The organism is Cohnella boryungensis, assembly GCF_042651945.1.
GTDB classification, from domain to species: domain Bacteria; phylum Bacillota; class Bacilli; order Paenibacillales; family Paenibacillaceae; genus Cohnella; species Cohnella boryungensis.
The window spans coordinates 57,672-173,014 of sequence record NZ_JBHSED010000013.1; the positions used below are offsets into that span (position 1 = coordinate 57,672).

At 50.6% G+C, this 115,343-nt stretch carries 94 protein-coding genes and 1 pseudogene (1 of these 95 only partly in view); 2 read left to right on the top strand and 93 right to left on the bottom strand.

The genetic code is table 11. The features are described 5' to 3' along the window. The 19 genes and pseudogenes from ACFO1S_RS08075 to fliB all read right to left on the bottom strand — a co-directional run. Positions 1 to 103, bottom strand: the beginning of a protein-coding gene (locus tag ACFO1S_RS08075; RefSeq protein WP_204602866.1) for a WbqC family protein. The gene continues 593 nt to the left of window position 1, outside the view; 103 of the gene's 696 nt are visible here — the first part of the coding sequence; it begins with the start codon at positions 101 to 103; its stop codon lies off the left edge, out of view. A gap of 7 nt (positions 104 to 110) precedes the next feature. Further along, positions 111 to 803, bottom strand: coding sequence for a metallophosphoesterase family protein (locus ACFO1S_RS08080; RefSeq protein ID WP_204602865.1), 693 nt, complete (start codon positions 801 to 803; stop codon positions 111 to 113). Then, positions 797 to 1,756 carry an ATP-grasp domain-containing protein gene (locus ACFO1S_RS08085; RefSeq protein ID WP_204602864.1) on the bottom strand — a complete coding sequence of 320 codons (960 nt, stop codon included), beginning with the start codon at positions 1,754 to 1,756 and terminating at the stop codon, positions 797 to 799. The genes ACFO1S_RS08080 and ACFO1S_RS08085 overlap by 7 nt, the downstream gene beginning before the upstream one ends. Positions 1,757 to 1,767: 11 nt before the next feature. Next, positions 1,768 to 2,610, bottom strand: coding sequence for an NAD-dependent epimerase/dehydratase family protein (locus ACFO1S_RS08090; RefSeq protein WP_378126658.1), 843 nt, complete (start codon positions 2,608 to 2,610; stop codon positions 1,768 to 1,770). Between the two features lie 12 nt (positions 2,611 to 2,622). Next, entirely contained in the window at positions 2,623 to 3,348 is a 726-nt protein-coding gene (locus ACFO1S_RS08095; protein WP_204602862.1) for a class I SAM-dependent methyltransferase, read from the bottom strand. Between the two features lie 42 nt (positions 3,349 to 3,390). Then, positions 3,391 to 3,615 (bottom strand): annotated as a pseudogene (locus tag ACFO1S_RS08100) (sugar phosphate nucleotidyltransferase); the annotation flags it as partial. A 4-nt stretch (positions 3,616 to 3,619) separates the two neighbouring features. After that, the gene (locus ACFO1S_RS08105; protein ID WP_204602860.1) at positions 3,620 to 4,540 is read right to left on the bottom strand and encodes a DUF1919 domain-containing protein; all 921 of its coding nucleotides are present in this window, start codon (positions 4,538 to 4,540) and stop codon (positions 3,620 to 3,622) included. Positions 4,541 to 4,573: 33 nt separating this feature from the next. Then, entirely contained in the window at positions 4,574 to 5,710 is a 1,137-nt protein-coding gene (rffA, locus tag ACFO1S_RS08110) for a dTDP-4-amino-4,6-dideoxygalactose transaminase (RefSeq protein ID WP_378126574.1), read from the bottom strand. Positions 5,711 to 5,870: 160 nt separating this feature from the next. Continuing rightward, complete coding sequence (locus ACFO1S_RS08115; RefSeq protein WP_204602859.1) at positions 5,871 to 7,073, bottom strand: class I SAM-dependent methyltransferase; 1,203 nt, start codon at positions 7,071 to 7,073, stop codon at positions 5,871 to 5,873. 23 nt (positions 7,074 to 7,096) lie between these two features. Beyond that, positions 7,097 to 9,007, bottom strand: a complete 1,911-nt coding sequence (locus ACFO1S_RS08120; protein ID WP_204602858.1) for a glycosyltransferase family protein — start codon at positions 9,005 to 9,007, stop codon at positions 7,097 to 7,099. Positions 9,008 to 9,074: 67 nt separating this feature from the next. Beyond that, positions 9,075 to 10,148, bottom strand: a complete 1,074-nt coding sequence (locus tag ACFO1S_RS08125) for a glycosyltransferase family 2 protein (protein ID WP_204602857.1) — start codon at positions 10,146 to 10,148, stop codon at positions 9,075 to 9,077. 110 nt (positions 10,149 to 10,258) lie between these two features. Continuing rightward, complete coding sequence (locus tag ACFO1S_RS08130) at positions 10,259 to 12,397, bottom strand: glycosyltransferase WbsX family protein (protein WP_204602856.1); 2,139 nt, start codon at positions 12,395 to 12,397, stop codon at positions 10,259 to 10,261. A 54-nt stretch (positions 12,398 to 12,451) separates the two neighbouring features. Then, a complete protein-coding gene (locus tag ACFO1S_RS08135) occupies positions 12,452 to 14,983 on the bottom strand; it encodes an NHL repeat-containing protein (RefSeq protein WP_204602855.1) in 2,532 nt (843 codons plus the stop codon). 21 nt (positions 14,984 to 15,004) lie between these two features. After that, positions 15,005 to 16,174 (bottom strand): LicD family protein, encoded by a 1,170-nt coding sequence (locus ACFO1S_RS08140; protein WP_204602854.1) that lies wholly within the window; start codon positions 16,172 to 16,174, stop codon positions 15,005 to 15,007. A 21-nt stretch (positions 16,175 to 16,195) separates the two neighbouring features. Next, positions 16,196 to 17,245: a pyridoxal phosphate-dependent aminotransferase gene (locus tag ACFO1S_RS08145; protein WP_378126575.1), complete on the bottom strand. Its 1,050-nt coding sequence runs from the start codon at positions 17,243 to 17,245 to the stop codon at positions 16,196 to 16,198. A gap of 9 nt (positions 17,246 to 17,254) precedes the next feature. After that, a complete protein-coding gene (locus ACFO1S_RS08150) occupies positions 17,255 to 18,010 on the bottom strand; it encodes a class I SAM-dependent methyltransferase (RefSeq protein ID WP_204602852.1) in 756 nt (251 codons plus the stop codon). After that, positions 18,003 to 18,725, bottom strand: coding sequence for a phosphocholine cytidylyltransferase family protein (locus ACFO1S_RS08155; RefSeq protein ID WP_204602851.1), 723 nt, complete (start codon positions 18,723 to 18,725; stop codon positions 18,003 to 18,005). Before ACFO1S_RS08155 ends, ACFO1S_RS08150 begins: the two co-directional genes overlap by 8 nt. Before the next feature lie 21 nt (positions 18,726 to 18,746). Further along, positions 18,747 to 19,523: a LicD family protein gene (locus tag ACFO1S_RS08160; protein ID WP_378126576.1), complete on the bottom strand. Its 777-nt coding sequence runs from the start codon at positions 19,521 to 19,523 to the stop codon at positions 18,747 to 18,749. Between the two features lie 180 nt (positions 19,524 to 19,703). Continuing rightward, positions 19,704 to 20,939, bottom strand: a complete 1,236-nt coding sequence (gene fliB, locus ACFO1S_RS08165; protein ID WP_204602849.1) for a flagellin lysine-N-methylase — start codon at positions 20,937 to 20,939, stop codon at positions 19,704 to 19,706. Between the two features lie 170 nt (positions 20,940 to 21,109). On the opposite strand from fliB, the gene ACFO1S_RS08170 reads away from it, so the two are divergent. Further along, a complete protein-coding gene (locus ACFO1S_RS08170; protein ID WP_204602848.1) occupies positions 21,110 to 23,014 on the top strand; it encodes a tetratricopeptide repeat-containing glycosyltransferase family 2 protein in 1,905 nt (634 codons plus the stop codon). A gap of 34 nt (positions 23,015 to 23,048) precedes the next feature. On the opposite strand, the gene ACFO1S_RS08175 is transcribed toward ACFO1S_RS08170, so the two are convergent. From ACFO1S_RS08175 to ACFO1S_RS08375, 41 genes are all read right to left on the bottom strand, one after another. Further along, positions 23,049 to 23,378, bottom strand: a complete 330-nt coding sequence (locus ACFO1S_RS08175; protein WP_204602847.1) for a hypothetical protein — start codon at positions 23,376 to 23,378, stop codon at positions 23,049 to 23,051. Beyond that, the gene (fliS, locus tag ACFO1S_RS08180) at positions 23,379 to 23,765 is read right to left on the bottom strand and encodes a flagellar export chaperone FliS (RefSeq protein WP_204602846.1); all 387 of its coding nucleotides are present in this window, start codon (positions 23,763 to 23,765) and stop codon (positions 23,379 to 23,381) included. 5 nt (positions 23,766 to 23,770) lie between these two features. After that, positions 23,771 to 24,841: a glycosyltransferase gene (locus ACFO1S_RS08185; protein WP_204602845.1), complete on the bottom strand. Its 1,071-nt coding sequence runs from the start codon at positions 24,839 to 24,841 to the stop codon at positions 23,771 to 23,773. Between the two features lie 11 nt (positions 24,842 to 24,852). Continuing rightward, positions 24,853 to 26,364 carry a flagellar filament capping protein FliD gene (fliD, locus tag ACFO1S_RS08190; RefSeq protein ID WP_204602844.1) on the bottom strand — a complete coding sequence of 504 codons (1,512 nt, stop codon included), beginning with the start codon at positions 26,362 to 26,364 and terminating at the stop codon, positions 24,853 to 24,855. 19 nt (positions 26,365 to 26,383) lie between these two features. Further along, positions 26,384 to 26,770, bottom strand: coding sequence for a flagellar protein FlaG (locus ACFO1S_RS08195; RefSeq protein ID WP_204602843.1), 387 nt, complete (start codon positions 26,768 to 26,770; stop codon positions 26,384 to 26,386). 128 nt (positions 26,771 to 26,898) lie between these two features. Further along, a complete protein-coding gene (locus tag ACFO1S_RS08200) occupies positions 26,899 to 27,666 on the bottom strand; it encodes a flagellin N-terminal helical domain-containing protein (protein ID WP_204602842.1) in 768 nt (255 codons plus the stop codon). Positions 27,667 to 27,803: 137 nt separating this feature from the next. Next, the gene (gene csrA / locus ACFO1S_RS08205; protein ID WP_204602841.1) at positions 27,804 to 28,043 is read right to left on the bottom strand and encodes a carbon storage regulator CsrA; all 240 of its coding nucleotides are present in this window, start codon (positions 28,041 to 28,043) and stop codon (positions 27,804 to 27,806) included. A gap of 12 nt (positions 28,044 to 28,055) precedes the next feature. Beyond that, positions 28,056 to 28,490 (bottom strand): flagellar assembly protein FliW, encoded by a 435-nt coding sequence (fliW, locus tag ACFO1S_RS08210; protein ID WP_204602840.1) that lies wholly within the window; start codon positions 28,488 to 28,490, stop codon positions 28,056 to 28,058. Between the two features lie 69 nt (positions 28,491 to 28,559). Continuing rightward, positions 28,560 to 29,126: a DUF6470 family protein gene (locus ACFO1S_RS08215; protein ID WP_204602839.1), complete on the bottom strand. Its 567-nt coding sequence runs from the start codon at positions 29,124 to 29,126 to the stop codon at positions 28,560 to 28,562. A 24-nt stretch (positions 29,127 to 29,150) separates the two neighbouring features. After that, complete coding sequence (gene flgL, locus ACFO1S_RS08220; RefSeq protein WP_378126660.1) at positions 29,151 to 30,071, bottom strand: flagellar hook-associated protein FlgL; 921 nt, start codon at positions 30,069 to 30,071, stop codon at positions 29,151 to 29,153. A 31-nt stretch (positions 30,072 to 30,102) separates the two neighbouring features. Next, positions 30,103 to 31,662, bottom strand: a complete 1,560-nt coding sequence (flgK, locus tag ACFO1S_RS08225) for a flagellar hook-associated protein FlgK (protein WP_204602837.1) — start codon at positions 31,660 to 31,662, stop codon at positions 30,103 to 30,105. Positions 31,663 to 31,691: 29 nt separating this feature from the next. Continuing rightward, on the bottom strand, positions 31,692 to 32,195 hold the full coding sequence (locus ACFO1S_RS08230) for a flagellar protein FlgN (RefSeq protein WP_204602836.1): 504 nt from the start codon (positions 32,193 to 32,195) through the stop codon (positions 31,692 to 31,694). A gap of 33 nt (positions 32,196 to 32,228) precedes the next feature. Further along, the gene (gene flgM / locus ACFO1S_RS08235) at positions 32,229 to 32,495 is read right to left on the bottom strand and encodes a flagellar biosynthesis anti-sigma factor FlgM (protein ID WP_204602835.1); all 267 of its coding nucleotides are present in this window, start codon (positions 32,493 to 32,495) and stop codon (positions 32,229 to 32,231) included. 82 nt (positions 32,496 to 32,577) lie between these two features. Beyond that, positions 32,578 to 32,997, bottom strand: coding sequence for a TIGR03826 family flagellar region protein (locus ACFO1S_RS08240; protein WP_204602834.1), 420 nt, complete (start codon positions 32,995 to 32,997; stop codon positions 32,578 to 32,580). Between the two features lie 88 nt (positions 32,998 to 33,085). Next, positions 33,086 to 34,276 carry an acyltransferase gene (locus tag ACFO1S_RS08245; protein ID WP_204602833.1) on the bottom strand — a complete coding sequence of 397 codons (1,191 nt, stop codon included), beginning with the start codon at positions 34,274 to 34,276 and terminating at the stop codon, positions 33,086 to 33,088. 112 nt (positions 34,277 to 34,388) lie between these two features. Beyond that, positions 34,389 to 35,135, bottom strand: a complete 747-nt coding sequence (locus ACFO1S_RS08250) for a ComF family protein (protein ID WP_204602832.1) — start codon at positions 35,133 to 35,135, stop codon at positions 34,389 to 34,391. A 62-nt stretch (positions 35,136 to 35,197) separates the two neighbouring features. Then, positions 35,198 to 37,267, bottom strand: coding sequence for a helicase-related protein (locus ACFO1S_RS08255; RefSeq protein ID WP_378126583.1), 2,070 nt, complete (start codon positions 37,265 to 37,267; stop codon positions 35,198 to 35,200). Positions 37,268 to 37,483: 216 nt separating this feature from the next. After that, positions 37,484 to 37,888 (bottom strand): glycosyltransferase, encoded by a 405-nt coding sequence (locus tag ACFO1S_RS08260; RefSeq protein WP_378126585.1) that lies wholly within the window; start codon positions 37,886 to 37,888, stop codon positions 37,484 to 37,486. Between the two features lie 226 nt (positions 37,889 to 38,114). Continuing rightward, complete coding sequence (locus ACFO1S_RS08265) at positions 38,115 to 38,840, bottom strand: response regulator (protein WP_204602830.1); 726 nt, start codon at positions 38,838 to 38,840, stop codon at positions 38,115 to 38,117. Then, the gene (locus ACFO1S_RS08270) at positions 38,830 to 40,008 is read right to left on the bottom strand and encodes a sensor histidine kinase (RefSeq protein WP_204602829.1); all 1,179 of its coding nucleotides are present in this window, start codon (positions 40,006 to 40,008) and stop codon (positions 38,830 to 38,832) included. Before ACFO1S_RS08270 ends, ACFO1S_RS08265 begins: the two co-directional genes overlap by 11 nt. 143 nt (positions 40,009 to 40,151) lie before the next feature. Further along, entirely contained in the window at positions 40,152 to 42,836 is a 2,685-nt protein-coding gene (locus ACFO1S_RS08275; RefSeq protein ID WP_204602828.1) for a stalk domain-containing protein, read from the bottom strand. 241 nt (positions 42,837 to 43,077) lie between these two features. Next, positions 43,078 to 43,431, bottom strand: a complete 354-nt coding sequence (locus ACFO1S_RS08280; RefSeq protein WP_204602827.1) for an MmcQ/YjbR family DNA-binding protein — start codon at positions 43,429 to 43,431, stop codon at positions 43,078 to 43,080. A gap of 24 nt (positions 43,432 to 43,455) precedes the next feature. Next, on the bottom strand, positions 43,456 to 47,499 hold the full coding sequence (locus ACFO1S_RS08285) for an Ig-like domain-containing protein (RefSeq protein ID WP_204602826.1): 4,044 nt from the start codon (positions 47,497 to 47,499) through the stop codon (positions 43,456 to 43,458). 137 nt (positions 47,500 to 47,636) lie between these two features. Further along, positions 47,637 to 48,839 (bottom strand): methionine adenosyltransferase, encoded by a 1,203-nt coding sequence (metK, locus tag ACFO1S_RS08290; protein WP_378126587.1) that lies wholly within the window; start codon positions 48,837 to 48,839, stop codon positions 47,637 to 47,639. Between the two features lie 120 nt (positions 48,840 to 48,959). Beyond that, positions 48,960 to 49,223 (bottom strand): small, acid-soluble spore protein, alpha/beta type, encoded by a 264-nt coding sequence (locus ACFO1S_RS08295; RefSeq protein ID WP_204602824.1) that lies wholly within the window; start codon positions 49,221 to 49,223, stop codon positions 48,960 to 48,962. Positions 49,224 to 49,326: 103 nt separating this feature from the next. Then, positions 49,327 to 50,196: a dTDP-4-dehydrorhamnose reductase gene (gene rfbD / locus ACFO1S_RS08300; RefSeq protein ID WP_204602823.1), complete on the bottom strand. Its 870-nt coding sequence runs from the start codon at positions 50,194 to 50,196 to the stop codon at positions 49,327 to 49,329. Beyond that, positions 50,193 to 51,173, bottom strand: a complete 981-nt coding sequence (gene rfbB, locus ACFO1S_RS08305) for a dTDP-glucose 4,6-dehydratase (protein ID WP_204602822.1) — start codon at positions 51,171 to 51,173, stop codon at positions 50,193 to 50,195. The genes rfbD and rfbB overlap by 4 nt, the downstream gene beginning before the upstream one ends. Positions 51,174 to 51,184: 11 nt before the next feature. Further along, complete coding sequence (gene rfbC / locus ACFO1S_RS08310) at positions 51,185 to 51,736, bottom strand: dTDP-4-dehydrorhamnose 3,5-epimerase (RefSeq protein WP_204602821.1); 552 nt, start codon at positions 51,734 to 51,736, stop codon at positions 51,185 to 51,187. Positions 51,737 to 51,894: 158 nt separating this feature from the next. Next, the gene (locus ACFO1S_RS08315) at positions 51,895 to 52,389 is read right to left on the bottom strand and encodes a hypothetical protein (RefSeq protein WP_204602820.1); all 495 of its coding nucleotides are present in this window, start codon (positions 52,387 to 52,389) and stop codon (positions 51,895 to 51,897) included. A gap of 25 nt (positions 52,390 to 52,414) precedes the next feature. Then, positions 52,415 to 53,287, bottom strand: a complete 873-nt coding sequence (locus ACFO1S_RS08320) for an NAD-dependent epimerase/dehydratase family protein (RefSeq protein WP_204602819.1) — start codon at positions 53,285 to 53,287, stop codon at positions 52,415 to 52,417. 10 nt (positions 53,288 to 53,297) lie between these two features. After that, positions 53,298 to 54,530: a glycosyltransferase family 4 protein gene (locus ACFO1S_RS08325; protein ID WP_204602818.1), complete on the bottom strand. Its 1,233-nt coding sequence runs from the start codon at positions 54,528 to 54,530 to the stop codon at positions 53,298 to 53,300. A gap of 2 nt (positions 54,531 to 54,532) precedes the next feature. Next, a complete protein-coding gene (locus tag ACFO1S_RS08330; protein ID WP_204602817.1) occupies positions 54,533 to 55,093 on the bottom strand; it encodes a sugar transferase in 561 nt (186 codons plus the stop codon). 25 nt (positions 55,094 to 55,118) lie between these two features. Then, entirely contained in the window at positions 55,119 to 57,254 is a 2,136-nt protein-coding gene (locus tag ACFO1S_RS08335) for a bi-domain-containing oxidoreductase (protein ID WP_204602816.1), read from the bottom strand. A 12-nt stretch (positions 57,255 to 57,266) separates the two neighbouring features. Then, positions 57,267 to 59,438 (bottom strand): heparinase II/III domain-containing protein, encoded by a 2,172-nt coding sequence (locus tag ACFO1S_RS08340; protein ID WP_204602815.1) that lies wholly within the window; start codon positions 59,436 to 59,438, stop codon positions 57,267 to 57,269. A 16-nt stretch (positions 59,439 to 59,454) separates the two neighbouring features. Next, positions 59,455 to 60,897: a hypothetical protein gene (locus ACFO1S_RS08345; RefSeq protein ID WP_204602814.1), complete on the bottom strand. Its 1,443-nt coding sequence runs from the start codon at positions 60,895 to 60,897 to the stop codon at positions 59,455 to 59,457. A 10-nt stretch (positions 60,898 to 60,907) separates the two neighbouring features. Then, complete coding sequence (locus ACFO1S_RS08350; RefSeq protein WP_204602813.1) at positions 60,908 to 62,512, bottom strand: glycosyltransferase; 1,605 nt, start codon at positions 62,510 to 62,512, stop codon at positions 60,908 to 60,910. Next, positions 62,499 to 63,794 carry an oligosaccharide flippase family protein gene (locus ACFO1S_RS08355; protein WP_204602812.1) on the bottom strand — a complete coding sequence of 432 codons (1,296 nt, stop codon included), beginning with the start codon at positions 63,792 to 63,794 and terminating at the stop codon, positions 62,499 to 62,501. The genes ACFO1S_RS08350 and ACFO1S_RS08355 overlap by 14 nt, the downstream gene beginning before the upstream one ends. Then, on the bottom strand, positions 63,784 to 65,688 hold the full coding sequence (gene asnB / locus ACFO1S_RS08360) for an asparagine synthase (glutamine-hydrolyzing) (RefSeq protein ID WP_204602811.1): 1,905 nt from the start codon (positions 65,686 to 65,688) through the stop codon (positions 63,784 to 63,786). The genes ACFO1S_RS08355 and asnB overlap by 11 nt, the downstream gene beginning before the upstream one ends. Positions 65,689 to 65,703: 15 nt before the next feature. Continuing rightward, on the bottom strand, positions 65,704 to 67,845 hold the full coding sequence (locus ACFO1S_RS08365; protein ID WP_204602810.1) for a bi-domain-containing oxidoreductase: 2,142 nt from the start codon (positions 67,843 to 67,845) through the stop codon (positions 65,704 to 65,706). Then, a complete protein-coding gene (gene wecC / locus ACFO1S_RS08370) occupies positions 67,842 to 69,074 on the bottom strand; it encodes a UDP-N-acetyl-D-mannosamine dehydrogenase (protein WP_378126588.1) in 1,233 nt (410 codons plus the stop codon). Before wecC ends, ACFO1S_RS08365 begins: the two co-directional genes overlap by 4 nt. Positions 69,075 to 69,136: 62 nt before the next feature. Then, the gene (locus tag ACFO1S_RS08375; protein ID WP_204602808.1) at positions 69,137 to 71,059 is read right to left on the bottom strand and encodes a polysaccharide biosynthesis protein; all 1,923 of its coding nucleotides are present in this window, start codon (positions 71,057 to 71,059) and stop codon (positions 69,137 to 69,139) included. Positions 71,060 to 71,305: 246 nt separating this feature from the next. On the opposite strand from ACFO1S_RS08375, the gene ACFO1S_RS08380 reads away from it, so the two are divergent. Then, a complete protein-coding gene (locus ACFO1S_RS08380) occupies positions 71,306 to 73,762 on the top strand; it encodes an O-antigen ligase family protein (protein ID WP_204602807.1) in 2,457 nt (818 codons plus the stop codon). Between the two features lie 125 nt (positions 73,763 to 73,887). On the opposite strand, the gene ACFO1S_RS08385 is transcribed toward ACFO1S_RS08380, so the two are convergent. The 33 genes from ACFO1S_RS08385 to ACFO1S_RS08545 form a co-directional block, all read right to left on the bottom strand. Next, on the bottom strand, positions 73,888 to 76,041 hold the full coding sequence (locus ACFO1S_RS08385; RefSeq protein WP_204602806.1) for a hypothetical protein: 2,154 nt from the start codon (positions 76,039 to 76,041) through the stop codon (positions 73,888 to 73,890). A gap of 179 nt (positions 76,042 to 76,220) precedes the next feature. After that, complete coding sequence (locus ACFO1S_RS08390) at positions 76,221 to 79,136, bottom strand: S-layer homology domain-containing protein (RefSeq protein WP_204602805.1); 2,916 nt, start codon at positions 79,134 to 79,136, stop codon at positions 76,221 to 76,223. A 562-nt stretch (positions 79,137 to 79,698) separates the two neighbouring features. Further along, positions 79,699 to 83,484 (bottom strand): S-layer homology domain-containing protein, encoded by a 3,786-nt coding sequence (locus ACFO1S_RS08395; RefSeq protein WP_204602804.1) that lies wholly within the window; start codon positions 83,482 to 83,484, stop codon positions 79,699 to 79,701. A gap of 261 nt (positions 83,485 to 83,745) precedes the next feature. Continuing rightward, positions 83,746 to 84,876: a glycosyltransferase family 4 protein gene (locus ACFO1S_RS08400; RefSeq protein WP_204602922.1), complete on the bottom strand. Its 1,131-nt coding sequence runs from the start codon at positions 84,874 to 84,876 to the stop codon at positions 83,746 to 83,748. A 127-nt stretch (positions 84,877 to 85,003) separates the two neighbouring features. Then, the gene (locus tag ACFO1S_RS08405) at positions 85,004 to 85,774 is read right to left on the bottom strand and encodes a WecB/TagA/CpsF family glycosyltransferase (RefSeq protein ID WP_378126590.1); all 771 of its coding nucleotides are present in this window, start codon (positions 85,772 to 85,774) and stop codon (positions 85,004 to 85,006) included. Between the two features lie 69 nt (positions 85,775 to 85,843). Beyond that, complete coding sequence (gene csaB, locus ACFO1S_RS08410; protein ID WP_378126662.1) at positions 85,844 to 86,953, bottom strand: polysaccharide pyruvyl transferase CsaB; 1,110 nt, start codon at positions 86,951 to 86,953, stop codon at positions 85,844 to 85,846. A gap of 614 nt (positions 86,954 to 87,567) precedes the next feature. Further along, entirely contained in the window at positions 87,568 to 89,640 is a 2,073-nt protein-coding gene (locus tag ACFO1S_RS08415; RefSeq protein WP_204602803.1) for a DUF5693 family protein, read from the bottom strand. A 22-nt stretch (positions 89,641 to 89,662) separates the two neighbouring features. Continuing rightward, a complete protein-coding gene (locus tag ACFO1S_RS08420; protein ID WP_204602802.1) occupies positions 89,663 to 91,366 on the bottom strand; it encodes a phospho-sugar mutase in 1,704 nt (567 codons plus the stop codon). A gap of 17 nt (positions 91,367 to 91,383) precedes the next feature. Then, complete coding sequence (gene fabZ / locus ACFO1S_RS08425; RefSeq protein WP_204602801.1) at positions 91,384 to 91,821, bottom strand: 3-hydroxyacyl-ACP dehydratase FabZ; 438 nt, start codon at positions 91,819 to 91,821, stop codon at positions 91,384 to 91,386. A gap of 177 nt (positions 91,822 to 91,998) precedes the next feature. Then, on the bottom strand, positions 91,999 to 92,508 hold the full coding sequence (locus tag ACFO1S_RS08430) for a CDP-alcohol phosphatidyltransferase family protein (RefSeq protein ID WP_204602800.1): 510 nt from the start codon (positions 92,506 to 92,508) through the stop codon (positions 91,999 to 92,001). A 121-nt stretch (positions 92,509 to 92,629) separates the two neighbouring features. After that, the gene (locus ACFO1S_RS08435; protein ID WP_378126593.1) at positions 92,630 to 92,860 is read right to left on the bottom strand and encodes a DNA-directed RNA polymerase subunit beta; all 231 of its coding nucleotides are present in this window, start codon (positions 92,858 to 92,860) and stop codon (positions 92,630 to 92,632) included. Between the two features lie 68 nt (positions 92,861 to 92,928). Then, positions 92,929 to 93,771: a flagellar hook-basal body protein gene (locus ACFO1S_RS08440; protein ID WP_204602799.1), complete on the bottom strand. Its 843-nt coding sequence runs from the start codon at positions 93,769 to 93,771 to the stop codon at positions 92,929 to 92,931. 25 nt (positions 93,772 to 93,796) lie between these two features. Beyond that, positions 93,797 to 94,663: a flagellar hook-basal body protein gene (locus tag ACFO1S_RS08445; RefSeq protein ID WP_204602798.1), complete on the bottom strand. Its 867-nt coding sequence runs from the start codon at positions 94,661 to 94,663 to the stop codon at positions 93,797 to 93,799. A gap of 99 nt (positions 94,664 to 94,762) precedes the next feature. After that, positions 94,763 to 95,761, bottom strand: coding sequence for a rod shape-determining protein MreB (gene mreB, locus ACFO1S_RS08450; protein ID WP_378126596.1), 999 nt, complete (start codon positions 95,759 to 95,761; stop codon positions 94,763 to 94,765). Between the two features lie 104 nt (positions 95,762 to 95,865). Beyond that, positions 95,866 to 96,153 carry a sporulation transcriptional regulator SpoIIID gene (gene spoIIID, locus ACFO1S_RS08455; protein ID WP_204602797.1) on the bottom strand — a complete coding sequence of 96 codons (288 nt, stop codon included), beginning with the start codon at positions 96,151 to 96,153 and terminating at the stop codon, positions 95,866 to 95,868. Between the two features lie 203 nt (positions 96,154 to 96,356). After that, entirely contained in the window at positions 96,357 to 97,490 is a 1,134-nt protein-coding gene (locus ACFO1S_RS08460; RefSeq protein WP_204602796.1) for an HD-GYP domain-containing protein, read from the bottom strand. Between the two features lie 218 nt (positions 97,491 to 97,708). Then, positions 97,709 to 98,440, bottom strand: a complete 732-nt coding sequence (locus ACFO1S_RS08465; protein WP_204602795.1) for a peptidoglycan DD-metalloendopeptidase family protein — start codon at positions 98,438 to 98,440, stop codon at positions 97,709 to 97,711. 93 nt (positions 98,441 to 98,533) lie between these two features. Next, positions 98,534 to 99,433, bottom strand: a complete 900-nt coding sequence (gene spoIID, locus ACFO1S_RS08470; RefSeq protein ID WP_204602794.1) for a stage II sporulation protein D — start codon at positions 99,431 to 99,433, stop codon at positions 98,534 to 98,536. Between the two features lie 525 nt (positions 99,434 to 99,958). Then, positions 99,959 to 101,341, bottom strand: coding sequence for a UDP-N-acetylglucosamine 1-carboxyvinyltransferase (murA, locus tag ACFO1S_RS08475; RefSeq protein ID WP_204602793.1), 1,383 nt, complete (start codon positions 101,339 to 101,341; stop codon positions 99,959 to 99,961). 230 nt (positions 101,342 to 101,571) lie between these two features. Then, positions 101,572 to 101,832, bottom strand: a complete 261-nt coding sequence (locus ACFO1S_RS08480) for a DUF1146 domain-containing protein (protein ID WP_204602792.1) — start codon at positions 101,830 to 101,832, stop codon at positions 101,572 to 101,574. Positions 101,833 to 101,887: 55 nt separating this feature from the next. Beyond that, complete coding sequence (locus tag ACFO1S_RS08485; RefSeq protein ID WP_204602791.1) at positions 101,888 to 104,008, bottom strand: S8 family serine peptidase; 2,121 nt, start codon at positions 104,006 to 104,008, stop codon at positions 101,888 to 101,890. A 224-nt stretch (positions 104,009 to 104,232) separates the two neighbouring features. Then, a complete protein-coding gene (locus tag ACFO1S_RS08490; RefSeq protein ID WP_204602790.1) occupies positions 104,233 to 105,771 on the bottom strand; it encodes an NADH-quinone oxidoreductase subunit N in 1,539 nt (512 codons plus the stop codon). A 1-nt stretch (position 105,772) separates the two neighbouring features. Continuing rightward, the gene (locus ACFO1S_RS08495) at positions 105,773 to 107,392 is read right to left on the bottom strand and encodes a complex I subunit 4 family protein (RefSeq protein ID WP_204602789.1); all 1,620 of its coding nucleotides are present in this window, start codon (positions 107,390 to 107,392) and stop codon (positions 105,773 to 105,775) included. Beyond that, positions 107,392 to 109,260: an NADH-quinone oxidoreductase subunit L gene (nuoL, locus tag ACFO1S_RS08500; protein ID WP_204602788.1), complete on the bottom strand. Its 1,869-nt coding sequence runs from the start codon at positions 109,258 to 109,260 to the stop codon at positions 107,392 to 107,394. The genes ACFO1S_RS08495 and nuoL overlap by 1 nt, the downstream gene beginning before the upstream one ends. 5 nt (positions 109,261 to 109,265) lie before the next feature. Next, complete coding sequence (nuoK, locus tag ACFO1S_RS08505; protein ID WP_204602917.1) at positions 109,266 to 109,568, bottom strand: NADH-quinone oxidoreductase subunit NuoK; 303 nt, start codon at positions 109,566 to 109,568, stop codon at positions 109,266 to 109,268. 2 nt (positions 109,569 to 109,570) lie between these two features. Then, a complete protein-coding gene (locus ACFO1S_RS08510) occupies positions 109,571 to 110,092 on the bottom strand; it encodes an NADH-quinone oxidoreductase subunit J (RefSeq protein ID WP_204602785.1) in 522 nt (173 codons plus the stop codon). A 3-nt stretch (positions 110,093 to 110,095) separates the two neighbouring features. Next, positions 110,096 to 110,542, bottom strand: coding sequence for an NADH-quinone oxidoreductase subunit NuoI (nuoI, locus tag ACFO1S_RS08515; protein WP_204602784.1), 447 nt, complete (start codon positions 110,540 to 110,542; stop codon positions 110,096 to 110,098). Between the two features lie 16 nt (positions 110,543 to 110,558). Beyond that, a complete protein-coding gene (gene nuoH, locus ACFO1S_RS08520) occupies positions 110,559 to 111,566 on the bottom strand; it encodes an NADH-quinone oxidoreductase subunit NuoH (RefSeq protein ID WP_204602782.1) in 1,008 nt (335 codons plus the stop codon). Continuing rightward, positions 111,566 to 112,666 carry an NADH-quinone oxidoreductase subunit D gene (locus ACFO1S_RS08525; RefSeq protein ID WP_204602781.1) on the bottom strand — a complete coding sequence of 367 codons (1,101 nt, stop codon included), beginning with the start codon at positions 112,664 to 112,666 and terminating at the stop codon, positions 111,566 to 111,568. The genes nuoH and ACFO1S_RS08525 overlap by 1 nt, the downstream gene beginning before the upstream one ends. Positions 112,667 to 112,672: 6 nt before the next feature. Then, on the bottom strand, positions 112,673 to 113,467 hold the full coding sequence (locus ACFO1S_RS08530; protein WP_204602779.1) for an NADH-quinone oxidoreductase subunit C: 795 nt from the start codon (positions 113,465 to 113,467) through the stop codon (positions 112,673 to 112,675). Continuing rightward, on the bottom strand, positions 113,464 to 113,982 hold the full coding sequence (locus ACFO1S_RS08535) for a NuoB/complex I 20 kDa subunit family protein (protein WP_204602778.1): 519 nt from the start codon (positions 113,980 to 113,982) through the stop codon (positions 113,464 to 113,466). The genes ACFO1S_RS08530 and ACFO1S_RS08535 overlap by 4 nt, the downstream gene beginning before the upstream one ends. Next, a complete protein-coding gene (locus ACFO1S_RS08540; RefSeq protein ID WP_204602777.1) occupies positions 113,967 to 114,338 on the bottom strand; it encodes an NADH-quinone oxidoreductase subunit A in 372 nt (123 codons plus the stop codon). Before ACFO1S_RS08540 ends, ACFO1S_RS08535 begins: the two co-directional genes overlap by 16 nt. A gap of 216 nt (positions 114,339 to 114,554) precedes the next feature. Next, positions 114,555 to 114,989, bottom strand: coding sequence for a Dps family protein (locus tag ACFO1S_RS08545; protein WP_204602776.1), 435 nt, complete (start codon positions 114,987 to 114,989; stop codon positions 114,555 to 114,557). Positions 114,990 to 115,343: the final 354 nt, after the last annotated feature.

Consider the following 115,343-nt stretch of genomic DNA (forward strand, 5'->3'; position numbering starts at 1 on the left):
ACTGCACATCATCATAAAAGATAAACAAATCGACGTCGTGAATAATGTCAAAATAGCCTTTCCATGGGATGTAATTAGATTGGATGACCGCTACTTTCTTCATGATTCACCTATTCGCGAATGGTAGTTTTCGAAATTTGACCCCCAATACGGGTCCCATTGTATAGATTGGTGTAATAATAGGGGTCGAAATGTGCGTCTTTCATTGCACTTGCTATCCGGTCGACATCATATTCGATTCGTCTCAACAAAATCTGCCCATGATCGAGAATCGCATAAGCTGCTCTCCAGTCCCCATCTCTTGGCTGACCTACAGCTCCTGGGTTACAATAGATTTTTTCTCCAAGATTCAACAAGACTTGTACATGTGTATGCCCCGAGAAGAAATATTTCCCCTCAATATCCTTAAAATAATCAGCGTTTAAGTCGTATAGATACTCATCTAATGAATCATTCCACCCTGCGTGTACAAATCTTAAATCTTCAAAATTGTATTTCGGCAGCGAACGCGATAACCAGTTATGATTATGTTCTGTAATTGTTACTCTCTGATAATCTAAGCATGCATTCGCACTGTTCGATCGAGGGCACGGTTTGTTGTGAACCAAGTAATCATCATGATTACCCATTAGGTTTACAATATTTCGTTCGCGCAATAAATCGATGCAATCATTAATCATACAATAGTAACCCGCAACATCCCCAAGACATATGACTTGTTCGCAGTTTAAACGGTCAATATCCGCTATTACGGCTTCCAGAGCAGGATAATTCCCATGTATATCAGAGATAATCGCTAACATAGGGTCACCCAGTCTTCAATATAACGCTGTGCCCAACCAGCTTTCAGTTCACGCCGCCCAGGTATCTTGTCTTCTAAGAAATATTCGATACACATTTCTCCTTCATTGTATCCGAAAGCACTTCTCAATGATGTGGAAGAAGATATCCTTGGATTAATCTCTAGCAATAAGAACTGCCCATTGTGTTTCCGATATTGGAAGTTAGTCGGGCCAATTGGCCGAAAAATCTGCGCTAACTGCTCGACTTGTTTTTCAAGTTCAAAATGCTGGATTATTTTCGCTTTCGCGGTTGCACCTTCACCGCTCAACTTCCTTTGGAATGTGATTTGTTGAGAGATCGTGCCGTCTCCCAGTCCAAAGGCCCCAACTGTAAATTCTTCATCTTCGCTGCCCACAATTTCTTGGACCATAAAGTTGTCTTCAAGTTTTGTCTTCCAATATTCGAAATCCGTTTGGGAGTATAACTTTTGTATCCCCTTCGATGCATAGGACCTTCTCGGTTTCAACAACATTGGCAACTTCAGAACTGCCGATAACTCTGTAAACTCCCCTTCAATATACGTAGGGATAGCTGGAAAATCATGTTTTTCCAACTCGAGAAACGTAAGCCATTTATCAGCCGCCATATCAATAAGATCATGTCGGTTTAGGGCTAATTTCACATTCAAATCGTGGAACTGTGCTGATTCTTTTGCTAAACGGAATCCATCTTGCTCGATTCCCGGAATAATTAAATCAATATTATACCGATCGACTAACGATCTAATATATTCGGGATAATGTGGGGCATTAGCAGGAACTGCTTGCACGAAATGGTCGCACCAATGTCTGCCTATAGCGTCATCATATATATCCATTCCGATGATTTGAACATCGTACTTGGATTTACGCAGAGATTTGATTATCCCATATCCGATAATTGCTCCTACGCCGGTAACCAGTACCTTATACACATTTGTCCCCCTCATATTGACAATCGATCTTTAATAAGGGCTAGTCCCTTCTTCAGGTCAATCTCTGGAAAGCACTGCATCCGTTCGTACAACTCAAACTCTTGCGGGATATAGATGTCCGGAATATCGGGGCGATCCCTTAAATATTGAACGGAACCGCCATTTCCAAAGACTTCAAATGCCAGATCGGCTATTTCACTCAATGTATGGTTCCGTGGATGTACACACGGGAAAACTCCAGTTATTCTATCCACTACAACCCTATCAATAACATTCACCAAATCATCGACATACAAGTAATTCCTTAACGCATCGTGATTTCCGAAGATATGAATATCTTTGCCTTCTCGAGCGCAATCTACAAAATGATAGAGAAGACCTTGGTGATGTCGAGCTTTCCCTTTGTCATCGTAAATCTGTGAAGGCAATAATGCAGTAAAAGCAACTCCTAGCCGTTTGCAAATATAACTCAAGTTTTCTTGTCCATGCTTTTTAGACATCCCGTACGAATCAAAGTACTGATTCTCGCTCCGATCATAGGTGGAGATACTCGAGATATGAACAATATGCTTACACTTCAGCTTTTCCGCCAGCATTCCGACTTTAACGGCCCCGACGGAATTGATGGTTTCATTCCAAAAAAAGTTTTCTAAGGTGTTGCCGAAAAAGCTCGCAGCACAATGAATAATGACGTCAATCTCTTGCGGGGTATTGTTGGGTAAAGTAAGATCCTGGGTTTGTAAGTCCAGATAAATATCAGCTTCGCTATTACGACCGCATGTAATGATTTCATGTTTACCATCAAAGCTGCTTAGAAGCCGCTGCCCCAACATTGAAGTGTACCCAATTACCACTATCTTCAAAGGTTATCTTACCTCTATTTCCATCAGAATTCCGACACAGAGTTCCGGATAATGAACTCCAACCTCCAACATTCCCCTAAGCACTTCTTTAGATAGATTTAATTGTAAGATTTGAGAAGTCGTAATCGGCTTCAGCAACAAACCTTCGGTAGTTTTTATTCGATAACCCGTTCTAGTAACCAATTCAGTTAATGTCTGAACATTAAACAATCTTTGATGACCTAATGCTTTATCCGCATCAGAAAGAGAAGCCAAGTCCTGAATTAGACCAGCCGAGTAACCAATCCTTTTATTGAGAGCCTCATAATTGGGCACGGTAACGATAATGGAACCGCCTGGTTTGAGGAACTGTTTAAATTTACTCATTATCAATTCTGGGTCATCCACATGCTCCAAAATAAATCCCATCACGATAACATCGAACTTTTCCGTCGTGGTAAAATCCTCAAAATAAGAATGTATAATGCTTACATTTTGTTTGCCGAATTTCTCATGGAACAACGTAATGATTTCCTTGGAGCCCTCGATGACAACGTAATGATCAAAGCGGTTCGCAAATTTCATTGTTGAGTATCCATGCCCAACTCCAAGCTCTAACAGGCTTTTGTTTTTCCCTTTGACTAAATTAAGAATTCTGTCCGGGTACCAGTTCAAGATAAGTTCATTATCCAATGCATAAGAAAACGAATCCAAGTATGATTCAGCAAACTGATCCAACTGATTCTTCATACACATATCCCCCAACCTTTTTATGAATAACTCTTCTCTGAATTAGAGACTCTGTGCAAGCTCGTTCTCCTTAGCGAGCGATGCATGTGTACCAGCATCGCTCCACCAATCATCCAGAATCTCATAACCTAGCTCGCCTAAGGCAATATATTCGTTATTCACATCCGTGATTTCCAGCTCACCACGCGCCGATGGTCGGAGCGTCTTGATAACGTCGTACACTCGAGCATCGAACATGTAGATGCCCGTGACCGCGTAGCTGCCCTTCCTTTCATGGTAGAACCTTCTGGTGTCGCAACTCGACTCGCTTGTGATTCAGATTGCCGTGTAACAGATCAAGCACGTCATAATACTTATATATCCCCAGTGCCAAACCATTGACGATAGCCCAGAACGGCACACTGCGACTCTCGTCGATCCTGTTATAGGGAATGGACATCAAAGACGGCTCGGACGATTCGAATGGGACGAAACATACTTTGTTGCGATAAGGAAGCTCGACGAACATCTCCGCTTCCTTTGGATCTATCGTGCACATCATGACAAACAAATTGTCCCAATTGATTTTAATCCTGCGACTATTCCATTTCGCAACCGCTTCATCCAGAGACCCGTAGTGGTTAAAATGTAACTCTGCATCATCTAAGTAACATACAGGGTAATCCCGCATTAAACTTGGCTCATAGTTATATCTTGATAAAATTAAATCATGGCTCAGATATTGTTTCGGGGCGTTCATGATCTTGAGATAGTCTGTTGCAGACACGAACATATTAATAAATGGAGATAAGAACTCTAATCCTAAACGATTATAGGTAATGCCCCCCCAACAGTTGTTGGAAAATATTGTAACATCAGAATGTTTAAGTGTCTTGTATTTATCGATATGAAACTCAGGCAATGCAAATACTTTGATGCTCATAATCTTCTCTGCTTCAATTCCAAGCGACGCAGCTTCCTGTCTGATTTCACTAAATTTTTCTACACTAGCGATAATCAACAAATCGAACTCAATATCTACTAAATGATTTCTTGATATAAATCGATAACCGTCAAGTCTCTCGTAAATGGGCTGATTCGATGTCACGCCTACAACTTCAATATAACCGAGCAACTCTTGATATTTAAGCGCATTAAAATACATCTCATAATCTAGAGCAGTTCCCCAAACAACGCACTTGTAAGTAGACATCCCCCTATCCTCCTTAGCGAAGCAGAGTTGCGTTCATCTCTTAAAGTAATCGTAAATACCCGTTACGACTTCCTCGACATCCTGCATGGATAGCGAATAGAACATCGGTAACCGGATCAATCGCGCGCTTTCAGTCGTTGTAAATCTGTCTTCACCATAAAACCTTCCGAGCTTCCTTCCCGCCTCCGAGCTATGCAATGGCACATAATGGAACACTGCTGTGATCCCGATTTGCTTGAGATGTTGAATCAACTCAGCTTGCACGCTTTCATTTGCCACCTTCAAGTAGAACATGTGCGCATTATGTGTACAGTCCTTAGGGATGTAAGGAAGTTCAATCAGCCCATCACGCTCTAGCGGCAGAAGCGCCTCGTAATACTGCTGCCATCTTGCTAATCGAACATGGTTGATCTCGTCAGCTACTTCTAATTGCGACCATAAATAAGCCGCATTTATCTCGCTAGGCAAATATGACGAACCCCAATCGACCCACGAATACTTATCAATTTCGCCACGGAAAAAACGACTGCGGTTTGTTCCCTTCTCCCGAATAATCTCTGCTTTCTGTATAGCAGCAGGGTCACGGATGAGCAAGGCTCCCCCCTCCCCCATACTATAATTTTTAGTCTCATGAAAACTATAACAACCATAATCTCCAATTGTCCCCAAGGCTCGACCTTTATAAGTCGACATTACACCTTGTGCCGCATCCTCGACAACGAGTAACCCATGACGTAGCGCAATATCTGTAATCGTATCCATCTCACAGGATACTCCTGCATAGTGCATAGGGACAATAACCTTTGTGCGTTCCGTTATCGCTTCTTCGATCAGCCTCTCATCGATGTTCATCGTATCGGGGCGAATGTCAACGAACACAATCTTCGCTCCACGCCCTGCAAAGGCGTTAGCAGTGGAAGAGAATGTATACGAGGCCATAATAACTTCATCCCCTGGCTGAACCTCACAAAGATGTGCCGCCATATCCAAGGCGTGACTGCCTGAAGTCGTTAAGAGTACGCGGGAAGCATCAAATCGTGATTCCATCCACGATGAGCACTTTGCCGTAAAAAAACCATCGCCGGCGAGCCTTCCGTTCAGCACTTGGGTTAGATAGAGCATAGACGTCTCGATAACAGGAGATTTATTAAAAGAAATGCGCATCGTCATACTCGCCTCCGATGATAGCAATAATTCGTTCGTTTTAAATCGTTGTAATTCCCAGTCTAACTGTATAATCAATGTATTGAATGATAGAGCCTGAAGATTCCTGCCGCGAGAATAATGGTTCTTCTACTCTACCGGATACTGTATATTATCAATCTTCCGCTCATGAGCTTAAGTTGCGATAATCGAATAGCTCATCCATTCCCTCAATAACAGTCCAGCCGCTGTATTCCAGAGTTTTCCGCACGTCGCTAGAAATTATTTTTGAACCAATCGTAATGATTGCTGTGCTACCCTCAGGCACTTGTTCCTCAAAATTTGGTTCAACAACTGGATGGCCGTATATTTCGCCAATTCGACGAGCATTCGCATCCCAGATCGGAAACTCAAACTTTACGTCTCCCGCTTCGCATAAATCTAGAATGCTGTGCATATTTTGCCCTGCTCCGTAAAACATCGCTTTCTTGTTTTGCAGCGCCTGCACCGCTCCCGTTAATCTCTCCAGCGAAAACGTACGTCTTCCGGACAAAACCCATGCAGCGTTCAGTCGGGCAGCCTGCCGGAAGTCTTCCATCAATGGTATTGGATAATGCTTGGATAAAAGGTTCTTAACGCTCCTAATGTCTTCTCCCGGATAGGTTTCCCACGGAGTATACAGTGATTGGAACAAATCCCCTATCTGCTTGCGAGTATCCGCGTTAATCTGCACCGCCACGATATTATGAACGAGTTCGTTGTTAGAAACATAGGCGGTTGTTTTTCTCTGGGGGAATATTTTCTCTCCGGTCAGTGCCGTCATGAGAATTCTCGTTGCCAGCGAGCGACCATTATTATTCCCATTATCCCCGCCATAATAAAACACGGAAATGTCGTGCAGCACGACAATTGCTCCGTCTTTTAAATATGGCAATACACAAAGAAAATTAAGGCTTTCAATCGGATGTAAATGAGCCGTGTCAATGACTGCGAAATCATACCATTGTCCAAGCATCTCCATAACTTCGCTAGGATCTTTGCCTTTAATTAAATTCCATTTGCCTTCGGGTAAATCGGGAAAGGTCTTAGAAACGTCATTACCTACGGGAGTAACCCCATCCCCATAGTAAACTTCCATTCGATCTATGCTTGTTAATCCGGCTTGCGGCTGGTCGATAATCGAGTTTAGCAAATTAACGGAACCGCCGCCTTGGCTCACGCCGACTTCTAGCAAGCTCTGCGGTCGGAAATATCGAATTAGGCCGTTAACGAATTTCCGTTCCTGATCAGACATTTCGCTATTTAAGCGAGACCAATCAACTTTATCGGCATGAGTCGTATCATACTCTTCCGGCACGATAGGTATAATACTAAAGCTTTCGGTTCTCATAAATGGAACGCTCCTCAAAAATATCATGTATTCCTTGCTTCTAATTCTCCGGCTATCTCATCCACACCTTCAATCAACTTGTCCACAAATCGCTCGATGTTCCACGCAGATGCCTTCCGATGCATTACCGCTTGATTATGCGCGAGTAAGTCAGGGCTGTTCGCCATTCTCATCACATACGAAGCTAGCCCCTTTTCGTCTTGCACCGCCAATTCTTCTCCTGCATACATCATTGATGCGTCAGCCCCTATAGGCGATGCCAATGCAAGCCCATGCTGCATCGCCAACGCAATGCTCAACCCGCCACCGAATCGTTGCGGATTAAGATAAATATCACACATTCCATATAGTCCCGCTAAATCATTCTCATATCCCCATGGGAAAATTTGCTTTCCGATGAGGTGGGAGTAATTCTCAACCATATAGCGATGCTCATCTGGAGCGACATAAATCCACTTCACCTTCGGATTGGCACGCATCGCCGTGCAGAATGTTTCTACTAGCTCTGGACTAATATCCACATTCAAACGGTACCCTACCGTTACAACAAGAATATCATCGATTGCAAATCCGTATTCATTACGTTTAAACACACGCTTAGGATGTACATTTTCAACAAATATTGGGACAGCCAAAACTTGATCTTCTCGGATTGGCGCATGCACATCAATAGGAAGATTATTTGAAGTTACAAACCGATGAAAAAATGAACTCGACTCTCGTGTTTTGCGAATAGGTAAATAAATTGTGGGATACTCACGGTAGTAGTAGGATGAGATCAACCCATACTCGTCTGTTAAATCGAAAATGCCATATGGGTCTATGTCGCTAATCAGATCCAATATTTCTTGTTGGCGTTCCCTCATTGTCGGCGCATTCGAATAATGCAGATGAATCGGTTCCGGATAATACTCTCGAATTCGATCATACTGATCTGCGCTAATACCAGGCAGTAAATGTGAATATTTCGGTTGCAAGAAGTTGGTACCAGAGTCGCTGCGAAATGGAATCAAATCAATAACGTGAACCTGATAATTTCTTCTTATTAACTCCTTCACAATAGAAGACGTCGACTTCATAGGCGAATCAAAATAAAATCCAATTGAAAGAACGCATATCGTTCGATTATTCTCTTTACGATACGGAGGGGGATTCCACGACAAGTCAAGTTCTTCAGCATACCCTTTCATTACATGCTGCTTATCCAGCCAGAAATCCTCATACAACACGTCAGTATAATGCATCCAAATCGCCGACACATCATTCAGCAGCCAATACTTCTGTGCAGAATTATGACTCAACTCACCGATAGATTTCACGAATAATCGCATCATTCGCTTGTCGAAGCAGTCTGCCTCCAGCAATAATCGCAGCTGTACTAAACGCATCTCCGTTGAACTCAACTCATCTTCGACAAGTTGAATTGCTCGCTGCTGAACAACAGGCTTAAGTTGCCCATCGTGCAGACAGCCCATCTTGATCTCTTGTATCAAAGATTCAAAGTAATAAATCTGCCCCTCGGCTCTATTAAAATAGCTCAATAATTCCGCCTTAACACGGTGCGTATCTGCGAGCCATTCATTAAGTGTCAATTGAGAATAGCGACTAATTAATGGCATAACAACAGGTGGTGTGTCCATGATCTTATGAAACGGAACTCCTAGCGTGACAAGAAAACTCTTTATACTTTCCATTAGATCAGCACGTTCAATCGCAATCACGATCCAATCGTACTCGTCACTCGAAAGATTAGTGATTGTCTCGGGGAGATGAACGTTGCTTGTGTTGGGCGTCCGATCCAACCAAAGCACAACCTCGCAGTAGCCTGTTACTTGTAACTGCCGATAATAATCCTGCCCTACATCACCTGCAGCATACAGAACGATCTTGCTGCCTGCTTCTATCGAACGGTAGGGAAATACATACTGTTTCATACATTCACCCTCTAAAGCACATTGTTGAATCGTCGTCCAATTCAAATATCAAAGGCTATAATATTCATTATTCCTCTCGGGGCCCTGAGCGGTATATCGATCTAACATTTGGTTTTTTACCGTATGCTTGCACATACTTTTTACCACGTGACTTTAGTACAAAATATAGCAAGTGAACCCACTTTACCCGCACGAAAAAGGGAATTAGGCGACTGTCTGTTTTCCTAGTTCTACGATAGCTTCTAGAGGCTTCATTAACTAACGGATGGTTAACAATAGTCCGTAGTTGATCCTGCATACTCTGCTTTCCAAAAAACTCAAAATAAGCTCCCATGTGGACCATATTGATAATCACTGCATCAATAAACGTCTGGAACAATCGTTGATCCGCATACGTTATTCCTTGACTCCTAAGATGACTGAACAGTCGCTCGAAGTATTTGAGTTTAAGCACATATAGGTCAGGCGGAAAATAGGATACTGCACTCACACGCTCATCTAAGTTATAGGAATGGTACTTATAAAAAGCTTCATTCACGACGCCAATCTTTCTACAATGACACATATATTCAAGCGCGAAGAGTCCATCCTCTCCTATCACAAATTCAGTATTAAACTGAATTTGGTTGGATACGATGATCTGCCGCTTAAATAACATATAGCAAGCGCTATGGAACACAGCCCACAGACTCCGATCTGTATAGGTGCGTATCAGCACATCTGTGGCGGGATGCACTCCTGCTTCCAATGCCCTCGGTTTATTATCCCGATTCACATACATAAAGTCACAAGCGACTAGATCACAAAGCTGATTCTGTATAACAGTAACAAGAGCCGCCGTCATGCCTTCCTCAATTACGTCATCCGAGTCGAGAAACTGTACATACTCACCTGTCGCAGCGTTCAACCCTGCGTTCCTTGCAGCAGAAACTCCACTATTATGCTGATGAATCACCTTAATACTGCGATTTGAAAGGGCTATCTCATCACATATTTCCCCTGAACGATCTGTAGAGCCGTCATTCACTAGAATAATCTCAATATGTTCATAAGATTGAGCCAACGCACTCTCGACGGTTCTGCGAACATAGCGTTCTGTATTGTAGACAGGTATGATGATAGAAACAAGCGGTTTATTCATCTCCTGGCCTCACATTCGCATACAGGACGTTCGGAGCTCGCTCATTGACATACGAATTAAAGGTAACCTTGTTCATCTTAGGTTCGCTCCTTGTTTAAATCCCCAGCATCCTAACAATTCATATGTATAGCATCCAGCGTTGCTTTTAAGTAAGCATCTCCGTGTTTCTTGTCCGGCTCTAAGTGGGCTCCTTCGGCCCATTCGTTCCATGCGTTGATAAATATAAGCCGCTGATCCTTAGAAATTCTGCTTGTAAAATCAACCATGGACAGCAACAATTTCTTATATTCCTCCGGTTCCGCATTTCTAAATATTTCCGATCTCGTAAGCCGTCGGGCAGTATTATCCCAGCTAGGCATCACACCTCTAAAATTCAGAAAATCAGTCTTTCTTATATTCATCGCTCTGGCTGCGAATTCTCTGTAATCATAAATATGACCGCTAAATTCCGGATCTAGTCCCTCTATTCCATCTGTTGTAGCATGACTTTTTCCCTTGTGAGGAGGGAATTCAGTTGCAGAATCACACCCTCGAACCAGAGGATTATGCGCGTTAAAGGCCTGAACCATAGAAACGTGAATATGCGGCAAGCCATGCTCTGCACAAACTTTTCTCCAGCATTTTATCGTATTTTCAATGTCTTCGAATAGATCAACTCTATAAATCAACAGTATAGGCGCACCATTTATAGTAATGTAACGCGGGTCTTTTAAAATGGGGATAATATCCAGTATAAACTTCTCATCCGTTTCGCTGTTATGAACCTGCTGCATGAGCACTTCGCTTTCAGAGCCATCCCAACGCCTACTCCACGTCTCATTCGCCCAACAGATGCAGAAGGGAAAATCAAGGGTTTTATCTCCAAGGATTCTGTCTAGAGGCTTTTCAAGCAGACGCTTCCCATTAAACCAATAGTAATAATAGCAGAAGCCGTAGATACCATATTGCTTAGCCAATTCAATTTGTTTACGCTGCACGTCATCGCCATCAACTAAATCATAATATCCCAACACGCCAGGTTCATGGGGCTGATAATGACCAGAAAACATCGGAAAAGCACGTTTGACATTAACCCACTCGGTAAAACCCTCTCCCCACCATTTGTTGTTTTCTGGAATAGGGTGGAACTGCGGGAGATAAAAAGCGATCGGTTTTATGCCATTTTCGTGTTTTACGGCCTCATCGACTCTGTAATGATATAACACTTCTTTAATAATGAAGACATCTGACTTCTGAAGGGAATGCAAACGGTCTAATGCTCTTATATTGATAGCGAAAAAGTTGCGAACGAGCCCCTTGAGAGTAGTATTGTCATCTTTAATATAGTCATCCTTATAGAAAGGGGCGATATAGCTATCCTTGTAAATACGATCTTCATATGCAGTAATAAGCGAATATTCGCTATGCTTAGCCGCCGCCTCGTAAATAGCATTGACCGCATTTTGGGAAAGAACATCATGTGCATTCATCACCGCAATATAGTCGTACCCGCTGACATAAGGCTTCGCATAATCAAGCAAGTCGAACGCATCAACGATCGGACCCTCCGTTACAACAACTTGCTTCCCTATACGCAGATCCTTTTCTTTCAGCCACTGCTCTACAACAGATAGGTTTTCCTTACAAAAAAAGAATACGGGATCGAATCCAGCATTCCCTTGCCCCTTAATGCTCTTCATACAAGCATCAAAATAAGCATCATTAAAATCCGACGTTCCATTCACACATAAAATAACTTTTATATTTTGAGTTGTATTAACCGTTCTAATAGGCTGCTCGACAAAAGAATACGGACTCCCGTCAAAATTAATAAAATACATCAACATATCCTGCCAACAATCGATTTTTTGACAATCAAGAATCATTTCTCGCATGGTCGGAACGCCACTAGGTGAAATAGCCGAGAAAGCTGTAGTATTGATTTGCTCCGTGAGTCCGGCGGTGCTGACATCAGCCGAAAAATCACTCATCATACAAACCGTGCTTGCCCCCAACTCATGGAACTGGCGAGATATAACTTCAACATAACGCGATGTACATACTACAATCGTTGCATTGCCGATTATCGATTGAATTTGCTGAGGGGATAAGATTTCGCAACCATCGTAACAAGCCCCTTGCAAATCAGGATTATTGTCCAAAAAACCCGCCACAGGAATGTTGCACTTACGAAGGAGGTGATAAAACAACACCCCTCTGGCGGAAAAAGGGACTATATACACCGGCTGATTTAATTTATGAACATCCACAGGAATATCCCCCCCAAAAGCATAGTTTAGACTTCATCGTAAATGAGAAGTTCCTCATACCACTGAATAAATATCATAGAATTGCATACTCTTTTGAAAGATAACTTGACCAGCGCTGCCGTCAAAGTTTGCAAGCTCTTGAATCACACGTTTCATTTGCTGTTCTACATTGACTGCTGAACGATCTTGCTCTGTAGTATATTCACAAAACTTGTTAAGACTCGTAGCATACGCCTCGTAATTGTAATCGCCAAACACTTCTTGCTCCTTCATACGCGCATCATCGTCACTAGACACGATAATTGCGTATTCTTGAGCTGTGGCATCCTGAATTCCCCACTCAATCAAGCGATTCTCCCGATACGACACCGTAACTATTTTACTTTCTACTGTCTGTGTGTAATAAAATGGTCTCGCTTCAATAGGGAATCCGCCTACGCTCGTCATCTTTCCGTCTTCCTCATTAATCTGAATGAATTGGTTCGCTTGATTCGGAAGTAGCCAGATCGAACGATCCGCATAGAGCGGTAACGAAAAAGAGTATGTTCCTCCGTCATATTCTTGTGGGAACTCATTCAACTTCGTAAAAGTGTTATCCTTGCGATCCCATCGCACGATCTCGGTATGCTTCCGTGGTGTCAGCCAATATTTCCCGTCTTCACCGCAAATCCCTTCGAACCCATGTTGCACAGTTTCGACTGCCTGTATAACTGACTTGTACGTCTCCATATCGAAGATGACGATTGCGTTCGCGTTACACGCCGGCAACAGTAACCGCGAGCCTTCCTGTATACTCTGTGCGAACCAGACATCTGTCTTGTCGACTATATAGGGTTCCAGTTGTTTGATCCACTTGTTAATATATTCAACTTTTCTTGTATCAAGGTCGTATCGAATAATCGCGGGATAAAAGTATGGAATGAAAAACAAGCTTTGCTTATATCGCTTCACTTCTGCGAATTTGGCTTCGGATCGGTATTGCTGTCTCATCTCCCGAGCCGACAACTCTAACGCGATCTTCTCCCATGCTCCCGTTGCCATATCATAGACGGCAATCGCATTCGCTGCGCTAGGCGCGAAGATCAGCTTTTCCTCATACTGTAGCACACCTGCATAAAGGGCCCATCCACAATATCGCTCGTCAGGGAACGATCCCACATAGGTCGCGACCTTCGTCTGCTTGTCCATACACATCAGCGCATTGCCGGAAAAAGCATTCCACCACAGCGAATTCCCATCATCGACTGCACGAGTAAAAGCATACGGATTACAAGCCGCTGTTTCGTTCAACTCTATGTCCTGCCACATAATCGACTTCCCAGTAAGCGCGTATAATACCATCAGCGAACCGCCATCGCCATAGTAAGCATCCGACATTGCAATCGCGCGTTGCGAATCTGCGGAATCATCATAGATGCCGAAGTCACCAAGCTTGTATTCCTGCACGATCATCTCGTACTCTACTAGCAGTTGTGGACGCATCGACGCATACGTGGTGCCATTCAGCGGATGCGGACGCCACCAGAGCAGCACATCATCGCGTTCTCGGAACACACTGAAAACATATCTCAACTTGCGCAGAACGGCATCGTTGTCTGTCAGCAGAGAAGTAATCGCCGTGTTGTAAAGCACAACCTTCTTCCTCGTGCCGTCCGGTCGAATCATCTTCGCTGCCCATTCATCCGGCAGTGGATAATCTTCACGTCTCGAATTCACGACTTTATCGAACTTGGGCGAGCCAACGGCTTGAAACTTCTCTTCCGCTTTGCCGAATGCATCACCGAAGTGATGCTGCTGTGCCAGTCGCTTGTACACCCTTATGTACGTCTGCCGCACCTTCTCAGACTGCACGAACACCCTATCCGCGTAAATACATCCTGCCGTACTGCATATCGCCTCGCCCACATCGCCGTTCGATACGAAATACGGCACATACACGAGCAGATCAGTTAGATCGCGCAGCCGCTTGCTGTAATACATCGGGTGAACGCTCGTCACAAGGTTTCCATTATCATAAGGGTTATGGATGTAGATAATATCCGGCCGTCTTGCCTCCACATCATATTCCATCCAGTTCGTAATCGGGACGTATTCAGGATATTGATCGCCCTCGTAATGCATCTGCCCCAATTGACCGTTCGGCAATTTGTCATAATAGGGAATTGGAACGACATACACCTCGCACCGCGGATCATCCTTCGCTGCCAGCCAGATCGATTCCAGCGCATCGAACATCGAGGCTTTGTAGGGGAAAAAGGCGATTTCGATCTTATTCGGCTTCAGTTCGTCGCTCACGCTGTTCTTAATGACGATAAGTTGTCTCCTGAGCTGAGCGGTGCTATTCACCTGGTCAAACCTCACGCTCGCATCGTATAACAAATCGCAATATTGCTCCAGAAGCGCAACCGTTCGCGTGCCCTCGCCTTCAATACGCTCGATAAACTCCCCAATCTTCAGAGCGAATTCCTGACAGTCGCCAAGCAAGCCTACGATGGCATTAGCGTCCGTTTGCCTGGCTAATTCATCATGGGCTTCCTCCAAGGTGTTAAGCGATTCGACAACTTGCTGCTGTTGATGCTTCCGCATTCTGCGCCCCATCCATTCCGATTAATTTTTCCAGTATGCATTGATAGGATGCGACACCTGGATTGCCGAGACCGGCGCATTCGCGTACTTCCTAGCTCTCAATTTCAAGTACTCTTCATACCCTTTGGCGACCGAGAACTGCTCGCCTTCGAACTCCAGCGTCGTTCCATAATCGAACACGGCCCGTGGCACGATCCACTGCTCTTCCCCGCCCCACAGCTCTACAGCGGTAGCCACGTTCGGACTGTCATAGAAAGACAAGTCATACCGCTTCTTCATAATGTCTGCACGATCATCCGATTGATCTCTATGAACGATGCCGCGAGAGTTATAAAACCAACGCCACTTGGATTCCAGGTAGCGGTTCATATCCACGCGATATTCGATCTCATCCCGATCTTCCGGATAACCCGTCAGCGGAATAATATCGATAAACACGCCTTGCGCAAGACTGATGGGTGTACTCCCGTACAAAATAACCGTAGCGTTATCGACCATCTGTATGTAAGGCCAGAAGAACTCGTCGTAGGCTTCCCAATGCAAGATCTCGTATCTGCCGCCGACAGGGAAATGCTTGATCAAATAAACATAGTCCTCATAAGGCATGTAAATATCGATGTCGTCGTCCCACGGAACGAATCCCTTGTAATTCACCGCGCCGAACATCGTGCCGCCCGCCAAATAATATTTCAATCGATGATCCGCGCAAAACTCGCGAAGAGCCTTGAGCATATCCAGCTCGGCCAGTTGAAGCTCCCTAAGCGTCATTCGCCGGGAATCAAGAATCTCTTCGCCCAGCAGAGCCTCTGCCTCTTCGGCATAAGCCGACGGCGCAGGGAACCGAATAATCTGCTCCTCCTCGTACCCATACCCTTTAACCTGCTGGATAATCGCATCCGCGTAATTGGAAAAAATAAAGACGACGGCGTTCTGGCGCACCGTAGTCATCACATGAGAGGGCGGAGACACCAGGATTCCCCCACAGGTAACCCGTCCCCACTTTTGCTTATCGTTATCGACGACGTAATCGATCCGCCGCCCCTTGGCTGCTAACGTAGCCTGAACAACGTCGACCAACGCGATGTAGCCGAACCAGACGATTGTTTTGCCCGCATTATGTAAAGAGTCCAATCGCTCAGACACATCGTGAATAATTCTCGGCAACACGTTCCGACTACGTAGATCCGCCATACGCCCGCCTCCTGTTCGCCATCAATCCGTAGCCCTAAAGGCATCCCAAAATCTTTGCATATAGTCGATGCGACCGGTTGAAACGCGCAAGTAGCCTTCGAGCAGCCCCGAGCTATAATCTCGAATCCAGACGCCGCGCTCCTTCAATGCCGCTACAACATCCCGGGCGGCGTCGCCTCTAGGCCGGAACAGGATAAAATTCCCCTCTAAAGACAGCACGTGATAACCCGCCCCCTCCAGCTGCCGAACAAGCCACTTGCGACCTTCCAGTTCAGCAACGCGTTGGAGTTCCATCACATCCGGGCGTTTCAGGATTTCTTCGGCGAATAATAGCCCGACATTGCTCACGTTAAAGGTCGCTTGGGACCTCTCCAGATAGTCGATCAGCTGTACGCTGCCAGCCGCATAACCGACCCTCAAGCCTGCGATCGAGCACAATTTGGAAAAGGTTCTTAACACAATAACGTTCTCGTATTGTTCAAGCAGCGGCATGAACGTGCGGGTATGGTAGTAATGGTAGGCTTCGTCGACGAGGACCAGCGCGCCAACCGCGCCTGCCTTCTTCACAATGGCATGCGCCTCATCATCCGTATAGGTCGCCCCAATCGGACTATTCGGATTAAGAATGACGACTATTCCGGTTGACTCGTCAATGGCCTCAAGCAATCGCTCTACCGGTATCGTAAAATCGGCATTAAAGCCTACCGATACATGCTCCATTCCGAACATTCCCGCATAGACGCCATACATTTCAAATGTCGGCGTGACCGTCACGACCTTCTTCCCTTGCTCGCCGAAGCATTGAAACGCCAATCGCATCGCTTCGTCGGAGCCGCTTGTGATCGTAATCTGATCCGCCTGCAAGCCGCAATGCGCCGAAACTTGCCGCGCAAGCCGATTCTTCTGCGGATACGTCGCCAGAAATTCAGGCGTAATCTTCCGCTTCACTTCTTCTACAAACTCCGCAGGAAGCCCCTCCGGGCTTTCATTCATATCCAATCGCAGAACCTGATCCCGTTCTTCATGGAATTTCACGCGATATAGATTTTTAATATATTCATTCACGTACATATCGCTTGACTACCTTTCCAGTAGGGTGTACCAACGATCCGTCTCGTAAAATTGCTTCTCGTTGTTCAAGTGCGGCAAGTACTTCTGCTCGCGAACCGTAAATCCCGCGTCCGTGAATACTTTGTAATGCTGGATATACTCTTCCGGCGTTCGGTAGATCACGTCGTAGTTCGTCTTCAATGCTTCGGAAGGGCACTCATCCAGCGTCAGCCGTCTCTCCACAGCTACCGTCTCCGTGAAGTAGATGACGCAGTGCTCATCCAGCAATGACAGCAATCCCTCGTAGCACGCGGGCAGCTCTTCATCGTTAATGTACATGCAGACGCCGCCGACGATCAGGCGATCGAATCGCCCTTTGTAATACTCCGTTGATTGCTGTACGGTTTCTTGGAAAGATAGGTTGTAGAAATCATAATCTTTCCCCTCGAAGCGATTGCGATTGCGCGCCGTCTCTACCATCTCCGGCGAGAAATCCGTGCCGCAATAATAGCCGCTTAACGGAATAATCGACTCCGCCCATCTGCCGATACCGCACCCGATATCGAGCACGCGGCTCGTCTGGGAAATTTGCAGATCCGGGAGAATGAACTTCTTCTCGAATCGATTCCACTCCTCCGCATGGCCTGGGTTCTGATCCCCAAGTAATACTGACACATACGGATTAGCCATGCTTGCAATTGCCTTCGCCCGTTCGTTATAGAAGCTGCGCGTGTTCTCCGTCTTAATATTGACATGCTCCCCATAAATCCGATGCCGATCAGACAAGCGCTTCCTCCTCCTTCTCAATGTGTTTTAGAATCCGTTCATAGTCGTCGAAGTAATCAATCTCCGCCCAGAATCTCCCGCCGACATCCACGGTATAGATATTTTGTTCTTTCGTATCCGCAAAGGAATACAGCACGTTTTCCCACCAGAGGGAGTGCTGATGATTGCCTACAAGCGATTCTAGGCGTTCGTTGAATTTATCCATGAAGCTTCCTCTGATCTTGGCGAGCCCGACATACTCGCAGCTGCGAGACGAGAGCGGGAGCTCCTTCCCGTATTTCTCGATGCATCCATTGTCCGTCGTCAGGAAGAAATAGTCGCCGACCTCGGTGCGCGTCTTATCGATTGCTATGCTCACATCTCGTTCTTCGCCCAGCACAAGGTCAAGAATGTCTTTCGAGAAGTAGACATCCGCATTAAGAACAATGGAATCTCCCTGCAATTCTTCCCGCGCAAACCATAGACTAGCAATGCTATTCGTCACATCGAAGAACGGATTGAAATAATATTTAACAGGCAGTCCTTCGAGCGCCTTGTAAATCTTGCTCGCTTGGTAGCCCACGCATACGACCAATTCAAATCCTGAGTCGAGCAGCATCTGTGCAGTACGACGGATGAGCGGAACTCCGGCAATAGGCAATGTGGATTTCGGCACGTCTTCGATCATTCGCGATATCCGAGTGCCGCGACCAGCAGCAAGTAAGATTGCCTTCATTCTCATCATCCTCTCTAAGAGTTATAAGCTATAGGAAGAAAGCGGGGAAGTGATTTGCCGGCGATTCGGAGGCGGCGGCGTCATGTAGTCATCCCCATATACGTAGCGCAAGTAGCTATCCCAATCCGCCGGCGCATAGTATTGCTCCCCTTCGAAGGGCAGCGTATTGATTTCCGTAAACCAGCTTTTGCTAAACCCGTTCGTCTCCGCTTTGCCATGATAACCAATGCAGCCGACCCGATCGCAGCGCTTCTCGTCGAATATAATGGATAGGAGCTTTGCAATGCCGAACGCCACCTGCTTCGGAATCAATCGAACGACGCCCCACCCCAATCTCCCGATGAAGGTCTCCGACGTTCGCCAAGCCACTCGCGCATAGAGCATCTTCCGGCTCATTGCCGCAATCACTCCCCGCGCCGATCGAAGTATGGCACGATTCGGCACGCCATCGCGCGGGAAGATATCAATGAATACCCCGCTATGCATCTTCAAATGCTCTTGGCCAAGACGTACCGCCTGCGTCCCCGTGCGCCTTAACTTCCCGTATAACCATGGATAATGCTTGTCTGTCTTATTCGTTTGGAAAAAGGTATCTTCCCTGAACTCTCGCTTATCGATCTTGCAAAACTTTTCATAGTCGCTGCGTAACATCTCTACGTCAATATCGTCATCCCAGGGAATAAAAGAACCGTGCCGTGCCGCCCCCAATAACGTTCCTGACGCAATGATGTAACGCAGCCCATGTTTCCTGCACAGTGCATCGAATTCCGCAAGCAATTCGATTTGTATCCGCTGCATTCGCCACAGCTCGTCTTGTGACATTTTCTTTTGGCTATATTTCAACATTTCGTAACGGATCATCGCCTTTCAGCGCACTCACTACCTTATCTATCGACATTTTTCGATTTGGACTTTACATCTAAATTAGATTACATCCTAAACGACTTTGATAGGCATACTCGCGCTTCTTAAAATGCATTAGTGCATTACCAACAAAGATAAATGCCCCAAAGCCGAAACTCCCTCTTTTTTACAAGCCTCCAAAATCTCCTTCTTGAAAAAACGGGCATGATCGAAATTCTTCGTAAAAGACTGGATGAGCTTCACCGCATCGCTCTCGGTAATCTGCCCTTGATCGGCGTACATCCCGATAAGCTGCATGCGGATTAGCGCATACAATAACCCGATATACAACACTTGATCGAACATCTTCCCATCCGTAGACACAGGGAACAGCGTGGAGAAGATCAGATTGACGAGATAGTTTTCCAGAATATATTCCTTCTCTTGAAGAAAAGCTCCATGACACTCTGCATAGGTCTTCTCATAGAACGACAGAATGCGCTCGAAGCTCTGTCCTTCGACTTGCTGCATTCCTCTTAAATAGCCCGTCAAGCACTCCCGATACCGGACGTTCACGAGCTGGCTCTTATCCATAATGCCTACCAGCAGTTCGTTAAGCAGCTTTAACTGAAAGGAATGATTGACCGGAAACGCCTGCGGGTCGGTAAGCTCGGATTCCGAAGCCATGCCGGCTCTGAATTGTTCGACTAATGGGGTCAGATCTCGATCGGGTCTCTCGGAGATCGACTCATCGACCAAATCTGCAAAGGCAGCAAGCATCATCAGACGATGCGAAAGTCCATATTGGCGATTCTGTACGATCTCAATAGCCAGAACTCTTAGCTCCCAGAAGTATCGCAGAGTGACTGGCGCGGCAGCCGTCTGCGAGCTTAGTCTGGCATTCCACTGCGTATTCGCCTCTTCCTTGCGAGGGGCATAGTAGAACTCGATTCCGTCCGGCTGCAGCAGCGCCAACCTTGCAGCCTCCGGACAGGATAAGGCAGCAGAAACCTCCTGCGAGCCATCGATTTCATTGATTCTGCGAGGGTAGGTCGCACACGTCGGGGACAGATAAGTCTCTCCAAGCGCAGCTTGGATGGCGCATAAGCCATGATCCAGAAAAGAACACGCCCCCGTGGTCGAATTCAATCTCATGCTGGCATAGTTCAAATTCGATTTTTCCGCCGTATTTTTCGGGATGACATCTTCATTTAGTCTTTTTTGCAGCTCCGGGTATTCTACCGCTTGATATTTATCATAAGTGTCCTTGTCAACCGTCACATTCCAGAAGGCACAGCAAGTGTCTTCGCACTCTGCGCCGATACAATGAAATCGGGCCATATATTCCGGCTGAAGACTTTGATTGTTCATGAGTTTGCCTCATCTCTTTCGTTAGGCTTGCTTAAGTTTCTAGTATAGACCATTTCGGCGCAGATTCGACAAAACCCTCTATCTTTCTCTTTATTTCCCCTTATAATTCTTGGACTTTGGAGGTTTTTGTATTAAGCTGAAATCATACCCCTTAACTTAATGGAGGCTCTATGAACCCACTCCTTACTCTGTGCATGATCGTCAAGAATGAAGAAGCCGTTCTCGATCGTTGCCTGCAAAGCGTCTCCCGTTTCGTTGATGAAATCGTGATCGTAGATACCGGGTCTTCGGACTCCACTAAAGAAATCGCCCGGAAATACACGAACAAAATCTATGACTTCAAATGGATCAACGATTTTGCCGCGGCAAGGAACGAGTCCCTTAAATACGCAACAGGTCGCTTCATCCTGGTCATGGATGCCGACGAATTCGCAGACGAGTCCAACATGACCTCTTTAAGAAATTTTTTATCCAACCAAAAGCCTTTGAATGACACCTTGTACCGGGTCACCGTTGTGAGCTATAAGGAAGCCAACAAGCCCGCGACCGAAGAACCGATTCTTCGAGTGTTCGCGAATCATATGAATATTCGATACGTTCGCCCGATTCACGAACAACCGACTCCACAGGCCGGTCGATCCGTCAAAATCGTCTCTACTCCGATTAAAATCTTGCATTCAGGATATACCGAGGAAACGATTCAATCCAAAAACAAACACGAGCGGAATCTTCATATTTTTGCAGAGATGCAGAAGAAGCAGCAGCTATCGCCCTACGATCAATGCATGCTGGGAAGACAGCTTCTTTTCATGGGGAGACATGCGGAAGCGCTGACGCCTCTTCTAGAAGCCCACTCCAGAGGGGATAAGAAAGAGGAATGGTATAAGCATAATCTGGTCGCCATCCTTGAGCTTTACTTGAATACGAACGATCTTGTCTCGGCTTATACGTTCGCCCGGGACAATCTGGCGCCATACTTTCATTACGCGGACATTCGTTCCCTGTATGCAAGCGTCTTGTACAAGCTCGGATTTTGGAAGGCCGCCAAGAAGGAATTCGAAGAGGCTTTGGCAATTGCGGACAGCGCCAGAAGCGATCATAAAACCTCGCTGGTAAGCTCTGATCTCGGCTTCCGAAATTCGATCTGGCATCTGGTCCAACTCAATGAAAATGAGCTTAATTACACGCAAGCGATACGTGATTTGGCGAAGCTTCTGGTCAACAACAAGCACGATATAGAAGCGATTAATAAGTTTATCCAGTTATCCTCCATCCATGAAAAATTCGATCAAGTTCTTGCTGTCCTTGAGGAGCTTCTACAGACAAACACAGATCGAACAGCTCATGCGATAGTTGGAAAAATCGCGATACGAGCCAATCACAAGGAGCTTGCCTCCCACTATTGCGGAACGAGCATTGCCAGCGGATTATTTAATTTATCCGAGCAGCTTCATTATGCCCTGCTGTTTAACAACGAGCCTTTATTCAGCGACACTATTCGAAGCTTGCCAGAGGAAAGCCTGACTCCGCAGATCGCTCAAAAAATTGCGTTAGGCATCCTGGTCTGGAACCGTACCGATTGGTTTATCTATCTGGGGAAGCATGGCCGGCTGTTAAGCTTTATCCAGCATCTTCTGAATCATACCGTTCAGGAGTTTGCAGGGGAGGATTTGCCTAACGATACGCTGATCGAGCTTTATAACCTCCAGCAGTGGGATGCTTACGAATTCGTGTTGAGCCAATATGAAACGACTCCAACGATCAATCGCCTTGCAAACTACTTCTTGGCCATACACCATGTTCCAACCGCTCTTCAATATTACGGCTTCCTGACCGAGCAGAATGCCATGACCCCTTTAAGCATCGCTAATCTGGCCGGCTATCAATCCAGCCAAGGAAATCTGGGGGAGGCATGCTCCCTGTGGGAACAAGCGATCGCGCTTGAGCCTTCTTGCCGTAGCCATTACATTCATTACTACGAGACTTGTGAAGAGCCATCGAAAAAGCAGGAGATCAGGCAGCGTCTCATCGCTATTGAGCCCGCCTACAGCCAGCTTGATTTCTTGTTCAGTTAGAAAAAAAGTCCTCGGCGGCTGCCGAGGACTTTTTCTATTTCTTCTTATCCACCAAGAAGCTATCATACACTCCTGCTTGGTTGTAGGCGGCCTGCTGCTTCTTGGTTGTATTCATTCGGTTAATCGCGCTTTCCGCTTCATCCTTAAGCTTATTCATCTGCGACAAAATTACAGAATCGTATGTAAGCAGCTCTCGAATCATGGCCTTTTGATCCGCCGGCAATTCCTCTTGACTCTCTTCCATAAGAGTCGTAAGACGTTGCCTTAGCTCCACCAATGCCTCGAACCGCTCATAATCCACTGCCGTGTCTTCGCTGCTCAGGCGCTTGGTCTCCATCAGTATTTCTGCGATCAGCTCGTTCATCTAGACATTATCCTTAACAGGATTAGTGGATTTAAGAATTTGAACCCACGACTCTCGCAGCTCGCCTAGTATCGAAGCGACCTCCAAAGCCGCTTGCTTGTTCTTCTTCATATTGGACTCGATCAGCTTCCTATTGGCATAATCGTAGATTTCCAACAGATTTCCTGCTATCGGATATTCATGGTTAAGAGAGGCAATGAGCTCATTCACGATATGCTGCGCTCTTATAAGGTTATGATTCGCCTTCTGATAATCCTTCGTTTCTATTCCTTCTACCCCTTGCTTGATAAATCGAATAGCACCATCATACAGCATGAGAATCAACTGAGCAGGAGAAGCAGTCTGAACGGAAGATTGTTGGTATTTGTGGTACGGTGTAGAAATCACTCTCTTCACTCCTCATTCATTTCGATTAATCGCTGCCCAGCCTTGCTGTATCCCATGGCCGCCGAATTGCGATAGCATTGTATAGCCTGTTCCGCTTTTCCAAGCACCTCATAATAATTTCCTAAGTTATACAGGGCTGCATAGGAGCCTGTGCCCTTCACACTATCATAAAGCTCCGTCTCCCCAACTTCAAGGCAAAGCCGGTAAGAACGTTCTATACGAGGCAAATACTCCATGTACTGCGCCGGATTGGAAAGCACGAGATCCAGATAAAAGACGCCGCAGGCAAAATGATAGTCCGGGAATCTTCTCAGCCAGGCATGCTCCCGCTGGAGAATGCCCAACACGGCCTCGTAATCTTTAAGCTTCATTAATAAATATATATACTCCGTAACGACATTCGGAGCAAAGCGTTCCATCCCCTGAAGGGCGGCGTATGCTTTCGAGAAGTAATTCCTGCTTTCTGCCCCATTGTCCAGGCCGCTATATTCTTTGGCCAACTGATACAAATAATAGGGATCGTCAGGATGGTCCTGAAGCTCCAGAAGCAAGAGCGGTACGTTGCGATCGGATTTCCTTTGGCTGAAGTAGCCATCATGCCCAACTAGAATGGGCACATTATACCGGGGCAGTGAAGTATTTAACTGCTCATGGATACGCCCCTTATACCTCAAGCTTCGAGGAAATAAACGTGAGATATAGTCACTGGCTGTATGCTGGATATCGCTATCCTTAAAGATGCTCTTGATCTCTATCCGTCCAACTCCGCCTGTTTTTTGAATGAACTCGCTCACCCCTGAGACATCCAGGGCCTCAATCCACTCATCGGCATCCATTACGAGTATCCAATCTGCCGAGGATTTGCTAATGGCATAGTTCCTGGCTGCCGAGAAATCGTTCTCCCAGACATACGTAAAAACTTTAGCCCCGAGCTCCAATGCGATTTCTCTCGTTCTGTCCGTTGAGCCTGTATCCGCAACTACAATCTCATCCACATAGGGAGCCGCACTTTCGATGCAGCGCCCTATCTTTGCCTCTTCATTAAGGGTAATCATCACTAAAGCGAGCTTACTCATCGAAAACTCCTCTAGGATTTATTAAACAGGCTTGCGGATTGAGCGCTGAATCGGTTAATAGCAGATTCCATTGCCGCAAATTGCTTGTAGTATTGATTCTCGGCCTGAAGCATTCGTTTGTTCATATCCGTCATTCGAATGTCAAGCAACCTTAGCTGCTCTCCGATATTGCTGTCTGCGTTGAATGCCGCATCCGTTGTCGTGCTTACCCGGGAGGTGCCCGCCTTCGTAGCCAAATCCTGGATAGAAAACATCGCAATATTGGAAAGACGCCCGAATAATCCATTGTCCTTATTTACGGCCGAAGCGCCCGGCGGCGTCTTTTCGCTTTCGCTTGCCCTTTGCGTGAAGAAACCGATGACTTGATCGGGATTAGCTTCCAGTGCGCTGCGCAGCTTTGTTTCGTCGATGATTAGCTTGCCGCGTTGCTGATATTCCCCGGTCGAAATGCCTAAGCTGGACAAATTCACATTCGTTCCGTTCACATTTACATCGGTAACCGCCGATAGCCTGAAGCTACTGACAAGCGTGGTGAATGTCGAATCTCTTTTTAACAGGCCGCTCTTGGCCTTTGATTCCCACAGTTCGACTTCGCTTTCGGACATTTCCTTCTTCTGTTCGCTGGTGAGCGGCTTATAGGTTCGATAGCGCTCTTCTCCAAGCTTTTTATTAATAGCATCCATCAGCTCATTGTAATCTTTAACGAACGACTTAATCGTATCGATCATTTGATTCGTGTTGGATCCAACCTTCAGCGTAGTCGAGTTCCCTTGAGATAAGCCGTTAAGCGTAATCTCAACCCCGTTCTCCGTAAAGGTATTGCTGGCTCTCTTTGTGGAGATTCCATTAATCTTCAGCTCGGCATCGTGACCAGCCGCTTGAACGAGGCCGAAATTATCGAATATATCGGACACCAGATTAATTGCGCTGGCATCGCCGGTCGTTTTTGAAGTGATCGACATCTCGCCCGTACGGCTGTCCAGAAACACATTGACATTCGCATCCTTGCTGTTATTCAGCTTTGACACCAATGTAGCCAATGTGTCCGTGTTTTCATCCAAAACAATTGAACTGCCGCCAGTCTGAATGGTGATTTTGCCTTCCGCATCTGCCGTATAGTTAAAGCTGCCGCCCAGATCCTTCAGTTTGGTGTTCAAGTCGACTGCACCCATACCGGCACCGGAGGCGGATTTCCAGGTTGCTCCTTCCGCAAGCTTGGTGACCTCAATCGTCATTGACCCGGTTACCGCATCCGCTTTCGCCGTTGCGCTGACCGCCGAGCTGTTCCCGGATATGGTGGCCTGTTTAGCATTAAAGGTTCCTTCCAGACCATAATTAAAAAGCTTGTTGTTGCGGAAATCAACGATCTTGGCATTGATCTCGCGATACTGCTCCCGCTGCCATTCAAGCGTGGTCTTCTGGACCGTAAGCTTATCCAGAGGAGCCCTCTTCGCCTTCATCAAGTCTTTAACAAGCTGGTCGACATCCAGGCCGGATGCCATACCCGTTATTCTGGTTACCATTCACGATCCCATCCCTTCATTATACTTTCTCGTCGACTAAGATCCCGGCAAATTCCATCATTTTCACGACAAGATCCAGCGTTTTCTCTGGAGGAATCTCGCGAATCAATTCTCCCGTCTCTTTGTTGAAGACCTTCACCATGACGGCCTTGGTCTGCTCATGAATCTTAACCTCGAAGGAGGTTGTAGGGCCCTCCAACGACTTGATGGCCCGGTCGACGGCTCGAATAAGCTGCTCTTCTCCGATGGATACCTTGACCCCTTGTCTCTCGGCAAGCTCAAGCTGCTTTCCCGTCCGAAGCGATACTTGAGAGGCCGCTTGCTGCTTGGGAGCTTCTACTTCGGGGCTTGCTTTCACTGCAGGAGTTTGAACAGGCGACCCCGTCGCGCTAGATACGCTGTGCATGTCAATCCCTCATTCCGTCCCAGATATTGATAATCTATTATATATATCGACTGTAGGATAACTTTTATTTAGCATTTAAAACAGAAAAAAGACTCCGGGAGGTCCCGGAGTCTTTTTTCTCGTTAAAATTAACGGAGCAAGGACAGTACGCCTTGCGGAGCGGAGTTTGCTTGCGCAAGCATCGCTTGGGAAGATTGAAGCAGGATTTGGTTCTTGGTAAGAGCAACCATCTCGCTAGCCATGTCTGTATCACGGATACGGGATTCAGCAGCAGTCAAGTTCTCAACCGTTGTACCCAAGTTGTTGGACGTGTACTCCAGACGGTTTTGTACAGCACCAAGCTTAGCACGTTGCGTAGCAACGTTCTCGATTGCCGTTTCAACGCTAGCCAGCGAAGTCGAGTTTGTCAAACCGCTGAATCCAGTTGTAGCAATAGAACCAATCGAGATGACTTGTGTGGAGTCATTGGATTGGATCGAAGCTCCGCCCGTAATGTTCATGCCGTTGAACTTCGTTTCCGTCATGATCTTGTCGATTTGAGCACCCAGTGCGTCCAACTCTTCGTTGATGTTGGACTTGTCTGTTGTAGAATACGTTCCGTTCAGCTTTTGAACGTTCAATTCTTTCATCCGAGTCAGCATTGCGCTAACTTCGTTCATTGCGCCCTCAGCCGTTTGCACGAAAGAGATACCGTCTTGAACGTTGCGTTGCGCTTGCTCGAGACCGCGGATTTGGCCGCGCATTTTTTCGGATACAGCCAAGCCAGCTGCATCGTCAGCTGCACGGTTGATGCGGAGACCGGAAGCCAGTTTCTCCATGTTCTTGCTTGTTGCAACGTTGTTCAACGTCATGTTGCGGTGAGTGTTCACTGCAGTAATGTTGTGATTAATACGCATAATAAAATTCCTCCCTGAAATTGTTGTTGAGACTCGCATCCATGCGAATTCTCCAGTACCTAATCTATAGGTCGGCCGCCCTATATTCAGGCTCTGTATTCATTATCGGCGGCGAAGCAAAGAAGCTTAATAGGCATTTAGAAATTTTTGCTGATTTTTTTTAATTCATCGGATAATCGGCTCAAATCCGCCTTCGTCGACACCGCGTTAAGGTTTGATTCCTGAACGGAGTCCACCAGCTCCTTGCGCAAAATCTGCACTTCCTTAGGAGCAGCGATCCCAAGCTTGATCACGTCGCCTTCTATTTCCAATACGGTGATTTCTATGTTGTCTTGCAGAATAACCGATTGTCCTTTTTTGCGGGAAAGCACAAGCATATGGACGCCTCCTTATTTTTCTGCCTCTTGCGCGAAGAGCCGATGTCTTGCCGTATAGGACGTGTTGGAGAGAATAATTTGCTTGGCCAAGCCTTTATCCGTATTCAAGATCACCGGAGCAACCAGATTCACGGTAGCCGTGCCCAGACTCTCCCTCCACGACACGATCACGCGAATCAATAAAGACTGGCTGGAAACCAGCTGCAGCTCCTTTGTCGCGTGGTCCGGCAGCTCGAATTCGTATTCCTTGAAGAAAAAGAACGGATCTACGGTGACGAAGCTCGTCTCCTCGCTGTCAAGACATTGCAAGGTTCCGAACGGTTTGTTGGCTTCCTCCTCCACTAATACAAATCGCTTGCAGTGGTTAAAGCCCGGAAGCCCCTCCTCAAAGTGATAAATCAAATTTCCATCCGCTTGCTGTAATTCCTCTTCAGCTTGCCTGCGCATGTTCCGGCCTCCTCGACCCTAAAAGTAGAAAAGCTATAAGCGTATGCCGCTTACAGCTTAAATCGCGATTTATGCAATGATGTTAATCTCGGGAGGCGTAATCGTGACTTTCGGATATTGCTGCATGTACACGTTTACGTTCCCCCGCTCATATTGAATTTCCGGGCGATGCACTTGAGCTTGAATGTCTACCCGACCGACATCTACCTGCAGATTGATGTCATTGGGCGTATACTGGAACTCCACATTGGCCAAGGACGCAAATCCGAACACCTGCAAGTCGGGTGCACCCTCGATAAAATCGCTCAAAGCGAGTTCGGGAATCGGATTGTCGTTATTCGTAAGGTCACCCATCCGATTCCCTTTCTCCACAATATGTTGAATGTTTTGCTGAGCTACTTGTTTATATTGAGAGTAGATCCGGTTCCAGAACGCTTCCGCCTTCCCCCCCGTGAGCGCGTCGTTGGTTAACGACTGATCAATCCGCAGATCGCCGGGACGATTCGTGGCGGTAATGACGGTAGGCGTCGATTGCACCGCCAGCTCAGGCTTAGGCCGTCGGATCTGATACTGTCCGAGCTGGGACTCAATGCCGATCAATCCTCTCTGGGACTGAATGGACAAGAAAGGTACCATGCTTCAAGCCTCCCCGCTTCAGGCTTATCTCAAGAAGTCGACAAGCGATGGCGAGATGACCTTCGCTCCCACGGACAGCGAAGCTTGATAGATGCTCTCGTTCACCTTCGAACGAATGATCAAATCCTCGATATCCGCATCCTCGGTTTTGGACTGCAGCGTTTCCAGGTTAACGTTCAAATCTTTAAGCCGCTGCTCCATCAATTCAACCCGGTTCACGCGGGCGCCGATTTCCGCTTGCTGAGTAAGCACCTTGTCCAGCCTGCTGTCCAATGCATTGAGCTGGCCGGTTACTCCTTCATAATTGCCGGATTCCAGGTTGGCGACCATCTGATCGATAACATAGAACAAATTATCGTCTTCATTTTGCGGCGCTGTAACGCCCGGCGGCGGGAAGCCGAAAACATTGTTTCCTGTCAGGTTGACCGTCAATTCAATTCCGGTGTTGATCGCATAATTCAGATTGCCGGTATCCGTAATGACGTTCGTAGGCGGAGTGGCACTGTCATATGGAATTTTGTCCGTGAACTGTCCATTAAATACGTATTTGCCCTTGAACTGGCTATTAGCGATATCGACAAGCTGTTCCTTTAATTGCTTCATCTCGCTTGCGATGTTATCCAGTGCCACTTGCGGGTTCGTCCCGTTCGCTCCCTTAACGGCGAGCTCTTTAATACGTTTGCCGATATCTCCAACCTGAGTAAGCAGCGTATCATTAAAATCCAGCCATGACACGGCGGAATCTACGTTGGTCTGATAACGCTCGTTAAGAGACAGATCGCTTCTGTAGCGCAGCGAATATGTGATGCCTACCGGATCATCGGAAGGCCGGTTGATCTTCATGCCTGTAGACAGCTGCTCCTGCAAGCCTTGCATCTGTCCGAGGTTCTTGTTAATGTTCCGCAGCAATTGATTCGTTATCGTACCTTGCGTTACGCGTCCCAACAAGGTTATTCACCCTCTCTTCGGAAAGTCGTTATCTGCCTACCGTGCCCATACCGTTAATAATTCGGTCCAGCGTCTCGTCAATCGTAGTCATGAACCGCGCTGCCGCATTATAGGCATGCTGGAATTTGATCATACTGCTCATCTCTTCATCCAACGACACTCCGCTCACGGATTGCCGGCGAGACTCCACTTGATCAACGACGATCTTGGCATTCGTCGTTTGACGATTGGCTTCTTCCGCCTCGATCCCGAGCTGACCGACAATAGAACGGAAGAAGTCATTGACGGAGCCCTGCGCCGTTGCCGCCCCCACGGCCACGGAGGAGAAGTCGATCTTCATCTCGCTGAATTGGCTGATCAGCAGCGCCAGATCCTTGTTCCCCTTAACGACGGATTCAGGCGTTCCCGCAGTCCGCATAGCGGAAGCGATGTTCCCCGCGTCCGCAAGAATAGCTGCGTCGAGCTGAATGTTGCCTGCGGTCAGCGGCCCTCCGTCTCTTGAAGCGAAGAAGCTTCCTCCCGCTTTAGGAGGGTCCATCATCGTGTACCCCAGCTGATGCAATCCGTTCAAGCCTCTGACGGTAACGGTCAAGTCCGAGGTCAGCGTTCTGCTCGTGCCCGTATAGGTTACATTGTCCAGAGTAATTCCGTCCGGCAATACGGAGCCTGCGGGAATCGTGACTCGAATATCTCCATTGGCCAGCCCATTGACAAGGGTATTTAATTGCTGTTGATAGTTGGCTACATACTGATCCCGGGAGATAATCATCCCATAGGCTTCGCCGCCATTGAGATCGCCGCCCGCCGCGCTTGCTTCCAGACCCTCGACCGTAACGGGATTGAATTCCCCGTCTTCTATCAGAACCGCGCCGCCCATTGACACTTGGTAGCCGCCGTCAATCGTTTCTACGGCCGTTACGTTAATGATCTTGGACAATCCATCCATCAACAGATCGCGTTGATCCCGCAAATCGTTGGCGTTGTCGCCCAAGCCCTCGATACGGCGAATTTGCAGATTCAAACTGGCGATCGTTTCAAGCGACGTGTTGATCTGATTCGCCTTGACTCCGATGTTCTCGGTAATATCCGCGCTCAGCTCATCGAGCTGCCTGGCGGTTTGGTTAAAGGCGTCCGTTACCGCTTTGGCGGTTTCCCTCACAAGCTTCCTTGCCGTAATATCCTCCGGATTCTCACTGAGATCGTGCCAGGACTTCCAGAAGTTGTCGAGAACCGCGCGCAATCCGGTATTGGACGGCTCGTTCACGATCGTTTCCAGCTTCTGCAGCGTATCCGCTTGAATCGACCAACTGCCGTGCGTCTTGTTCTCGTTCCTAAATTGCGCATCCAGGAAGCTCTCGCGAATCCGGGTAATCGAGCTGAACTCGACGCCGGTTCCCAGTTGGCCCGGAGTGACGGACTTGTTCATGCCGACCGCTTCCATCGGCTTAGACGCAACCATGTTGACCGTCTGTCTGGAGTATCCCGCCGTATTGGCGTTCGCGACGTTGTGACCCGTTGTTTGCAGCGCCGTCTGCTGCGTGAACAAGCTGCGTTTTGCCGTTTCCAATGCATGGAAAGTCGATCTCATTAACATCTTCCCCGTTCCGCTTGTGGATTCTAGGCTTTCGAATCGAAAAAGTTGAGCTTGTGCTGACCGTAAGCCGAATCGCTCGGCTTCTTATACACATAATCCTGATCGTCATAGGCGCTCGCCAGAAGATTCAAGGAAAAATCATTAAACTCTATCGACTGCTGCGTCAGCTTCATATTGACATCATTCAGGGCGCGCACATGCTCGACCATAGCGCTTAGCCTGTCGGCAAGATCGGACAGCTTAAGCTTGTCTTCGGAATGAGAGATCATTCGAATCAGACTGGCGACCGTCGTCGAAGGCGCAGGATTCAGCCCCCGCTCCTGCAGAAAGCTCTGCACGGCCTGCTGTCTGCGCGCTTCGGCATCCATGATCAGCTTGACCAATCGGGATTCCTTGGTCACCATCTCATTCAAGACGTCCACATCATTGGCGATGAGCGCCGCCTTTTTCTTCTCTGCAAATCCGACCATCTGCTCATGCTGAAGCAGCAAGGTTTCCAGCGCTTCGCACAAATCGTTAAATGCCATTCTATCACCTTCCGCCCTCTGGATTGACGCGATCTATTCCCGAACGAAAGGCAGCAGCTTTTCGGCAAGCTTGCCGGAATCTACGTGATAGGTGCCGGAAGCGACTTCATTCTTCAAGCTGTCGATCCGCTGCGACCGATTCGGATCCTCTGCGCGCTGCGAGCCCAGCAATTCCATCGCTTCCGCGGAAAATTGCACCTCGTCCTTCCGGCGCTTTCCGGACAGCGGGTTGGCGCGGGCATCCGTTTGCTGTTGATAAGTGCGATACGCACCGATACGTTGAGTATCATTTATTTTCATAACGATCACCTCAATAAATAAAAAAACCGATAATGTATACCCCTATTATCGGTCAAGGTTTATGAAATGTTTAGAGTTACAATTATTTATCCCGATCGTTCATCCGATCGCCGATCTGATAAGTTCCCTTATTTCTATCCTCATCCGGATTATGCTGAATTCTTCCCGTAGTGGACACGTTTCTCACATCGCGCTGCAATCTCTTCTTGCAGGATTCGCACAAATGGCCTTCACGAATGAGCGTCCCGCACGATTCGCAAGGATACGACAAATTAGGCGCGTCCATCATCGAAATTCTACCCTCACGCACCCACTTCGTGATCTGCTTAATGCTGATTTCGGTCTCTTCGGACAGCTGCTGAATATCCATGCCTCTATTTTTGCGCAGATGTTCGGCGCAGCGCTCGTAGTCCTTCTCCAACTGCTGATAACAATTATTGCAAACCTCTCGGAAGCTCTTAGAGAACAGCTTTCCGCATTTCGGACAGTAGGTTAAATTCATGAAGGCATTCCCCCGATCCCGACATCAATCGACTATATTACCCGAATTATACTAAATTCTTCAAGTCGCCGCTACACTATTCTTAACATTATGCGGAAGCCGATGGAGAAGTCCCTGTCGATCCGGGCGCGCCCTTCGTTTCCGCCGAGGCGGCTTTAAGCTGGGCCGGCACGCTGCCGAACAGCAGCCATGACCAGCCCGTCAGCCTGCTGAGGACGGTCACAACGATCCACGAGATCAGCACCGCAAGCACGAACCCTCCGGCATACCAGGCATGATGAATCAACGTGCCTCCGCTTTGCAGCGGATATTGCCTGTAGAACAGCAGGACGAGAGGATGAACCAGATAGACGCCGAAAGAAACGATCCCCAGATGGCGCAGCCGACCTACCCAGAAGGAGGTTCTCAGCTTGCCGCCTATCAGAAATGCAACCTGAATGAGCACCAGCGGCGTGAGCATCGTGTAGATGTCCCACAGCCCGTCGTACAGGGCATTATGATACCTTGTCCCGTGCAGGCGCGCGTTGTAGAAAATATTTACGTAGGCGAGCCCGGAAGCAAGCCACGCCGCCCAGAGCGCGATCCACACCGCGACCTTGGATTTCGTCAGATTCTCTTTGGCGATGATCAGCCAGCCTTTAATCCGGTCGAAATAAATCCCCAGCCACGCCCCGAGAAAGTATTGCCCGAAATAGGTCGGCGACCAGCTGCCGCGGTTCGTAACCTGCCAGTACTCGCGATTGTACAAGAAGAAAGCCCACTGCAAAGCCACGCCGACAAGCACCGCGGACGCGGCGAGCCACTTAAAGCGTTTCATCAGATAGAGCAAAACCGGGAACAGCAAATAGAGCTGAATGCTAATGAAAACAAAATACAAATGCGTATAGGCTTGTCCCTTCGCCACCTTGCTCCAGAAGCTCGGCCACATCTGCGAGATGTCCCAGGCAAACCCGTTCTGGTACCATCTTAATAAGAAATAGAGCAGAGAAAACAGCAAATAGGGAATGACGATGTACATCAGCCGATTGCGGTAAAACTTCTTGAAGCGCTGCAGCGTCAAGGGCTGCGGGTAGTAATTATAAAAGAGAACGAAGCTGCTGAGCAGAATAAAAGACGTGGTTCCGATCTTGGAAAATATATTAAGAAAGTTGTACACGCCGTAAAGGGTCGTTTCTTTCATATTCACGGTAGCGAACGAGGTGGAATGCACCATTATTACGCCCAGAATCGCAATACCGCGCACAATGTCGATTTGGTTTAACTTCTCGCGACGTTCCATGGCTCCTCCTGTACAGAAAGCGTTAGAATCTGGCAAACTCCAGCGTCACACTATCATAGCATAACGAGAATCTCGCAGGAAGGCATGGCTCTTCCAGCCTCGCTCGTCGAAGCTAGGAGCGCGCCCACAGCAGACCATAGACGGACGGCGGATCTGCCGTTGGCGCGGCTTGCCGCAAGACGCGGGCACACTCATTCAACGTGCTTCCCGTTGTATAGATGTCGTCCACAAGCAGCACCGGACCTGTCCATTCCGGCCGCACCTGCGGGGCAAATGTCGCCCTCATGTCGACCACCCGGCTCCGCCGCGACTTCAAGCTCTGCTTCTCCGTATGCCGCAAGCGCCGAAGCAGCGGAAAATAGGAGATTCGATACCAGTCCGCGAGGCGCATAGCCAATCTCTCCGCTTGATTAAAGCCTCGTTCCCGAAGCCGCTCAGGAGCTAAAGGCACCGCTGTGATAGTCGGAAAGCTTGCTCCCGAAACGCGGCATAAGCGTTCGTAGGCAAACGCAAGCATCGCCGCCAGCACGATTTCAAGGCGTTCGCTGCCTCTGTACTTGTAGAGCGCGAGCCAATCTCTCATCGTATCCGTGTAACGAACGGCACAACGGCTCATCTGATAGGCCCTGTCCGTTCTGCGAACGCAATCCTCGCAGGATTCGGCTCTCCCGCATATTCGGCATATTGGGTAAGGAATCCATGGAATTGCCCGCAGGCATAAACCGCATAAAGACGAGATCGCCTGACGAGGCAAAGGGTGGCGTAGCGGAATCGGATTATTCCCCGCAGATCTGCCCGCGTCCCGTCCGCACACCGGACAGTCCCGCTTGCGGGAGGCGAACCAAGCGCCTGGATTCATAACTGATCTCTCCTCTCTAACGTTGCGAATCATGGAAAGGTTACAAATTTTCCCGTCGGGTTCTAGGAAGAGTTGAAATAGCCTTTGCGCCTGGCCAAGGCATTCATCGCCCGAATTTGCCGTATCGAGCCCTTCTGCGCGGCCGTCCATGTCGGAGCGCCGAAGCCCGCATAGCCGAACGGGTCGTCGCCGGAACGTCCCGCGCGCCCCGCCATCTGGACAAGCGATGCGGCATCGAACATGGGATTGTCGGCGTCGAGGATAAACACATCGCTCTTGGGAATCGTAACCCCCCGCTCCAATATCGTCGTCGTCACAAGAAGCCTTATGGAACGGCTGCGAAAGGAGACAACCTTGCCTCCTCTGTCGCCGTCCTTGGACGATGTCCCGGAGATGGCCTCCGGCGCAAGGGCGAGCTGCCCCGCGCAGCTGCGAAGCAGTCCGACCAGCGGTTCGACCTGCTTCACGTACGGCACGAACAGAAACACTTGAGCGCCGCGCGCAACCGACCGGCTCAGGACCGTCAGCAGGCCGGCTGGCAGCGAGCGCCGGCGCAGCAGCTGGTACACCGCAGGGAGCTTCAGCCTGTGAGGAACAGGCAGCGGACGCCGATGATAACGAACCGGCACCCGGGCATAGGCAAGCCTGCTTCGTGCAGCCTCCCGCTGCAGCTCCTGAGGCGGAGTGGCGCTAAGCAGCACGGTTTTTCCGCCGGCTTTGCGGCATTTGTCCGCCGCGAAGTGCAGCATCGGATCGTTATGGTACGGAAACGCATCCAGCTCATCGATCAGAACGAGATCGAACGCCTCCTGAAAACGAAGAAGCTGATGCGTGGTTGCCAGGGTGAGAGCCCCGATTGCCCAGCGCTCGGGACTCCCTCCGTATAGCACGGCGCGACTGTCATTCGGGAAAGCTTTAGCCAGACGGGGCGCTAACTCCAGCACGACATCGCGTCGCGGAGTTGCGACCAGCGCTCGCCCGCCCTTGGCAAGCACAGCCTCCAGCAGCGGAAAGATCATCTCCGTCTTGCCCGCCCCCGTCACCGCCCAGAGCAAAAAGGAGCGGTGGATCGGCTTGTCCGGCACTGCCGAGCTCTCAAGAAAGGCGAGCGCTTGCGCCGCAGCGTCGCCCTGGGCCGGACTCAGTCCCCATCGCGCGATCAGCTCCTCCGGAGACGGGGGCAGAGCGGAAGCCGGCCTGCCGGCTCCGGTCGTTTCGCTGGCGGCGTAAGCCAGAGGCGCGGTCGGCCTGGTCGGACGTTCGAGGGTATGAGCGAGGCCGGCGGAGCGCACGTCTGACCGGCCGGGACGAACGGCGGCCGGCGCAAGCGTTAAGGCATGCAAGGGCTCCGTGAGGGAGGCTGAGCCTCTCCCTTCGCCAACAGCGGGAACGCCGATCACGAGCAGCCCGCATTCGCGGCTGCGCCCCATGCCAAGGCAAGCCTCGCAGTAGGCGCAGGCTTGCCCGCATGCGGCGCAGAGCGTGCGCCGCTGCTTGTCCTGGCCGCTGCCGCAGCGACGGCAGCGAAGCTCCTGGGGGCGGCGCGACGCGCGCCCCCGCAGCAGCCGAGCGGGGCGAAGCCGCTCGGCCCACAAGCGGAGCCCGCGCAGCAGCGGAGCGGCGGGCTTGGGGGCTACGGCAGCGGTAAGCTGCACGGCCCCCAGCAGCGACGCTAGCTGCACAGCAGCGAGAGGAGCGACACCTTGGCCGGGAAGCGGCAAGGTGTCCAGCAGCTGCAGGACCTCGTCCTGCAGCAAGGAGCGGCCGGCCAGCTGCTGCGCTGCGCAGCGGGCCGCTGCCTCCAAGTCCGGTGCGATCGCAATCGCTCGTCCGCCAGAAGCCGGAACGTACGCTGCCTGCTCCAGCTTCGCATCCGCCGCCACTTGGGCGACCAATTCCTCAAAAGGCTTTGCCCACCCCTCATCGCCGTTTCGAGGATTGTCGCCGCTCTCGAACCACACAGAGTTCATAGAGCTGCACAGCGTCTCCGCCATCCCCAGCGGCACGCATTCCCTGAAGCGAACAAGCGAGTCCGCCTTGTCTGCCCAATATGCCGAATCCACCTCCCAAGCCAATGAGAATAACGCCCTGCGAATAGCACCCGCTCGCACCGCATACAAGACCACCTTCACTCTCGCGCCGCCCCTCACCTGTTAATTGGACCTCTCCAATCCTTCCTGACGACAAGGCTTATACGCTGACTATCGCGCACAAAAAAACACACCCCATCGCCAATACGGCGATCCATGGTGTGCTTCACCCGGAATTCGTCTGTTTCCCGTTTGGTTTTATTGTATGACAATCCTCCGACAAAAACAATGTCCCGGCTAACCTCCTTGTCGCTTTTTTTACAACGGCAGCTTGCGAACATCCTCCTGATTGGACAGCTCCACCCATACGACGCGGGGGTCACCCCCGTCGGCTTCTCCAACAGCAGACTCGCGTGCGATTGACGCGCCGCTGGCGACTTCCCGCCTTACCCACTCGATCCTTTCATTCCCGCGTGCAAAGCACTCCATAATTCTCCGCGTATCGTCCGTGGAACGCTCCAGCACAACGGTAATGCCGATTTCCGTTCCCGTTCTTCTTGAAAATTGCTGCAAAGCCCGAATATACCATTCAATCTGCATCTGGTGATTGCCTGCGACCAGCACATATTGACGGCGCTCAATCCCAGCGCCCCGCCGGATCAGCCAATGCGCGAATGCCGCTGGCGCTGCGTAAAAGGCGGAAATCCACAATAGCTCGAACATCACGCCGGCCACCTCCTTTGTTTTGAAGGTGAGCGACGGGACCGCAGGCGATAACGAACGCTCCTGCAGCCGACCGTCTTCTCGTTCCACACTATATGCCGACCGAGGTTTCGGAGTTCCTTAGCCACCTTCTCGCAGCACGGCCGCAATGCAAAATTCGCGACTGCCCGCAGGTCGGCAGACCCCGGCAATCGCGAAAAGGCTTCATCTCGTATGTAGCGTCAAGTCACAAGGTAACCCAACCATATTTGATAGAGTTGATGACTGCTTGGGTGCGGTCATCGACCTCCATTTTCTGCAGAATGCTGCTGACATGGTTTTTGACGGTTTTCTCGCTGATGAACAGGTTCTCCCCGATCGTCTTGTTGCTTTTGCCCTCGGCCATCAGTCGAAGCACTTCGGCTTCCCGGCGAGTCAGCGGATTGTTCCCCCGAGGGATGAACTTCGTAATCGTCTCCCGGCTGGCCGCAGCGCCGGAAGTCGCTCCGATCTCATCCAGGTAAGTCATGCGGCGAAGCTGGTTGATCAGCTTGCCCGTCACTTTCGGATGAATGTAAGCATGTCCTTCCGCAACCGTGCGGATGGCGTTAACAAGCGATTCGGCTTCCATGTCTTTAAGCAGATACCCTGTCGCGCCCTTGCGAAGGGTTTCGAATACATAGCTCTCGTCGTCATGAATGGAGAGGATGATCACCTTGATCTCCGGGAAAATATCCCGCAATCTCTCCGTCGCGACCACTCCGTTTTCCGTGGGCATGTTAATGTCGAGCAGCACCACGTCCGGTTTCTCATGATTGCAGAATTCCAGCACCTGGATGCCGTCGCCGCATTCGCCGATGACCTCGAGATCGCTCTCCATATTCAGTATCCGCTTCAGTCCTTCGCGGAAGAGCTGATGATCATCGGCAAGAAGCACCTTGATCGTACGTGCAGCAGTTGTCTTATTCTCCATGCGCGATTAACTCCTTTCTTGGCTCCGCTTTTATGGGGACTTGAATCTTGATTTTCGTACCGTGCCCGATCACGGATTCGATCTCCATCTTGCCCTGCAGGAGTTCGATCCGCTCCTTCATCCCGATCAAGCCGAAATGGGAGTGGGCTTTGGCCCGGGATTCTACGACATCGGGATGAAACCCGACCCCGTTGTCCTCTATGTACATCTGGACGGTTTCGTCCAGGAAAATCAACTCCAACGAAACGAACGTCGACTTGGCATGCTTCAGCACGTTGTTGAAGCCTTCCTGAGCCAGCCTGAACATGGCGGCCTCCATCGCGTTCGCCAGCCGCTTCTCCTTGCCGGACGTTTCGAACACCGAACGAATTCTCGTCTTCTCTTCGAAATCCTGCACGAATTTGCGCAGCGTGGGCACCAGTCCCAAGTCATCCAAGGCCATCGGCCGCAGATTAAATATGATCTTGCGAATTTCCTCCAGTCCCATGCGAATTTGCGCTTTCAGGTCGATCAGCTCGCTCCGGACAATTTCCAGATCCTTCGTGTCCAGCAGCCGCTCGGCGATCTCCGTCCTGAGCACAAGATTCGCCAGCGACTGGGCCGGCCCGTCATGGATTTCGCGAGCAATGCGCTTGCGTTCATCCTCCTGGGCCAAAATAATCTTGAGCCCGATCAACTGACGGTTTTTGGCGGATTCGAGAATTCGGGTCACCTGGGTCAGATCGCCGGATAAGTAATCGAGTACAACGCTCATCTGCAGATTGATCGTATCCGCCCGTTCGATGGACACTTCGACGTTTTTGGCTCGTAGTTGAAGCTCGTCCCGTCGGCTCTTCAAATAGCTCTCCTTCTCGCGGTATACCATGAGATCGAGCTGAAGCTGCGTAGCTTTCTCGTAAGCCGATTTGATATCTTGCTCGGAGTAGCGTACGAAATCACGGCTGACCTCCGTCAGCCGTATTCTCGCAAGGCGGTAATCCCGCTCGATGCGGTCTACCTTATCTATCGTTTCCGAAGTTTCCTGAAGTACGGTTTCCAGCTCTTGCGTAAGGGAATGAAGCTCGCGACGGGCCGCCTCGCAGATTTCGAATACCTGTACTTTGCTATCTTCCATTACGGTAATAGCATTCTGGATTACACGGTCAATCTGGTCAACATGATAATCCATAGAACCTGCTCTCCTAATCCGACACGCCCGTCTAAAATGAATTCTTTCTCTCGGTCAGAGACCGAGCTCACATCGCCAGTTACGTTTACATCATACCATATTTCCCGATCATAACAGAGAGGATTAGGCCCTGCGGTCTAAAATTAGTGAATTGTAATGGTTTTGGTTTTGCTCTCCCAATCTACCTTTTGGCCCAGTTGCTCGGAAATCACCCGCACGGGAACGTACACGCTGCCGTTTATGACAATCGGCGGTGCGGACAGAGCCTGACGCGCTCCGTTGACGGTCATCGAATCCTTGCCTACCCACAGCTCCAGCATCTTGTCTCCGCGCAGCACGGTCACTCTCTTCGTCGGACCGTTCCAGACCACCTGCGCGCCGAGCGTATCCGCCACGAAGCGGAGCGGCAAATAATTCGTACTGGTGCCCTTCTGCACGAACGGCGCACCGGGCAGCTTCACGCTCTTGCCGTCGACCGTTCCCTGCGTTTTCCCGACATTCATGACAATCGTCGGATTCGAGACGGCAATCTGGCCCGGAGGATACTGAAGGACAAGATTGTCGAAGGCGACTTGGCCTTGCAGCGCGCGCTCGTCCTGATCCTCTTCCTTGTTGACCAGATACAGCTTGGTCAGCTTGGAGGAGCCCTTAAGTCCTGCCGCGGTAAGATCGAAGCGGATATTCTTCCAGCCGGTCCAATCGACCTGGTCGGCAATCGTCGCGTAAGCAGGCTTGCCGTCCCCATTCGTGAATTCGGCTCTGAGCCATTGACGGCCGCCGTCGCCCAGCACATCGATCGACATCGCGCTTGGGGAGCCTCCTACGGAAATCCCCTTGCCGTCATTCAGCACCGCATTGGCGTAGCTCTTGCCGGAGCCCATCATGAATTCATAATCCATGACGAGTACCTTGGAAGTCTCTCGTCCCGGCACGCCAGTTGAGATTGAGGCCGTTCCGACGGTGGCGGCCGGCGTACCGGAGAAGCTGACCGGGTACGTCACTTTCTCGAAGTCTTCCAGCGGCTGCTCCGAGCCGGATGCCAGCGTCACCACCGCTCCATATCCGTCGTATCTTGCGATCGCATAGCCTGCGACAGTCTTGTCCTGTACTTTGCCCACCGTGATCTTGCCGTCCTTGGACGTCGCCGTGAAGCCGCGGAATTCCCAAGAAATCGAAGACGCAGGCACCGATAATTGCCGTCCATCCGTAAGCTCGGCTTTGATCGGTACGCTGATGACCGCCCCCGGCTTCAGAATCGTCGAGCTTGGCTCGGCGATGAGCTTGGCGATCTGGGCCTCCCCGATAATCTCGACCTTCAACGAGTCGCTCGCGCTGCCCGATCTTACGCTCAGCGTGGCCGTGCCCGGCTTGGAGGCTTGGAACGCGCCGTTCGCGAACGCTCCCAGCTGCTTGTCGATGCTCCAGGATGGCGTCAGGCCGCCGGCGTCGACGGGATTGTAGTATGAATCGTAGGCTTTGAGCGCATATGTCGATTGCTGGCCGATGAACAACGTTTGCGCTCCGCTGGCAACAATCCCCTTCAACGAGCCTTGAGGCGCCGTTGTATACACGCCGATGCCGTTCGTTACGAGACGCTGCGTGGTCCCATAGGAAGTCGGATGCGCAAGCTGCGTCTGAAAGTCGCCCAGCGGACGGCTGACCATGGTCGTAGAGCCGCCGCCGTCCAGATTAACCGCCTTCCACACGCCGAGCTCTCCCAGAATCTGCTGCAGCTTCTTGAGCGTTACTCCTTTACGGCCTCCATTCTCTTCCGCCGTAACCAGATATACCGTAGCGCCGTCCTTCGAGAACCCGACTGCCGTACGCGCTCGATCCGCGTTGCCGCTTAATCCGTTTATGTCTCTCGTGAAGGCGGCCGGAGCCCCTTTATCCATCAGCAGCGTATGGCCGCTGACCATCATCTGGAAGTCGGCCGGGTTATAGGCTTTGCCGTCTGCCGACGTCAAGGAATAGCTGGAGCCGATTCGATCCCCGACATTCAGATTGCCCGTAATGAAGCTTGCTGCCGTCCCATGCCCGCGCAAAATATAGCCATTGGCCGGAATCGGCGTTGCGATCGCGCTTTGACTGGAAATTTCGGTGACGACATCGTCCACGACCAGCGCCTCCGTCGGCTTGGCCGCACTGTTCATCGGACGCTCCGAAGCAGTCCATGCGTTGGTATAGATGTAGAGCGCATTAACGTGGCTATACGCCTTGTCCGGCTCTGTACGGTAAGCCGACTTGTTGACGCCCGTCAGCGGGAACGAGGTCACTCCGTCTGCAGCCGTCACCGTACCGGTAAACACGAAGTTGTCGATCACCGGCTGCCGGTCCTTCGTAACGCCGAAAGCGTACATGCCTGTTAGCTGCTCCGTGCTGACAAGCAACTGACCGGACGTAATCTGTGCCCCCATCGGCACTCCCTCCGTACTGCTGCCCGTCCGGAAGACGTCCCCGTTCACGCCTGCAACCGCCCCCGTCTCCTTGGTCATCGCGCCGACGGATTGCTTGCCTGTAACGCTGCCTTTCGGGCCTCCCATGGCGTTGAGCTCCACATAAGGGTCTTTCAAGTCTATCTGCAAGACATGAATCGCTTCGGAAGTCTTCGAGTCCGAAGCGACCCAGGAATACGTCAATTGCCGTACGCCGGAGGTCACGATCATCTCGGATTGCTTTACGAGCTTGTAAGTGACTGCTGCGGAAGCGGCATGGGCGGCAGGCAGAAACGCATTGCTGACGGGTCCGCTCAATACGAGAAACCCGGCGAGAAACGGCAGAATCAAACGGGAACGCTTATGTCGCGTTTGCGGTGTTGTCGATGGCATGTAAGTCAAATCTCCTGTATGTCTATTAGAATTTGGAAGAAGCTTGGCCGCTTCTATCTTTCCTAATCTATTAGACTCAACAAGAGGCGAAAAGTTACACTCCTATGAAAATGTCCCCAAATTTTAATAGCGACAGGCGATTCAGCGCGCACAAAAAAGGCCAGCCAGAACCCTCTGGTTGACCTGATCCCAAGAAGAAGAGGCGACAACCCTCATCGCCTCTTCCAGCTTGCCTGATCTTCTATTCCAATTGCTCCCGCTCCAGCCTGGTCAGCTTCCGCCAGGTGAGCTGATAGGATTGCTCCAGCATCTCCAATACTTCTTCCCCTGGAACTTTGCCATCCAGAACAACGGTGTTCCAATGTCTTTTATTCATATGATACCCCGGCAGAACCGAGCCTTCATATTGTCGGCGTAGGAGCCACGCTTCCTCCGGGTCCGCCTTCAGATTCACGCTCTCATGCTCCCCTGTCCGCCCCAACAGGGCGAACATCTTGTTTCCCACGAACAATACCGGAAGTTCGGGGTCGAAGGGGTAGCGGAGCGAAGCGCCTTTTTTTGCAAGCCCCCGCTCGATCAGTTGGGAGTGATTCATGAGTATAGCCTCCGGTCCAAGTCATTAAGGATCCAAAAATTCCACGTAATCCAGCAGCCGCTTGATCATGACCGCAGCCTCGGCTCGAGAGGCGTTGGCTTGCGGCTTCAGCAGCGTATTCGTCACGCCGCTGATCACCCCGGATTGCACGGAGATCGATACGCCGTCCCTTGCCCAGCTGCTCACCTTCCCGCGATCGCTGAAGGTATTCAGACTTGAGCTGTCCGCGCTTTTCTGGACGCCCGCCACATTCATGGCCCTAACCATCATCGTCGCCATCTCTTCGCGAGTGATCGGAGCGTTGGGACGGAATTTCCCGTCGCTTCCTCCCTGTACGATCCCAGCCGCGCTTGCAGCCCCGATGTAGGCCGAGGATGCGCTTGTCGAGGAAACGTCGCTGAATCGGGCTGCAGCCGCCTTATCGCCATTCAGGCCCAACCCTCTTACGATGTACTGGGCGAAGTCCGCTCTAGTAATATTTGTTTTCGGCGCGAAATTCACTGTTGTCGCCCCTTCCAAGATAAACTTGGAAGCCAGCAGGGAAACGTCGTCATTCGCCCAATGCCCTCTCATATCGCTGAATTGCATCGTTTTGCGAACGACCGCATATAAGCTATTGCTTTTGCGCATAAAATTCACGTACATCGATGTTCCGCTATTCGTCACTGTTGTTGGAACATAGCTGATCTTGCCCGTTGCCGGATCAAGATGAACGACGGACACGTTGTTCATGGAGCCCGACGATGCCGGAACAACGAAGGTTCTTTTCACGTACAGCTCATAGCCGTCTATCGGGTACTCCTTGCCGCCGTACAGAATAGATGCCGTAAAATCGGCCGGCGCAACGATTCTCTGTGCGCCCTGACTCGCAAGCGAAGTAATGAACGAGGTGTTGGTAACCTTCTCGATCCCCAGCAGCAGACTGGCATCGCTTGAAGCATTTCCTCCGGCTTTCTGCATCTCCTTCGCATAATTGATCGCTTTAAGCGGCAACGTGAACTGCGTATCTCCAAAATCAAGCATAAATTCCGCATTCGATACGTTCGCCGAGGAGGAAACCAGCGTTTGGATCGGAAGACTGACCAACGCTCCCGCCTCCGAGGACGGAACTCGCACCGATATTCTCGGCACCCGAATGCTGCTGTTGGATTTGATCAGAGAATACGCTGCGGCAAGCTTGTTCGCATCTACGATATAACGCTTGGCCGCTTTCCCGGATGGCGTAACCGCATTAACCGTAGACACTGCCTTTCCGACGATCAGACGAACGGCCCCCGCTCCATCCGATTCCAGATAATCCGGAAGGTTCGTAATGACAGGCCCGGTCTGCGCGCCGACCGTAATGTTGTTCAATGCGGCGACGAGACGATCCAGCGTATCCCTCAGAGGATTGCCGGAAGTCGTATAGCTCAGCGTTACCGTCTGTCCTGCATTGACAGATGTGGACAAATTGATGACCACTTGGGTGCCCGCTACGGAAACTCCCGTTACGGGAATCGTTGCACCGTCGTATTTGACTGTATACTGCGAAGCATAAGGCGCTGTGTTCGCATTTAACGGTGAAGAATAAACCAGGGTTAACTGATTATTCGCGATGCTGGATGAAGCGAGTTGCGCTACATCGCTGGAGCCGGATGTAAAGTTATACCCGACGATTGTCGGAGCAAGATTGCCCGACAAATCCATGATCGCAGGAGACGCCGGATAGTAATACAGCAGAACCGGAACGTTGGCCGCAATGCTTTGGGAAAGCGTCAGCTCGATCGTATTGTTGATTACGGCAACCTTCGTGATCGTCGGCGGCGTTACGCCTGTAGTCACGATAGAGAAGCTGCTCACCGGAGGAACGTTCGTCGCGTTAAGCCCTTCATTATACGTCATCACGATCTTGCTGCCGTTCAAAGCCGCGGAATTCAACTGCGGCGGTTGATTGTCGTAGTTGTTGCGAACATAGTAGTCCGTAAACGCCGGCACCATACTGCCGCTCGGATCGCGAAGCGGGTAAGAACCTGGCGCGTAAGAAATCGACACGGGCAGTTGGCTCGTAGACGTAGTGTTCAACGTCAGATTCAAGACATTGCCGTTCAAGAGAGCCGAATTGATGCCGATTATACTTCCGTTTTGCTTGACCGTAAATTGATTTTGAATTTGACTTTGGAAACCGGGAGCCACTTCGGCTAATGCCCGATTAAAGGTTAGCGTTAACGAACTTCCGTAAAAATAACCGTTTTCCGGCTTCGGCAGCGTAGAGTCCGTCGAATTCGTCAGCACGCGGCTGCTGAATTGCGCGGCTTCGATGCCGCTCGCGTTCTGGAGACGTCTGGCCGTGCTCGAATCCGGAAAGTAGGATAGCTTGACCGTTTGACCGACCAACACAGTTCCTTGCAATGTCAGCCGAACCTCATTACCGGACACCGTTATGCCAGACAGAGCCCGCGATACATCATTGACCGAGGCGTAGAAATTGCTCGTATAAGGCACCTTGGTCGTATCCAGATTCTCACTATAGGTCAGTACAATGCTCGTTCCGTTGATCGTCGCATTGTTAAGAGTAGGAACACTGTTCGTTCCCGTCTGGAATGTCCATTGATACGGATTGGTAATTCCCGCAAACAAATTGCCCGACGTATCCCGAATGACATTCGCAGGCACCGTTATGGAATATAACGTGGAATTATTCAGCTTCGTCGTTCCGACAAGCTTCAGCAATACCCGCTGATTGTTCGTCGGGTCGATCGACATTGTCAAATCCCGCTTGCTGGAAGGCGCATTCTGCGGGAAAATCTGAGCTGTCGCGGAAGAGGCCAACGTACCCAAGGGCTCGTTAAACGTCAGGCTCAAATCGGTTAAAGAGGTGCTGATCGACGTTGAGGATACCGTTGGAAAATATGAGCTGACCGCCGGCGGCGTCGTATCCGTCAGCGCGCGGAACTTCCAGGTCACGCTATCCAGATAGTTGCCGCTTGCGTCCCGATACACATCCGGTCCTATCGTGACGGTATACTCCGTATTGTTGACAAACTTAGGGCACGATGCGCCGCTGAGATTAATCGTCACCTGCGTGCTTCCGGAGCTCCCCACCGTTGTTGGCGCCGCAACCGTGCAGAACAAGGCGCCCCCGGCCGAATTCCGAATGACCAGGCTTTTGTTCTGATTGGCGAATACGGTCTTGTCGAATACCATAGACAATTGGGTTGCGTTCAAATCCGTCAGCGTTCCGCCATTCGCCGGACTGAACGTTGTAATCTTAGGCTTGATCGTATCCAAGGCAGGTTTTGTCTGGAACGTCCAGCTGCCGGCTCCGCTTGGCGTTTGAATCCCGGAATAAGCTCCGTTAAGCGGGTCGACAATGGCACCCGGATCAATCAGGACATAATAAGAAGTATTATAATCCAGTCCCTTAAGAGGAAAGCTGACTCTCCAATTGGTCCCCGCTTGAGCAACGGTAACGTCCGTCGCGAGGATATCGGTGGAGCTGACCGTAACGTGATCGGTTGCCCGTTTGATCTGGATGTATCCTGACCCTTTGACGACTTTCCTGACAAATTCGAAAGAAAGATTGCCCGGCGCTACAGGATCCAAAGTCGAATACTGGTTAGCCGGAACGAAGTTCAGCGCAACCGGAACCAGCTGTTCGGCTCTAAAGCTCCAGCTACCGGCCGGAATTCCTGCGAATGGGCTATTATTTGCGTAATTTCGCACCGCATCCGGCGGAACGACCACATAATAGCTGGCCCCCGAGGTCAAGCCTCCCGTCGGCGTAATGACGATCGATGTATTGGAATCGTCAAGCTGCACGGCAGGGGAGGCGGTTGAGGAAACATCATATTGCTCCACCAGCGTTCCATCCGCAGCATTGTACAATTGGATCATGCCGGTTCCCCGAACGATGGCTTCGTCGAAGGTCAGCTTGAGTACGGTCGTGGTGACGGCCGCTTGCGCATTGTGGCTTGGGGTCATCGCGACTACGACAGGACCGCTCGGGGCGGCCTCGGCCGGCTGAATGGCAATCGCCTGCAGCAGAAGTGCAACAATTAAGAAGAGTGAAAGAGTGCGAATACGTTGCAACAGTATAACCTCCCGAAAATGAACATACTACCTATTACTTCGGCGAAATGGATACGCATAATTAGATTATCGGCAGAAAAAAAGCGCAATGTCCTCCTTCATAGAGGCACATTGCGCTTTAGCCTATGGCATTCGGATTAAGCCAAAGCCCCTTGCTTCAAGGCTTCGACACGATCAAGGCGCTCCCATGGGAGATCGACGTCCGTACGGCCGAAGTGGCCGTATGCTGCCGTTTGGCGATAAATCGGACGACGCAGATCCAGCATCTTGATGATGCCTGCCGGACGCAGATCGAAATTGCCCTTGATGAGCTCAACCAGCTTTTCCTCCGCGACTTTACCCGTGCCGTAAGTATCGACGTTAATGGAAACCGGGCTCGCTACGCCGATTGCATAGGCCAGCTGGATTTCGCATTTGTCCGCCAATCCGGCTGCAACGATGTTTTTGGCCACATAACGGGCCGCATAAGCCGCCGAACGGTCGACCTTCGTCGGATCCTTGCCGGAGAAGGCGCCGCCGCCATGGCGAGCATAGCCGCCGTAAGTATCGACGATAATTTTCCGCCCTGTGAGTCCGGCATCCCCTTGAGGTCCGCCAATAACGAAACGGCCCGTCGGGTTGATGAAGAACTTCGTATCGGCATCCAACCATTCCGAAGGCACTTCGGGATAGATGACATGCTCGCGAATATCGCTTTGGATTTGCTCCAAGGAAACCTCCTCGGAATGCTGCGTCGAAACGACGATCGCATCTACGCGAACCGGCTTTCCGTCCGAATATTCTACCGTCACTTGCGTCTTGCCGTCCGGACGCAGATAGCTAAGCTTGCCGTTCTTCCGTACCTCGGACAAACGGCGGGACAAGCGATGCGCCAATGCGATCGGCAAAGGCATAAGCTCAGGAGTTTCATTCGTGGCAAAGCCGAACATCAAGCCCTGATCTCCTGCACCGATATCTTCGTTCTCTTGTTGTACGTCTTTGCCGTCGCGCGATTCGAGAGCTGCGTTCACGCCCTGCGCAATGTCGGCGGACTGCTCGTTCAAGGAGGTCAGCACCGCGCAGGTGCTGGAGTCAAAGCCGTATTTCGCGCGAGTATAACCGATTTCCTTAATCGTACGACGAGCGATTGCAGAAATATCAACGTAATCGGCCTTGCTGCTGATTTCTCCGATGACTAGTACAAGTCCAGTTGCGACGGATACTTCGCAAGCTACGCGAGCATACGGGTCCGCTTCCAGAAAAGCATCCAATACCGCGTCCGAGATTTGATCGCATATTTTGTCCGGATGGCCCTCCGTGACCGATTCGGATGTGAAAAGATGCCGGCCTTTAATCGACAAAGTCTCCAACCTCCACATATAAAAATCAACCTTTTCCACTTGGAAAAGGTTGTTAAGAATAAACCTTCAATTGATAATGATACCGGAACTGTCGAGGAGTGTCAATGTACGGAAGCCCGCTTACACGATCGTCTGCTGGGCTTGCTGAACCAGTCTTTTGGTAATTCCTCCGCCGACCGAACCGGCTTCTCTGGATGTCAAGTTGCCAAGATAAGCTTGCCCGAAGCTCGCCGATCCTATGCTGCCCAGTTCACCCGCGAATTCTGTGTCGAGTCCTTCCGCATGCTGGGCGAATGGAACTCCCAGCTCGGATGCGATTTCGTATTTCATCTGTTGGATGGCGTTCGCGCATTCGGGAACGATCAATTTATTGCTTCTTGCCATGACGTAAAAACCTCCTTGAATGTGATGAAGGTAGTATGTGCGGCCTCGCCACGTTCAAGGCGTATGACTTAATGGGTTCCCGGGGAAAATGTAGAAGCCCCGCTTATGCCTTTCCATCAGAGCGAGACAGAAAATCGCGTAACGCTTTCCGCCAATGCCGAAGCGGCGCGAACCCCGCCGCTAGGAGAGCGTCTCCGCCCAATACCGAATAGGCCGGCCTTGGAGCCGGGCGCGGGAATTGTTCGGTCGTGCACGGAAGTACGACGACATCTGTGATTCCCGCCTCCCGGAAGATTGCTTGCGCGAATTCGTACCAGGTGCAGGCTCCGCTGTTCGAAGCGTGATAGATGCCGAATTTACGGCTGGCCGTGAGGTCGAGTAGAAATGAGGCAAGATCATAGGTGCAGGTCGGCGCGCCCACCTGATCGTGAACGACGGAAATCTGCGGCCTGCTTCGTCCAAGCTCCAGCATGGTCCGAACGAAATTGTTTCCGTATCTTCCGTATACCCATGAAGTCCGAACGATAAAGCATTGGGAGGCCGCTTTTGCAGCCGCTTGTTCCCCTGCCAGCTTGGTTTTCCCATAGATGGTTTGGGGAGCGGTCGGATGATCTTCTCTGTAGGGACTGGTTCCCGCTCCATCGAATACATAATCGGTGCTGATATAGCAAAACTTAGCTCCCACGGCTTCCGCAGCTACAGCGACATGACGCGTACCGTCCACATTTACCCTCCAAGCCTCATCGGGTTCGGACTCCGCCTGATCCACGGCCGTGTACGCCGCAGCATGAATCACGATATCCGGCCGAATGGAGGAGAGCGCCGCCAGGCATCGCTCTCCGTCCGTAATATCCAGCTCTGAGCGATCCAATCCCACAATATCGACCTGTGCGGTTGTCAGCCGGATAAGCTCCTGCCCGAGCTGCCCTCCGGCTCCCGTCACCGCAATGATCGGTTTATCGCGTTCTCTCATCGTCGATACTCCCCTGTTGCGATACGGTCCAGCCATTCCCGATGCTTCATATACCAATGAATCGTCTGCCGAATGCCCGATTCGTAATCGTATTGGGGATGCCAGCCGAGCTCGCGCCGGATTTTAGTCGAATCGATCGCGTACCTTCGATCATGGCCAAGCCGATCCTCTACATAACGGATGAGCGATTCCGGCTTGCCCAGCTCCTTCAGTATCGTGCTTACGACTTGAAGATTTGTACGTTCGTTGTTTCCTCCGATATTGTAGACCTCTCCTTTGCGGCCATGATGAAGTACTAGATCGATTGCCTTGCAGTGATCTTCAACATGCAGCCAGTCGCGCACATGTCGCCCGTCTCCGTATACCGGCAACGCCCTGTCTTGCTCGGCCTGTGTAATCATCACGGGGATCAGCTTCTCCGGAAACTGATACGGTCCATAATTATTTGAACATCGAGTAATATTAACATGCAGATTATACGTTTCGGAGTAGGCCCGAACCAGCAGGTCAGCGCCCGCTTTGCTAGCCGAATAAGGGCTATTGGGGGCGAGCGGCGTATCTTCGCAAAAGAGCCCTTCCGTCCCGAGCGTTCCGTACACTTCATCCGTAGACACTTGTACGAACTTCGGAAGTCTATATTTTCTTGCCAGCTCCAGCAAGACTTGCGTTCCGTTCACGTTGGTTCGCACGAAAACCCCAGGGTCGGCAATACTGCGATCGACATGCGATTCCGCAGCGAAATTCACGATCGCATCGAAGCCTTCTCCGACAGTCTCCTCCATCGCTGCGGCATCGGAGATGTCCGCTTGTACAAAGCGATAACGAGACGAACCCTCGATATCCTTCAGGTTATCCAGATTCCCCGCATAAGTCAGGACATCTACATTCACGACCTCATACTGCGGATGCTCGCTGAGCATATAACGTACGAAGTTACTTCCGATAAAGCCTGCCCCGCCTGTCACCAATACTTTCATGCTGCTCACCCTTAATCAACAAAGTTGTATTCTGCGTGCTCCAGCAACGGATGCAGGGAATCCTTGGGAGAGAGAATCGGGGCGCGCGCGGGCCAGATGATTCCGATGGCCGGGTCGTCCCATCTAATTCCTCTATCGTGCTCCCTCGAATAGGCTTGATCCACTTTATACTGAACCTCGGTATTGTTCTCCAAGGTGCAGAAGCCATGAGCGAATCCGACCGGAACGAATACCTGGCGCTTATTGCGTGCGGACAATTCAAAGCCCTCCCATTGCCCGAAGGTCGGAGAGCCCCTGCGGATGTCGACCATAACATCGAAGACCGCTCCGGCTGTCACACGGACAAGCTTGCCCTGCGCCTTGGGATGAAGCTGGTAATGCAGTCCGCGTATAACCCCCGCGTCCACAGACAAGGAGTGATTATCCTGAACGAACGCTTCCGGCAAGCCTATGGCCGCATAGCGCTCGGACTGATAGCTCTCCATAAAGTAACCCCGGTCATCCTCAATAACAATAGGTTCAATAACCCTGACTCCCCGCAATCTGCCCTCTATAACCTTCACTTGATCACCCGCATAGGAAAATTACCGGCTTCGGCATCTTCTATCGTATTCACAAGGCAGCTCCTTGCTCTTAGGTAGCTGCGGTTATACAGAAAAAAAACTGCCAAGCCCAAAAGGCCTGACAGCAGATTCATGCTTAGATAACCTATGATTTTCTATTATTGCTGAAGCTTGTACTCTCCCCGAACAAGAACGATCAATCCCTTGGACTGTTTCGGATCCGCTTCAACGCCTCTTGCGCCTCTCGGATTAAGAATAAGATGATTGTTGCCTACCGCCTTGCCCGGCTTAATATCCAATCCGTCCGTCAGATCGGATAGCCCGTTGGCATCCGAGCTATAAGCGATCGCTTTGCCCGAACGGACGATCAGCTCGCCGCCGTCGCCGACAATCAGCTTCGTGCCCCACGGCACCGTAACCACTTCAAGCTTCGACGATGCGGCTCCGCCCCCGGAGCCCGCCTTCTCCAGCTCTTGCTTCACAAGCTTGGCAACCGCTGCATCCACATACGCTTTCGTGACAATCGGATCGTCGACGGAGCCGGGGGTAGATCCGCCGTCCGCTTCGGCAGTCGATATGGCGCCTGCCGTGCCGATCGTCGCTGCCAGTACGACCGTTGTTCCCCATACTGCCCATTTCTTCTTTTTCTGCACGAGTATCCTCCCGTTTCAGCATGTTCTATCTTTTTGTACGCGATGGTGTGGGTGAAAGTTGCGAAAGCTCAATTTCCGATTTTAAGCCCTCTTCAAAACTTCTTGGTTGATAGCCGAAGTCCGCAGAAGCTTCCCGGTATTCGAATACTTTGTCTTCTTGCATCCGCAAAACCTGTTCTCGTATGATTCCTTTATACCTGAAAACATTGTTCAACACCCATATTCCTGCCACTGACAGCCAGATAGGCATATGAATCACGATTACCTTGCGAAATGACATTTTTTTAATGAGGCTGATGATTTCAGAGTAGGATACAATCGTTTTTCCCGATATATTATACTGCTTGCCGTATGTTGCCTGATTGCCTGCACACCTGACGACTGCCTCGGCAAGGTCATCCACATGCACTGGTTGAAATAGATTGTTTCCTCTTCCGAATACAGGGAATATCGGGCTTTTCCCAATAAACTGAATTAGTCTCCACATATTCCGATCCTTCGGGGTTCCGTAAATCAAGGTGGGCCTTAGAATGGTGACAGGGACAGCGGAAGTTTCTCCAAGAATTCGGCTCTCAACCTCTTCATATTCCAATCGACAAGATCGATATTTCGAGAAAATTCCGGTTGTGTGTATTAAAACAACATGCTTGATCGAGTACTCTTGGGAAACCTTTAGAACAAGAGGGGATAACGTAGTATTGGCGGCTTGTATGACCACCTCAATCGGATACGCTTTGAATATTGACCTTAAAGCCTCTTCCGTATATCTCTCTATTTGAACATAGGGAATACCCGGGGAGTCTATTTTTTTTCGAGACGTCCCCAGCATGGCTACCCCTTTTTTTTTCAACTTGTTAATGATATGTTCAGCGGTATTTCCGGTCATTCCAATGATCAAGTACATAGCTTCACCTTGTCGTAATAGACTGTAATAGTCTGCTATATTTGCCGGCCAGCGCATCTCGCGAGTAATTTCTCCCCACAAAGAGCTTGCCGAGGTTCCCCAGTTCATCTCTGAATGGACGATCATCAGCTATACGCAGCACAGCTTCCGCGATGGCCTCAACATTCTCAGCCTGAACGACGATCGCTCCTTTAGAATCTTCCAATATTCGCGCCGCTTCTCCGGCTAGAGAGGCCACGATTGGACAACCTGAGCCCATAATTTCAAACATCTTTGACGGAATATATGCACTGAACAAGGGTAAGTTCCGAAGAGGCACAAACGATAAATAAGCAGCCTGATAGAACAATGCAATTTTTTCTTTTGGCTGCTCATGAATAAATTGAACATTGCCCAATTGCTTTTCTAGCACAAGCTCTTCAAGCTTTCTTTTTTCGGCTCCTTCCCCTACGAAGACAAAGTAGAGATCATGACGATGCCGTAATTGATCAGCGACTTCGATTATTGTAGACAACCCTTGCGAGATCCCATGCGCTCCGACATACAATAAAATCTTCTTTTCTCCCCATTGATAAGCTTCTCTGAGAGATTGAACGGCTTCTGGGTGAAGCGCTTCAAATTGTGGAAGATCGACGCCATTCGTAATAACCTCTATCTTGTTCTCGGGAATCCCCCGCTCAATAAGCTGCTCCTTAAATGATTTTGTCACCGTAACTACTCGTTTGCTTCGCCGGTAAAGAAAAAGCTCCATTCTCTCCAAGCAGGAAATGATCAACTTGTTTTTTAATGCGCCCAGCTTTACAACAGCATCGGGCCAAAGATCGCGAACCTCGAAAACAAAAGGCTTCCTCTTGAATACACTATAAAATAAACCTGAGAATACAGAAAAAAACGTAGGAGAGCTCACCAAAATAATGTCCGGTTTCTTCACCTTCCAGAACCCGAATAGAATGGATGAAAACATGAAAGAAAGGTGTCCCAACGTTTTCTTGTAGAAGCCCTCGTTCGGTGTAGCATATACGTAGTTACGAATTATTGTCACGCCTTCGATTTCCTCAACCTCTGACCGCTTCCCTTTGTACTTGTCCGGAACAATGCCTGTCGGATGATTGGGAAAACAAGTCACGACTTGAACCTCGTGACCTTCTCTCACCCAATATTTCGCCATTTCAAACAGTCTTGCCGAAGGCGCGCCAATCTCAGGATAGAAATAGTGGCAAATAACAACAATTTTCATTTTCAGTCTTTGACTCCTTTTGAAAGCACAACCGAAATCATAGTTAATCCCATGATTTTCAAATCGAAGAACAGAGAGTGGTGTTTTAGATAATAATGATCCAACTCCGCTTTTTGCTCATCCGTGATATCGTCTCTGCCATTAATTTGTGCCCATCCTGTCAATCCTGGAGTTAAACGGCTGACCCCCAGACGATCGCGAAGAACGATCAGATCATGTTGATTATGGAGCGCAGGTCTTGGGCCTACAATGCTCATATTTCCAATCAATATGTTCAATAGCTGAGGCAATTCATCTAAACTCGATTTGCGGAGCAATCTACCGATGCGTGTAATATAACGATCCGGACTTTTCAACAAGTGCGTCGGCAGCTCTGGGGTATCGATCCGCATAGTCCTGAATTTATAAATCCAAAACGGGTTTCCCCCGCTCCCAATTCGACGCTGTTTAAAGATGACAGGCCCAGGGGATTCAAGCTTGATTATTAAGGTAATCAGGATCAGTAATGGTGAGAAAATAATAATCGCCAGCATAGCTAATAAAATATCGATTACTCTTTTCATCCGGCATCCCCCTTCCAAAATAAACTCAGCTTAGTTTTATTTGTTCGTTGATTCGGAAGCTTGTCTCGGTCACCTCGAAAATTTCATCCAATGGAATTGGCGGACCTTTTTTTAATCTTACTGCATCGATAAACGATTTAACACAATCTTTTTGACCTTTATCTTGAGTCCAAAGCCATTCCTTCTTGAAATTGCTCCAGCCCGAGCCTTTAAGTACACGATAGTTATCCAATTGAAGAATCTTCCCGCTGACAAACGCTTCGAGTCTTTCTTTAGGGAAAGACTTATGTCCATTGGCCAAGTAATGGACCGTTCCTATCGAACCGTCTTCGAATGAAAGAGTAAAGGTCACATTATCCTTGGAAGCCTCGGGATTTCCCGCCCCCATCATAGACAATTGGATTTTTTTTATGTTGCTGTTTGCCAAGAATCTGATCGTATCGATGAAGTGGCAAGCCTCTCCGATGATTCTTCCGCCGCCAATTTCCTCATCCTGCGTCCAGTGACTCTTGGGGATGGCGCCAGCATTAACTGTATAAACAAAAGCTTTGGGTTCCTTGGCTTGATCGAGAAGCCGTTTCATCCTAGTAATCAGAGGAGAGAACCTTCGGTTAAAGCCTACGGTCAACACTTGGTTTTCTCTTAGTTGAAGCTTTTTAATTCTAGCGAGATCCTCATGCGTCAAGCATAAAGGCTTTTCTACAAATACATGTTTCCCTGCCGACAATGCTTCAATGGCATATTGGGCATGGCTGTCGTGTCTTGTCGTAATGAATAGGCAATTAACATTCTCGTCCTCTATTAATTGGCGAACATCCGTTGTCGTCCGCGCAAACCCATACCGCTTTCCAACATGGGCTCCATTCACTCCGCCGCTGCTGGCAATATTCACTAAGGGTACCCCTAGCCGCTTAATTGCCGGAATTAAAACTTGGTTTGAATAGTTCCCCGCTCCGATCATTCCAACTCCCGGCGCCTGTCCTGCCAACGTCTCGCTACTTAGCTGTATAGATTTGGCGAACGCTTGAGCAGCATCCACTGGCATTTGCGAATTATACTCGATATATTTAAGAACGATGCCCAATGCTTTGCCATCCGATAACGCTTGATAGGCAGCCTTAGCCTGGTCGATTTCAAAGTGATGTGTAATTAAACTTTTGATATCAATCCTTTGTTGTTTGACAATCTCCAGCACAGCCTCGAAATTTCTCTGTTCAGTCCATCTGACAAATCCTAGCGGATAATCATTCCCCTTCTCTTCGTAAGAAGGATCGTAACGTCCCGGACCATAAGAACAAGATACTTGAAAGCTGAGCTCTTTTTCATAGAAGTCCGCTCTGGAAAGCTCAAGGCCTGTTACCCCGATAAGTACTAGCCTTCCTCTCTTTCTGCACATCTGGGCGCCTTGATGCACCGGCTCATTACTCTTGGTAGAGGCCGTAATAAGTACCCCATCGACACCTCTGCCCTGAGTTATCGTTCGAGCCAGCGCCTCAACGTCTTCATTCTTGGACAAATCCGCAGGGATTACGCCAAGCTTGCGAGCAAGCTCGATTCTCTCGCTATTGTAATCCGTTCCGATAACCTTGCATCCATTCGCCAGCAACAACTGAGCGGTTAAAATACCAATAAGGCCAAGCCCCATCACGACAAAAACTTCCCCTATTGTAGGTTGCGCAAGCCGTATTCCCTGAAGCCCGATGGCGGCGATTACCGTGAAGGCTGCATCCTCGTCACTTACCTCTTCAGGGACTAAAGCACATAAGTTTTGCGGCACGCAAACTACCTCGGCATGATGTCCGTTTGATACAACCCGGTCGCCCGGCTTAAATGCGCTTACGCCTTGACCTACCGCAATCACGGTACCTACGTTGCTGTAGCCTAGAGGAAGAGGCTGATCCAACTTAGTCCTTATCGCTTGGACCGTCGGAAGGATGCCATCCGTCTTAATCTTATTCAGCGCTTGCTTCACCCTGTCAGGCTGCTGCTTAGCTTTTTCCAGCAGATTTGCTTTTCCAAAATCAACGAGCATCTTTTCAGTCCCTGCAGAAACTACGCTTGCTCTTGTTTTGATCAGCAGATGGCCGGGCTTAAGTTGAGGCTCTGGGATATCAACAAGCTCTGTATTCCCGTTTTTCAGGTTTTGCAAGATTTGTTTCATATGGCCCTCACCTTATACTTTTCTTTCGGATAATTTTCCATATCCATTGGAATGCTGAGCCGATCTCTCCCAATTGGCTTCAAACGGAAGATTGCAAGCATCCTTTATAACAAGCTTACGTCTTTCCACAACGAATTCCCGAACATGGAACGTATTTTTGTATTTGCAACAAACCTTAAGACTGAAGTCCGTTCTCTCAAGTAAATAACACCTGGATTGGTCCTTCATGGAAAATAAGGTTAGTTCATCATTTTGTTCGCCATCAGCTGTTTGAATCGTATTATGCGATCTGATGCTTCTAAAAAAATTCCTTCTCTCGGGCATCGGAGTGTATAAATAGGCCCCAGGGTCCGAGAATATATTCTCACCTGCAACAGCAAGTTCGAAAGACAATTTATCATTGTGAGTATGACCTGCATTCCCATTCTGGCCGTTCCCCCCGGCCATGACGAACAAGTACATCTGATTTGATTTTATAAGGAAGCCGCCGAATTCCGGATAGGCATACGAAGAAATTCCTTCGGTTAAATCATTCTCGAATTCGAACTCTTTGCAACTCGTATATTTTAATTCCGGCATTTGCGGAAGAGAGACCTTCCTCTGCTCTAGCGCAACGGGGCTTACCACAGTTTTCCCTCTGCCCAGCTCTCGAACCATTGACGCCTCCAACGGGAAATGCCCGCCGGCTCCTGAGAGGTCTGGGAAGATACCGGAAATCGCCGAAATAACCGTACCGTGATTAAGGTGATTCTCATCCCAAAATAACTCAGGCTGTAACGATGCATTGTGTGCTCTTAAATTAATATACTTTCTCTGCGCCTCATCAAAGCTCATTAGACTTCCATTAGGAGACAGCTTCAGAAATCTGCCGCTATCATTATCCCCGATCTGAGCAACATTACCGTTTGGAAGGGTAATATCTCTTGAAAATACCCCGGAATAAAAAAGCTTACTCAAGTACGATTGAGGAAAGAAGTTTGACTCTCTTTTTAGATTAAACGGTTGCGCGTCGCTTTTTTTTAGGCGCTTGATTCCCTGTACCCGATAATCGGTCAACGCCTCTTTCTTTTGCTCCAATACTCCGAATAGCAGCGCGGTAGAATAAACGACCATCTCCGCGCTCAGGCGATGGTAACACGTGGAAGCCTCGAAGTTAGTACCATCATTGTAGAACTGCTTGTTCATTTCATTGATCATCTCTTGAACAGCAAACGCCAACCAAGCATCGGATGTTTCATTTCGATCCAGATAGGCCGCCACGAACAATAAACCGCATATATTCGCCAAATAATGATTGGACGTCAAGATTTCAGACCACTCTTGATTTTCCACAATAAATTGCCCATGCTCAATCATGCTATTGCGAAATATAGCATCAAAATCCCCGTCAATGATTTGGTCCTCATCGATTTGTTTAAATAGATCATACGCTAGTAACAGATTGGCTGCACGAATGCCCACATCCATCGTACACACCCAGTTGACTCCCATTCTTACCGGATTGACGCAAATAAAATCGAGCGCTTGATTCTTAAATTCAAGAATCAGGTCTCTCCTCTTCTCCGGTACTATCAAAGAAAAGATCGCCATTTGCGGGAGATGCTGCATTCTGGCCAACTCCCAAGGCACTTTAATATCCACTCCCGGATACTTCCCAATCTCCTGCTCCTTATACCACTTTTTCGTGTCCCATCGAAAGCCGCTTTTATAGTCGAACTGCCAATCAATAGGTACGTACCCCTTAGAGACATGGCTCCATATCTTTTTAGAGGTCTCCCAGCGGTTAGGTAAAAGGAGCTTTTCCAGCCACCCCCCCGAAGCATCAAATTGATTCAGATGAGGCGACATATCGTAAATATAGCCTTCAACGCCAACTGGATGGACAGAATAATCAACACGCACCCATCCGCTGCCCAACAAGTCATAGCGATGATCCATATACATATGGATTAAGTTGTCCGCCACCTTCGGTGAAACACCCGAAACGTCCAGATTGGCAATATTAACGAAAGAAAATAGCTTTGCCTTGTCTTTTGAACCTCTAGAAGGCGCAGAATTCAAATCCTTATAACGTACGACTCGATTCTTTACTAGACGTAGAGACCGCTTTACGACCTCTCTTGCCAATCTTTGCGGAGGTGTTTTTATTGCCTTATAGAAATAAAATTTCAGATCTCTCGCCAAAGGAATAACCTCCATTTCACTGGGATTTATTAATCCGCTTAAGCTTCTGGATGCAATTGAATCCAATAATAATACCGAATATGACGCCTGCAGGCCACATCAGACCATAGGATACAGTCATGGAGTTCCGAGCGGAATCCAGGGCGATATAGACTGCAAACAGAATGATGATTCCGCCTAGCGCACTTTGCAAGCTAGCGGATTCATTCCTCCCAATGACATACTGCCAGCCAACAGAAAGTAAAAATCCAATCAAAAATGAGCCAATGATTGCAACCGATAAACCGCCTTGACTATAAAGCACGAAATGAAACGGAGCAGCCACAGAACCGCCGGGCTGCGTAGGGTTAAGAGCATCCCATACGACCGTATTGTCATCCGGCATTGAACCCCGACCAATAATGTCTTGACCCAGATCTACGGGATAGTAAGCGTGCAGGTCGGGAAAAATGGTCGGATATACTATCATTTGGGGTGAGGTTCTATTTAACGGAGCCATCGTCGCATATAGAATAAGGTTCTTGACTCTTGAGGTGTTCTCGACTTCCTGCTCTGAAAATTCCTTAAATATTTTCCGGATCTTCTTCTCCTCTGTTTGACCGCCCGTTGCAGCGCCGTTGCTGTTATTTTGCTCATGGGCAGCCACAACAGCCTCCGAAGGAATATAAGCGCTTGATGATTCTGAAATTACAGGAGCGATGATGAGCGCGAGATAAATAACGTACATTGAAATTACGGCCCCTGTGATTGATCTCATCCATTTCACTGATATTTTAAGCTTCGGCTTCTGACCCCCAAAAAAGTAAATGATCAACGTAGCCACAATAATAGTCAACCCCGTCATCAAAGGCTTTTTCTGGTAGATAAATATATTAACGCACACGATACTGATAATGATCAACAGGCTATAGAGCATTCTTTTGAACAAAGGCTTACTTTCAACAATATAGATAATCAACAACGAGGCGGCTACCGGTAGGATCGTGTAAATATTAACAAACTCAAAGAAATTCAACGTTTCAAATAGCTTGTACCTGGCTTGGATAAATGCATTATAATCCAGCCAATTACTGATAGATAACGCGACTCCGCTCCTAATAATCGAGACCACCGAGAGCAGCAAACTTATTAAGAATAATGCCAAAGTAAATTTCGAGGACAGCCGTATATCGGATATTCTGGTTGCTTGTCCGTCCTCTGACTTTCTGTACTTTATATAGATATAGATTTCGTAGCCTATCCACATCACCGCTGGAGGAATATGAAACAAAACCATCATTCTGAACAATTCGTCATAATAAAGCGTTGGCATTGTAACGCCAGAGAAATAGACGTACCAATCCCAGAAACTCTGAGGTCCAAACATCATAATCATAGCTCCGATGTAACCGGTCAGAAAATAGATGGTAAAGAAGACAAGTATCGGAATTCTTCTCTGTACCGCTAGTTTTTGAATCATGATTGCACCCCTATGAATGAACATCAATAACTTTGTTCACTATCTTTTGAGTATGGTTTAGCCAAGTGTGATTATCCAGCGCCTGCTGTCTGGCATTAGCCCCCAGTTCATTCCGCAGCCCGGAATCTTCAATAAGCTTGATTAATCCATCCTTCAAGCTCTCAACGTCGCCAGGCTTAACCATAAACGCAGTTTTTCCATGCTCGAGAACCTCTCCGATCTGGTCAAGATCGGAAGCCACGATCCCTTTGCCCATTGCCATGTATTCAAACAATTTCGTAGGTGATCCGAAGAACGGAGTGCCGTCTTTATTCGGAACATGCGGCGAAACAAGAATATCGCACGCAGCAAGATATTCCGGGCCCTTTCTCTGGGGAACGATCCCGGTCAAGGTAGAGTATTTCATCGTATCCGACCTGTTCAACGAGTCCTTTACTTGGTCCATTGTTACTCCATCCCCGATCATGAGCAGTCGAACAACCTGTTGGAGTCCGGGGTGCTCCAGCATGAGTTTGCCGAAGGCTTCCGCCAGAATTTCAGCGCCATGCCACATGCCAAAGGTTCCAATAAACCCGAGCACGATTTTGTTTTCGTAACCATACTTCTTGCGAATTAAAGCCCCGTCGATAGAGGGAGAATATTGATCGGGATCCACTCCATTTGGGTTAACCAGTATTTTTCCGGGAGCTATGCCTCTCTCAATAAGCTCATCTCTCATCGGCTTGCTTACAACGACTACCACATCAGCATAATTTAAGTTTAATTCCTCGATCTGTAGGGCAATATCTTCGTAATTGAGCTTTGACCCACCCCAATTTTTGCTAATCCACACTTCTGAACCGTTATATTCCAATACAAAAGGGACATTAAGAGCTTTAGCTAGCTTGACCCCCGCGTAGTTGTTGGACGAAAATCTTTGATAAATAAACGCAACCTCAACATGATTAAGGGCATTGCGCACATGATCATGGAACGGATAATTATAGTAAATCGGAGCTAACTCCTTGAAGTCCCTAAACCTTCTCTTCGGTAAGACGAGTTGGGTTTCGATGTCTTCACGGACGGTGGGAATATTATCGGTTGTAAAAAATATGGACTTCGAAGTAAACCGGTCCAGATTATTCAATACCCCTGCAATATGTCCAACGGAGCCACCTGCGGTAACGCCAAACCACATGTCGGTTCTGAGATAGATTGATTTTCTAGACAAGTCCACCTTCTCAAGCTGCTTTTGTTTCGAATGCGCCAGAAGCTCGCTTATATCCGCAATCGTTTCCTTAATCAGTTTTTTTCTGTTCAAGAAGTCCTTAATTGCGTTTGCCGCCAATTTACAAATCATTGCAAGCGTTATCGGATATCTCTGCCCGGCATCATCTTCCACATAACATTTTCCGCGACTTACAAATCTTAAAATGATTGCATTAATTAAAGGCCATGGAATGCTTTCAAACTTGTAAACCTTCATTACGGATGTTTTATATTTGAAAAATAATTTTAAGATAGAGCGGTTCTTTATTTTAGTCACAATCTCAGCAAATGACAAAACCGTATCCTGATGTTCCGTCTCAAGCTTTTGCGTGTTGTTGAACAGAATAATTAATTTATTTGATTTCATGGCGTTCTCCTAATTTTTTTTGGCTATATAAGTAAACGACGCTGAAGATCAACATAAGTCCATAACAGATTACAGAAGATATCGAAGCGCCAATGATTCCATATTCAGGTAGCAGAATGAAATTGAAGATAATATTTGCGACTGTGGCCGTTGCTGTCGAGTAAATTGTATTTTTCGGCATCCCCAATGAGGCAAAGTAATTCATTAGAATTGTATTAATTGAGAGGAACAGAATCCCTGGAAGCAACCACAAAAATGCAGACAAAGAAGAAATAAATTCCTCGCCGAAAAGCAATAAAATGAGAGGCTTGGACATGATCGCGGTAACCCCAATGAATACCACCATAAAGAGAGTAAATGGTTTTAGTATTTTTGCTGTAAACGCCCATCTCTCCTGCACACTCTCGATAGCTGCAAGCTTGGGGAACAGGATTGTGCCCACGACAACTGGCAGCATGTAGACGTAATCCGCAAGGGTAAGAGCAATAGAATAGTAGCCCGTTGACTCCGTATCCAGCAGATACTGAATCATAAGCAAATCGACCTTCAAGACCAGGAACGAAAGCAACGCGACAACATAGGCTTTAATTCCATACTGAAAGGTCTGATTGAATACCTGCTTGGATACTGCTAATCTACTGCTCAAATGCCTCTTGAGAACAAGCCATGCCCAGAGGATCCCGATAACACTTGTTGCCAGCACGACTACATATATCGTATTCGCGCTTATCCAGCCGGATCCAATAACCAATAGAATGGCTAAGGTGTAAAAGATTTTTGAAACCACTTCAATAAGATTAAATTGTTTTATCTCATTGATACCGATCAGCAAATTCTGCAAAAGAAGGTACAAAAGCCCTAACGGAACGCTGATCAGGGACATGACCAATAGCGTTCCTTGTATTGGAGAAATCTTTGGCCAAAGAGTAAAAACAAGATATACCATAAAAGTTGCCGTTCCACAAACTCCAAGCGCAATTACGAAACTGTTGCCCAGGAGCGCATTCAACAGCTTTTTATCTTTTGCTACATAATACGTATTGGAAGCATGAAGCCCCAAATTCCCAAACTGGATTCCGATTGCCCCAATTGTACTTGCAACCGCAACAAGCCCCCTCCCGCTGGGTCCCAAGCTTCTCGCCACTAATACAGACCCAACAAGTCCTATTAAGATTAAAAATATTCTCGTCGAGAACGTTCCTAATATGTTCATTAAGAAGGCATTGCCTGTAATCTTGTCCAGCCACAATCTACCGAAGCGTCCGCTTCCCTTATTGATCATTAATAAATTCCTTCCACCAAAGGGCAAAGTTGAGCAAGTACCAAACCTTCGGGCCGTTCTTTTGATCAATCAGCTTCATGACTTCGTCTTTATTCAGAAAATCGGTCTTGTCGCAAAAGCTGCTTAACTCCCTTTTTGTTTCTTCCCCCAGCTTGTCGAAGAACCACTCATATACGGGAACACCAAAACCTTGTTTTTTGCGGTCGATTATTTCGTCAGGGATAACTCCTCGAACAGCCTTCTTTAACAGGTACTTCGAAACCCCGTCCTTTGTTTTCATGTCCGCTGGAATACTCATCGCCAGCTCCACGAACTTATGATCCAGGAAAGGCACTCTTCCTTCCAGACTTACTCCCATGCTCATTTTATCAACGCGCATTAGAAGAAGTTCTGGAAGTCTCATATTTAAGTCCAAATAGGTCATCCAATTAAGATGTGATTTATCCCAAGCCTTTTCTTTGAACTTCTCATAAATCGGGGATAGAACACTCCAAGATGACTTGTCCTTAAACTTCTTCTGGAGTCTGGACGAAATCAACCGTTTTTTCTGGGCTTCCGTAAAGGCTTCAGCCCCTCCCCAGAATACCGGTTGATCGTTAGCTCCTCTACGCAGCAATTCGTATTGCAGGCTCTGGTCTTTGCCTAAAGCCTTCAACCCAGCTAGCCCCATCTTCTTCAAAAACCTAGGAACAGGAAGCTCATTCATCTTTTGAAGGTTGAGACTTACTTTCCACGACTGATAGCCCCAGAACAGCTCGTCTGCGCCTTCGCCAACCTGGCACACGATCGTTCCGTCTTCTCTTGCCATCTTGGAAACATAATACACAGGAACACAGACGGGGTCAGCTATTGGTTCATCTTGGAGATAGACCATTTTAGGTAAAAAATCCATGAGATCATCAATTGTGAGGAGCAGCTCGTTGTATTCGGCTCCTACGGTATCAGCCATCATCCGTGCATATTCTGTTTCATTCTTGTAGGTATCGTATTCCCCCTCATAGCCGATCGTATAGGCTTTAACCGCCTGCTGCTCCCCCTCGGAAAACAGCGCGGCGTTTGTACTGGAATCTATACCTCCAGATAAGAATACGCCGACAGGAACATCGCTCACTTTACGATATTGAACAGCCGTTCTAAGCTCATTCAGCACCATTTGAGAGATCTCGGATTCTGTTTTATCGGTTAATGGCTTGGTGTGATCCCAAACATCCCAATATTTATTTTTTTTGATGCTTCCGTCTTCGCCGATTTTAAGCCATGTGCCGGGTTCCAGCTTTAGGATCCCTTCAAACAAAGTTTGAGGCGCAGGGGTTGTTAGAAACGATAGATAATGGTAGAACGCTTCTTCATTTACCGCTCTCTTCTGATCAGGATCCTGCAACAGTGCTTTTATCTCTGAGGCAAATACAATTCTTTGGTTGTGTATGCTGTAATAAATAGGTTTAATCCCAATTCTGTCTCTGATCAGCCATAGGTTTTTTTCCTTTGTATCCCACAGAGCTATCGCAAACATTCCCCGGAATTTATGAATACATTCAATACCCCATTCTTCAAATGCATGCAAAATCACTTCGGTATCCGAGTGATCCGTTTTCCACTTATGATTACCTGTACGGACTAACTCAGCTCTTACTTCGGCATGATTATATATTTCTCCGTTAAAAGCTACCCATAAGGTCTCATCCTCATTACACATGGGCTGATTTGCCAAATTGGACAAATCAATGATCGACAGCCTGCGGTGGCCTAATCCGATTTTGCCGGACTGGTCCACCCATGTATCTCCGCCATTCGGTCCGCGATGGACCATAGTATCCCGCATCTTAGTAATATAATCTTCGCTAACCCGAAATGAACTGTTTTTAAATGACAAGGCTCCTACAATACCGCACATGGGCTCTCCCTCTATCTATAGCTTTATTTGTCTTTCGACTTCCAATGAAATTCTACTGACCTCCAGCTGCTGCCACAGTGGAATAGGCCATTCTCCGCCACTGGTTATTGAATTCGCCAACGCTTGAAGCTCCTCCAGCTGTCCTTTGTTAATCAGCTTTCCTTCAATTCCTTTTTGCTTGGTGCCAACCGCCTTTAAGGTTCTGTAATCGTCCAGCACAATGACTTGCCCGTCGACAAATAAATCCATTTGTTCCTTTGCATACTCTTTATTCCCAAGAGCGGTGTAGGTGAGCGTGGCAACTGATCCATCTTCAAAGGTAACTACCGTTACGAAGTTGTCCGTCTTCGCGTAGTAGTCCGTTCGCGGCTGAATGGAATGGGCATGGATCTTAATCGGTTTGCTATCGGCAAGATAGACAAACAAATCGTAAATATGGCATGCCTCCCCAAGATTACGTCCGCCGCCCTCCTCCGTATGAACCCAATGATCCAGAGGAATGTAACCTGCATTCATTCTATAATTCATGATGAACGGGTTTGTGCGCCGGCTCAGCATTTGTTTTACTCTTTGCATATGCGGAGAAAATCTCCGGTTGTACCCCGTCATAAGGATAGGCAATCGCTTCTCGGAATTTCCCCTAAAGTAATCCTCGATTTGGGATAGCTCCGTTTGGCTTAGTACCAACGGCTTTTCTACAAGAACGTGCTTTCCGGCCTTGAGTGCCTCAAGCGCCATTGAGGCATGCAAATTATGCCTTGTAGTGATCAACACCAGATCCACCTCGGAATCCGCCAAGATTTCCTTGTAATCTGTTGTTGCGTACATAGCTCCGAATTGTTTCGAGGTCGCAATTGAATTATGGCCCGTCCTGCTCATAATGGATTGAAGATGATAGGTGCTGGATAGCTTCTGAAGATTAGGAAGGTGCATGCCCTTGGCAAAACCGCCGGCTCCTGCAATCGCAACCTTAATCTGCTGTTTATGACTAGGCAGAGCCAGTGGGTTTTGGACAATCCTGACTTTGTCGACATCTTTTCTCTCAGGATAGCTAAGCAACACCATGAGAGGCTTGTCGGCAGAGTTCTTCAACTCGTTATAGGCTGCAGGCGCTTCATCGATTGGATAGGTTTTATGGATAAGCGGCTTAATCTGTAATTTTCCGGATTGTATTAGCCTGATAATTTCCCCCATGTTGCGATTCTCAGTCCATCGAACATAACCAATCGGGTACTCCATGCCTTTTTCTTCGTACTTGTAATCGTAACGTCCGGGACCATAGGAGGATGAGATAAAGAAATCCAATTCCTTCTGATAGAAATCGGCTCTATTTAAGTTTAAGCCTACATCGCCGACTAGGACGACTCTGCCCTTCTTTCTGCACATTTGAAATGCATTAGATACTACGGCATTCGACGGAGTGGCTGCTGTTATGATGACGCCATCCGCGCCATATCCGCCCGTTTCCATGAATACCGTCGAAATATCATTTCCCTTGTCGGGATAAACGCCCAAGTCCAAGCCCATTTTTTCCGCTAATGCGACCCTTTTGGGATCCAGATCTACTCCGATCACCTTACATCCGTTTGCCTTCAGGATTTGCACCGCTATCTGCCCTAGAATCCCAAGTCCGATAACAACAAACGTTTCGCCAATCGTAGGACTGGCCCGGCGAACACCCTGCAACGCAATCGCCCCTAGCGTAACCATTGAAGCTTCAGAGAATTCAACACTATCCGGAATCTTCACGCTTAGGTTTCTAGGTACGCTGATTACTTCAGCATGATGGGCGCATTCCGCTCCAGCACAAGCCACTCGGTCGCCGGGCTTGATATCCTGAATGCCATCTCCGACTTCAAGCACAATACCCGATGCAGAATATCCAGTTGCATTACCCGCAGCCAACTTCCCCTTCACCAGACTTCTTGTTCTGCCTAGCCCCTGGTCTTTAATCATTTGTAACACTTTCTTGACCTGCTCGGGCTGCTGCATCGCTCTTTTCCATAGAGGTAATCCGCTATTCCTTACACCGCTCATTTCCGTTCCAATAGAAATGCAGGAGTGGTTAACTTGAACCAGCAATCTGCCCGATTCTATGACCGGAGCCGGTACCTCCTCGACAACCGTCGTTCCTCCTCTAATAATTACCTGCTTCATTTCCAAATACCCCTCGTATCAATTATCATTTTTTCCTCAAGTATAGTCCGATCAATGGTTCCGAACTCGTCATGATCAACGAGCAACACCACAATATCCGCGCTTGATATGGCATGCTCGGTGCTAGTGAGATTTACATTCGAATACTGACTCAGCACTGGGGGCAAACCTGATATATGCGGTTCCGCAATAAGAACCTTCAAGGAATGATCCTTAGCCAATAGGTTTACTATTTGTACTGCAGGGCTCTCTCTCAGATCGTCGATGTTTTTCTTAAAGGATAACCCCAAACAGGCAATGATGGGGGCTTTTAATTTTTCCGCTTTCGATTTAATTTTGTTCACGATATGAAATGGCTTGTTATCATTGACAATTCTGGCCTGGTGAATCAGTTTGCTTTCTTCAGGGGCAGCTCCAATAATAAACCAAGGATCAACAGCGATACAGTGGCCTCCAACACCTGGGCCCGGCTGTAAGATATTCACCCTAGGATGGTGGTTCGCTAAGCTGATAAGCTCCCATACATCAATATCCAGCTTCTCGCAAATTAAGGATAGTTCATTGGCAAAGGCAATGTTCACATCTCGATAGGCATTTTCTGTCAATTTAGCAAGTTCAGCAGTTCTAGCATTTGTAAGAAGAATTTTCCCTTTTACAAAATGCCTATAAAACTTCTCCGCTACCTTGGTGGATGAAGAATTAATGCCACCGATAATTCGATCGTTATCGATCAGTTCTTTAAGGATTTGTCCCGGCAGTACGCGCTCTGGACAGTGCGAGATATAAATTTGCCGATTGGATCGTTCATTAGCTGCATCTTCATTCTCAACAATAAGATCCGGTCTCATTCCCGTAATCCATGCCGCTATATTATCGGTAGTTCCTATTGGGCTAGTAGACTCGAGAATAATCAGATTGCCTGGATTAATATAAGGGGCTATTGCTTTGGTTGCTGCTTCCACATAGCTAATATCCGGGACATGGTCTTCCTTGAATGGAGTCGGTACCGCAATAATATATATATCCGCTTCCTCTGGCTCTGTAGAAGCTACAAGATGTCCGCTTTGAACCGAGGCCTTTACCATTACATCAAGGTCTGGCTCGTAAATATGAATTTCACCCTTATTAATAGTATCCACTGCATGTTGATTTACATCGACACCATGTACATAATAACCCTTGGTCGCTAGTAAACTAGCGGTTGGCAAACCGATATAACCCAGTCCCATTACGCAAACCTTATTCAACTGTGTCACCCTCTAAGTTAATAATCTATCGTCCTTACAATGGTTTATTCCAAAGAGCTCACAACTTCCAATGACGACTGAAACGACTCTTTCAGAGCACGCTCTTTTTCCTCTTCCGAGGATTGTTGATATGCATAAGACGGCACCAGCTTGTGAAGTTCAGCTTTGATGGCTTCCGCATGAACGGAGCCTTCTTTAAGACTGGACAGCGCCTCCAGTCTTCTTAATGCAAGTTCAAACTCTTCGCCGTTAATCAAATGCGAGCGAATGATAAAAATTCTATCGTGCTTGGAGGCAACCGCGCCCTCATCCGCAGTAAGTAATTCTTCAAACAGCTTTTCTCCCGGTCTTATTCCTGTGTATTCAATTTTGATGTCCTTGCCAGGCTCGAACCCCGACAGCCGAATGATATCTTTGGCCAGATCGGCTATCTTAACGGGATGTCCCATATCCAGTACGAATGTTTCCCCCCCGCTCGCGATAGCTCCGGCTTGAATAATCAATTGTACAGCTTCAGGGATGGTCATGAAATATCGGATCATGTCCGGATGTGTTACGGTGACCGGGCCGCCTGCTTTGATTTGTCTTTGAAAGATGGGAATAACACTTCCGCGACTGCCCAGAACATTGCCGAAGCGAACTGCAGAGAACTTGGTTTTACTTTTCATTCCGATCGTTTGTGCGACCATCTCGGCCACATTCTTGGTTGCTCCCATCACATTGGTCGGATTAACCGCTTTGTCGGTAGACACCAGCACAAAAGTATCGCATCCGTATTTATCGGCGCATGTCGCTACATTTCTAGTCCCCAGAATGTTGTTTTTGACGGCTTCGGATGGATTGTTTTCCATCAACGAAACGTGCTTATGCGCGGCAGCATGAAATACAACCCTTGGCTTGTATTTCGCAAACGTCGCATCCAGAGCGTAGATATCCTGGATGTCCGCGATGACAGAACGAAGAATGAAGTGATGTCCCGCTTCTTTAAGCTCCATTTCAATTTCAAATATGCTGTTCTCGCCATGTCCTAGTAAAATCAATTGTTTCGGCGAAAATTTGGCAATCTGTCTGCAGAGCTCCGAGCCGATTGATCCACCAGCGCCTGTTACCAGTATGACTTGATTGGACAAGTAGCTTGTGATCTCGTCTAGCTCCAGCTTGACGGGATCTCTCCCCAGCAAGTCGTCTACGCTCACATTTCGAATGTGATCTATCGAAACTTTTCCATTAATCAGATCATTCATTCTGGGAATTGTTTTTATTTGACACCCTGTTTGTTTGGCAATATTGATTATCGACGACAATTCCGCCCGCGAGGATGAAGGCATGGCTAGAATAATTTCCTGAATTTCATACTTATTGGCTACCTCGGGTATAGAATATCGATTCCCGACTACAGGAACTCCCAATACTTCATAATTCATTTTCTGTACATCGTCGTCTACAAAGGCCACAGGATATAAATCACCGGAAGAATGCTTCAGCTCCTTGACTACCATGATTCCGGCGCTTCCTGCCCCCACTATCAGCGCTTTTCTATGATAAGGCTTTATTTTTCTATAATTATCCCGAACGATCCTCCACACAAAACGTGAAGCGGAAATTCCCAAGAAGATGACCATCGCTGCCAATAGGTAAATGCTTCTTGGAACAACTATCGCCGGGAATACCGTAAGCACAACATATTGGTGAAAGATATAGAATAAACCGATACCGACAAATACTCCTTTTGTGATTGCAATTAAATCGCCGACACTTGCATATTGCCATACTTTTTTGTAGATTTTGTAAACATGTAAGCTGCTGATCACGAAAATCGTACAAGCTGAGATAACATACGGAATATTAGTGCCATATTCATTTCGAATTTTATAGTCAAATCTTAATAAATAGGATATGTAAATTGCACTTGCAATAATTAGTACATCTATTAAAAGTAGTAGGAGGTATCTTGATCTAATATTCATTACTGCTCCACCTTTGTCAATCTTATCGTATTTATCCGAAATTATTACATTTGAAGCTTGTTTATGTCTATCTAAGTATACCCTCTACGTTCGACGCCTGTCGACAAAGAGAATCACGCAACTCCACATCCCAACTTCGATATTCCAAGTTTCAATGCCTCAATCATGATTCCCGGAAAAGTTTTCGGCAGTTCCTATCTATGGTAAACTTAACAAGACTAAATTTCCAACCGGGGGATTACATGAATGGCAAAAAAGCATAGCTCGTCAAAAACATCCAATCATTTCCTCAAAATACCAAGCTTTAATTTCATTTTGATCTTAGCCGTTTCTCTGTTGCTAATCCTATTCTCGTTTAAAAAAGCGCTTTTTAATGGAGACCAAGCCTCTTTTGAACTCCCGATTTATGCTTGGCTGATATGTATTGCATTGCTATTCGCGACGACACTAATAGGATCGTTTTATAAACCGGCAATTTACAAGGAACGTGCTGGGATTACGCACCTTATCGTGTACCTGATTCCCCTTTCCTATGGTATCTCTATGATTACCGCCGCCTCTTCGCATTACTCGACAAGCGCTTTTCTAATTCACATTGGTTATGCTGCCTGCTTCGTTATTTCCGTTATAATCAGTTCCTATGTTAAAGGTATATCCGGCTTAGTTCATGCTGTCTTCGCTTTTGCATATATTATCGTGATTTTTGGATTAGCCAACTGGTTCGGCGATGCCTCCTTCGGCGGTTTATTTAACTGGTCTGAGATTCCGGGAGGAATGAGTAGGATTTACACTGAGGCTGTGCTTAACGACGGCTATCAGGCCCGTTTGGCAAGTGTTTTTCAATATCCCAACACGTATGCCGCTTTATTGATGGGCGTAATGTTAATGACTCTGCTTACCATTGTCCATAACCGGAGCCGAACCGCCCTGATTGTGCACTCTCTATTCTTGATCCCTGTACTGGTCTCATTTATTCTCACAGCTTCCCGTGCTGCATTTATTATGGCTCCGATTCTTTATCTCTTTGTTCTGATGTTCTTGAAGCCTTCTCGGCAGATTACTTTTATCTTGTATACTTTGGTATCATGCGGCACTGCTTTGGTATTATCGGACTTCATCTATAATAAGGGCATCCTGTTGCAGACCTCCTTCTCTGCTTCTATTTCATTCGTATCCTGGATAACTGTTATCCTTTGCAGTTCTCTAATTGCGGCGGTCTTTTTCCTATTTAACAAGTATGTCCAGTCCAAAATCGAGGACTCAATCGTGAAATGGGACAAGCTTCGTTTTGCTAATTTCCATCTCCCGCTTACTGGCCTGATTATTGGCGGGCTTGCTGCCGCTCTCTTGTTGACTACCTCTGTGGCCAATTTGCTGCCTAGCAATATCAAAAATAGGTTCGAGAGCAATCAAAGCAGTCTGCTGGAACGAGGGACCTTTTATCAGGATGCCATCGAATTATGGAAGGACCATCCTATTATCGGAGCCGGCGGCGGCGCGTGGAAAACCTTATACGAAAATTACCAAAGCAACCCTTATACAAGCAGAGAGGCGCACAGCTTTTATTTGCAAACCCTAGTCGAGACCGGCCTGCTAGGCATCCTCTCATTCCTGTTGCTCATTTTCGTTGTTCTTTTCCACTTTATTAAGAGCTATCTGCGCAATCCAGGTACAGATAGATTATCTGAACTCAGCATATTCACTTTAGTAGTTGCCCTATTGTTGCATAGCAGTATTGACTTCAATATGAGCTTTGTCATTGTTGGTATGATCGTCTATCTAGGACTGGGAGCATTGCTTGGAGCGGCCAAACTCCCCGCCTTCCGAATGCAAGCAAGATTGAACTCGAGTAAATTAGTTTACTTGTACCCTTCTCTACTAGTTGGGGTTGCAGGAGTTGCGCTCGTCTTTTCACTGCTTGGTTATACAAGCTCTAAGCAATATGCACTCGCCAACAGTAATGCAACTTCCGGAAAAACCCTCCCGGAAATTATGGATCCGTTAGACAGCGCAATATCAAAGCAGAAGAACCCTGAATATATAGACCTTAAGCTTCAGATTCTATTACAGCTCTACTCTCAATCGAATCGAAGCGAGTATAAAGAAGAGATCAACGAACTTCTGGAGCTTGGCTTCAAGCTTGAGCCCTATTATAAGCCTTTCTCCACAAGAAAATATCAGTCTTTAATGCTTGAACAGAAATATGATGATGCTGCTGCCTTTATAGAAGGTGAACTGATGCATCGTCCATGGAACCTGGCGTCTTATGAATTACTCGCGACGGCTTATTATAGATCGGGCCTTGCTCTTATACAAAGCCCTGCTGAAGCGCTTCAAAGATGGCAGCATGGCTTGGATGTTGAGAGTCGCCTTGCAGATAAGGCCTTGCAGCTAGGCGATCTGGCTGAAACTGATTCACAAGGCCAAGCATTTGGGCTTACCGCTGGACTCGCACTGGTTATTGGCCAGATTCACTATTACGAAGGGAATTATTCTCAAGCAGAAGCTTACTTATATCCGATTCTGGATCTTAATTTCGACGATTCGAAGGACTTTGAAGCTGCATTATTCTACCTTGCGTCGGCACAGAAGCAAGGTAAGGTTGATCAAAGCCTAATGGATATAATGCTTTCTAAGAGCACAGATGTTAATCAGATTCAGACTGCTCTAGCTGACCTATATAATCAGAACCCCATCAACTAACGATCCCTGCGAGGAGAGCATGGCCGTTAGAAATCAGCTGCTCGTAACTTTGAAACTTACAGCATAAAATGGCCCGGAAGATGAGTACGTGATTAGTACTCACCTTCCGGGCTATTTGCTACATTTTACCCAATGGTTCTGTTCACAAGCCAAGGCAGCTTCTGCGTGGCGATCAGCGTTCTATAGCCAGGCTGAATTTGATGATAGACATTCAACTCATAGTCTTTGAGAGTTTCAATCAACATGACTAATTTGTCGTCCGTCCAGGACGGCAGCGTTAAGGAATGGTTGCCGATTTGCAGAGTCGTGTTCTCATTGCCTGTACCTGTATTCCCAATTGGAAGTGTCAGCTCCCTGGAGAATACCGACTGCCTATTGTTATCTTTCAGTTCAATAATAATCTTGTGATCCTTCATGGACGTTTTCGTCAATACATCCTGAGACAATGAATAATCGAAGTCAAAGGTAATTTCCGATTTATCAAATCTGATTTGCGTTGCCACTCGTTTAATCGAGAATTCAAACGGCTTTAAGTCAATTTTTTGCAGCCCTTGCTGCGGTTCTTTGACTGGCGGCAGGATAAAGGAGTAGGGATCAGCAAAGCCCACCAGATTCTCCGTTGCTTCGTTCCCCTGTGTTGGCGAAGTGGATTCTGTAATCGCCTTGCCGACAACAAAGTTGACATCCTTCAGATCGGTATCCTTAGGAATGGTTGCGGACACGTATACGATCGCCGTTCCTCCCGGAGTAAGCTTATCCGAGACATTATCAAAGGTAGCCGGGAAAATGGTGCCATCGGTTTTTTCGAAGTACCCGGCTAGCTTTTGAATATTGGCTTGACGTTTCTCCAGGTTCTCAACTGTCAGCTGTGCAACAAGAATGTCCGCGCTGGCACCTGTATACACCATTTGATTGCGAACCTTGACCTCTGAGCGGTAACCGACATCTGCGATTTTAAATCCGACATCCGATTTTACTTTTTTAACAGGGTCAAAGGTACCTTTAGCAGTGAACTCTACCAGATCAATGAGCTCGCTGTTGCTTGCATCCGTTTCCTTCTGCTGAACGACAAGGCTAATCTTAGAAATATCGAAAGTATAAGGCACTCTGCCCACTAGCTGAAGCTTTACCGATGCGCCAGGCTGAAGAGAGACGACCTTGGCATTGTTGGTGCTTGTTGCAGCTTTTTCAATAGCTTCGTTAAATACGTATTTACCGCTTAATGTCGGCACCGGAAGCGACTTTGTTCCTTTGTTGGCGACTGTCAGATTTGCAATGACCAGATCGTCATCTTCGATTGGAAGACGATTCAAGGAATCTAACTTGATATTATAAATGCCTTTGGAGTTTGAGAACGTATAGAATTTGCCTTTGTCTTCTCCCGTATCTACCTGTGCCTGCGGCAGTTCGAAAATGGCGACCGGCTGCTTGTCCTTGCCTTCATTCAAGGAATTCACTACGGCGATTCTCCAATTGGTCTGATCGACCTTAATCGGAATGGAGGCTGTAAGCTGGTACTCCTTCTCCATCAGCGGGTCGAGGCTGGCCCCCTTAATATCCTTTACGGTCAAAGGATACATCAAGTTATTTTTCGTCAGAATAAATAGCTGATAATCCGGAAGCTGAATCGTTCTGTTGCCGTCATTTCTAATGGCGAGTTTGATATCCGGTCTATAGTAGCTCTCCGTCTTGCCGATCGTGGCCTGCTTAACAATGAACGATGCTTTTACATCGCCGGTTACTACGGCTCTGCCATTGTTAGCTGGCGTTACGGGATTATATCTCGCAGGCACAGAGATTTCACCCAGTACCTTCGTGTAATTGGCTGCGGAAAAATCCCACTTAATTACTTTGATGATGAGGTCGGTTACTTTAATGTTATTGCCAAGCGTACCGATGAAATTGATATCGACTGTAGCTTTAGCCGGTATTTTGTTCACTTTGGCATCGGTCATTTGCAAAGTTAGCTTTGTCCCCGACTTTGTGTACAAGTTCACCCAGTAATCCATGAAGTTGATTTCGGAATTGCTATTGTTTTTAATGGATAACGTAAGGGCAACAATCTGATTTGTATTAGCTGGCAGCACAAGCAGATTATTTACTTCGGCGGTTACATTGTCTCTAAGCGTGACCTTCCCCAACAATACAGGCTCCAGGACCTTGACTGCATTCTTATCGGTTACGGTTGCCGCATGCACGGAAAATTGCATGGAAGCAAGCATCATGCACACGCTTAGCATTAGGAAAAGCAGCTTCCCTTTTTTTATCACTTCGTTCATCCTCCTGCATTAAGTTGTCTAATATAATAAACGATCAAGAGGGTGATTAAGTTGCGGTAATTGAGGGGAATTATGGTGTCTACCTCCGATCAATTGGTAGCCATAACAGACTCCAATAACTGCACGCAAAAAAGGACTGCCGGATAAATCCGGCAGTCCTTCTCGCAAGCAACTACAGATTAGTTATAAACCAATGTAGTAGTTGTTTTGCCGTTAGGAGCTTGAGCAGTCAACAAGAACTCAGTAACAGTACCATTGATAGTAACTTGGTTAGTACCCGAGTTCAGGGAAACCGATCCAGTACCCTTAACGTTTGTTACTGTGTAAGTCACGCCGAGCAATTTCTTGTAACGATCGATGTTAGTAGCTTTGTACTCGATACCATAGTTATCGACTACTTTCAGGTCCATCAGATCGTATGCGTTGTAGGTATTAGCAGCAGCTTGCTTGTCGCCGTTACCTGCGGAGATTGTCTCAACAGCTACAGCATCAGCCTTAACCGTTACAGTGCCGCTAGCAGAGACGATTTCACCCTTAGCGGAGTATACTGTAGCAGTTACAGTCGATGTACCTGCTTTGTTACCCAGCAAGTAGAACTTGTCTGCATCGTTCTCGTTTGTAACGCCAGTACCTTGATCGTAAACAACGGCAAGACCGTTAGAAGAAGAAACTGTTTGAACCAGATCGCCAGGGAATGCTACGCTGTTGCCAGCTGTATCCTTAACTTCGATTGTAACAGCTTTTGCAAGACGGCTTGTATCAGCAGCGTCGAAGCCAGAAGGCAGCAAGCCGCTGTCTTTAGCTGCGAACAATGCGCCTGGATCTTTCAGAGAATAAGTCAGGTCAACTTTGCTCGGATCGATGGACTCGATCGTTTGCGTTACAACTTTCAGAGACGTTTGAGGAGCAGTACCTGTTGCAAGCTTGATCAATTCAGCTTTGAATTGAACTTTGCCATAAACACTTGCAGTAGTGTCAAACGTGAAGCCATCATTGAATTGGGAGCCTTCAGCATTCGTGTAGCTGATTGCAGGTGCGCCAGCAACCGCTGTGCCCACTTTAGCTACGTTGGAATCTCTGCCCAGCAACGTAATTGCAGGTGTGCCGTCCGTGTTGATCAGAGTTACGTCAACTTGGTAGCCAGCAAGATTGCTGTACTTCTTGCCGTATTGGTCTTGAATCAGAATCTTGAAGTCGGAGTTTGCGCCCAGCACTGCTTTTACAGCAGAAGAGGAGTCAATTACCAACGTTTCAGGTTGACGAGCTTCTTGGATGTTGATGTTCATCGTTTTGAAATCTTGAGCATCGATTTCAGCGATGCTTGCCGTAATGAATACAGTGCTCTTTGCAGTGTTAGCATTTACGGAAGTGATTTCAACGGAGCCTTTGTTTGGACCCGAAGCGATGATCGTGTTGGAAGCTACAACTGGACCACTTACAGATACTTTAACACGAGCAGCGTTTACGGAATCAACCAGTTCGTCTTTCGTCAATTGGTTGCCTTCGTTATCGTATGCAACAATTGGGATGTAAGCTTTCGAAGTGTCGCCGGAAGCAAGAACGTTGCTGAACTCGCCGAAGCCCACTTTAGTAGCTACTTTACCTGCGCCAACGTTGATGCTAGCTGTTGCGGAAGTTCCGCCAGCGTATACAGACAATGTGTACGTAGCAGCTTTAGCTTCCTTCTTCGCAAGCACAACTTTCGTTTCGAAATAGTTGTCATTGTCGAAATCGTCAGTTGTAGCGGTCAGGTTAGCCGCATGTGGTTGGATAAATTGATTGAAGTTAATAGTAGAGCCAGCTACTTGATCTTTAGTGATCGGGTTGCCGTATTGGTCGTACAATTTGATTGGAACGATCGCTGTTTCACCAGCAGTAGTCAAGCTTGTTTTAGTGCCGTCATACTTGACATCGCCAAGCTCGATTTTCGTAACGAAAGGAGCATTGCCGACTTTGAACGTTTTAGCAGCCATTACGCGAGTTTCGTTGTAGTAGATCGTCAACGGAATTTGGCTCACGTTTTGCGTGATACTATTAACGTTCGTGTTCAATTCGATGATCAGGTAGCCTTCGTCGTCTTTCGTTACTCTTTCGCCCAGGCCAGTGTAGCCTGTGAATACGGAGTATGCGGAAGATGGGTACGATGCTTGCTCACCGTATTGGTTGGAAGCTTTAACTTTAACTTTTGCTTTAGCGGAGTAAGCAATTTCGTCGCTAGCCGTTACGAATTCGATTTTTTCAACCTTTTCGTTTGTAGCTGTGAACGTACCGCTGTTTTTGTCGATAGCGTCTGCTTCCAGACCTGCCAACGTTACAGTGTATTCGCCTTCGGAGATTTTAACGTCTTTCAAAGGAAGTACAGCTGTTTTCTTGTCGTCAGACCATTTCGTAGCGTTCAGAGCTACAGAAACAGCGCCTTTTTTCAACGTGAACGTAGCTTTAGCAGTGTCAACCGCTTTGTCCAAAGCTACAGTTACTTCTTTAACGCCAGTAGCCTTAGCGGAAGCAACAGAAACCTTAGCAGGCTCTTGTTGGCCCAGGTATACCGGGTAAACAACGTCGATCGATTGGCCGCGAGTAGCGTTGGACTTGTAGTCCAGACCAGCAGGGATCAGACCTTTGTCCAAAGCAGCTTGGATGTAAGGGCCAGCCCAGTCAGAAGCGCCTTCAACCTTAGCGTCTTTCACTGGCTCGATCTTAGCGATCGTTACAGCGATTTTGATAACGGACTCAACCGTTACGTCAGCGCGCGGAGTGAATTTGCCAGCGCCAGTGCCTTCAACCAAACCAGCTTTAGCAGCTGCTTCGATTGCACCGTACCACCATTCCGAGGACTTAACGTCTGTGAAGGTAGCAGTAGCAGGCTTTTCAGCTTGCAGACCAGCAAGTGCGATTGCGATTGTAGCGAATTGAGCACGAGTCAGGTTGTCACCCAGCCCGTCGTTGCCCGTTGTAGTACCCTTAAGGATACCTTTGTCAACGAGAACTTTGTATTTCTCTGCAGTTGTCAACTGAGTGTCAGCTGCAGATGCCATGGATGCGAACAATCCGAATACCAGGGCGAAGGAAAGCAAGAGAGATAAACTTTTCTTCATAACCTTTTTTTCTCCTCCTCGAGAAAATATCTGTTTTGTTTGTGTGTGAAAATTATAGCTCGAATCTCTCATCGGCGTTTTCACCCCCTTCCTTGAGTAGAGCATTGTCTATAATTGATGTCTGACGGCATGTCTATTGGAGTAGAAGCATGTCGCAGAAACTTGTAACCTAGCGGAAAATAAACAGAAATTAGGCAGGGTAAAATATGCCACTTTCCTCATTATACATGAGACGCTTACCCAGCGTAAAGAACATTTTGATAGAGACCGCGCGAGGGGTAGTTCCCAGGTCCCTCTCGTAAAGACTCACACGTTTAAACGCACGGCGCGGAGAAAAGTTGCGGTCTATTTCAAATTACTCGAAGTTTTTTTAACCAAACCCCTTGCGAATGAACCGGTTTTCTTATGTAGGCTTTATCGCTTCTCTAGTATAGCTTGGCCCTACCTTTAAATCATTGTCAAAACATTTCCTATAGAACCAAGTTGAAGCATCCCGTGCAACGCGCGCGGGATTAATGAAGGAGAGCCGCCCGCAGGCAGCCCCCCTCCCATCCGATCGTTTTTATAGCTTTTTAAGCTTCTTCATAATCCGTTCCACAATGACGGCCGCATCGGCTCTCGTCAGGTTGGATTCCGGCTCGAACCGATAGCTCAGCTTGGCTCCCGGAATGTTGTTCGGCACTCCCGAGATATAGCCGGCCTTTTGAATGGCAAGAACGGAGCTCGCAGAGTAAATGCTGATCGTGTTGGCATCCGTGAACAGCTTCTGAAGAGCTTCCCTGTCCTTCTCCATGTCGGCTGTCGTCTTCACCAGGTTCAGCGCTCTGGCGATCATGACCGACGCTTCTTCGCGCGTCAGCGTGTCGTTCGGCCAGAACAGCCTTGGGGATCTGCCGCGAACGAAGCCTTTCTTCACCGCCGTTTCAATATAGCGGTAATTCCACAAGGCATCCGGGAAATCGATCGGAATAACATCGTCGAACGTCATGTTGTTCGGATCGTACTCCAACGGAATATCCAGCATCTTCACGAGAACCTGAGCGAATTCTCCGCGCGTAATGTTGTCGTAGACGCCGAATGCATTGTTATCTTTGTTAAGCATAATTCCGCGCGAGAACATCGTTTCCAGTGCCAGACGCGCGTAGCTGTGTCCGCCGATGTCGCTGAAGCTGTAACGCAGCGACATAACCGCGTAGTAGCCGAAGCCGTCGAACGAGCCGGTGACGGTTTTCTTCTTGGTGTCGACCGTGCCGCCGACGTTCACCCAGCCTTGCGAGGTATAGCGCCATACGCTCAGGTTCTTCGCGATGGCGTCCACGATGTTCGAATCGTACTTAATCGTGATTTTGCCTCGCTGGGAAGGCTCAAGCCATTTGTCCGGATAGAAGGAGCGAATGTAGAAAATGTCGTCTCCGTTGTCCGTCGTGGCGTACGGGTGCATCGCGTCAATCAGCTGGTAATCGTTCACGAGGCCGGTTCCCTTGAAATAACCCGAATCGACCCAGAATAAATTCGAAGCGAACGTAAAGTTTGTTTTCGGAATCAAGCGATCTGTCGCTTCCGCTCTTACAGGCACGTCTTGGAGAATGCCGTCCTGCGGATTTCCGTCCAGATCCTCTTCTCCAACCGCGTTGTAACGCTTCACCGTTCTGCCGTCCGCACGGTCGGCGATCCCGAAGTACAGCTCCTGCGCGTCGAACAGATTAATCGTCTTGACGTCTTGCCCAGGGTTGCGATTCGCCTGTCTCAAGAACGTATTTTTCGGGAATGTCAGTCCCAGCTCCCCTTTGAACAACGAGATTTTACCCGATGTCGGCAGCTTGGACTTGTACTGGGCCGTAATCGAATTGTCCGCCGCGTAGTTTACGACGAAGGAGCCGTTGATCTTCTGGGTGCCCTGCAGCACCGTGAATTTCACCGTGTTCTTCCCGGCTTTCAAATCTTTGAGCTCGTATCTGAAAATATCGCCGTTGCCTTTAACCATTGCGTTCTTGCCGATCGTCACCGATGTCGCGCCCTCGGCTTTAATGCTGACCTTCAGGAAGTTCGAATTAATGACGCTCTCGTTCGGCAATTGCGGAGACAGCACCAGGAACGGAGACAAATCACGGATGATCGTGTATGTCTCGGAGACCGATACTGTTCCCTTGCGAACGATAATCGTAATATTCGTCGAGCCCGATTGCGGAAGCTTCACTTCCGACAGACGCATTTTGAACTTGAATTGGGAATCTGTGTATGAAGTCACGGCCCTGTTATTAACCGGATCCTCAATATAAAGCTTGATCGTGTCGCTCGCTTCCGCATCGGCCGTATCCATCGTTCCTTGATTAGCGCCCGTATCGACAACGGAGGCGGTCGCGACCTTTTTGCCGTCCACCTGAATTTCCATGCTGGTCAACGCTTCGACATCGAACAGAAGGTCGAGCGACTTCTCCGTCGTCGTATACTGCTTGTCGCCCGTTGGAGCGAACTTAACGTCTACGTCGTTAAACTTCCGCTTGATGTCGGACAGATTCGTATCCAGGGAAGGCTCGATCACGAAAGGCACAGGGCGAATCGTCTTGATCGCCGGATTGTCTTTCGAGAAGAAATAAATCGTAAAGTTCGTCGACACCGGAACTCCGTTCGCAATACCTTCGAAGATCAGTTCGTTGGCTCCAGGCAACAGCAGAAGCGGAACAGGAGGAGATATACCCTCTCCGATGCGCGAATCAAACGTAAAATCCCCTGGCTTATACGTCCCGGTTGCTGTCGCAGGAGTATAAATCTGGCCTACGCCCGACGTGTTAATCTGATACTTCTTACCGTTTAATTTCATGGTTACAGTATTCAATTCCGCAGGATCAGCAAGGTTAAAGTTGATTACTTTCCCCTCAATGACAGGCAATGCATTGGTTTCCAGCACCTGACCGTTGTAAATGCTGCTTAATTGAATGGAAGGCGCAGGCACGAAGGAGATCGTGCGAACGATGCTGTCCGTGTAGCTTCCCGCAGTTACCGTGAAGGTCAGCTCGACGGCGCCGGTTGGCATTTTGTTGATGACGATGGCCGGTTTGCCGATTCCCGCGCTGTGCAGCGCATAGTTGAAATCCGCTGCCGGTACGGCGATTCCGTTCTGCTTCGCGGTGACCGTGGTGCTGATGCCCGTAGGGTTCGCAACGTCCAGAATCAACCAAAGCGGAACGATGCTGACCGTCGAGTTGTTCGGGAAAGAAGCCGATGAGCCATAAGTGATCGGATTACCCGTCGCCGTTACGTCGTAGGCTTGTCTAATGTCCGTGATGTAAGGCGAGTTCGCATCGCGATACGTAAAAGGAATAAGGAAAAACGGCGCGCCGCTGACGCTGGTATCCGAGACTTTGATGTTGTACTTTCCGTTCGGCAAGCCAGAGAGGCTAAGCGATCCGCTGGTTATAGGATAAGTGGTCAGGTCTCCGGTGGTCACCACGTCCGCCGCGTTATAGGTCGCAGCGCTGGACACAGCAGGAGACAGCGGTGCGCCGGTTTCATCCACCAATTCCACGTTAAACACAGGAGGAAGAGGCGTTGCAGCCGTATCGGTCTTCAAGATCACCTTGGCGCTGATTGCGCCGTTCGGCGCCGCGCTGAATGTCGGGTTCCCGTCAAGCGCCGTGGTGTCCCACTTTACGTCATAAGCCGTCAGCGATCCGTTAAAGTAAACCAAATAACGGGTCAGCTCGTACGTCTTGGTTCCGTTTCTCGCAAGAATGACCAATTTATTATATCCGCGTTTCAGACCCAAATTATTCAAGAGGAAAGTGGAGCCGGAGCCTCCGAACATTTCCACCCCGTTAATCGTAACGTTCGTGGCGTTCGGCGCATTCACGGAGATCGCTTCGTTCGCGCGCGAAGTGACGAGCGGCGCGGTGGAAGACAAGGATCTTCCGTCCGTAAGCTTGATCTCGGAGATTACCGGAACATTGGAGAAATTAACATAAGCTTCACCGGATACGGCATTGCCGACCTGGTTCACCCCGCGAACCGTAATCCGGTTCAAGCCCTCATAGATGGTAACCGCCGCAAAGCGGAACGAGTTGCCCCCCGTGATGATCGCTTGCGTCGAACTGTTGGACGCTTCGACCACTTGTCCGTTTACGATTTTCTCGATGCGATAGGACAAGGAGGTTACGGAGTTGAAGGTACCCGCGATCTCGACCTGATTGGAGTTGACCTCCGTCGGCGAGGTTTGAGAGGTACTGAAATCCCTGAACGTAAAATAAATCGGATCTGCTGCCTTCGAATTAGAGGGAGCTATAGGCAGCATCGATACAACCAGGGCTGCTATGAGCAACCACTGCATGATGCGATGATAATTAGCTTTCACTTTGATAAGTCCTCCTTGTTGAGCCTAGTTCGCTTGCGATTGGCGTTGGTTGTATCCAGCGACTTGCCTTTAACCGTTTCACCGCCCCATCCTCTTTGCTCTGATAGCTGACTAAACATTCCGTATAGGTGTTATCGGTCTCAATGAAGCGAAAGTTTAGCCATTCTGCGGGTTTTCGTCGCAAAATAAGCCTCAAGACGCAACAAAGCCTCGAAATGCATCGCTGCACCCCGAGGCGGTTGGTCGATATTCGGTCTGATTTTATTTCCCGCGCGAATCCGTCTGTGGCTTCATTCGAAGTCTCGCCAGGAAGTCTAGCACCGGGCGGCGGGTTTTGTCCACGATCCCGATAAGCTCCGCGCCGATCTGAAGGAGGAACACCAGCGCGCATATGACGATAAACGTAATCCAGTTGCCCAGCCCCGTATTCGAGACAGAGGACTGAATGACCGCGCACGTACCGAAGAAAGCGGCGATCGCGTAGATGATAAGGACAGTCTTGCGGTGGCTGAAGCCCAATTGCTGCAGACAGTGATGCAGATGTCCCTTGTCCGCTTCGAAGATCGGCTTCTTCTGTATCCAGCGGCGAACGATGGCGAAGAACGTGTCGGACAACGGAACCCCGATAATTAACAGCGGAGTGACGAACGACAGAATCGTAATCTGCTTGAATCCGAGCATCGACAGGGTTGCTAACGCGAAGCCGAGGAATAGCGCCCCGGAGTCGCCCATGAAGATTTTGGCCGGATGGAAGTTAAAGAATAGGAACCCGCCAATGCTGCCCAGCAGCAAGGAAGCGAGCAGAATAACCGCCTCGTTGCTCATGACGATCCCCATCACGAGAATCGTGGCAATTGCGATGCCGGACACCCCGGCAGCGAGGCCGTCCAGTCCGTCGATCAGGTTGATGGCGTTCGTCACCCCTACGATCCAGAGGATCGTAAGCGCGATACTGAGCCATTCGCCAAGCGGCTGCATAGCCGAACCGAACGGAATGTTCAGCAGATTGATCTTGACGCCGAAGCCGAATACGACAATACAAGCGGCGCCGATCTGCACGAGCAGCTTCAGCTTCGCATTGAGGTCATACTTGTCGTCAAGCGCCCCTAGCAGAACGATCAACGTTCCGCCGACCAGCAGCGCGCTGATCAGATTGCGATCATACGAGCTTAGAAGCCCTTCGGGCACCCAAGGCATAATAATCAGCAAGCTGATCGTAAATGCCGCGTAAATCCCTACGCCTCCCAGACGAGGCATTGTTCTTGTATGAACTTTGCGTTGGTTAGGCACATCGATCGCGCCTACCTTGTACGCCAATTTTTTAACGAGCGGTGTTAATACGAGCGCCAATACCATTGCCGCAATGAATGAAATGAGTCCAATACCTAGCATCCAACCAGACACCATTCACAACTCCCCTTTTTTCTGTACCGGAATGAATTATACTCCCGTCAGCAGAAATTCAACAAGGTGAACTTTCCGTCGTTTTCAGCCGTTTTCGTCATTTACGGGAATTATTTCAGGACGGATTGTTGTGTTTCAAGACTTTATCTCCGTCTTTGATCACTTTGAGCGCGAATTGAGGCAAAACAAGCATTCTCTTGAACCTCGTCGGCTCTTGCAGCAAGCGATACAGCCATTCCAGGCCCGCCTTGCGGAAAAAGGCCGGAGCGCGCTTAAGCTTGCCGGATACGACATCGAAGCTGCCCCCCACTCCCATGACCACAGGCACTTCGAGAACGGCGTGATACTTCTCGATCCATGGCTCCTGGTTCATTGTCGAGCGAGCGACGAACAACAGATCCGGATTGGCCTCGCGAATGGCGGCAACGACCTGCTCATCCTCTTTATCCGTAAAGTACCCATCCCGGAAACCGACGAAACGCACGCCCGGGTATTGCAGCTTCAGCTTTTCGTGCGCGGCTTCGATCACCTCCGGCGAAGCGCCCAGCAGGTACGCGCTCCATCCCCGGCGTTCGCCTTCCCTTAACAGCTCGTGCATCAGGTCGAAGCCGGCCACTCGCTCTTGGACAGGCTGCTTAAGCCTTCTTGCCGCCCAGACGACACCCGTGCCGTCGGGCACCACGAGATCGGCGGTGGACAGCGTGTGGTGAAAGGAAGGGTTGTCCAATCCGACCATCAGCATAATCGGGTTGCCGGTAATTACCCGGTGCGGACGCCGCTCCTCGACGGCCTCTGCCAGGTAGTTCACCGTTTCTTGCATATTCATCTTAGAAAAGGATACGCCGTATAAGGAAACCGTCGAATACGGCTTCGGTTTGGAATTCACTCGGTCACTCTCCAGCTTGTTCAGGTTGTTGCGCCTCGTAACCAGATCGAGGTTTCACGGCAGCCTATATTAAATACGAATGAAGTCGATGATTTGTTTCGCCGGCTTCGCAGCTTCTTCGCGCAAACGGGCAATCGCTCCCCCGCAAGCTTCATGCCAGGCATCAGGACGGCGCAAAATCTCCTCGGCCCGCTGCGCGGCGCTATCCGCATCGAGCGCATCGGTCGTCCCGATCGCACGCTGGTCCAGTCGATGGAGAAACTGATCGATCTTGGGGTCGTAGGATACTCCCAAGAGAGGAACATCCCGATTCGCCGCATAGATCAGCGAATGCAGGCGCATTCCGATGAGCAGCGCGCATCGGCCGACCTCCCGCAGCATCCGCTGCGGGTCATCGTGCGCCGGGGCCAGCTCCAGCTTCTGCTCCGCATAAGCCCCGGAGCGCACGAGCCGTTCCATCACGTAGCGCGACGCGTCCTCGTCCGCGCCGCGATGGAACGGCAGGAAGCGCAGCCGGACATCCATCCGTCCGGCCAGCGCTTCAAGCGCCGCTGCCACGCGGTCCATGTCCGCGCGGTCGCTGCGCCAGAACCGGACGGATACGCCCACCAAGGGCGGCTTATCCGTCCCTGCGGCTGCATCCGCAGCCTCGTCCGCCGCGTCTCCGGGCGGCAAGCCCATCACCGGATCGGGCACGACGGCAATGCTTGTCGGAGGAACTCCATAGCGGCCGAGCATCGCCGCCGACTCTTCATCGCGTACCGAGACGTACGCCGATTTCTTAAAGGCGCTGGCGATGAACGGCCGGAATATTTTCCGGTTCACCGGTCCGATGCCCTGCGCGTATACGAACGTCGGCTTGCCGCTCCAGCGCGCCAACGACATCATTCCCAGATAATAGGGAATCGAGCCCAGTCCGGTCGCATCCTGCAGCAGGCTGCCGCCGCCGCTGATCAGCCCGTCGCTTTTCTTCAAGGCTTGCCTGATTTCTCCCAGCCTCGTGCGGTGCACGGCCTCTACGCCATACTGCCGCTTCGTCCACTCCGGATCTCCCGACAGCACAATCGGCTCCACCCGGACCCCCGCTTCGTCCGCCGCTTCCTTAAGCGCCGTCAGAATGCTCTTGAGCACGGCCTCGTCGCCACTGTTTCGAAAGCCGTAGTAGCCGGACAAAACCAGCCTGTACGTCTTCCTTGCGTCCCCTGTCCCTTTGCCTGCAAGCTGTCCGATCGTTCTCCGCCCCCGTCTTTGCCATCTCTATCTGAATTGTAGGATGCGTCATTTGACGGTTTCCTACATCTCTTATTCCAAATTTGACTTCGCGCCCATTTGCATTCGTCGCAATTTACCGCCCAACAGTAACGTACACCATATCCAGGCTTCATTGCCATAATAAAAATTTCATTTTTCTCTTTGTATCGACGGGCACAGACTACATGCAGGCCCATCTCCGCCGAAGCCCTGGCAGCCATACGATATAGGTTGAACCCATGAACGGGCATTCCGTTTCATTCCGAACGGGATGATAAAATGTTCATAAGGCGGAAACCCAAAGCATTCTTTTTCTCCATTGCTATTTCCCAACCTCCAAGCCCAAACGCCTTCGGCGCTCTGCTGTCGAAGAGCGTGAAACCTATATCCTCTGCATCGTGAACAAAATCCCCCGCGCTTCTTGTCGTGCCAACGAGGGGGACTCATTCGACTTCCGATTCTTTACCTTAGAGCCTTAGCCTGAAGCTCGGCTGCACCTATGACCGCATGCAGGAGCCTCGCGCCGCAGCCAACGCTCCGGTCTAACGCGGCTGACCCGTCAAGCCCAGACGCTTGAGCCACTTTAAGCCGACGCGCTCAACGAGCTGCCAGACCGCAATTGCGACCGCACCGACGATCAAGCCGATGACCAGCCCTAACACTACGCGGATCAATGACAGCAAGAGCGGCGTATGAATATGGGCAAATGTATCGACCATGGACAGCTGCGCGACCGTGCCCGCAATAAGCAGAACCATGCCCCAGCGATAACGCAGCGCCAGGAAGATTCCCGCGAAGAACAACGGATGCCCGAACATGAACTCCTTGATCCTCGGCCGAACTCCGAACGTATTTTCCATCAACGAGCGGAACTGGAGCTCGATTCCCGTAACCTGTCCGCCGTTGCCCGTTCTGGACAAGTAATAGTAGCCGACAGCGCCCAGCAAGCCCACTCCGACGATCCAGAGAACCGTCAACGGCATCGCAAGGATTTTCCTCGCGTTCTCGATCACCGTGTTGCCCGAGCCGTACAGGAACACGTACAGCGCCACAAGTCCAAGCGGCAGCAGATGGAGCATGCTAACGCCGCGGAACTGCTGCAGCACCAGGCTGTACGAAATATGGTTCAGCATGGCGACGACTAGAGGCACCGCCGCAAGCGACAACACCGTCGTCCGAACGAACAACAGCAATGCTCCGCTTAGCCGACGAATCGCCGACATGGCTTGTTCGCCCGCGCCCTCTCTCACCGCACGGATGCGCTTGATCAGCAGCACGACGGAGGCGGTAGGCGCGGCAATCGCCGCGAATAGAGCCAAAGCTTGCACCATCAGCGTCGAGCTCAGGACGTACAGCCCCGCCCCTCCGATGCCGCCGACGACGAGCACCGGCAGCAGCAGCGACGGCAGATACAAGCCGACCGTCAGGGCAACCAGCACGATGGCGGCCAACATCGCCAAGCCGCGCAGGATTTGCTCCGAAGGCGCTTTATGCACCTCGAAAGCCTTCGGCGAGCCGACCTCAAAGCCGAAATCCTTCAATTGCTGCACGACTCCGGCGCTAACCTGGTTTCCATCCTCGTCTTCCTCGCCTTGCAGCACATCGACGATGTTGTTCATCGGATGCGTCACTTGGCCTTTCGTCGAATCCCGCGCGGATACGGCATTCAGATACAGCAGCCGAATGTTGCGGTCCTTAACGGCCAGCACCAGCCGATCCTCCAGCACCGGCTTCTTGATGACCGTCATCTCGGCCTCGCCGACGGAGTGCGCGCGAATCGCATCGTATTTCAGCAGATTGGCCAGCTTGGACATCCCTTTTTGCGGAATTCTCAAGTTTTCGAAGATCGCCACTCCGATTCCGTGCTGCTTGAGCAAGCCGGCGAAGCGTTGGACGCCTTTGGCTTTGACGCCGTCTCCGTAGCCCGTGACCGCTTCCCCGTCGAACAGCACCCGATCAATGCCTTGATCCTGGTAGGATTGCAGCCATTTGTCCACTTCCTTCGCATCGAAAGGCTCGAAGCGATCAGACAATCTCGGGAATACGAGGAAACCCGCTTCTCTCAAGTCCTTGATCGCAATCGGATTCGGCTGCATAGGACGAAGAATGGCATCATCGTACCCCATTCCGAGACGCAAGCCCGTTTGGCCCTTCACGGACCAGCTCGTCACTTCCGCTCCATGATGACGGAACGCCCATTCAATCAGAGGACGCAGAGTCGTCTCATGCTCCGGCCGATTAAAGACGACATAGGTGCCGTTATCGTCCGGAGGCGACACTCGATCTTCCAGAAGCGCGGCCTGCGTGGCGTTATAGACGTTCACCTCTCCCGCCCAGGACAGCTCCTCCAAGGTGCTTTCGAACACGACCATACCGTTCACGCCCGCGTCCTTCAGCCGTTGGATCTGCTCTTGCGCAAAAAGCTGCGGATCGACCTGCGTGCTCGACACCTGCAGCAAATCGCGATAGTCCATCACGATAGCGACTTGATCGGCGGTCGTCTCCGTCTGGATTCTGGCGTATACGACGGGCAACGATGCCACAACGCCCAGCAGCACAACCCACCAGAGCCATTTCGCCAATTTCGTATTCCATGTATTCAACCACTGCGGCACAACGGTCACTCCTTCGTTTCTTCTAGGCCAGCGAATCCACGCGTGCCATAACTGCGTCTACGAGCGTCTTCAAGGCGGCGGAGGCTTCATCCAGCCCTTGACCGCGCACTGCGAAATAAATTTTGATCTTCGGCTCCGTCCCCGAAGGGCGCAAGCAGAACCACGAGCCGTCCTCAAGCAGATACTTCAGCACATTCTCGGCAGGCAGACCGCTTAACCCCTTCGCGTAATCCAGCGCCTCCTTAACGGCGATGCCGGCGATAGCCGCGGGCGGACGAGCTCGCCAATCGTTCATGATGGCCGCGATTTTCTCCACGCCGTCCTTGCCTTTAAGCGTGCGCGACTCCAGCTTCTCCAGATAGGTTCCGTGCTTGGCGTACAGCTCCAGAAGCACTTCATAGAGCGTCTTCCCTTGCGACTTGTAATACGCCGCCGCTTCGCAGATCAAGAGAGAGGCCACGACCGCATCCTTGTCCCGAGCGTAAGTTCCGGTCAAATAGCCATAGCTTTCCTCGTAACCAAACAGAAAATCGTGCGAGCCGGTCGCTTCGAACCGGGTCATCAGCTCGCCGATGTACTTGAAGCCGGTCAGCGTACTGAACACCTGACAGCCATAGGAGGCTGCGATATCCGCACCCATCTCGCTCGTGACGATCGTCTTCACGACTGCGCCGTTCGCCGGCAGCTTGCCCTGAGCTTGCAGATTCGAGAGCAAATAATGAACCATAAGCGCGCCGGACTGATTGCCCGACAGCACGACGAATTCGCCTTTGTCGTTCTTCACGACTGCCCCCATGCGATCGCAATCGGGGTCCGTGCCGATAATGATGTCCGCTTCGACCTCGCCTGCAAGCTCGACCGCCAGCGTGAACGCCTCCTGCTCCTCCGGGTTCGGAGATTTGACAGTCGGAAACATGCCGTCAGGCTGCTCCTGCTCCTTGACGACGCTCACCTTCGCAAATCCGGCTTGCGCAAGCACGCGCTGAATGGGAACGTTGCCCGCGCCGTGCAGCGGCGTGAATACAATGCCAAGGTTCGCGCCTGCGGCTCCCTTGATCTGATCAGGTTGGACGACCTGCGCCGCTACCGCATCGACGAATCGCTGATCCTCGGCATCGCCCAGCCAGACAAGCAGCCCTTGCGCTTCCGCCTCTTGCTGCGTCAGTCTTTTTACCTGATCGAAGGACTCGACAAGCCGAATCTGCTGAATGACCTGTTCCGCTTGATGCGGCACCAGTTGGCCTCCGTCCGCTCCATATACCTTATACCCGTTGTATTCCGGTGGATTGTGGCTTGCCGTAACCACGATGCCGCCCGTCGCCTTAAGATCGCGAACGGCGAACGACAGCTGCGGAGTCGGCCTCAAGGAAGGAAACAAATAGGTCTTGATCCCGTTTGCCGCCAGCACGCAAGCCGCCTCCAGAGCATACACATCCGAATTGCGTCTGGAGTCGTGCGCGATAACAACGGCGGGTGAAGCCGATTCGCCAAGCAGAAAATGAGCGAAGCCTTGCGTCGCCTTCCCGACCACGTAGCGGTTCATCCGGTTCGTGCCTGCGCCCATGACTCCGCGCAAGCCTCCGGTGCCGAACTCCAGCTCGCGATAGAAGCGATCCTCTATGTCGCGCTCCTGGCCCGCGATTCCTCTTAGCTCCTCTTTCGTCTGCGCGTCTATATTAGGATCGTTAAGCCAACCTTCATACAGGCTTTGCGGATTTACGCTCATTACTGTTCCTCCCTTTCCTAACCTTTGGACGGATCCGACAGCGCGAACATCAGCTCGCCCTCGGCGACGACCTTGTCGCCTACCCGAGCGACTCCGCGGCCTTTGCCGATCGGCCCTTTAAGACGTGTAACCTCCAGCTCCAGCGTCAGCGTATCTCCCGGCTTTACTTGCTCGCGGAACCTGAAGCCGTCGATGCCCGCGAAGAAGCCCAGCTTGCCCCTGTTCTCTTCCAAAGCCAGCATCGCTGCCGTTCCCACCTGGGCAAGCGCCTCGACAATAAGCACGCCGGGCATTACCGGATATCCCGGAAAATGACCGACGAAATGCGGCTCGTTCATCGTCACGTTCTTGACGCCGACGGCGCGTTTGCCCGGTTCAAGCTCCAGAATCCGGTCAACAAGCAGAAAAGGCGGGCGATGCGGAATTAACTCCTGAATTTGTACGATATCCAACATGAGAGATTCCTCCTACGATTTAGGTTGCCCGGCGAATAAGCCTATCGCGCGAAGCGAATAATACGGCCATCCCCAGGCGAGCTGCAGCAGCTTGGGTTGATATAAGAGAGTCCGCCGCCGGCTATTCGGCGGCGAGCTCTTTTGTGCTGCACGCGGGCAGCCTTTCCCAGACCTAAGCTAAGCTACGCTGTTGATCCTTTTGAACTTCATGAAATAAATAACCGATGTCAAGAAAGATAAAGCAATTCCGAGCCACAGCACCGCCACTCCGCCCGGCTGTTCAAGAAGCATAAGCGTAATCGCCAGATAATAGATCACCGTCGTCGCTTTGCCGAACGCATTGGCTTGCACCGTCTTAAGTCCTCGGAAATAAAAAATCGCCGAGCCTATAATCATGACCAACTCCCGGAAGGCCATGACGATAAACGCGACCAGCGGGAGCACGCTCTTGATCAGAAGCGCCAGAACGACAGCCAGCATCATCAGCTTGTCCGCAAGCGGATCAAGCATACTGCCCGTGACGGTAACTTGCCCGCTGCGCCGGGCGATATAACCGTCCAGATAATCCGTGAATCCGGCAAGCAGCAGCGTAAGCAGAGATGCGATCACATAGTCGTTAAAATACAAAAGCAAAAATACGGGGATCAGCACAAAGCGGGACATTGTCAGCAGATTAGGCACATTCATTCCCCGTCTTCCCCCGTTTCTCTAAAGTTCCCCATCATTATAACGCTCACCCCTACAAATGAAAACTCCCCGACCAGAAGCCGGGGAGTTGCCGTCCCGGTTGCAAGTTGCAGGCCAGGCTTCAGCCCTCCGCGAACACGAGATCATACATATGCTTCCATGTTTTGAGATCGAACACTTCCGACACGGGTCTGTCCCCTAGAACGGAAAAACCGATCGCAAGCCCGACAATTAATGCCGCGATGCACAAAACCGGTATAATCAACAATTTGACGCTCATCCAAACGATACGGGCGAGAATTCTTCCGGAGGAAGGTCTGCTGTTGCCGTTTGGACGGGAAGGTGCTGTCATGAAAACTTCGTCTCCTTCGACGAGCAACGGCGCGGATACCGGATCTGGTCCTATATCCGCTTCGCGCTTTAAGCGCGCAGGTTGTTCGCCATCCCCATCATTTGCTCGCTGGAGGAAAGCGCCCTTGCGCTTAATTGGTACGCGCGTTGCACGATCATTAAATCGCTCATCTCATCGGTCAGATTCACGTTGGACTGCTCCACGAAACCTTGGCGAACCGCCACGCCGGATTCTCCTGCGGGCAGCAGCGCGATATCCCGGACGACATTATCCGGGTTGATATTCGCGGCAATTCCGAACAGGTTGTCCGCCACGGCCTGCAGCAGCTCCGAGTTGGTCACCTGAACCAGCTTAAGTCGGCCTAACGCAATGGGCTCTACGCCTTCGCCGCCGTTGCCGATCAGAGTGCCGTCCTCTGCGATGCTAAGCTCGTAGCCTTGAGGAACGCGGATGAAATCCTCTCCATTAGCCGTGCTGGCGACAACCCGTTGACCGGAATTCGTCACCAGAATTCGATCGCCGTTCCCATCCGGAATCAATTGGAACGGGCCATGTCGCGTGAAAGCCCGGGCGCTGCCGATATTATCGTCTACGCGCACCTCGAACAGGCCATTGCCCTCGATCGCCACATCCGTCGGGTTATCCGTCTGCTGCAAGACGCCCTGGGACATGTCGGTCTGTATAGAAACCAGCCTCGCCCCCCAGCCTTGCGTAAATCCGAGCGGCGTGCGCCTGCCCGGCTGGCTGAAGTCGTTCAGTTGAGAATTGACGCTCGTCAGAATATCCTCGAACACGGCGGTCTTGCGCTTGTAGCCTACCGTATTGGAGTTGGCGAAATTGTCTGCCAGCATGTCCAGCTTTTGCTGAAGGGCGCCCATGGAGACGGACGCAGTAATCATAGAGTTATTCACTTAGGAGTTCCTCCCGTGGCTTCGCTTATACTCTTCCGATTTCGTTGACTGCCTTGTCCAATGTACGGTCGTAGGTCTGAATAACCTTCTGGTTAGCCTCATATGCCTTCAGGGCGGCCATCAGCTCGATTGCCGCTTGGGCGGTATCCACGTTGGACCTCTCCAGGAAGCCCTGCCGAACCTCAACCCGCTCTCCGGCTCCGATCTGCTGAATGCCTCCCGCGTCTCCGGCATAGCGGAAGCGGCCGTCGCCTTCGCGGATCAGCATGTTGGGGTTGTCCACTCTCATTATACGAAGCTGGGGATTCCCGTCCAATGGCTGTCCGGTATTGCCGTATACGAGCCTTCCTTCCGCCGTCACGCTGATTTCGTCCCAGGGTACGTCAAGCCGGATGGGTTGTCCGTTGGTTCCGACTATACTGAGCCCGTCCGACGTAATCAAGGTTCCGTCCGGCGCCGTTTTGAAGCTGCCGTCGCGCGTATAGCGCTCCTCGCCGGCTGCGTTCTCGATGGCGAAGAAAGCCTGCGGCTGGTAGGTCACTTCGCCGTTCTCGTCGACGAACTTGCCGGAAGCGTCGAACGTCGTTCCGTCCACGATGATATCGGACACAAGCGCCAGATCCTGCTTGCGGAACGTTTCCCGCATGTCTCCCTGAACCATGTTCAGCAGGTTCTCTTCCGCGAATACGCCCGTGCTTAGCTTGCCCACGCTGCCTTGAGACGGATTGGGTCCGCCCATCGCATAGATCAGCATATCGGGAAACGTGCGATTGACCGCGTTGTTCCCTTTGAAGCCCGGCGTATTGATGTTGGCGATGTTGTTCGTCACGATATCATGACGACGTTGCTGCGCGAGCATGCCGGATGCAGCTGTGTATAACCCTCTTAACATGGAGCCGTCCTCCTTGTGTCCGCTTGATCTGCCTATCGGAAGAACGCTTGCAGGCTGCGCCCTCTTCGGAGGGCGCCCCTGTATCCCGTTCTCATGCGCTTACCCCAGCTTGCGGGTCATTTTGTCCAGATGGTCAAGCATAATTCCGGTTCCTTTAACGACGCAATGCATCGGGTTCTCCGCGATCAGCACCGGCACCTTGATCTCGTCCGCGAGGAGCGCGTCCAGACCGTCCAGCAAAGCGCCTCCGCCCGTGAGGATTACCCCGCGGTCGATAATGTCCGCAGACAGCTCCGGCGGCGTGCGCTCCAGGACGGACTTGGCCGAAGCTACGATGGACATGATCGGCTCCCATAGCGCTTCCCTTACCTCGTCCGAATGAATCGTAACCGTAAGCGGAAGGCCCGTGACCATGTCCCTGCCCCGAATATCCATCTCTTCCCGGCGGCCGCCCATGTAGACGGTTCCGATCTTGATCTTGATGTCTTCGCTCGTACGTTCGCCGATGAGCAGCTTGTATTTGTTCTTTATGTATCTCATAATCGCGGAATCGAACTTGTCCCCCGCGACCTTAAGAGAAGAGGCGGTTACGACGTCGCCCATGGATAGAACGGCGACATCCGTCGTACCTCCGCCTATATCGACTACCATATTCCCGCTAGGCTGGAAGATGTCCATGCCCGCGCCGATCGCGGCTGCTTTCGCTTCTTCTTCGAGGAACACTTCTTTCGCGCCGCTTCTCTCGGCCGCCTCGCGAATCGCTTTCTGCTCCACTGACGTAATATTGGTAGGCGCGCAGATCAGAATACGCGGCCTGCTGTACCAATTCTTTCCTCCTACGCGCTGGATGAAAGCCTTCAGCATCATATCCGTCACTTCAAAGTCGGCAATAACGCCGTCCCGAAGCGGACGAATCGCAATAATATTGCCCGGAGTACGCCCGACCATCCGATGGGCTTCCTCTCCCACCGCAAGCACCCTGCGGGTGTCGCTCTCAATCGCTACTACGGAAGGCTCGTCAAGCACGACTCCCCTGCCCTTCACGTGAATGGATACGTTCGCCGTACCCAGATCGATGCCAATGTCTTTGCTAAACATGCGTCTATTATCCCTCGCCAAAGTGGATTGTCTGTTATCGTAATTGTATAATATTCGGCGCCCGGGCGGCAAATCCTTCTTTTTATTCGACATCCTTAGCAAAATTATGCTTTTCCGGCTGTCATAACCTCCCGTTTCTTGATGGTCGTCTTCTTGTATTTGATTTTGGTCGCTTCCCCTCCCCTCAGGTGCCGGATCGACTTATGGTACTCAAGGATGTGCTTGACCTGGTCCGCCAGATCGGGGTTGATCTCCGGCAGCCGCTCCGTCAGGTCTTTATGCACCGTGCTCTTGGAGACGCCGAATTCCTTGGCAATCGTACGAACCGTATTGCGCGTCTCCACAATGCAGCGGCCAATCTTAATGGTGCGTTCCTTGATGTAATCGTGCACGCTCCCGCCTCCCTGCTGAAATAGATTGGTACAGTATATGAGGGGCGCGGTCACTTATTCTAGATTGCCAAGCCTGACGAGCCGGGAAAGTCCCTTTTATGACGTGAAATATAGGTCTGACGGGCATCCAAGTGCATCTTTAGCCCTAGAAAAAAAGCCGAAAGGGACATTTCCCTTTCGGCTTTTGGACAGGTAGGCCCGGTTTATTTGTCGGCTTTTCCCACGATCACGACATTCGCGTGCTGTTGCAGCTCCATCGTATAAGGTATGATGACGTCCTTTCCGCCCGCTTCCCGATACACCTGAACCAAAGGGCGCTGGATCGGACGACCGGCCGTCTCCATCACGGTAGCCGATTGCCCGTTGCTCAGCAGCACCCTCGTCGAAATCGGGTAGATCACGACATGACTCAAAAAAGACTTGATCAGCTCCCAGTCAAAATCATAATTTCCGGAAGCGAACAAATACTCGATTGCCTCCGCGGGCTCATAGGCATTCCGATGATGGCGGGGCGACCCCAGAGCGCTGTAGACATCGGCTATCGCCACCATCTGGGCGAACTCTGGGATACTCTCGTTCGTCATACCCAGCGGGTAGCCCGAGCCTCGATATCGCTCGTGATGGAGCAGGGCGCATTGGGCCGAGGCCATCGGAACCTCCTTGAGCCCCTTCAGCACGCGATAGCCTTCGTTCGTATGCTGGCGCAGAATCGCCAGCTCTTGCGCGGTCAGCTCCCGGTTCACCTTCGTGAAATCGATAGGCAGACGGGTCATTCCGATATCGGAAAACAAAGCCCCGAGCGCCAGCTCGTACAGCTTGGACTTATCGAAGCTGCGGGCATTGCCCAGAATACTCGTGCATAGAGTAACGTTCAGCGCATGCTCGAACAGCTGCCGATCGGCGAGCATCAGCACCCCGAGCTCTTCGGCCAGCGCCGGCTGCAGAGTGATCTCCAGCAAAATATCGCGGAACACCTGACGGAAATTCGCTTCGGGAAACGGCAAGGCGATCTGCTCGAACATCATGCTCCTGCCCACGAAATCGCCGACAAGGCCGATCGCATCCCTGCGGGATTTCTCGTCGTTCTTCATCGCGTCGATATCCGGGCGCAACCAGGAGTCGGTCGGCAACGAGCGCTTCTTGCCTGAAGTCTCTCCCATGGCATGCGACGCAACACTCGTAAGATGTACATGCTTGATCTTAAGAGATTTAAGCCGCGCAATATATTGATCGGTCAATACGGTGCCAGCCTCCAGCATAATCATGCCGCTATGGTTCAGCACGGACTTCTCCAGCACATCCCCCGACTGCAGCTCCGCAATTCCTACGATCCTCATCGCCCCGGCCCCTTTATAGATCTCGTCGCACATCCGCTTGCTATTGAGAAATTATGACATATCCCCCCGTTTCTTGTCGAGATGACAGATGCAACGTTTTATTTAGGCGAAGTCCTATCGAAGTCCTGTCATGGAAATTGGTTGCGCCGAAGCCGCCTTATGCAAAAGCAGGGCAAGGCGGGAATTCCCGCCTTGCCCTGCTTCGGTCATCTTGCCGCTTACTTCTCGCTCTTGATCAGCGAGTTCGGATTGACGGATACGCCGTTGTTGCGGACCTCGAAGTGTACGTGAGCGCCTTCGTTGGGCTCCAGCTCGCTTTGTCCGGCAGCCGCAATCGCGTCCCCTTGCTCAACTTCGTCGCCGACTTGCACCTTCAGATCGGTCAAGCTTTGATAGACCGTAACCAAGCCGTTAGGATGCTCGATTTGCACCTCGTAACCGTTGGTCGGCGTTTGCCCCGCTACCGTTACCTTGCCGCTCAGCGCGGCAAGCACATCGAACGATTCCGCGTCCTTGCGGGCCAGATCGGTTGCCATGTGCGGCATGAACGTGTTCTGGAACTCCACCATTGCCGCCTCGCGGTCTTCTACGGATGCCGCAGCGTCGTAGAAAGGAACGATCGTCGTCATCTCTTCGATCTTGCTCACCGGCCAGCGAAGCGCTTCTCCGTTGGCGAGCACAGGCGTTGCTTCCGGACTGGCTTGTCCGCTTGCGACGGCCTCGCTCTCGACTCCCGCTTGCCCGGGGATAGCCTGATCCTTTGGATCGTTCCCCGAGTTAAGCCAGAGAATCGTTACGATAATTGCTGCGGCGGCCATGTACGCTGCAGGAAATACCCAGCGCTTGGAAAGGAATTTTTTCCATCCTGTAGGCCTGACAGCGGAAGACGTGCCCGCAATCGACTTGTGGGAATCTTCGATTTTGCGTGGCGTTTTGTTTCCTTCATTCATGATTATCATCACCTCAGTAAGCCATTCTTACCAGGTGACGGGGTTTTATACCTGTTTACTTTGAAAGATTACCATTTTTGTCCTTCTACCGGGCTATAGTCGATTTTCCGCCCGTTTCGCAAGCTTAGAAACTTGCTCGATGCTAACCCCTTTATAATAGTATTTCAAAATCTGCCGGGAATCCTTGCCCGCTCTAGCCATCCCCTCCGCCCCCCACTGGCTCATGCCTACGCCGTGCCCGCTACCATAGACCGTTATCTGAATGCTGTCGCCTTCCTTGCGCCATTCGAAAGAAGCCGAGCGCAAGCCTAGCCTTCGTCGCGCCTCTACTCCGCTGAGCTTTCGATCCCCCGCCAGCAACGTCTTTACCCTGCGGCCCTGCGTCCACTCCAGCACTCGGGGACTCTGTCTCTCTCCCTCGCGCTTCCCGACCGTTTGCGCCTCAATTCCCAGCTTGGCATAGAAATCCGCAAGCTTCATCTTGATTGTCTCTTTCGCTCGCGGAGAATCTACTTTATCCCATGGACTGGCTACGGAGCGCAGATAGGGCAACCGCGTCGAGAACGCTTCCTCGGAGTTTTCCGTATAGCCGTTGCTTGTCGAGAAGAACAGGGCCTGGATCGGCTCCCCTTCATATACGAGAATTTCTCCGGCCGTTTTCTCCGCCGCCTCCTTCGTCTTGCGCCATCCCTCTGCGTCGTCTAGCTTTAATCGCTTCATCTCTTGCAGGGAACGATAGACTTGATGCGCCTCGGTATCCGTCACGTCCGCACCCTTCGGCGCCCCTGCATGATCGTTCATCCACAGCCTTCGAACCGCGAAGGTTCGGGCCGCTACGGCTTGCGCTTCCAGCGCGGCCGGCTGGAAAGCCGACGGCATCTCCGCCGCCACAACCCCCTCGACATAAGCCTCCAACGGAACCTTCTCGATCTCCCCTGTCTCGGATAAGTATACTTTAATGCTCGGCTGCGTATAGGCGGGAGCCTCTTCCATACCGGGTTCGCCCTGCGGCTCCCGAGCCGTTCGTCTCCCGGTCCCCGCGTCCTGGCTCTGCCCCTCTGCTCTTTCCGTCCTTGGAGGGGCTTTCCGGGACGCGTCCTCTCCGGGATGAATCCCGATCCATAGTATAACTGCAATGATTGCTCCGCAAGCGAATGCACCGCCAACGACACGCCGGGAATGCCTGTTTGTCCTCTTCTTTTCTTGCGTCCGTTCAATGCCGCACCCCCGCCTCGCTCCTTCATCCCTGCCCTACACCGTAAGCGTGGATCGCTGTTGTCTACCGACTTGTCTCTCTTTGCCTCCGATGCTTTCAAAATATGCGAGATTGCGAAAAGGTAGAACCCGCACCGAGCATGCGATGCGAACATGAGTTGAAATAACGGACAAAGCCCTCGCAACAAAAATCCCCAAGCCGATGGCTTGGGGATGATTCTTCAATAATGGACTAAGTATGAGAACGCGTAACTCCTTATGTTCCGGCCGAACTGCCGAGACATGCTGCAAACGCGCCATTCCTTATGCCAGCGTAGGCTGAATGTTGCGAATTACGACTTCCGGCGCTGACGCGCGTTGCTCCAGCTGCTGCATAAGAATATCGGGCTGCAAGGAAGCCTGCTCCGATTCCGCAAGCACTTCTTCCGGCGATGGCGCACGGTAGATGTCCGCGCCCAACGCAGCCAGCTTGTTGACGATATTCACATATCCTCGTTCAATGTGGTGAATGCCGCTGACTTCCGTGTTTCCGTCCGCAACCAATGCCGCACAGATCAAGGCCGCTCCCGCACGCAAATCCGTCGCGCTCACGTTGGCTCCGGAAAGCTTCGTGCCGCCGGTTACGATGGCCGTGCGCCCGTCGACTTTAATCTCGGCGCCCATTTTAATCAGCTCATCGACGTGCATGAACCGATTCTCGAACACGGTTTCCGTCACGATACTGGTTCCGTCGGCCACAAGCAGCAGCGTCATCATCTGCGCCTGCATATCCGTCGGAAAGCCGGGGTAAGGCAAAGTTTTCACATCAACGGCGCGAATCGGCCCGTTCGACTTGACCCGAATGCCGTTCTCGTCGCAATCCACGCAGACTCCCATCTCTTCCAGCTTGGCGACAATCGGACCCAGATGATCCCGAATGGCCCCTTCCACGTATACGTCTCCGCCCGTAATGGCGGCGGCGACCATGTAGGTTCCCGCTTCGACGCGGTCGGGTATAACCTGGTGCTCCGCGCTAGTTAGTCTTTCCACGCCTTCAATGCGAATGATGCCGGTTCCCGCTCCGCGGACTTTGGCTCCCATTGCGTTCAGGAAGTTCGCCAAATCCACGATTTCCGGTTCTTTCGCGGCATTCTCTATAATGGTCGTACCCAACGCGGTCGTCGCAGCCATCATGATGTTTTCCGTGGCGCCGACGCTCGCGATGTCGAGATATATTCTCGCCCCGCGTAATTTGCCTTCAACCTTCGCCTCTATGGAGCCTTGGCCGAAGCCGATCTCCGCTCCCATAGCCTCGAAGCCTTTAAGATGCTGATCGATTGGACGCGTCCCGATTGCACAACCCCCGGGAAGCGAGATTTTGACTTGGCCTACGCGAGCAAGCAAAGGTCCCATCACCAAGAACGAGGCCCTCATCTTCCTCACGAGCTCATAAGGCGCCTCCCACGAAGCGAGAGACTCTGCGTTCAGATGGACACTTCCGTCTTGATGCTGCGCGTAAACCCCCAAAGCCGCGAGCACTTGAAGGATATTTTTGACATCGTCCAATGCAGGAACGTCATGGATGACGCTTGATCCTTCTTCCGCCAGAAGTGAGGCGGCCAGGATCGGAAGGACGGAATTTTTTGCGCCGTGCACGCGAACTGTTCCCGATAGGGTACGTCCGCCGCGGACGATGATTTTGCTCATGGGTGGTTCCCTCCGCGAGTTATAGAATCATTCCGAAGCACTGGCAATAATAACCGTCTCCGAAAAACCCAAATTTTATCATACCACTAGGCGCATCACTGACACAAGCGGCATTTTCTGGGACAAACCGCCTTGTTTCGACGCCAATCGCCTCCATTTCCAGCAATCCCAATGGTTTTTATATTATTACCCATTCTGCTCAACTCGGCACATTTTTTTTGCAAAAAAATCTAACCGCTGCCAAATAGCCATCTTAGTGTGCCGACCCATGACCAATAATCGAGAACAAAGCGCGCTACGATATGCCCCAACCCCACCGAAAGGAGCAGTTGAAGCACCCTCGCCCGCGGCCCTCTCGGGTCCCGGGTGATTTTATCCCATTTGATCTCCTGGAGAACTATCCAGGCGACAACAACGCATCCCAAGGTAACGAATATGGAGAAAAGACCGTTCCATCCCGCCACTTGATACAAGCCTGCCTCACTGCCCATCTTGAAGCTTCCCTCCGATCAACCGACAAGTCGATTTGCTTCCTGCGCCTGACTGTTAGTCCTGTACCGCCTGAAGCTTAAGTCCGTAATATTGATTGCGATTGTAGCTGTCAGCCGTAACCTTGACGTAATACGTTCCGGCTTCCAGAACCGATTCTCCGAGCAACGTCTTCTGTCCGTCGCCGTTCGTCCATTTCTCCAAAGTTTGCAGCTTCTTGTTTCGTAATTCGGCGTTTAATTGCATCTGATGTGGGATATGTCCGACAGTAAGTCGTACGGTCGTTTTCCGCGTCAACGTAAAGCGATACCAGTCCTGATCCTTGCTGGTCTGGATCAGACTGTTATAAACCTTGTCGAACGTCAGCGGAGTCGAGGTCAACGGACTGTCGTTCGGCTCATAGAAATCCTCTTTAACCGTAATGTATTCCAAAGAGGCGGCATATGTCCCGATTACGGCTTCAGGATTCGAAGATACCGCGTTGGAAATCCGAATATAATACTTGCCCGCCCTTGCGTTATTCCAAGTCCAATATTCGCTGCCCCCGTCTCCCCGTTCATCGACGATGATTTCCGTTCCTCCGGCAGGCTGGATGCGAATCTCGGGATCGATTCTCGTTGTATCTGGCGTTACGGACAGCTTTAGGATTCCCGCCTTGGGCAGATTAACCACAAACCAATCCACGTCTCCGCGCCGGTGAAAATTTCCGGTCCACTGCTGGCTGCGAGCCGGGAGCGTGCTCGCCGACGCCGCTGTATCGTTAGGCTCGCGGGCATCGGGATTCATGGTAAAGCTCGACACAAGACGATAGGAAGACGGCGTTGAGGAGGCTGCTTGCTCAGGCTTCCTCACCTGCAGCCAGTTACGCCCCTTCTTCACCGGCCAGCGCATCAATATCCCTTCCGGATTGCCCGAAGACGGGCGGGGCTCAATCCGTCCTTCTGCTCCATATAGCTCGAATCGAGCTTTGTCTCCCGATAAGCTGAAGACCCCGTCATATTTGGCATCGAATGCGTACCAGTCGATCGTATTCGTCCCGCTCCAGTCGCCTACGACTTCTTTCCCTACGGGGAATTCGCTGGCCTTTTCCTTCGTATCGTTGGGCTCTCGCCAATTGATTCGCTCATTGACCTGAAGCGCTTTGGCCGCCGATAGCAGTCCGTAGCCCGTATTCGCATTCCAGCGCTTGCTGCCGGACGGTTGAGCCGTTCTTCGCAGCGCCTCCCGAATTTGCACCGGCTTCCAATTTGGATGGGCGGCCTTGAGCATAGCGGCTACCGCCGCAGCTTGAGGAGCGGCCATGGAGGTGCCCACCATTTCGATGCCTCCGCCGCCGGCCTCCAGCGTCCGAACCTTCCACGCTGCACCGATATCGTTTTCCGGCCCTGCCGTCGACGAAGCCACCGTCCTTTTGCCATCCATCCCCGCTACGGAGAGCACGGTGGGATAAGCGGCGGGGTACTGTACAGCCGCGGTTTTGCCGAACACGGCCGCGTCATTGCCGCTTGCCGCAACCAGCAAGACGCCTTGGCTCTCCGCATAGGCGACAGCTTCCCGCAGCCCTGGCGCATCGCGCCTCAAGCCCAGCGACAGGACGATAATATCGGCGCCCTGGTTGACCGCGTATCGAATGCCTTGCGTCAGTTTATCCTCATTGCCCTCTCCGTTCTCGTCCAGAGCTTTGATCGGCAACAATTTGCCCTTCCATCTTCCTTCCGCAGGAGAAGACTCTCCGGCCTTGGCCACCGCGACGATAATTCCCGCCACTGCGGTTCCGTGACCATTGTCGTCCTGAGCGGAGCGGCGTTCGTTCACCAGATTTTTGCCGGTCATCAAATAGGGCTTTAGTTCCGGGTGCTGATAATCGACGCCTGTGTCGACAATAGCAATCATGGAGGTCACGTCCTGATCCAACAGCGCCCAGGCCTCCGGAATCTCGATTGTTTTCAGATATTCGGGCAGGGACGGAGCGATAGAAGCGGCCGGCTCTGCAGCTGCGCCGAATGCCTGACCGTGAATCGCTTGTCCTTTGTTGTCAATGCGTTGAGGCTCGGCGTCTGCGGAGTCGGCGAACGAGAGCAGAAGAGTCGTGCTGCACAGGATGGCCCCTAACGAAGCAAGCAGGCTTCGTTTGCCCGTTTGCAGAAGGAGATTTCTTATGCGACCTTCCTTAATCATCCGCAATCCCGCCTTCAATCCTCTTTTTTGTTCAGCGCCCGCTTATGTATTTCGATTTTCGACACCGCAATCCCTCTTTTACAGGGGAAAATCGGGTCTATGGTCGCAATTTGTCGCACTTGTTCGAATGCCCTTCCATGGTCCGCATTCACGCAAAAAGAGCCGCCGGTTCCATGATTCCCCAGCGGCCCTCCGCAATACAAAGTATAGCCTTGCTTGGCTGATCAGCCTCCCAGAATGAGAAGATCGACCGGAATGGTAATAACGCTGTTGATCCACTCCAGAATCGGCATCGGGAAAAAACCAAGCGCGAGAGTCGCGGCCGTGCAGATCCATATCGAGATCGCAGCGGGCATGGGCAGCTTAAGAGCCGCGTCCGTATGGCCGCTTCTCATGTACATCTGGCGAATGAACTTGAAGTACACGGCATATGAAACGATCGTAGTCACCAGCAAGACCGCGCCTAACCAATAGGTATAAGTCTGAACTGTGCCGAACAGGATGAACAGCTTCCCGAAAAATCCGCCCGTCACCGGCAAGCCGGCCAAGGAGCAAAGCAGCACCGTCATTGCTGCCGCCGTCCAAGGCGCCCTATGGTACAAGCCTGCGAAGCCGGCGATCGTATCATTGCCCGTATCCCGCATTACGATCATCAACACCGTAAAGGCGCCAATGTTCATGAATGCATAGGCAACCAAATAGTAAATGAATTCAGAGAACAGGGAAGCATGCAATTCGGTCAGATCGATGGCTAACGGAACGAGCAGAATCCCCGCATTGGCTACGCCGGACAACGCAAGCAGACGCTTGACGTTCCGCTGGGCGAATGCTCCTGCCGTTCCCACAATCATCGCCGCCGCCGCAAGCACAGCCAGTGCGAGAAACACATCCTGCTTCACGAAAACGCCGGACGCGGTTGTGAAGAACGCCGTGTTCATGAATATCCGATACAGCATCGCGAATGCGGCTCCCTTGGCGACAACCGCCAGAAATGCCGTAACCGGCGTCGGCGCCCCTTGGTAGACATCCGCCGCCCAGGCATGGAAAGGAGCGAGCGCAAGCTTCACGGCGAAGCCGGCGATCATCAGGAAGAAGCTGATATAGAGCATGGCCTCCATGCTTTCCATAGCGTCTGCCAGCCCGCGCTGGATATGGGAAACGTTCGTTCCTCCAGTAGCGCCGTAGAGGAACGACATTCCATACAGAATGAAGGCAGAGGCCACTCCCCCGACGACCAGGTACTTGAACGCCGCCTCGCCGGAGATTCTGCTGCTTTTGCGAACGGCCACAAGCACATACGAGGTAATGCTCAGCAATTCCAGACCGATGAACAGCGTAATCAAATCTCCTGAGGAGGACATGACCATTGCGCCCAGAACCGCCGGGAGCACAAGATAATAGAGCTCTCCTTTAATCGGCACATCCTTTTCCTTAACGGAGCCAAGCGAAGAGAATACGATAAAGGCCGATGCGCCAAGGAACACAAGCTTGAGCAGATTGCCGAAGTCATCGATTCTGTAGCTTCCCGCCAGAAGAGCAAAGTAGCCTTCTGCGCTCTTATCCTGAACATCGTTCATTAACCATACGACGAATCCGGCCGCGCAGAGCAAGCCGACAAGCGTCAGCCAGCCGATGATGTCCCGATTTGTTTTACGGGGGAGGAACAGATCCAGCAGCGCGAGCAGCACGGCGAAGCCTGACAGAATAAGCTCAGGGGCCAGATACCATGCATCGCTCCACGTCAACGTCTGCGTAAATACCATGTTATCCTCCCACCCTCGTCTGTATTTGGTCTAGCCAGCCGCTGAAGCCATGCTGCATAAGGTCCGTCAGGATGGAAGGGTAAACGCCGAGCAGGACGATCAGGGCGGCTAGCACAATCATCGGCAACGCTTCGATGAAGCGCGCGTCCTTCATTTCCGCGAACCTTTCCGGCATTGCTCCGTAGGTTATGCCAAGTATGCTTCGAAGCACATAGATTGCCGCGAATAGAATACCCAGCGCGCCAATAGCCGTCAGCACCTTCATCGAGCCGAACAGCCCCAGGAAGGACAGGAATTCTCCGACGAAGCCGGACAATCCCGGCAGTCCAAGAGAAGCCAGACCCGCCAGCAGCAGAATGCCCGCAGTGAACGGAACCGCCTTCGCCAGTCCGCCAAGTTCGTCCACGCGGGTGGTCCCCGTTCTCTCATACAAGCTGCCTACGATCAGGAAGAGCAGCGCCGAGATCAAGCCGTGCGAGACCGATTGGAATATTGCGCCCTGCAGTCCGACCTCTTCCAGAGAAGCGATCCCCAGCAAGACAATGCCCATATGGCTAATACTTGAATAGGCCAGCACCAGCTTGAATTCCTTCTGAACGCAAGCGAGAATCGCACCGTACAGAATATTGATTACGCCCAGCACGGCCAACGCCGTTGACCATGATTGCATATGCCCGGGAAATAGAAATACTGCGAAGCGAATGATTCCGTAAACGCCCATCTTCAGCAAAATCCCGGAGTGAATCATCACGACCGCTGGCGGCGCTTCCGTATGCACCTTCAGCATCCACGTGTGAAACGGAAATATCGGCACTTTGATTCCGAACGCCACGAGCAGCAGCAAGAAGGCCGCCCACTTGGCGTTATCCGACAGGAAAATCCGGAAGTATTCCGCCCGCTGCATCTCGAGATTCGCCAATGCGGACGGGTCCGTGAAATTACTCAGCAGCACGTTGTAGTTGCCGGAATAGACCAGATTCACATTGTCCGCCGTACTTAGCCCGAGCGTCGCGATAAGCATCAGGAATGCTAGAAGCATCGCCGCCGAGCCGAGGCCGTTGTAGAGAAGGAACCGGGTTGCCGCCTTCTCTCTTCCGTAATAGCCCCAGATGCCGATCAGGAAGAACATCGGAATAAGCGTGACCTCGAAGAAAATAAAGAACAGAACCAGATCCCTTGCCAGGAAAACGCCGTATATTCCGGTCAACAGCAAGAGGAACAGAACATAGTACGTTTTCCAGCGCTTGCGGATTTGAACGGAGGCCAGCACCGACATCGTGGATACGACAGCCGTCAGCAGCAGCATCGGCATGGAGATTCCGTCCACTGCGAGATGATAATCGAAGCTCAGCTTGAGCGATTCGACTGCGCCGCTGCCGCTAAAGGCATCGATGTTCAGGGGAATAGACAGCCATGTCGCTTGCTCCGTATAGGCGCCCCCGCCTGCTGCCGGCTGATAGGCCGCGAACAGCCACAGGCACAGCGCCAGCGGAATAACCGTGAATAGAATCGCCGTTGCGCGCAGCCAGTTGCTGCGCGCGGCGGGCAGCATAAGCACGATCAAAGCCCCGACCAGCGGGATGAAGGTAATCAGAGAGAGTATCGGCAGGTGATCCAGCATTACCAGAACCTCCTTCCGGCGACTGCGAGAATGAGGATGACGATGCCGATGACCGCCGTCAACGCATAGGCTTGAACCTGGCCGTTCTGCAGCCTGGAATTCAGCCGCCCGAGCGCAGCCACGGAGTAGCCGGAGGCGCGAACAACCCCGTCGACGACGTAATGGTCGAACAGCTCAAGCAGCTTGCCAAGTCCGTGGAGCGGCTTAACGAAGACCGCATGATAGAACTCGTCGATGTAATACTTGCGTTCAAGCAAGGAGACCAGACCCGGCGCCCGCGAGGAAATCGCGTCTCGCCTGATCGTCCCTCTGGCGAACATCAGCCACCCGATGTAAATGCCCAGCAAGCCCGCTGCCGCAGAGACGATCATCACAAGCCCGCTTGCATGATGCTCGGCTTCGCCGCCCAGCATCCATGAGCTGAACCAGCCGTTAAAGGGCGTATCGACGAAGCCCGCAACAATCGCCAGCGCGGCCAGCACAATCAACGGAATCGTCATGACCGCAGACGATTCCTTCGCCGGCCGCTCCTCCTTCGGCTTGCCGGCAAAGACCAGGAAAAACAACCTTGCCATGTACAAGGCAGTGAAGAAGGCTGCAATCACGCCGACGGCGAACAGAAGCGGCTGCTTCTCCAGCGCCGCCGCCAGAATCGCATCCTTGGACCAGAAGCCGGAGAACGGCGGAATGCCGGACAGCGCCAGCGCCCCGATGCCGAATGTCCATGCCGTAATTTTCATTTTGCCGCCCAGCCCGCCCATCTGGCGAATATCCTGCGTATGTACGCTGTGAATCACGCTTCCCGCCCCAAGGAAGAGCAGCGCTTTGAAGAAGGCGTGCGTAAACAGATGGAACATCGCCCCTCCGACAGAGCCGACCCCAAGAGCCAGCATCATGTAGCCCAACTGGCTGACCGTAGAGTAGGCGAGCACACGCTTGATATCGTTCTGCGCCAGCCCGATCGTGGCGGCGAAGATCGCCGTGAAGGCGCCAATGATCGCGACCGTATGCATCGCAACCTGCGAAGCCTCGAAGATATCGAACGTCCTCGCAACGAGAAATACGCCGGCTGCGACCATTGTCGCGGCATGAATCAGGGCGCTGATCGGCGTCGGCCCCTCCATCGCATCCGGCAGCCAGACGTGAAGAGGAAACTGACCGGATTTGCCGACCGCTCCAAGAAAGATCAGCAGGGCGATCAAGGTCGTAATCCCCGTGGAGATTACGCCGCTCTGCGTGTCGAATACATTATGAAGCGCCGTGAAGTCCAAGGCATGGCCGGGCATGTACCAGAATAGAAGAAGAATCGCAATGAGCAATCCCAGGTCTCCGATCCGGGTGACGATGAACGCTTTCTTCGCTGCGGCCTTCGCCTCGGGCTTCTGGTACCAGAAGCCGACAAGAAGGAAGGAACACACGCCGACCAACTCCCAGAAAATATAGAAGGTCAGCAGATTGTCCGCCAGAACCAGGCCCAGCATCGAGCTGGTGAACAACGCGACATAGGCGAAGAAGGTCGAGATTCTCTCATCCTTGGCCATATAGCCCTGCGAGTACAGATTCACGAGAAAGCCGACCAGCGTTACAACCACGAGCATCATTGTCGAGAGATTGGTCACCTCGAAGCCGGCCGTCAGCTTAAGCTGACCGATCTGAATCCAATCGATCTGCTTGCTGAAATCCGGCGCGTTGCCCGAAAGCCTCTCGAAAGCGAGGCAGAGAGAGAAGACGAAGGACGCGAAGGAGGCCGCCGTTCCAAGCCAGGCACCCGATTTCCCCCACCCTTTGCCCATAGCCGTCATGATCACGAACGCAGCAAAAGGGATAAGCGGGATGATCCAGGCATTTTCCGTAAAGAAGGTGCTCATGAAGGTTACCTCCTCAACTCGTCGAATTCATCCACGTTCACCGTTGCGCGACTGCGGTAGAAGACGATCAGAATCGCGATGCCGACCGCCGCCTCTGCCGCTGCGACCGTAATGGTGAACAAGGAGAAGATTTGGCCCGTCATCGACGGGTTCACCCCGTACTTGGAGAATGCGATCAGGTTGAGATTCGCCGCATTGAGCATTAATTCGATCGACAACAGCACGATGATCGCGTTGCGCTTCGTCAGCACTCCGTACAATCCGATGCAGAATAATACCGCAGCGAGAGTCAAATAAGAGGACAGCATGCTCACGGCGTCCCCTCCTCTCTCTTGGCCAGCGCAATGGCGCCGATGAAAGCGACCGTTAGCAGCACCGACATAAGCTCGAACGGAATCGCATAACGAGTGAACAGCTGAAGTCCGATTTCCCTCGTGGAATCTGCGTAAGACGCCGCTTCTTGCGGAAAGCTCGCATTGCGAATACCGTAGAACAGCATTCCGAACAGACTCAGGCAGCCGATGGCGGCCAACGTGTCCCGCAGCGGACGTCCAGCCTCTCGCCCTTCGCCGTCATGCTTCGTCATCATAATTCCGAAGATCATCAGGATCGTAATGGCGCCGACGTAGAGCAGCACCTGGACGAAGGCGAGAAATTCCGCTTCCAGCAACACATACAAGCCGGCAATCGCGATGAATGTGAACGCCATCGATAGCGTCGTATGCACTACCTTGGTGAAGTTGATCGCCAGCACCGCTCCGACGATCGCGCATACCGACAGTAGGAAGAACGCCACGAACTCTCCCGTGATTTCGATGTTGAAGTTAAACACGACTTATTTGGCGCCCCCCTTCGGAGAGCCGATGTTGTTGTTGTCCTCGCGGACATTTGTGTTGTTCTCATACAGCCATTGTTTGTCCTTGAACAGATCGTCCCGGCTGTAAGCCGCCAATTCGAAATTGTTCGTCATCACGATCGCTTCGGTCGGGCATACTTCCGTGCACAGATCGCAAAGAATGCAGATTTCAAAATTGACGTCGAACGTGTCGATGACCTTCCCCTTTTTTTCCGGATCGGGGTTGGCCTTGCCCGTTAGCGTAATGCAATCCGTCGGGCAGATGCGGGCGCATTGATTGCACACGATGCATTTGTCCGGCTCGAAGTACTGTATTCCGCGGAAGCGTTCGGGCATCTTGAGCGGAACGTCGGGATACGCGTGAGTCAATTTTTTGGTCCCTAGCGTTTTCAGGGTTACGCCAAGTCCTTTAAGCATGCCTTTCATGACGTCTACCTCCCTCCTATCCGATCAGTTCTATGCCTACAGCCGTTAAGAAAATGTTAAGGATGGCCAGCGGCAGCAGCACCTTCCACGCCATTCCCATCAATTGGTCGACCCGGAGCCGCGGGAAGGTCGCCCGGATCCAGAATAGAGAAAACACGATCAACGCGAACTTCAGGAAAAACCAGATGAGGCCCGGCACGAAATCCAGCTGCGGAATCGGGGGATTCCAGCCGCCGAGAAATAGAATCGTGGTCAGGCAGGCGATCGCGTATACGTAAATATACTCCGTGAGCATGAAGAAGGCAAAGCGGAAGCCGCTATATTCCACGTGGTATCCGGCGACCAGCTCCGACTCCGCTTCCGGCAGATCGAACGGCGTCCGATTAAGCTCCGATACTGCAGCGATCAGGAAGATTCCGAAGCCGAGAATTTGCGGAATGAAGTTCCAGTGCCAGAAGTACCCGCTCTGGGCGATAACGATGTCTCTGAGGTTCAGGCTGCCGCTCATCATGACCACGCCGACGACCGACATGACCAACGGCACCTCGTAGCTGATCATCTGGGCGGCCGACCTCATGCCACCCAGCAGAGAGTATTTGTTGTTGGACGCCCATCCCGCCACAACGATGGCAATCGTCGTAATGCCGGACAAGGCGATGTAATAGAGAAAGCCGACGTTCAGATCGGCAAACTGCAGGTTCTGCGTGTAGGGAATAAAGGCCAGCACCGCGAAGGAAGGGATGAACGCCAATGCGGGCGCAAGAATAAACAAGCCTCGATCGGCTTTCTTCGGAATGGTATCCTCCTTGAGCAGCAGCTTGGCGACGTCCGCAACCGTCTGAAGCAATCCTAACGGTCCCGTCCGATTCGGTCCCTTGCGATATTGCATCCAGCCGATGAACTTGCGTTCGAAATAGATGGCATAGGTGACGAAAATGATGACGACCGCAAGCACGCCGATGGCTCCGGCGATGAAGATTCCGGCATTGCCCCAGCTCAGGGGCTCTTCCCAGAAGCGTTGCATCAGCAGTCAACCTCCCCGAGCACAATGTCGATGCCGCCCAGAATCGTCACCAGGTTCGTCATGCTCTCGCCCACCAGCAGCTTGGGAAGGATCTGAAGGTTGACGAACGACGGCCTTCTGAACTTCAGGCGATAGGGCTCCGCTTTTCCCTTCGATACGATATGGCAGCCGATCTCTCCGCGCGGCGATTCGATCCGCACATAGATTTCTCCCGCCGGCGGCCGAATGACGCGCGGAACCTTGCCCATCGTCTCCCCCTCGCCGGGGAATTGCTCCAGGGCCTGCTCCAGAATCCGCAGACTCTGCTCAATCTCCGCCATTCGCACCTGATAGCGATCGAAGCAATCGCCGTTCTTGCCTGTCGGCACTTCGAATTGGAAGCGATCGTACAAGCTGTAAGGCTCCGCCTTGCGGAGATCCCACTGCACGCCGGTGCATCTCAGGTTGGCGCCGGACAAGCCGTAGTTGATCGCAGTCTCGGCGTCGTATTGACCGACTCCCTTGATTCGCGCCAGGAAGATTTCATTGCCGCTTACCAAATTATGATACTCATCGAGGCGATGGGACATGTCCTTGACGAATGTCTTCACCCGATCGATCCATCCCTCGGGAGCGTCCCATTTTACGCCGCCCACGCGCATGTAATTGTAAGTCAGCCTCGCGCCGCACAGCTCATTGAACAGCCCCAGTATCCTCTCCCGGTCGCTGAAAGCGTACAGGAAAGGACTTAGGGCCCCGATGTCCAGCAAGTACGTTCCCCACCAGACGAGATGGCTCGCTATGCGCTGCATCTCCATCACGATGAGCCGGAGGTATTCCGCCCTTTCCGGAATTTCCAGCCCCATCATTTTCTCGACTGCATGGCAGAGAACGTAGTTGTTGGTCATCGCCGAGACATAATCCATTCGATCCGTATAAGGAACGATTTGCGTAAAATTCAAGTCTTCCGCAAGCTTCTCGGTGCCTCGGTGCAGGTAGCCCATCACGGGGGTTGCCTCCGTGATCACTTCTCCGTCCAGTTTGACGATTATTCGGAACACGCCGTGCGTGCTCGGATGCTGTGGACCGACGTTGAGCAGCAGTTCTTCTGTGCGAATCACGCGTGCTTACACCTCCGGGTCAAGCGGGACATAGTCTTTGCGAAGCGGATGGCCGACCCAATCGTCGGGCATCATAATGCGTCTAAGATCGGGATGCCCGGGAAAATCGACGCCCAGCAGATCGTAGATCTCCCGTTCGTTCCAATTCGCGGTTTCCCATACCGGAGTCGCGGAAGGCACAGAGGGCCGTTCGCGGTCCGTGCGAATCTTCAGGCAGTAGCCTTCCTTGGTATCCATATTAAGCGGGTAATAGACGACTTCCATATAAGTCTCGTAATCCACGCCCGAGACGTTCCGCAAGTAAGCGCACTGAAGATCGGAATGATTGCGAAACAGCTGCGCCGCTTGCTCCCAGCGTTCTTTCCTGATAACGAGAGTAGGCAGATGATCGTTGGCTTCGTTGATATACGCCTCTTCGACAGCATCCTCCGAGACGAGCCGGCTAAGCAGAGCCGCTGCCTTGTCCAGAATCGGCTGCTTCGGAGAAGGCGGCTTCGGCGGCGCTTCCGGCTCTGCCGAGGCCGCTTCGCTGCCTTCCGCCTTCACGGCGGAACGAGCCTCCGTGCCCGCCCGGGCGGCTTCAGCCGCTGCTTGGGCCGCTGCCGCTTTCGCCGCCTCGCGGGCCTCCAGCGCGGCCTTGCGCCGCGCCGCCTTCTCCTCGTCGGTCTCCTTTCGGCGCTCCGGGACGGCCGGCGTCTCTCCTCCGTTCGCCGCGGGGGTATCCGCCGCAGTCGGAGTCGCTTGTTCCGATTCGCTAGCGACCTTCGGCTGCTCCGATTCGCGCTTGTTCTCCTCGCTCATCGGCTGGTCACCTGCTTCCCGGTCTTAGCTTCGTAGCGAATTTTCTCCTGCAGCTTGTTGATTCCGTAGATTAGCGCCGCAGGATTCGGCGGACAGCCCGGAATGTAGACATCGACGGGAACCAACTGGTCAACGCCCTTCACGACAGCATAGGACTTGACGTACGGGCCTCCTGCAGTGGCGCAGGACCCCATCGCAATTACCCATTTGGGCTCCGGCATCTGGTCGTAAAGCCGCTTCAGAAGCGGCCCCATTTTCTTGGTGACCGTGCCCGAGACGATCATCACGTCCGCCTGGCGCGGGGATGTCCGGAAGATAACGCCGAATCGGTCCAGATCATAATGCGCTCCGCCTGCGGCCATCATCTCAATCGCACAGCAGGCCAAGCCGAAGGTCAGCGGCCAGAGCGAATTGCTGCGGGCCCAGCCCTTCAATTGCTCGACCGTGCCGAAGAAAACGTTGCGATCCAATTCCTTCCGGTCCTCCGGAGATACTTTCGCTAGATCGAGTTCCACTTGAACACCTTCTTTCTCCAGGCATACACCAGACCGACCAGAAGCAATCCCGCAAAAATAATCATTTCCACAAGCGCAAATAGACCAAGCTGCTTGTAAGCTACGGCCCAAGGGTAAAGAAATACGGTTTCCACATCAAAGACGACGAACATTAACGCATACAAGTAATAACGGACATTGAAGCGGATCTGGCTGTCCCCCACGGGCTCATTGCCGCTCTCGTATGTGGTTTGCTTCTCCTGATTCGGTTTCTTCGGGCGAAGCACGGAGCCGAGCCACAACACGAGGATTGGAAAAACGATGCCCAGGACGAGGAAGACGGTAACAATGACGTATGAGTTGACATATTTCTCCACTGCAACGCCTCCGCATATAGGTAAATTTACCCCATAATTATAACAAATGCCCCTAGCCAAGTCTACGGAAAAAGCGTTTTCATTGGAAATAGAGAATGCCGTCGACCCGACTTCAGGCGCTCCCGCCTATGTCCAATTATATGCGGCTCCGATTGTCCTAGCACAAGACAAGACCACCGCTCTCGTTCCGCGGTGGTCTTGCGCAGCCTCAGCTTCTCAGCCTATCGTTGCCTTGAGCATCCACACTTGCTTCTGAAGCTCTTCTACCTGGCCGATCACGATGTCCGAGGTAGCCGTATCCTGTTCCTTCTCGGCGGCTTCGGATACTCCCTTGAGCCCTTCGATCAGCTCCTGCAAGTCCGCGATCGTGGCCGCCAGCATGTCGTTCTCGGTTTTGGCTTTGTCCGCTTCCTTGATGGTCGAATGGGCCAGGAACTCCTTCATGGTCGAGAGCGGCTTCCCTTCGATGGCCAGAATCCGCTCTGCGAGCTCGTCCAGCTTTAAGGCCGCCAGCTCGTACAGCTCCTCGAACTTGGCGTGAAGCACGGGAAAGTGGGGGCCCTTCACGTACCAATGATAATGGTGCAGCTTAATGTAGAGCACCGACCAATTGGATAGTTGCACGTTAAGCGAATCCGTCAGTTTAGTCATGCGTATCCCTCCAAGCTTTCATCTGTTCTCTCTCTTTACTGTACCCCTCCCCTCAAGAAAAGAATCATGTCGCCCTTACCCGAAAGTATTAGTTGCTGCAGGAAAGTGTCAATTGGTAAACCGTGCATAGTTAAATAGGGTCTCAGTTGTCCTCAACCCTGGGTGGTCCTGGCGATATAGAAAGCCATTCAATATTCCAAAGTGATTCAGCTACATTGGTGCTCGGGAGGAGCTTGATGCTTGGGGTAGCTTCGTGCTTGGGAGTAGCTTCGTGCTTGGGGAGTAGCTTCGTGCTTGGGGAGTAGCTTCGTGCTTGGGAGGAGCTTCGTGCTTGGGAGGAGCTTCGTGCTTGGG

Excerpts from the sequence above, each read along its gene's own strand:
- ACFO1S_RS08480 (WP_204602792.1), bottom strand. The coding sequence starts at position 101,832 with ATGGGCAGTGAGGCAGGCTTGTATCAAGTGGCGGGATGGAACGGTCTT.
- ACFO1S_RS08495 (WP_204602789.1), bottom strand. The coding sequence starts at position 107,392 with ATGCTGGATCACCTGCCGATACTCTCTCTGATTACCTTCATCCCGCTG.
- ACFO1S_RS08185 (WP_204602845.1), bottom strand. The coding sequence starts at position 24,841 with ATGAGTAAGCTCGCTTTAGTGATGATTACCCTTAATGAAGAGGCAAAG.
- ACFO1S_RS08230 (WP_204602836.1), bottom strand. The coding sequence starts at position 32,195 with ATGGCATTTAACGATTTGTGCGAAGCGCTGGAAACCTTGCTGCTTCAG.
- wecC (WP_378126588.1), bottom strand. The coding sequence starts at position 69,074 with ATGGGACTGGGTTATATCGGTTTGCCAACCGCTAGTTTACTAGCGACC.
- ACFO1S_RS08375 (WP_204602808.1), bottom strand. The coding sequence starts at position 71,059 with ATGAATATTAGATCAAGATACCTCCTACTACTTTTAATAGATGTACTA.
- ACFO1S_RS08095 (WP_204602862.1), bottom strand. The coding sequence starts at position 3,348 with ATGAAGAATCAGTTGGATCAGTTTGCTGAATCATACTTGGATTCGTTT.
- ACFO1S_RS08445 (WP_204602798.1), bottom strand. The coding sequence starts at position 94,663 with ATGTTAAGAGGGTTATACACAGCTGCATCCGGCATGCTCGCGCAGCAA.
- ACFO1S_RS08330 (WP_204602817.1), bottom strand. The coding sequence starts at position 55,093 with ATGAAAAGAGTAATCGATATTTTATTAGCTATGCTGGCGATTATTATT.
- ACFO1S_RS08160 (WP_378126576.1), bottom strand. The coding sequence starts at position 19,523 with ATGCAGCGGATACAAATCGAATTGCTTGCGGAATTCGATGCACTGTGC.
- ACFO1S_RS08140 (WP_204602854.1), bottom strand. The coding sequence starts at position 16,174 with ATGGCGGATCTACGTAGTCGGAACGTGTTGCCGAGAATTATTCACGAT.
- ACFO1S_RS08175 (WP_204602847.1), bottom strand. The coding sequence starts at position 23,378 with ATGAACGAGCTGATCGCAGAAATACTGATGGAGACCAAGCGCCTGAGC.
- ACFO1S_RS08270 (WP_204602829.1), bottom strand. The coding sequence starts at position 40,008 with ATGGATTATCATGTTGACCAGATTGACCGTGTAATCCAGAATGCTATT.
- nuoH (WP_204602782.1), bottom strand. The coding sequence starts at position 111,566 with ATGCAACGCTTCTGGGAAGAGCCCCTGAGCTGGGGCAATGCCGGAATC.
- ACFO1S_RS08250 (WP_204602832.1), bottom strand. The coding sequence starts at position 35,135 with ATGAATCCAGGCGCTTGGTTCGCCTCCCGCAAGCGGGACTGTCCGGTG.
- ACFO1S_RS08325 (WP_204602818.1), bottom strand. The coding sequence starts at position 54,530 with ATGAAAATTGTTGTTATTTGCCACTATTTCTATCCTGAGATTGGCGCG.
- ACFO1S_RS08400 (WP_204602922.1), bottom strand. The coding sequence starts at position 84,876 with ATGCTAGGTATTGGACTCATTTCATTCATTGCGGCAATGGTATTGGCG.
- ACFO1S_RS08240 (WP_204602834.1), bottom strand. The coding sequence starts at position 32,997 with ATGAATTTAACCTACTGTCCGAAATGCGGAAAGCTGTTCTCTAAGAGC.
- ACFO1S_RS08485 (WP_204602791.1), bottom strand. The coding sequence starts at position 104,008 with ATGATTAAGGAAGGTCGCATAAGAAATCTCCTTCTGCAAACGGGCAAA.
- ACFO1S_RS08245 (WP_204602833.1), bottom strand. The coding sequence starts at position 34,276 with ATGGAACGTCGCGAGAAGTTAAACCAAATCGACATTGTGCGCGGTATT.
- ACFO1S_RS08365 (WP_204602810.1), bottom strand. The coding sequence starts at position 67,845 with ATGAAGCAGGTAATTATTAGAGGAGGAACGACGGTTGTCGAGGAGGTA.
- ACFO1S_RS08125 (WP_204602857.1), bottom strand. The coding sequence starts at position 10,148 with ATGAATAAACCGCTTGTTTCTATCATCATACCTGTCTACAATACAGAA.
- ACFO1S_RS08435 (WP_378126593.1), bottom strand. The coding sequence starts at position 92,860 with ATGACAGCACCTTCCCGTCCAAACGGCAACAGCAGACCTTCCTCCGGA.
- ACFO1S_RS08380 (WP_204602807.1), top strand. The coding sequence starts at position 71,306 with ATGGCAAAAAAGCATAGCTCGTCAAAAACATCCAATCATTTCCTCAAA.
- ACFO1S_RS08195 (WP_204602843.1), bottom strand. The coding sequence starts at position 26,770 with ATGCACAGCGTATCTAGCGCGACGGGGTCGCCTGTTCAAACTCCTGCA.
- nuoL (WP_204602788.1), bottom strand. The coding sequence starts at position 109,260 with ATGAGCACCTTCTTTACGGAAAATGCCTGGATCATCCCGCTTATCCCT.
- flgM (WP_204602835.1), bottom strand. The coding sequence starts at position 32,495 with ATGAAAATAAATGATACTCAACGTATCGGTGCGTATCGCACTTATCAA.
- rfbD (WP_204602823.1), bottom strand. The coding sequence starts at position 50,196 with ATGAGAGAACGCGATAAACCGATCATTGCGGTGACGGGAGCCGGAGGG.
- ACFO1S_RS08145 (WP_378126575.1), bottom strand. The coding sequence starts at position 17,245 with ATGTACGTGAATGAATATATTAAAAATCTATATCGCGTGAAATTCCAT.
- ACFO1S_RS08280 (WP_204602827.1), bottom strand. The coding sequence starts at position 43,431 with ATGAATCACTCCCAACTGATCGAGCGGGGGCTTGCAAAAAAAGGCGCT.
- asnB (WP_204602811.1), bottom strand. The coding sequence starts at position 65,688 with ATGTGCGGTATTGTAGGAGCCTTGTCATTTAAAAACAGTTCATTTCGG.
- ACFO1S_RS08135 (WP_204602855.1), bottom strand. The coding sequence starts at position 14,983 with ATGCGGAAGCATCAACAGCAGCAAGTTGTCGAATCGCTTAACACCTTG.
- ACFO1S_RS08120 (WP_204602858.1), bottom strand. The coding sequence starts at position 9,007 with ATGAAACAGTATGTATTTCCCTACCGTTCGATAGAAGCAGGCAGCAAG.
- ACFO1S_RS08385 (WP_204602806.1), bottom strand. The coding sequence starts at position 76,041 with ATGAACGAAGTGATAAAAAAAGGGAAGCTGCTTTTCCTAATGCTAAGC.
- mreB (WP_378126596.1), bottom strand. The coding sequence starts at position 95,761 with ATGTTTAGCAAAGACATTGGCATCGATCTGGGTACGGCGAACGTATCC.
- ACFO1S_RS08155 (WP_204602851.1), bottom strand. The coding sequence starts at position 18,725 with ATGAAGGCAATCTTACTTGCTGCTGGTCGCGGCACTCGGATATCGCGA.
- csrA (WP_204602841.1), bottom strand. The coding sequence starts at position 28,043 with ATGCTTGTGCTTTCCCGCAAAAAAGGACAATCGGTTATTCTGCAAGAC.
- ACFO1S_RS08345 (WP_204602814.1), bottom strand. The coding sequence starts at position 60,897 with ATGATTCAAAAACTAGCGGTACAGAGAAGAATTCCGATACTTGTCTTC.
- ACFO1S_RS08545 (WP_204602776.1), bottom strand. The coding sequence starts at position 114,989 with ATGACTAAACTGACGGATTCGCTTAACGTGCAACTATCCAATTGGTCG.
- ACFO1S_RS08170 (WP_204602848.1), top strand. The coding sequence starts at position 21,110 with ATGAACCCACTCCTTACTCTGTGCATGATCGTCAAGAATGAAGAAGCC.
- nuoK (WP_204602917.1), bottom strand. The coding sequence starts at position 109,568 with ATGCTGTCCTCTTATTTGACTCTCGCTGCGGTATTATTCTGCATCGGA.
- ACFO1S_RS08335 (WP_204602816.1), bottom strand. The coding sequence starts at position 57,254 with ATGAAACAAATCTTGCAAAACCTGAAAAACGGGAATACAGAGCTTGTT.
- murA (WP_204602793.1), bottom strand. The coding sequence starts at position 101,341 with ATGAGCAAAATCATCGTCCGCGGCGGACGTACCCTATCGGGAACAGTT.
- ACFO1S_RS08490 (WP_204602790.1), bottom strand. The coding sequence starts at position 105,771 with ATGGTATTTACGCAGACGTTGACGTGGAGCGATGCATGGTATCTGGCC.
- fabZ (WP_204602801.1), bottom strand. The coding sequence starts at position 91,821 with ATGTTGGATATCGTACAAATTCAGGAGTTAATTCCGCATCGCCCGCCT.
- ACFO1S_RS08105 (WP_204602860.1), bottom strand. The coding sequence starts at position 4,540 with ATGTCTACTTACAAGTGCGTTGTTTGGGGAACTGCTCTAGATTATGAG.
- rffA (WP_378126574.1), bottom strand. The coding sequence starts at position 5,710 with ATGACGATGCGCATTTCTTTTAATAAATCTCCTGTTATCGAGACGTCT.
- ACFO1S_RS08350 (WP_204602813.1), bottom strand. The coding sequence starts at position 62,512 with ATGAAATCAAATAAATTAATTATTCTGTTCAACAACACGCAAAAGCTT.
- ACFO1S_RS08530 (WP_204602779.1), bottom strand. The coding sequence starts at position 113,467 with ATGAGCGAGGAGAACAAGCGCGAATCGGAGCAGCCGAAGGTCGCTAGC.
- ACFO1S_RS08215 (WP_204602839.1), bottom strand. The coding sequence starts at position 29,126 with ATGGTACCTTTCTTGTCCATTCAGTCCCAGAGAGGATTGATCGGCATT.
- ACFO1S_RS08260 (WP_378126585.1), bottom strand. The coding sequence starts at position 37,888 with ATGTTCGAGCTATTGTGGATTTCCGCCTTTTACGCAGCGCCAGCGGCA.
- rfbB (WP_204602822.1), bottom strand. The coding sequence starts at position 51,173 with ATGAAAGTATTGGTGACAGGCGGGGCAGGCTTTATCGGAAGTAACTTC.
- ACFO1S_RS08390 (WP_204602805.1), bottom strand. The coding sequence starts at position 79,136 with ATGAAGAAAAGTTTATCTCTCTTGCTTTCCTTCGCCCTGGTATTCGGA.
- ACFO1S_RS08115 (WP_204602859.1), bottom strand. The coding sequence starts at position 7,073 with ATGAGAACCGAAAGCTTTAGTATTATACCTATCGTGCCGGAAGAGTAT.
- ACFO1S_RS08295 (WP_204602824.1), bottom strand. The coding sequence starts at position 49,223 with ATGGCAAGAAGCAATAAATTGATCGTTCCCGAATGCGCGAACGCCATC.
- spoIID (WP_204602794.1), bottom strand. The coding sequence starts at position 99,433 with ATGGAAGAGGCTCCCGCCTATACGCAGCCGAGCATTAAAGTATACTTA.
- ACFO1S_RS08465 (WP_204602795.1), bottom strand. The coding sequence starts at position 98,440 with ATGAATGAAGGAAACAAAACGCCACGCAAAATCGAAGATTCCCACAAG.
- flgK (WP_204602837.1), bottom strand. The coding sequence starts at position 31,662 with ATGAGATCGACTTTCCATGCATTGGAAACGGCAAAACGCAGCTTGTTC.
- fliD (WP_204602844.1), bottom strand. The coding sequence starts at position 26,364 with ATGGTAACCAGAATAACGGGTATGGCATCCGGCCTGGATGTCGACCAG.
- ACFO1S_RS08080 (WP_204602865.1), bottom strand. The coding sequence starts at position 803 with ATGTTAGCGATTATCTCTGATATACATGGGAATTATCCTGCTCTGGAA.
- ACFO1S_RS08275 (WP_204602828.1), bottom strand. The coding sequence starts at position 42,836 with ATGCCATCGACAACACCGCAAACGCGACATAAGCGTTCCCGTTTGATT.
- ACFO1S_RS08430 (WP_204602800.1), bottom strand. The coding sequence starts at position 92,508 with ATGAATGTGCCTAATCTGCTGACAATGTCCCGCTTTGTGCTGATCCCC.
- ACFO1S_RS08420 (WP_204602802.1), bottom strand. The coding sequence starts at position 91,366 with ATGAGCGTAAATCCGCAAAGCCTGTATGAAGGTTGGCTTAACGATCCT.
- ACFO1S_RS08265 (WP_204602830.1), bottom strand. The coding sequence starts at position 38,840 with ATGGAGAATAAGACAACTGCTGCACGTACGATCAAGGTGCTTCTTGCC.
- ACFO1S_RS08200 (WP_204602842.1), bottom strand. The coding sequence starts at position 27,666 with ATGCGTATTAATCACAACATTACTGCAGTGAACACTCACCGCAACATG.
- fliW (WP_204602840.1), bottom strand. The coding sequence starts at position 28,490 with ATGCGCAGGCAAGCTGAAGAGGAATTACAGCAAGCGGATGGAAATTTG.
- ACFO1S_RS08355 (WP_204602812.1), bottom strand. The coding sequence starts at position 63,794 with ATGATCAATAAGGGAAGCGGACGCTTCGGTAGATTGTGGCTGGACAAG.
- fliB (WP_204602849.1), bottom strand. The coding sequence starts at position 20,939 with ATGAACAATCAAAGTCTTCAGCCGGAATATATGGCCCGATTTCATTGT.
- ACFO1S_RS08460 (WP_204602796.1), bottom strand. The coding sequence starts at position 97,490 with ATGAGGATCGTAGGAATTGCGGAGCTGCAGTCGGGGGATGTGCTGGAG.
- nuoI (WP_204602784.1), bottom strand. The coding sequence starts at position 110,542 with ATGAAAGGCATGCTTAAAGGACTTGGCGTAACCCTGAAAACGCTAGGG.